Here is an 85001-nt window from a genome sequence, read left to right on the forward strand (position 1 = left end):
AGGACAACGCGTTTTGATCCACGATGATCTCCTGGCAACTGGTGGCACTACGGAAGCAGCCGCGAAGTTAGTTTCAAAACAAGGTTCAATTCCAACCCAATTCAGTTTTTTGATCGACTTGAAGGATTTGAATGGTGTAGAAAGATTATCAAAATTCGGAGCAGAAGTTTATTCTATCCTTAATTATTAAAGAAATTTTCAATCAAAAAAAGAATTTTTGCAAATCAAAACTAAAACGTTAAATTTGCACTTCATTTACTAAAAAATTATGGCAGATCTACATAACAAAAAAAACGAACAAGAAGGAAAAGAAACTGTAGAATTCTTTAGAGACCTTGATAAAGAAGCACTTAACATAGAATCTTTTCTGGAAAAAAATGCTAAGACATTGACTATCGGTTTCGGTATCTTGATCGTGGCCGTTTTGGCTTGGTTCGGTTATCAGCAGTTCATCGTTGGTCCTAAAAATGAAGAAGCAACGAAAAGCTATCTTTCTGCTCAGAAAAATCTTGCCGAAGGGAAAGACGATTTGGCATTAGGTGGAAAATCGGTTGCAAACCCAGGATTCCTTGGAACTTACGATCAGTATGATAACACAAAGGCTGGAAAATTGGCCGCTTACAATGCTGGATTGATCGAGTTCAAAAAAGGAAACTATCAGAAAGCTTACGATTTGTTAGACAAATTCAGTTCTGGAAACAAAGTTTTGGTCGCTCTTAAATATGGTGCAATGGCAGACTGTCTTTCCAACCTCAACAAAAGTGACGACGCTTTAGCAATGGCTTCCAAAGCGGCTTCAGCATCAGATGACGCTTACACATCTTATTATTTCACAAAGAAAGCTGGGATGTTGGCTTTGGCGCTTAAGAAAAATGCAGATGCTAAAAAATATTTCTCTACGATAGACGAGAAGTATCAAGATTACGACAACGGTCAATCTGATGCATTCATCGAAATGACAAAATATTATTAAAATATAAAAAATATGGCAACGGTAAATCTTTCAGATTACAAGCCACTCAACATATCCAATGCCGATGAATATTCAATCGGCATTGTTGTTTCTGAGTGGAACGACTTTATCACCTACAACCTCCGAAACGGTGCAGTGGAAACCTTGAAAGCAGAGGGCATCAAAGAAGAAAACATCCACATCTACTACGTTCCCGGCGCTTTCGAATTGAGCTTTGCGACGATGAAACTTTGCAAGTCCAACAAATTCGCAGCAGTGATTGCCATTGGAAACGTGATACGCGGGGAAACGCCACATTTCGAATTCGTATGTTCCGGCGTTACACAAGGCATCAAAGATTGTAATATTCTCACAGAAACACCAGCAATCTTCTGCGTTTTGACAGACGACAACAAGGAGCAGTCCATCGCAAGAAGTGGCGGAAACTTGGGCAACAAAGGCGTAGAAGCCGCGGTTACAGCATTGAAAATGATAGACTTCAACAAGAATTCAAATTAGAATTTCTGATTGGACAATTTTTAGGAGCCGGGAACCTGCTCTCCGTTGCAATTCCTCGCACCAAGCCTTTCCCATCGCTTGCTGTGGGATTTCCTCTACGATCAGGGCTATTTTTAAAAGAAGATCCAAAAAAAATTTACTTAAATATCAAAAAGAAAGTATTAATTTTAAAACACAAAATATTACAAGATGAAATGGACAAACGACAGAAGTGGCAACTTCGATGACAGACGTGGCTCAGGTGGAGGTGGCGGAATGCTCGTTGGCGGAGGACTAGGCACAATCATCATCGCGGCAATTGTTTTCTTTTTGGGAGGAGATCCTTCAGCCATTTTGAACAACAGCGCATCTGCACCACAACAATCCGAACAAAGACAGCTTTCCAAGGAAGAACATACTATTGGAGAATTTGTAAATATGACAACCGCTCTAAATGAAGAAACCTGGGCTAAAATCTTTCAGGAAAACGGCATTCAATTCAAGCCCGCAAAAGTTGTTCTTTTTGAAAATGGAACACAATCTGGTTGTGGCGCGGCCCAGTCAGAAATGGGACCTTTCTATTGTCCGGCAGATCAAACCATTTATATGGATTTGAGCTTCTTCAATGAACTCCAGCAGAAATTTGGAGCGAAGGTTGGAGAGTTTACCATAGTTTATGTTCTTGGCCACGAATATGGACATCACATCCAAAATCTCTTAGGAACTTTGCAAAAAGTAGATCAACTCAGAAGAAGTGGAAAATATTCTGAAGCAGAAATGAACAAAGTTTCTGTTGCCAATGAACTTCAGGCCGATTTCTACGCTGGATTGTGGGCAAAACAAACCGACAACCGCGAGAAAATATTAGAACCTGGCGACATCCAACAAGCGATGAGCGCCGCAGCGGCAGTTGGAGATGATAATATCCAGAAAAGAGCGCAAGGCTACGTGAACCAAGAAAGCTTTACGCACGGTTCTTCTGCACAAAGGGAAGAATGGTTTATGAAAGGTTACAATTCTGGCGACATCAGACAAGGCGATACTTTTAATGCGCTTTTGAAGTAAGATTTAAAGAATTATTAATATTTAAAAAAAATAACAGACAAATAATTGTCTGTTATTTTTTATCTCGTTATCCAAAAATTTAGGCTGAAAACAAAAACGACTGCAAATCCTAAGATCAACAGTCGTTTTGTACCCCAGACGGGACTTGAACCCGTACGTCCTTACGGACACAGGATTTTAAGTCCTGCGTGTCTACCAGTTCCACCACCAGGGCAGAGGTGGAGCGAAAAACGGGACTCGAACCCGCGACCCCGACCTTGGCAAGGTCGTGCTCTACCAGCTGAGCTATTTTCGCATAAAAAAAATTCCTAATTGCTTAGAAATTTTTAGCATTGTGCGGATGAAGGGACTCGAACCCCCACGCGGTGAAGCACCAGATCCTAAGTCTGGCATGGCTACCAATTACATCACATCCGCATAATTTTTAAGAACTTCTTTTCTTTCGTTTTGGTGAGTGCAAATATAGAACCTTTTAATATTACCTCCAAAATTATTTCAATCTTTTTTTAAAGTTTTTTGAGTGGTCGATTTCCACTAACATCGATACTTTTTACTACCTTTACACTCTTAAAACATTTTGAAGATATGGAATTAACAGGAACAATTAAGAAGATTTCTGATTTACAAACATTTGCAAGCGGATTTCAAAAAAAAGAACTAGTTCTTTTGACTGAAGAACAATATCCACAACCCATTAATATTGAATTTACTCAAGATAAAGTGGACTTGCTGAACACTCATAAAGTTGGTGACAAAGTGAAAGTTCATATCAATATCAGAGGTAGAGAATGGACGAGTCCACAAGGTGAAGTGAAGTATTTCAACTCTATCGTAGGATGGAGAATGGAAAAAGATGCTTCCTCAGATTTCAACGAGCCAACTCAGGCGACTCCAAACCAAGGTCAACCGGCTGCTGATAACAAGAACGTTTTCGCAGAGGACGAAGATGACGATTTGCCATTCTAAGATTTTTAGAATCAATCTATAATAAATCCCTGCATTTTTGATAAAAGATGCAGGGATTATTTTTATATTTCAACTTCAAAAAAATCTATGGAAATCTTTAAAATCATCGAACCTAAAACTTCAAAAGTTCCCATTATCATTAGCGTTCCTCACGCTGGTACTTTCATTCCGGATGATATTAAATCTAAAATGAATCCTGAATTGTCTGATAAATTGGACGACACAGATTGGTTCATCGATAAGCTTTATAGTTTTGCAGTTGATTTGGGAATTACAATCATTACAGCAAATTACAGCAGATGGGTTGTCGACCTTAATAGAAATCCGAAAAATCAACCGCTTTATAATGATGGACGAGTGATTACGGATGTTGTTACGGTTACGGATTTTAATGGAAATCATATTTATAGAGATGATTACATTCCGGATTCTGAAGAAGTTGCCAGACGCGTTGAATTGTTTCACAAACCTTATCATGAGAAATTGAACGAACTTTTAAATGAAATAAACGCTGAGTTTGGGAAAGTGTTGTTGTTTGATGCGCATTCGATTAGGAAATCTGTTCCCGGAATTCGTTCTGAGGATTTTCCAGATTTGATTCTAGGTGATAATGATGAAACAACTGCAAGTCCAGAATTAATCGAAGCAGCGATTGATTCTCTGCAAAATAAAGGTTATGAATTCTCGCATAATCATCCTTTCAAAGGTGGTTACATCACGAGAAGTTTTGGAAAACCGGCGGAAAAAATTCACGCTTTGCAACTGGAAATGTGCAAGACCAATTATATGGATGCTTCGGAAATGTGTTATGATGAAACTAATGCGGAGAGAATTCAAGTGGTTTTGAAAGAGACTTTGGTAAATCTTATAGAACAAATGAAATTTATTTAGTTTCTCTAATTGTCACAGAGTTTGTCATTCCGTAGGAAACCTAGCGAAGTGGTTAGACAAAGTAAATCTAGATTGTTTAGATTCCTACGGAATGACAAAATAATGTTTTTATCGCAAAATTTGAATTTATGATGAATCTGCAGCCCGACTTGAGCGGAAATCCTTTTTTGCGGCTGGTAAAGCTTTGGCAAAAAGATTGACTTCGTCGAACCACTTCGTTAGGTTTGGGAGCGGAAGGCGGAAAAGCTGCCCAAAAAATTAAAAAAAAATGTTGGTAACTATCAACTATGAACCAAAAACCATCAACTAGAAAATGTACACATTCAAAGGATTACTGACCGAAAACGGATGGATGGAAAATGCTTTTGTAAAGCTGGACGACGCCGGAAATATCTCTGAACTGAAAACCGTGGAAACACCCGAAGGCGAATATGTTGACGGCTATGTTTTGCCGGGATTTCAGAATGCGCATTCGCACGCTTTTCAGTATGCGATGTGCGGTTTGGCGGAATATTTTGAAGGCTCGGAAGTTCCGGATGATTTCTGGAGCTGGCGCGATGCAATGTACCGAATTGCGTTGTCGCTATCGCCCGAGCAAATGGAAGATGTTGCGGCAATGTTGTACGCAGAAATGTTGCGAAACGGCTACACATCGGTGGCAGAGTTTCATTATGTGCATCACGATAAAGATGGAAAAGCTTATCAAAATCTCTCCGAAATGGGAGAAAGATTGGTTGTTGCTGCGAAAAGAGTTGGAATCAGAATTACTCTGATTCCGATGTTTTATCAGAAGGGGAATTTTGGGACGGAACCTTACGATTTGCAAAAGCGTTTTATCTCTAAAAATATTGAGGATTATTATCAATTACTGGAAGCTTCGAAACAGTCGATAAAGTTTTATGACAAAGCAAATTTGGCGGTTGGGTCGCATTCTTTGAGAGCGGTTCAGAAAGAGGATTTGATTGAGTCTTCTTTGTTTGCGAAAGATTATCCGTTTCATATTCACATCGCGGAACAGTTGAAGGAAATCAAAGATTCTGTGGATTTTTACGGAAAAAGACCTGCAGAATGGCTTTTGGAAAATTGTGAGGTGAATGAGAATTTTAATTTGATTCACTGTACACACCTCGAAGATAATGAGGTTGAAGGCATTGCGAAATCTGGTGCGAACATCGTTCTTTGCCCGTCAACAGAAGGGAATTTGGGGGATGGAAGATTTAGATTTAAAGATTATCAAAATTTTGGTGGGAATTGGTCGATTGGAACGGACAGTCAGATTTGTGTGAATCCTTTGGAAGATTTGCTACTTCTGGATTACGGACAGCGAATCTACACGCACAGACGCGACACTTTTTTCCAGCCAAATCTTGGTGACAGCGGATTTAATGCTTTGAAGACGGCTTGGAAATCCGGACGGAAGTCGATGGCTTTTGAGAATGAGAACTTCTTCAAGGTCGGACAAAGTTTTGATGCGGTTGTGATTGATGCAAAAGCGCCTTTGATTGCGACTTCTTCTCTTAAAAATCTTTGTAATACTATTGTTTATTCTTCTGATTCATCGCATTTGCTTGGAACTGTTGTTGCCGGAAAATGGGTGGTGAGAAATGGGAAACACGAGCATTATGAAGATGTTAGACAAGGTTTTGTAACATCCATTAATGAAATTAAAATCCGATAAATTAAGCTCTCGCAGATTTGGCTGATTTAGCAGATGAAATTTTTAAAAAGTCTGCTTAATCAGCCAAATTTGCGATAAACAAAATTAAAATATATTCCTAAAAAATGTTTCGCTTAGACCCAGAAGATATTTCTTTTCCTGACCCGGAACTTTACGATCCAGATGGCGGGCTAATGGCCATTGGTGGCGATTTGAAGCCGGAAAGACTTTGGTTTGCCTATCAGTTGGGACTTTTTCCTTGGTACAACGAAGGCGAAGAAATCCTTTGGTGGTGTCCCGACCCGAGATTTGTATTGTTCCCGAATGAAATCAAAATCTCAAAATCGATGAAGAAAATCTTGCGAGACGACGTTTTTCAATTCTCGGAAAACCAATGTTTTGAAGATGTGATGAGGAATTGCAAAATGGCGGAACGAAAAGGCCAAGACGGAACCTGGATCAATGAAGGACTGATAGAGTCGTTTGTGAAACTTCATCAATTAGGGAAAGCTAAAAGTTTTGAGGTTTGGCAGAATGGAGAATTGGTTGGTGGATTTTACGGCATTCAAGTTGGAAAAGTTTTCTGCGGCGAAAGTATGTTTTCCAAAGTTTCCAACGCATCAAAAGCTGGATTTATTCATTTCACAACCAAATATCAAAATGAATGGGAACTCATCGATTGCCAAATACATTCCGAACATTTGGAAAGTCTGGGTGCGAAAATGATTTCGAAAAGTGATTATCTCAACTTATTAAAACAGCAAATCTCGTGACCGCAGAAAAACAAAAATGGATTCTCCTCATCGCATTATCCGTGATTTGGGGTTCATCATTTATATTGATCAAAAAATCTTTGGAACACTTCAGTCCTTATGAATTGGGCGCTTTGCGTGTTTTGATTTCGGGAATCATGCTGATGCCGTTTGCTATTTACAAAATAAAACTATTTCCGAAGCGACATTTGAAATGGTTAATTATTGCCGGACTTTCGGGGAGTTTTGTCCCGATGTTTTTGTTTCCAATGGCGGAAATGGAGATTAGCAGTAGCATTGCAGGAATCATCAATTCAATGATGCCGATATTTGTGATTATCGTTGGGTCTTTGGTTTGGAAATTCTCGACTTCAAAAAGACAATTGCTTGGTGTTATGATCAGTTTTACTGGTGCTTGTATTTTGGCCTTGGGAAGTGGAGAAAGTGGTGAGATCAAAATCTACCCGATCTTGCTTTTGCTCCTCGCAACCTTGCTGTACGCCATCAGTACAACAACTGTGAAATCCAAATTGCACGACGTTCCGGCTATCTTGATGTCGGCTTATATTTTTTCATTTGTATTATTTCTGCCATCTTTGGTGTCGTTGGTTTTCTCAGGATTTTTCTCGCATTTTAGTTTTACGAAAGATAATTTTGTGGGTTTAGGATTCGTAGCGATGTTGTCGATTTTCGGAACTGGATTGGCGATGATGATGAATTACAAATTATTGAGTATCTCTACTCCACTATTCGCATCTACAGTAACTTTGCTGATGCCGATTGTGGCTATTATGTGGGGAATTTTGGACGGTGAGAAATTGACGACGATGCAATCTGTTGGTGCGTTGGTAATTTTGGCAGGATTGATATTTTTGAGGAGCAAGTCTAAGGTTGCGAATGGCTAATGGTTTTTGGCTAATGGCGGATGGCTGATGGCTTTAAAATCAAATTTGTTATAGGCTAATTGATTTGGAAGATGATGCTGATGTTTTTTTGGGAAATGTTGATTGGATAACAAATCCCATAGCCCTGAGTGCAGTGGAAATCCCACAGCAAGCGATGGACAAAGCTTTGGTGCGAGGAATTGCAACGGAAAGCAGGTTCCCGGCTCCTAATTTTTGATCTCGAAGACAAACGTGGTAGAAGTCTCGAACGCGCCACCCTGCGTGGCACCGAAAAGGAACTGCGGTTTTTTGCCGTCTTTGCTCATCAGTAGCATCGGGCGCTCCAGCCTTCCGAATCGTTTCAGGTGCTTTGCTGGCTCGGGTTCCTGGATATATGATTTCATATCGAGATAGGCGATTTTTGGTTTTGTCCATTGGATGCCGTCTTTGGTGGTGAGATGCAGGCCGTACTCGTGGTTGTAGAAACCCATATCGCGTGCCACCATATGGAATTTTTCGCTCTGCTTCCAGATGAAAGCGTCTTCCAATTGGGCATTGTTGGGCATATTTGAGAAGTCGATGACCGGATTTTCGGAGACTTTGGTGTAAGGTCCTAGCGGCGAATCGGCTTTTGCCAAACCGTATTTTCGATTGCCTCGGACGCTTCCTTTTTGGTAGACATATTCGGCGGTGTTCCAGGATTTGTAGAACAGCCAATATTGGCCGTCGTTGCCTTTCACGAAAGCGGGATTGGTGGTGCAATGGTCGTCCCACGCGCCTTCTTTTCCGGGTAGAATCAAAGGTTGTTCTGGTCTTGTCCAATCGCCATCTAGGGTTTTGCAAGTTGCCAATCCGATTCTTTTGGTGTTGGTTTTCCCGTTGGAGTTTCCCATAAAGAAAAGTAAATATTGGTCGTCCACCTTTGTGATCAATGGATTGTGGCAAGTGGTCGCATCCCAAAAGTCGCCACCTCGCGGTGCAAGAATGACTTGCTTATGCTCAAATTTTTCGAAAGGTGAATTGGCTTCTGCCCGGCAGATCTCGGAACCGTTGAGCCAACCGCCCATTCCTTTTTCCTTCTTCCATCGGGAGTAGAAAAGGTGGACTTTGCCATCGTCGCCCCAAATCGGGGAACTGCACCAAATATAATATCCTTCGAGGGAAAATTGTCGTCCAATGGATTTCAGATTGAAGTAAGGATTTTCAGAAAAATCAAATGCCTTGGTGAAGGATGTCCCAAAAACCACGGCAACAATGCCTAATGCTGAGGTCTGTAAAAAGTCTTTGCGGGTGATGTGTTTTGGTGGCTTCATTGATTTGATTTTCAGCTAAATTAATGGAAATGCTTGCAGGGAGTGTCCTGCGGTTTGGGGTGGAATTTTAAGAAGACCCTATGGATATTGGATAATCATTATATTTGAATTATTAACTCAACCGAAAACTCTTTACTACAGACATTAAACCATTTGATTATAATGAGAAACCTAATTCTTCTAATTTCACTTTTTGCATTTTCTATAATTCTCGCTCAAAATCAAAGATTTACCTACGAATATACTTTCAAAATAGACTCTCTAAACAAAAATTCTGTTGAAAAAGAAATAATGAATCTGGATATCACAAAAGATGGTTCCAACTTTTATAGCGCTCTATTGATCACCAGAGATTCTCTCTTCAAGGCAGAATTTGAGAAATCAAAAGTGTCGAGATCTATGACTATTGATATGAGGAAAGTCAAAATGGCGAAAGTCAATTTCCGCGTTTCCAAACGCTATCCCGATTTTGAAACAATCTATCACACTTCCATCTTTGCGACCAATGTCGCCTTAAAAGAAAACAAGAAAATAAATTGGACAATCTTGCCCGATACAAAAAGCATCGAAGGTTTTAAAGTTCAAAAAGCCACCACCACTTTTGGCGGAAGAAATTGGACTGCTTGGTTCGCCAGCTACATCCAAATCCAAGATGGGCCTTACAAATTCTGTGGTCTTCCCGGTTTGATTTTGAATATTGAAGATGATAAAGGTGACCATGTTTTCAATTTGGTTGGAAGTCAAAAAATTGACTATCAACCTTTGATTATTGATTCTAAAACGAAAGAAACTTTTCTGACCAATGAAAAATTCAACCAACTTTGGAATGAGTATAAAAAAGACCCGGCTAGGAATATAAAACTCATACACAGTTCCTCAGAAATGTCGGACACGATATTTTCTGATGCGAACGGAAATGCATTATCAAAGCAAGATTTGATCAAAAGAAAAGAACAAGGTGCAAAAGAAAACTTTAAGAAGGTTAATAATTTTATAGAGGTGGAGTTGTATAAATAGAATATCACAAAGACTTTTTTTATATGAAAAATGGTTTTTGGGTGGATTGATAATTGTGGATATATTTGGTTATTAATAGTGAGAGGTAAAAACAATGGCGACAAAACAGTACAAAATATTTCTTGACGATAAATTAATCGGAACTACTGAATTTGAAAAAGCAGACCACCGATGGGAACTGTCTTTGGACAAATTCACTTAAATAATATTATTTCAGGTTATGATTATTTCAAAAACTATTGTTTGGGGAATAGCATTGAATTAACAGATGACTATCCTGAAGACAAATTAGTAGCGACCCAAACAATTAAGAACTTAAAAGTTTTAAATGCGAATGGAATTGAAATTAAAGGATTAGGAAATCAAATAAGCGGTATGGATAGTGATAATTTTGAAATCACGTTGGTAGGAGTTTCTTATCCACTTTTTGAAGAGGAATTTCCAAATCACGTAAAAGCATATAATGAAACATTTAAAAAAGACTATTGAAATCTTGGATACACATTCGTATTCTCGGATGATGAAAGCCGATATTATGTCACTTTAATGATCATAAATGGAAACTAAAAGTAAATACAAATTAACCGTTGGTAATTCAACCTCAGCAATTGGTATATTGATCGGCATTTATTTTATCCTCTATCCTGGCTACGAAGGATGGGGATATGTTTTCGCATATGGAATATTTATAGCATCATTGCTTTACTTTTTTCTAGATAGGTTTTTACAAACTGTTGTCCCAAAACATTTATACATCAACATAACAGAAGTCATCATCGACATATTTATTCTAATATGGTACTTCAATTTGTAAATCTATAATTCTAAACAAAACCCCTTTCGAAAATCAAAAGGGGTTTAATATTTTAAGTTTAAAAACTCTTACTTCTTAGTAGCAGGTTTCTTTGCCGGTGCTTTCTTCGCTGTGGTTGCTTTTTTGGCGGCTGGCTTTTTGGCTGCAGGTTTCTTTTTTTCAACGAAGGCTTTTGGGTCTTGCGCCGTGATCCATTTTTTCACCTCATCCAGGGAAACATCTTTCAGTTCGTCTGCTTCGTACTTGGTGTCGTCTTTCTTTTTCGGGATCTTGTGGATGTTCTTGCCGTGTTTCACGATCGGTCCCCATCTCGCATTCTCGATGGAGATCTTTTCCGCTTCCCAATGTTGGATGTATCGGTTGGCCTCTTTTTCCAGTTTCGCATCGATCAATTCGTTGATGTCGGCTTGAGACAGATTATCGAAGTTATAACGTTTCGGAACGTTGATGAAGATACTTTGGTATTTGATAAACGGTCCGAATCTTCCGGTTCCTTTCGTCACTGGTTCGCCTTTATAGCTTGCGATTGGCGCGTCTGCCACTTTCTTTTCGTTGATGATCTCCTCTGCACGGTTTTGATCTACGGAAAGCGGGTCTTCACCTTTCGGAATGCTGATGTAGGTCTCGCCCCATTTCACATACGGTCCAAATCTTCCAACGCCGATGGTTACGGATTGTCCGTCCACTTCTTTCAAATCAAAAGGCAGTCTGAAAACTTCCAAAGCTTCTTCCAAAGTGATGGTCGCAATATTTTGATTGGCCATCAATGAGGCAAAAATCGGTTTCTCCTCATCATCCTGCTCACCAATCTGGATCATCGGTCCGAATCTTCCAATTCTTGCATAGACATTTTTCCCAGATTTAGGATCGACACCCAAACTTCTTTCGCCATTAGCACGGTCTGCATTTTCCTCTACATCTTCAATCCTTGGATGGAATTTGGAATAGAAATCCGTCATCATTTCTTTCCATTTCTGGTCGCCACTTGCGATGTGGTCAAAACTTTCCTCCACTTTCGCTGTGAAACCATAATCCAAGATCTCAGCAAAATTATTGGTTAGGAAATCATTCACGACCTCACCAATATCGGTTGGGATAAATTTGTTTTTATCACCACCAAATTTTTCCTGAAGCACCTCTTTTTTGACACCTGATTTCCCCAATGTCATTTTAACGATCTCTCTCGTTTGTGGCTCGAGTTCTCTCTTATCTACATACTCACGATTCTGAATGGTCTGAATAGTCGGTGCATAAGTTGATGGACGACCGATGCCTAACTCTTCCAGTTTCTTCACCAGACCAGCCTCCGTAAATCTTGCAGATGGTCTTGTGAACTTTTCAGTCGCGGTGATTTTTTTATAGTCTAAAGCTTCGCCAACGGAAACTTTCGGTAACAATTTTTCGTTGCTTTCATCATCTTCATCTTCGGTTTTCACAATGCCATAAGCCTTAAGGAAACCATCGAAAATGATGACCTCACCTTGCGCTTCGAAATGTTGTGGCAACTTGGCGTTTCCAATTTCGATCACGGTTTTCTCGATTTTCGCATTCTCCATTTGAGAAGCCAGAGTTCGTCTGTAGATCAATTGGTATAATTTGTTCAACTGCGCATCACCAATGGATTTCAACGCGAAATCTGTCGGACGGATCGCCTCGTGGGCTTCCTGTGCAGAAGATGATTTTGTGGTATAATTTCTTGGTTTGGAATAATTTTCACCGTATTCTGAGATGATCTGCGCCTTCGCGCCATTGATCGCTTCCTGAGAAAGATTCACGGAATCCGTTCTCATATACGTGATGAATCCTTCCTCATAAAGTCTCTGCGCCAAACGCATTGTGGACGTCACGTTATAACCCAATCTGGAAGAAGCTTCCTGTTGCAAAGTTGAAGTCGTGAACGGTGCAGAAGCTGTTCTGGTTCCTGGTTTGGTCTCCACATTCAGAACTTTGAAGTCTGTGGTTTTGGCCAAGTTCAGGAAGTTCTCTGCATCCGATTCTTTCTCGAAATCTTTTTTCAATTTCGCCAAGATCTCCTGCTGTGCATTGTTGAGGAAAATCCCTTCCAATTTGAAACTTGGTTTTGGGGTAAACTCGCGGATCTCTTTTTCTCTCTCAACCACCAATCTTACAGCAACGGATTGCACACGTCCTGCAGAAAGTCCGGTTTTCACTTTTTTCCAGAGAACTGGTGACATTTCGAAACCAACGATTCTGTCCAGAACGCGTCTTGCCTGTTGTGCATTAACCAAATTCTGGTCGATATCCCTTGGATTGTCAATCGCTTTCAAGATCGCATTTTTGGTGATCTCGTGGAAGACGATTCTTTTTCTATTTTCAGGTTTAAGTTTTAATTCGTCTGCCAAATGCCAGGCAATCGCTTCACCTTCGCGGTCCTCATCGGAAGCAAGCCAAACCATATCGGCTTTTTTCACAGAGGCTTTCAGTTCTGCCACCAATTTCTTCTTATCAGCAGACACTTCATAGTCGGGCGTGAAATTCGACAAGTCGATTCCCATTCCTTTTTTAGGCAGATCGCGGATGTGTCCGAAGCTGGATTTGACCTCGAAATCTGAACCTAAATATTTCTGAATTGTTTTTGCTTTTGCCGGAGATTCGACAATCACTAAGTTTTTTGGCATCCTGAAAAATTTTTGCAAAAGTAGGCGTTTTTTTGTAATTAATCATTTTAACAATTATTTCTCCTGTCTATACCTTATATATATTATTGATTTTCCACAAAAATTAGTCTAGTTTTGACTTTCAAACTCTTAACTTTTTTACTAATTTCGCAGACTAAAATTTATAAATATTTCGATTTTAGTCCTTGAAAATGAATAAGTTCGAAAGCACAAAAACTTTAACCATTTCCAAGCCGTAGAAATACATCTGAACCAAATTTAAAAATGCATCGCTTTTTCATTCATTTATATTATCTGATTGCCAAAAACAGAATCCTTTCCATTGCCGTTGCGATGGGAATTGCTTTTCTGTGCTTATTTTTTGCATCGAAAATCAATTTTGAAGAAGATATCAATCAGATTATCCCAAAAAGTGAAAAATCTGACCTGACGGCGAAAGTTTTGAAACAACTTAATTTTTCAGACAAAATCATCGTCATTATCGAAAAGAAGTCGAAAGACGACAATTTCCAGTTATCCGAAACGGCCGATTCATTTTTAGAAAAAACAAAACCTTTAGAGAAATACATCATTTCCGTTCAGGGAAAGGTGAATGACAATGAGATTTCCGAAACATTCGATTTTGTCAATCAGAATCTCCCGTTGTTTTTAGACGAAAACGATTATCTGGAAATTGAAAGGAAACTCAACAAAGACAGCATTGCAAAACAGGTCGAGAACAATTACGTTTCTTTGGTTTCGCCGACAAGTTTGGTCACGAAAGATTTCATTAAAAAAGACCCTTTGGGAATCACTTTTCTCGGAATCAAAAAACTGAATGCTTTAAACATCAGCAAAGATTTTAAGCTTGAAGATAATTACGTTGTTACCAAAGACGGAAAAAACCTCCTGCTTTTCATCGAACCGAAAAACAAGAGCAACGACACCAAAAATAACGAAATATTTGTCAATCAGTTAAACGAAATCAAAGACAACCTCAACAAAGAATTTAAAGGGAAAACCGAACTGAGCTATTTTGGTTCGCCAGTGATTGCGGTTGCAAACGCCCAGCAAATCAAGAAAGACATTCAGAATACGGTAATTATTTCGATGACGGTTTTGCTGATTTTACTGATTTATTATTTCCGAAATTTTTTCACACCGATTATTGTTTTCCTGCCGACCTTATTCTCTGTTTTATTGGCGTTGATGGTTTTGTATTTTATTAAAGATAAAATTTCAGCCATTTCCTTAAGCGTGGGTGCTATTCTAATTGGAATTACAATTGATTATGCGCTTCACATTCTCACGCATTATAAGCACAACAACAATATTGAAGAGCTTTACAAAGAAATTACACAGCCAATAATTTTAAGTAGTGCAACCACGGCGGTTTCATTTTTATGCTTGGTTTTTGTACGTTCGGAAGCTTTGAAAGATTTGGGACTTTTCGCTTCGATTACGGTCTTATTTTCTTCGGTTTTAGCTTTAATCATTGTTCCGCAACTGTATCACCCGAAAGAAAAATCAGATACATTAAACAGCAACTTCATCGATAAAATCGGGCATTATCCTTACGAAAAAAACAAGCCGTTGATTATCGGCTGTTCGCTTGTGATTATTGCGTGTTTGTTTGGTTTCCGTCACGTGGGTTTCAATGAAGATATTGGCGACTTAAATTACATTCCGAAAGAATTAAAAATCAGTGAGGCGAAACTTGAAAAACTGTCAGACATCACCTCAAAATCCATCTACACGATTTCTTACGGAAATTCTGAGGAAGAAGCTCTCGCCAGAAATTCAGACTTAAGTACATTTTTGGAAAGAGAAAAGAAAGATGGTAAAATCTTAAGCTATAATTCACTTGGAAACGTTGTTTTGTCTAAAGAAGACCAGCAGAAAAAAGTAGCAATCTGGCAAAACTTCTGGAACGAGAATAAGAAGAGCTCCACAATTTCCGAATTGGTTTCGAATGGGAACAAATTCGGTTTCAACAGTTCTGCTTTTGACCAGTTCAGTGAAAATTTAAATAAAGCCTATCCTACTTTAAGCCTCAAAGATTATGAAAAAATAAAAGCGCTTCAAATCTCAGAATTCCTGAGTCAGGAAAATGGTTTTTACACTGTTTCGAATGTGGTAAAAGTAGACGAAAAGAAAAGAGATGCCTTCATCAAAGACATTGAAAAGAAACACGACGCCATCGCCATCGACCGTCAGCAGATGAATGAAAACTTTTTGGGATTGCTTAAAAGAGATTTCAATACCTTGATTAATTACTCTCTGTTGGCAATTCTCCTGACAATAATTGTTTTCTTCAGAAATTTTGAACTGACTTTACTGACGATGTTTCCAATTGTATTAACAGGAGTTGTGACGGCGGGAATTTTATATTTCTTAGGATTAGAATTAAATATTTTCAGTACCGTTGTCTGCACATTGGTTTTCGGCGTTGGTGACGATTTCAGTATTTTCCTCACAAAAGCAATGCAAAAAGAACATACAACGGGAAAAAATGAACTTCCGACGTATAGAATTTCGATTATCTTGGCAGTTTTCACCACAATTTTATCCATCGGTTCTTTGATTTTCGCTAAACATCCTGCGTTGCACTCGTTGGCTTTAGTCGCTTTGATTGGAATGCTATCCGTGATTATCATTACCTCAACTTTATATCCGTTCTGGTTTAGATTTTTAATTATTAATAGACAGAAAAAAGGTTTGTCGCCGATTACGCTCAGGCTGTTTTTTCATTCCGTGATTCTGTTTATTTATTATGGTTTGGGCGGATTGATGTTCTCTGCGCTTGGAAGCGTTTTCGTAAAAAATGCGAAAGGAAAAACCTTGGATATCATCAAACTGATTTTGGCCAAGTTTATGAAATCTGTCCTTTACGGAAATCCATTTGTAAAGAAAAAAGTCATTTCAAATCCGAATGAAGATTTTAGTAAACCTGCGATTATCATTGCGAATCACACTTCATTTCTTGATACTTTAGCGATTGGAATGACAACGCACAAAATCGTTTATCTCGTGAACGATTGGGTTTATGATTCGCCAATTTTTGGAAAACTCGTGAAAGCTCTAGGGTTTTTCCCGGTTTCGCAAGGCATCGAAAATGGCAAGGAAAAATTAAAAGAAAAGATTGACCAAGGTTATTCCTTAGTTGTTTTTCCGGAAGCTGAAAGGTCTTACACCAATGATATCAAACGTTTTCACAAAGGCGCATTTTATTTGGCCGAAGAATTTGGTTTAGACATTTTGCCGATTTACATTCACGGGAATTCTGAAGTTTTGCCGAAAGGCGATTTCATCATTTATGATGGAAGTATCACGGTGAAAGTTGGCGACAGAATCAGCAAAGATGATTTGACTTTTGGAACGACTTACAAAGAACGAGCGAAAAATATCAATGCTGATTTCCGAAATGAATTTGCGAAACTAAGAAACGAAATTGAGGACGAAGATTATTTCAAAAAGAAACTATTCCTGAGTTTCCTCTACAAAGAAACGGAAGTTGTGAAGGCTGTGAAAGCTGATTTTAATGAAAACAAATCGGTCTATTTTGAATTGAATACATACATTCGAAAAGACGCTACAATCCTTCATATAGCTGATGATTACGGGCAAAAAGACATTCTATTGACTTTGCAACAAGCGAGCAGAAAAATTTTCACGTTCATCAAAAACGAAGAAAAAAGACAAATCGCGGAAAACAATTATCTGGTAAAACGTAGAAAACTGAATTATATCAATGGAATTTCAAACCTCGAAAAAGAAATCGACGTGTTGCTGATTTCCGACGATTCCTTCAATCTTTCTGAGATTCAGAACTTACCAGAAACGTTGATTTTCATCAATGGGAAAAATGCGTTTCCCGAGTCCATTAATTATAATTTAATACACAGTTCGGCATCAATTATGGTACTAAGACGAAAATAATAAAATTATTAATCTTATTTTTGTTACATATTAGTTATTAATGCAGAAAAACATACTTGTCATATACTATTCTCAAACCGGACAATTGGAAGATATTGCAAAAAATATCGCCCATCCGTTTGAGAACAATGCAGATTACAACGTCATCTACTACAACATCCGACTCAAAAAGGATTTTCCTTTTCCTTGGCCAAGTGATGTTTTTTTCAACACTTTCCCAGAATCTTACCTTCAAATCCCAAGCGAAATCTATCCACCTTCCGATGAGGTTTTGAACACCAAATTCGATTTGATTTTGTTCGCTTATCAGGTTTGGTACCTCACGCCGTCAATCCCAATTATTTCATTTTTGAAAAGTGGATTTGCCGAGCAGATTATGAAAGACACGCCAATTGTGACCATCTCCGGAACGCGAAATATGTGGATGCTTTCTCAGGAAAAATTGAAAGTCTATTTGAAAAACCTGAACGCCAAATTGGTTGGAAATATCGCATTGGTCGATAGACACGACAATTACACCAGCGTTCTTACCATTTTGCGATGGATGACCACTGGACAAAAAGAAAAATCCGGAATGTTGCCTTCCGCCGGCGTTTCCGACGAGGAAATCAACGGTGCAGGGAAATATGGCGAAATCATCAAAACATATTTGGACAAAGGCGATTTTGCCAATCTTCAGCCCGATTTAGTGAAAAATGGTGCGGTGGAAATCCGCCCTTTTCTTGTTCGGGTAGAGAAAGTTGGTAATAAAATTTTCACTGTTTGGAGTAATCTGATTATCAAGAAAAAAGAAAAACGACCTTTGCTGATTAAATTCTTTAAGGTATATTTGATGACAGCAATCTGGGTGATTTCGCCAATCGTATTGGTGCCACACATCCTATTGACGCCTATTTTGTGGTTCAAAAGAAAGAAACAAAGAGAATATTTACAAGGAATAAATTTAAAATAAATAATGAGTAACGTATATATCACCAAGTCCTCCACGTACTTACCAAATGACCCGATTTCTAACGACGAAATGGAAAACTACCTAGGACTGGTAAATGACAAACCATCCAAAGCCAGAGCATTGATTTTGAGAAACAATCAAATCAAAACCAGATATTACGCTTTGGACACCAACTCCAAACCGACGCATTCCAATGCAGAAATCACGGCAAAAGCGATTGAAGGTTTGTTTGATGACAAATTCACAAAAGAAGATATGGAACTTTTGTCTTGCGGAACGACTTCTGCAGACCAAATCCAGCCTTCGCACGCCTCAATGGTTCACGGTGAGTTGAACATTGGAAAATCTGTGGAAATCAACACTTCTATGGGACTTTGCAACTCCGGAATGAACGCTTTGAACTACGGTTTCCTTTCTGTAAAAGCAGATGTGAAAAACAATGCTGTTTGCGTAGGTTCCGAAAGATTTTCTTCTTGGATGACGGCGGACAAATTCAACCATGAGGCAGAAAACCTGAAACTTTTGGAAGAAAGACCAATCGTCGCCTTCAAAAGAGAATTCCTAAGATGGATGTTGTCTGACGGTGCTGGCGCATTCTTATTGGAAAACAAACCAAGAGAAAACGAAACATCTTTGAGAATCGAATGGATTGATTTCTATTCTTATGCGCACGAAATCGAAGCTTGTATGTATTCCGGTTGCGAAAAACAGGAAGACGGAAGCTTGAAATCTTGGGCAGAATATCCAGCGGAAGAATGGTTGAACCAATCGATTTTCGCTTTGAAGCAAGACACCAAAATCCTTGACAAATATATCTTGGTAAAAGGTGCAGAAAGTTTGAGAACATCTTTTGACAAACATCAGTTGGACCCTGATACTGTAGACCACGTTTTGGCGCATATCTCTTCTGGTTACTTCAAAGATGGGTTGAAGGAGGAATTTGCCAATGTAGGATTGGATTTTCCTTGGGAAAAGTGGTTCTACAACCTTTCCGAAGTGGGAAATATCGGTGCTGGTTCTATCTTCATCGCTGTTGAACAATTGATGAATTCTGGAAAATTGAAGAAAGGTGAAAAAATCCTTCTTTGCGTTCCGGAAAGTGGAAGATTCGCTTACTCTTGTGCCTTGTTGACGGTTTGCTAATGGAAAGTAACTTATCAAATTCCGACAAAGATTTTGTAGAAAGTCTGATTCCACAACGATTTCCTTTCGTAATGGTTGGCGAAGTTTCCGACTATTCGGAGAATCACGTGGTTTCTGGATTTACCATTAAAGAAGATAATATTTTCGTGAGCGAAGGCATTTTCCAGGCTTCTGGTTTGATTGAACATCAAGCTCAGACTGTGGCTTTGCATACAGGTTACAAATATTTTCTTTTGGGTAAGGAATCGCCGACTGGTTACATTGGCGCCATCAAATCTGTTGAAGTTGAAAGCTTACCAAAAGTAGGCGACCAACTGATTTCTGAAGCGACAATCCTGAACGAAATGATGGGCGTCACTCTGGTTGAAATCGTGACGAAAATCAATGAAACCGTGATTGCAAAATCGCAGATGAAAACCGTTGTGAAATAAAAAAAATAAACCACAAAAGTCACAAAAGAAAAAATTAATTAGTCTAAGTTCAAAAAAGACAGTTTTAAAACGATTATCTTTTTTGAACTTTTTAAAAATAAAAAATAGCAAAAGCTTTTGTGACTTTTGTGGTTAAAATAAAATATGGAACTGAAGGCCGACAACTTAATCAACATCCACAATTTTCTTCCCCATCGCAAACCAATGCTGATGGCGGATTACATTTTGGAATTGACGCCAGAAACTGTCATCACTTCTTTTGAAATCAGGCCTGATAATATTTTTGTTTTGAATAATGAATTTGTTGAAGCTGGATTGATAGAAAATGTCGCGCAAACCTGTTCATCGATTCTTGGACAAAGTTTTTTCAAAGGTCCGGATGTGCAAACCAAAGTCATCGGTTTCATTACCAACATCAAAAAAATAGAGATTTTTGCGTTGCCAAAAGTGGGCGACAATATCATTTCCAAAGCCTCTTTGATTTCTCAATACGAGAACATTTGCAACATTTTCTGCGAGACATTCATTAATGATAAATTACTCATCCGAGCAGAAATCAATTTGTTTATTCAGGAATTGAAAAATTAAAATCAATGAAAAAACAAGACATTCCACAAGACCAAAGTAATTTGCAGTCAGCAAATATGACCGAAATGTTATATGTGACTGATGAAAATAACAATTACACCACCGCACAAAGCATCGGTTGGGAAGCTAAAAAAGCGGCCTTAGATGAATCGATGGAGCTCATCAACGAAAGAATTGAAGAAGCCAAACAAAATGTGGCCAACAATATCGTGAGCCCAATCATCTATTTTATGGAACTCAACAAAATGGATTTGCAGGTTCTTGCAGCTTATGTGGGAAAGTGGCAATGGACAGTCAAACGACACGCAAAACCGAATATATTCAAAAAACTCAGCGAATCTACTTTGAAAAAATACGCCGACACGTTCGGAATTTCGGTAGATGAGCTGAAAAATTTTAACGGACTATAAGAAACCTTCAAGGTTTTCAAAACCTTGAAGGTTTGATAAACTCAAACCATTAATGAAAATAAATTTCGAACACCATCAGACAGCCCACTGCGAAAACGGTGTTGCCTCCAATTTACTTCTCAACAAAGGATTAAAACTAAGCGAACCAATGATTTTCGGAATCGGTTCTGGATTGTTTTTCGTGTATCTGCCTTTTCTAAAAGTGAATTTTGCGCCGGGTTTCAGTTATCGTCCAATGCCAGGTTCAATTTTTACCAAAGCGGCAAAACGATTGGGAATTAAAATCAAAAGACAAAAATTCTCAAATCCAGACGAAGCTCAAAAGGCATTGGAGAAAAATTTAGAACAAAATATACCGACTGGCCTTCAGGTAGGTGTTTTCAACCTTACTTATTTCCCAGAAGAATATAAATTTCATTTCAACGCCCACAACTTAGTTGTTTACGGAAAAGAGGACGGTAAATTCCTCATCAGTGACCCTGTGATGGATTTCGCAACCACTTTGACTGAAGCTGAACTCGAGAAAGTTCGTTACGCTAAAGGTGCACTTGCTCCGAAAGGTCATATGTATTTCCCGACATATATTCCGGAAAATGTCAATTTGGAAGAAGCTATCAAAAAAGGAATTAAGGATACCTGTAAAAATATGTTGGCTCCCGTTCCATTAATTGGCGTAAAAGCAATGCGCTGGGTGGCGAAAAGCATCCCGAAATGGGCTGAGAAAAAAGGCACAAAAGTAACCAATCATTATCTCGGACAATTGATTAGAATGCAGGAAGAAATAGGAACCGGCGGTGGCGGATTCAGGTTTATTTACGGTGCTTTTTTACAGGAGGCCTCAGTGATTCTTAAAAATGACGAGTTGAAAGAATTATCCAAAGAAATTACCGCAATCGGCGACCTTTGGAGAGATTTTGCCGTAGATATTGCAAGGGTTTACAAAAACAGAAATTCGAAAAGCGATATTTACAATCAGCTTTCAAAATCGATGTTGCATATTGCAGATTTGGAGGAGGCTTTTTATAAGAAATTGAGAAAAGCGATATAGTTTGGAGAATATCATCGAAATAAAAAACCTCAACAAGAAATACAAAAACTCGGAAGATTTTTCGGTTAATGATATTTCTTTGGATATTGATAAAAACGAAATCTACGGAATTCTCGGCCCTAACGGAGCAGGAAAAACAACGTTGATTTCTATGCTTTCAGGTTTGATTAAGCCAACGTCAGGAAGTTTTTCCATCAATGGTTTGTCGCCTAAAAAAGACAATTCGAAAATCAAACAAATTATCGGCGTTGTTCCGCAGGAATATGCGCTCTACCCGACTTTGACGGCGAAAGAAAACCTTTTATTCTTCGGAAGTCTGTATGGTTTGAAGAACGATGACCTTTACAAAGCCATCGATGACGCTTTGGAATTGATGGGCTTAACGAAATTCGCCAACAAAAAAGTCGACCAGTTTTCAGGCGGAATGAAACGCCGTTGCAATCTGATTGCGGGAACACTTCACAACCCGAAAGTTTTATTTTTGGACGAGCCAACCGTTGGAGTTGACGTTCAATCGAAAAAAGCGATTATCGATTATCTTTTAGATTTAAATAAAAAAGGAACGTGCATCATTTACACCTCGCATCACCTTTCGGAAGCAGAGGAATTCTGTACCAAAATCGCCATCATCGACCACGGGAAAATCCACGCAACAGGAACGCCGGAAGAATTGGTGGAAAGAGTTGCCAATGCGGAAAACCTGGAGGATGTTTTCATTTCATTAACCGGAAAAGAATTGAGAGATGTTGTATAAATTGTGGAGAAGTTTCATCAAGGAAATTCAGTTATTGAAGCGAGATTCGGGCGGAATTGTCATTATTTTCCTGATGCCGTTGCTGTTGATTATTACCATCACCTTAATTCAGGATTCGACATTCAAAAATCTGGAAGGTTCCAAAATCCCGATTATTTTCATTGATAACGACAAGTCTGAAGTTTCCAAAGTCATCAAAAAAGAGCTGGAAACCAGCAAAACATTTGAACTCGTTACGGATTACAACGAAAAATCGGCTGAGAAAGCTGTGTTCACGGGAGATTATCAGATGGCCATCGTCATTCCGGAAAATTTAACGAAAGATTTAAACTCAAATATCGATTCAAAAGTTCAGACTGTCGTAAGTTCGTTTGGCCTAGAAACCGATTCTACTTCGACAAAAACCGTTGCTTCAAAGACAAAAGACATTCATCTCTATTTCGACCCCGCCACCAACGCAGGTTTCAAAAATTCTGTGATGAATGCCATCAACAAAATGGTTTTCGAAATCGAGAATAAAAAAATCTACAAAGCCTTCCAGGACCAGCTCGGAACGACGGAAGACCTTGAAAATAAAAGTCTGATTACCTTCAAAGAAATCACGCCGAACAAAAGCAACGAAGAAGTAATGCCGAATTCCGTACAACACAACGTTCCGGCGTGGGCGCTGTTTGCGATTTTCTTTATTGTGGTGCCGTTGTCGATTAATTTGGTCAAAGAAAAAAGTCAGGGAACGAGCGTGAGAGTCCGCGTGAGCCCGACGCCGTATTACATTCATATTTTAGGAAAAACATTCACCTATCTCATCATTTGTGTTATCCAGTTTTTGCTGATGGTTGCGGTGGGAATCTGGCTTTTCCCGCTAATGGATTTACCTCAGTTTGATGTTTCAGGAAAAATGTTTCATCTGCTTATTGTGACTCTTTTTGCAGGATTGGCAGCGATTGGATTTGGAGTTTTAATTGGAACCGTTTCAGATACTCAGGAACAATCAGCGCCGTTTGGAGCGACTTCGGTTGTAGTTTTGGCAGCGATTGGCGGAATCTGGGTTCCGGTTTTCTTGATGCCTGAATTTATGCAGAAAATTGCACAATTTTCCCCAATGAACTGGGGACTGAATGCGTACTACGATATTATTTTAAGGAACAGCGGCATTGGCGAAATCGCTAAAGAACTGATTTTCTTATTTTTATTTTATATTGCGATGGTCAGCATCTCTTTACTCTATGAAAGAAAGCAAAATAGTGTCTGATTCAGCATAGTAAAGATTATTTGGAGCCGGGAACCTGCTGTCCACTATATCTTTTTTGCCATTGCGAACGACGCAAATCAATAAATTGAACTTATCAGCAATCGCAATGACAAAAAAGGATGCCGTTCCCATCAGGGCTAGGGATTTCGTGGGAAATTCACGTTTCTTCAAGTCTATCAAGAATTAAAAATTTGCCAAAGTTTGGAACTTTGGCAAAGTCGAATAAAATGAATTTATAACAGAATATATTTGATTATAATTGGTGACCTTTGTGAAAACCATTGTGCCCTTTGTGGTTAAAAAAAGAAAACAAAATGCAGTCTAAAAATTTAACCTGTACCGAAGAAGTACGCGTCCGGTTCAACGAGACGGACCCGCTGGGAATCGTCTGGCACGGGCATTACATCGTGTATTTTGAGGACGGAAGAGAAGCTTTCGGAAGACAGCACGGTTTGACTTATCTCGACATTCAGAAAGCCGGATTTGTAACGCCGATTGTGAAAAGTACGTGCGAACATTTTCTTCCCCTGAAATACGGGGAAACATTCAACATTGTAACCACTTTCGTAAATTCTGTTTCGGCGAAATTGATTTATAAATACGAGATTTTCAATCAGCAGAATCAATTGGTTTGCAGTGGAGAAACCATTCAGGTTTTTCTGGATTCTGAAAATAATTTATGCCTGTACAATCCCGAGTTTTTTCAGAATTGGAAAAATAAAATGGGATTATAGTCGGCTTTTGGCTTTTCAAAAAAGATTCAAAAATTTTAGTAATTAATGAACAGAGAAATTTACATTACAGATTATAACTGCGTCACGCCTTTAGGTTTTGATGTGGAATCAAACTGGAAAGCACTTTTGGAAGGAAAATCCGGAGTGGCTTTGCATCAAATTATCGATAATCACGAAGCTTTCTTTGTTTCTAAAATTGATTCTGAGAAATTGGAAGAGGAATTTAATAAACACTTCAACAATCAGAATTTCACAAGACTTGAAAAAATGTTTTTGCTAAGTCTGAAACCTTTGGTAGAAAGACATCAGATTTCAGATGATACCGCTTTTATTCTTTCAACAACAAAAGGAAATATCAGTTTATTAAAAAACGAAAACACTTTACCGGAAGGTATTTATCTTTCAAAATCAGCTCAAAAACTCGCAGATTTTTTTGGATTTAAAACCAAACCGATTGTCGTTTCCAATGCTTGTGTTTCAGGAGTTATGGCGATTTCTGTGGCGAAAAATATGATTCAGACAGGAAAATACAAAGACGCTTTCGTGGTCGCCGGCGATGAGATTTCTGAGTTTGTAATTTCAGGTTTCAATTCTTTTCAGGCGATTGGAATCGAACCTTGCAAACCTTACGACAAAAACCGAAACGGAATTAATTTAGGCGAAGCAACTGCAAGTGTTTACATCACTTCAGAATTAAATGAGAACAAAGAATTTAAGTTTAAAGTTCTGGGCGACTCAGCAATTAATGATGCCAACCACATTTCAGGACCATCGAGAACCGGCGACGGACTGTTTGCGAGCATTCAAAATGCAATGAAAGAAGCGAAAGTTTCCGCAGACCGAATCGATTTTATTTCCGCCCACGGAACGGCAACGCTTTACAACGACGAGATGGAAGCCATCGCTTTCAACCGAATGGATTTGCAAAATGTTCCCCTGAACAGTATGAAAGGCTATTACGGACATTGTCTAGGCGCATCAGGTTTATTGGAAAGCATTATTTCTATGGAATCTGCTTTGAAAAACATTTTAATTCCATCTAAAAACTTCGAAGAACTGGGTGTCTCTCAGGATTTGAATATTATTAAAGAAAATCAATCTGCAGAAATTAAATATATTTTGAAAACGGCTTCTGGTTTTGGTGGATGTAATGCGGCCATTGTTTTGGAAAAATGTTAAAACTATAATGATGAAGAAAACAGACATTTGCACCATAGAAAGCTCAAAAATAATCCTCAACGAACAAATTATTTTTGAAACCCAAACCGAAAATTTCTCAGATTTCGCAAAAGAAGCTTACAAAACTTTAGAACTGAATTATCCAAAATTTCATAAAATGGATAATCTCAGCAAACTCGCTTTTCTGGCATCCGAAATGATTCTGAAAAACGACGACCAAAGCAATACTGCTTTGGTTTTTGCCAACAAATCCTCAAGCCTCGACACCGATTTTAAATATCAGGAAAGCATTAATTCTCAGGACAATTATTTCCCAAGTCCTGCCGTTTTTGTATACACTTTACCGAATATTTGCGCCGGCGAAATCAGCATCAAACATAAAATGCAGACCGAAAATGCTTTTTTAGTTTTGGATGAATTTGATGAAGAATTTTTGAATTCATACGCGGCACAGATTCTGCAATCAGGGAAAGCGGAAAAAGTCTTGTGTGGCTGGGTCGAACTATATCAGGAAAGTTATAAAGCTTTTGTATATTTGCTAAGTTTGTGAAAAACTGTAAGATTCAATAAATAAAAATCAGCTATTAAAAGTTTGAATGGCAAAAATTAGTGTAGAAAATTCAGAAATAACCATAGTATCCGTTGAGAATGTAGATTACATCTCGCTCACTGATATGGCTAACGCAAAAGAAAGCGAGAGCCGTGCTGCGGATATTATTAAAAACTGGATTAGAACACGTTATGCATTAGAGTTTTTGAGTACTTGGGAACTCATTAATAACCCAAACTTTAAAGTGGTCGAATCTGACCACTTTAAAATGCAGGCAGGATTACCTGGTTTCACGCTGAGTATTTCGGAGTGGATTGAAAAAACAGATGCAGCAGGAATTATTGTAAAAAAAGGGAAATATGGTGGCACTTTTGCTCATAAAGACATTGCTTTTGAATTTGGTTCGGCAATAAGTGTTTCGTTTAAATTATATCTGATAACCGAATTTCAAAGGTTAAAAGAAGAAGAGCAAAAGCAATTTGGCTGGTCCGCAAAACGTGAATTGGCAAAAATAAATTATCGAATTCATACAGATGCTATCCAACAAAATCTGATTCCAAAAGAATTATCCTCAAAAGAAATTTCTATCATTTATGCAAATGAGGCAGATGTCCTGAATGTGGCATTATTTGGAATTTCAGCACGTCAAGGGCGAGATGCAAATCCTGAGGAAAAAGGAAATATTCGTGATTATGCGACGATGAATCAATTGATTTGCCTTTCAAATCTGGAAAACATCAATGCTATTTTTATTCAGGAGAATCTAAGCCAAAATCAGCGTTTACAAAAACTAAATAAAATTGCAATTCATCAAATGAAAGTGCTTGAAAATATCGAAGAAAAACATTTTTTAAAATAGAAATACGAAAAAATATTACTGTAAAGAGTAATTTTACATATTAGAATAAAATTATGGAAGATTTAAAATTAGAATTAAAAAACAAAATCATAGAAGTTCTTAATCTTGAGGACGTTGCAGTAGAAGAAATCAAAGATACAGACCCACTTTTCGGTGGAGGTCTTGGTTTGGATTCTATCGACGCACTGGAATTAATCGTACTTCTAGACAAAGACTACGGAATCAAATTATCTGACCCTAAAAAAGGAAAAGAAATCTTCCAATCTATAGAAGTGATGGCAAAATACATCGAAGAAAACAGAACAAAATAATTCAATCTAACAATGTATCAATCTAGCAATGTACCAATATTGTTACACTGCTAGATTGATACATTGGTACATTATAAAAGGATGAGTCAAAAAATTGCCATTACAGGGATGGGCATCATTTCCTCCATTGGTAACAATGTCGAGGAAAATTTTATTTCGCTGACGACCGGTAAACACGGCATTTCAGACATCGAACTGTTTGAAACACGCCACGCGGGAAGCATCAAAACGGGCGAGGTAAAATTGTCTAATGAAGACCTTGTGCAGAAACTTCAGCTGAATGAAGACAACAATGTCACAAGAACCGCTTTATTAGGAATGGTGGCCGCAGAAGAAGCGGTAGAAAGCGCCGGAATTTCGGATATCAACGAGTACAAAACCGGACTCATTTCCTCCACCAGCGTGGGCGGAATGGACATCACCGAAAAGTATTTCTACACATACGAAGATTTCCCTGAAAAGCAAAAATACATCGACGCTCACGACGCTGGAAATTCATCCCTAGCGATTGCAGAAATGTTGGGACTGAAAGGAATGGTTTCTACCATCAGCACGGCCTGTTCGTCTGCAGCTAATGCGATTATGATGGGCGCAAAACTCATCAAAAACGGCGTTCTTGACCGAGTGATTGTCGGCGGTACAGATTCACTTTCAAAGTTTACTTTGAATGGTTTTAATACGCTGATGATTCTCACAGATTCTTACAACACACCATTTGACAACGACAGAAAAGGTCTGAACTTAGGCGAAGCTGCCGCTTTCCTGGTTTTGGAATCTGATGACATTGTCAAAAAAGAAAATAAAAAAGTCCTCGCTTACCTTTCCGGTTACGGAAATGCCAACGATGCGCATCATCAGACCGCATCTTCGGAAAACGGACAAGGTGCTTTTTTGGCAATGGAAAAAGCTTTGAAAGTTTCTGGTTTAAATCAAGAAAACATAGACTACATCAACGTTCACGGCACGGCGACTCCGAATAATGATTTGTCTGAAGGCATTGCAATGATTCGGATTTTTGGTGAAAATCAGGTTCCGGAATTCAGTTCTACGAAAGCGTTTACGGGTCATACTTTGGCGGCGGCGGCGGGAATTGAGGCGGTTTATTCGATTTTGGCGATGCAGAACAATGTGATTTTTCCAAATTTAAATTTCAAAACACAAATGGAAGAATTTGATTTGACGCCAGTTACCGAACTGAAAGAAAAAAACATCAACCACGTACTTTCCAATTCATTTGGATTTGGCGGAAACTGTTCAACTTTAATTTTCTCTAAATAATGAGTGCAGTTTACATCAACAGTGTCGCCTGCATCTCGGTTCAGGACACTTTAAACGAAAATTTCTTCGATACTACTTTAAAACCTGAAAATTCAGTTCAGATTTTAAAAGCCATCGAGCCCAATTATAAAGAATTCATTCCGCCCGCGATGAGCCGGAGAATGTCTAAGACAGTAAAAATGAGTTCCGTAGCTTCTACAAAAGCGTTACAGGAAGCAGGAATTGAAAAACCCGATTCTATCATTGTTGGAACCGGAATGGGCTGTTCTCAGGATTCTGAAAAATTCCTGAAAAATGTTTTGGAAAACAATGAAGAATTTCTGACGCCAACTTTTTTCATTCAATCGACACACAATACAGTTTCCGGGCAAATTGCTCTGGGATTGCAATGTCACGGCTATAATTTCACGTACGTCAACAGTTCATCTTCACTCGAATTTTCAATGCTGGATGCAAAACTTCAGATTTTGGATAGAGAAGCTGATAATGTTTTAGTAGGTTCAACTGACGAGCAAACCGAAAGAACTATGGAATTGTACAAGCTGAATAATTCCATTAAAAAAGAAGAGAATTTTCCCGTTGATTATTTAAATTCAACAACAGAAGGCGTGATTTGGGGCGAAGGCTCAAGCTTCTTTGTTTTAGGAAAAGAGAAAACCGAAACTTCTTACGCACAATTAAAAGATATTAAAATTGTTAACTCATTAGAACTTAGTGAAATTCAACAATTCATTGAAGATTTTTTAATTAAGAATAATTTGAAAAATGAAGAGATTGATGCTGTTATTTTAGGTTTCAGCGGAGATTCAGAATCGGATGTTTACTATAAAAATGCATCGGAATTATTTCAAAACTCATCTCTGTTGTATTATAAACATTTGAGTGGCGAATTCAATACAGCAAGCGGTTTTTCAACATTTATGGCTTGTCAAATTCTGAAAAATCAAATTATTCCGCAAGTGATGAAAATTAATGATGTGAAAAAAGAAAGCGTTAGAAGAGTTCTTTTGTACAATCATCTCGGAGGGATTGACCATAGTTTGGTTTTGCTGGAAAAGGCTTAAAATTAAACCTTAAAGGTTTTCAATAAATAAAAGTAAGTTTGTCATTCCGTAGGAATCTCGACAGAGTTGTTTAGATTCCTACGGAATGACAAACATACCGCAAAAGGTTTAATCCATAAACTGTATTGATGAAACATTACCCATTTATCATCTTCTATCTTTTCCTGAATGCCTTTGTTTACGCATTTCAGGGAACAGTTTGGGTTTACATCTTTTGCTTCATTCTATTTTCAGCAGTTGTAATCTGGGGTTCTTTTGACATTCAGTTGGGATATTTTATTAACAGTTTTACTCATAAACGGACAAAAATCAAAGAAGTCGCTTTGACTTTCGATGATGGACCAACAGAATTTACACCGAAATTTTTAGATGTTTTAAAAGAAAACAACGTCAAAGCTATCTTTTTCTGCATCGGAAAACAGATTGAAAAATATCCTGAAACTTTCCAAAGAATCATTGCGGAAGGTCATACGGTTGGTAATCATACTTTTTCACATTCCAATAATACCGGATTTTTATCGACTTCAAAAATGGTTGAGGAAATTGAAAAATGTGATGAAGTGATTTTCAAAGCCGGAAATATTAGAACTGATTTGTATCGACCCCCTTTTGGTGTAACCAATCCGAATATTGCAAAAGCCATTAAGAAAACTGCGAAAAAAAGCATCGGCTGGAATGTCCGTTCACTGGACACGGTGACTGATGACGAGAAAAAGATATACTCACGAATCACCAAAAATTTAAAAAAAGGAAGCATTATCCTGCTTCACGACACTTCTGAGAAAACGTACAATGTTTTGGTTGAATTATTGTTATTTTTAGAGCGTGAAAAATATTCAACTTTCACGATTGATTCAATTATTAAATCGGAAAAATAATGTTTAAAAATATAGCTTTCTTCGCCTTTTTATTAATTTCAGGTGTTGTTTTTGCCCAATCTACGGCAATGACGAGTGCCGAATCCAAAGCATTTGTGACAAAAATTTCTGCTGAAACAAAAGAAATTAAAACTCTGCAAAGCGATTTCGTTCAGACAAAAAAAATGGATTTTTTAGATAAAAATATTGTTACTCAGGGAAGAATGTCTTTAAAATCGCCTAATACTTTGAGCTGGAAATACACAAAACCTTATCAGTACAGCATTATCTTTAAGGAAAACAAAATTTTCATCAACGACCAAGGGAAGAAATCTTCGGTAGATGCAAAGAGTAAAACTTTTGAAAAAATAAATAAACTGATTGTCGGGAGTTCCAACGGAAAAATGTTTAGTGACCCTGAATTTTCTGTGGTTTATATGAAAAATTCAAGTTCGAACATTGCGAAATTTACTCCGAAATCTGCACAGTTACTGAAGTACATTAAGCAAATCGAACTTCATTTTCCTAAAAATCAGTCGACGGTTTCGCAGGTGAATATGACTGAGGCTTCGGGAGATACAACGAATATTGTTTTTAAAAACACCAAAATCAATGCGCCGATTCCTGCTTCTGAGTTTTCTTTATAGTTCATTTTTGTTACTGATATTTTCGTGCAAAACGTATCAGCTGAAAGATGCAGAACCAATTTCAAACTCCGAAAAAGAAGTTGAAAATCTGTACTTTTCTTCAAACGAAGATTATGTTTACAAATGTCAAATGGAAGTTTACGGCAACGATATCAGCGGAATTCTTATCATTAAAAAAATCTCTGAAACCACACACAGGGTTGTTATGACTTCAGATTTTGGAAACAAAATGATTGATTTTGAAATTTCTGAAAACGATTTTAAACTTAATTACGTCTTGGCAGATTTAGACAAAAAAATGGTAATCAATTTTCTGAAAAATGATTTTCAGGAATTGCTAAAACGAAATTTTTCGGTCAGTGAAAGTTTTGAAAATAATGATTCGAAGATTTATCTTTCAAATGTTGATAAGAAACAATACTTTTTGTTTTTTGATAAAAATTCTGGTTTATTAAATCAAGTCATCTACACAAAAAACAAACGAGAAAAAATCAATTTTACTTTTGAAGCAAAAAAACATACTTTTGCACAGACAATCAATCTTCAACACAAAGATTTCAAAATCAACATCAAACTATTCCAAATCACTGAAACTGAATAAAATATGCAAACCATTCTTACCAACTTTTACACTTTAGAATCATCCGAAAAATCAGAGAATGGAAGTTTCATTGCGAAGATAAAACTCAATCCCGACCACGAGATTTTCAAAGGACATTTTCCTGGAAATCCAGTGACGCCAGGTGTTTGTATGATGCAGATTGTGAAAGACTTGACTGAAAATCTCACCGCTTCAAAATTGTTTTTGAAATCGGCTTCCAATGTGAAGTTTATGGCCATCATCAATCCTTTTGAAACGCCGGATTTGGTCTTGCAATTGGACATTACGGAAAAAGATGGCGAACTGAAAGTAAAGAACACGACCAGTTTTGGCGAAACAATTGCATTGAAACTGTCAGTTAATTACACCAAAATCTAAGGTTATGAAATTGATTTTCACTTTGATGTTCACATTCTTCTCATTCTTCCAATCGGACTTGGAATCTTTGAGAAACAGCTATTCCAAGGCTAACTCGTCCAACGAGAATGCTAAGAATTTCATTGCTTTGGCTGAGAAAAAATCATCAAATGACCCCGTAATTTCCGCTTACAAATCAGCTTCAAAAATCTTGGAAGCCAAAGTGACGACCGAAAAAAACAAACGAAAATCATTTGTAAAATCAGGCGCAACTACGTTGGAAAGCCTCATTGCAAGCAACCCAAACAACGCAGAATTACGTGTCATCCGAATGAGCGTTCAGGAAAATATCCCGAAAATCGTGGGTTATCACAAGAATCTGAAAGAAGACAAAACCTTCCTCATCAACAATTACAGCAAACAAAACGCTGACCTGAAAAGCTACATCAAACAGTTTGCTGGGCAATCCAAAACGATGACGGCTACCGAAAAAGCCTCATTCAAATAATGACCATCCACGAAGTACGAAACGCCATCTCCGAAAGGAAAATCTGTGTTTTAATCCCTACTTATAACAACGAAAAAACGCTGAAACGCGTCATCAACGGCGTTGTGGATTACACCCAAAACATCATCGTTGTAAACGACGGTTCCACGGATTCTACTTCGTCCATTTTGAGCGATTATCGCCAAATTTCAATCATCCATTTACCCGAAAACAAAGGCAAAGGAAATGCACTGAAAATCGGTTTCAGAAAAGCTTTGGAACTTGGATTTGATTTCGCCATCACGATAGATTCCGACGGTCAACATTATCCAGACGATATTCCAGTTTTTGTGGAAGCTTTACTCGCTGAAAATGAAGACGTTTTGCTCATCGGAAACCGAAATATGTCGCAAGATGGCATTCCGAAGAAAAGTAGTTTTGGGAACAATTTTTCCAACTTCTGGTTTTGGTTTGAGACCGGAATCAAGCTTCAGGACACGCAATCCGGTTACCGACTTTATCCGTTAAACAAAATTCCGAAAAAATATTTCACGCCAAAATTCGAGTTCGAAATCGAGATTATTGTAAGAACGGCGTGGAAAAATATTCCGGTCAAAAATGTTCCGGTGAAAGTCCTATACGACCCAGCGGAAAGGGTTTCGCACTTCCGCCCTTTCAAAGATTTTACGCGGATCAGTATTCTGAATACCATCCTGGTTATCATCACTTTAGCCTACATCAAACCTCGAAATTTCATCATTAATTTCAGGAAGAAAAGTTTCAACAGATTCATCAAAGAAGATGTTTTGGAAAGCGACGGAAGCAATCGCACCAAGGCGTTTTCCATTGCGTTAGGCGCCTTCATCGGATTGTCGCCGGTTTGGGGTTTTCAGACGGCTCTGACGATATCTCTGGCTGTGATTTTCAAGCTCAACAAGGTGTTGGCATTTGTCTCTTCCAACATCAGTTTTCCGCCGTTTATTCCGCTCATTATTGCGGGTTCTCTCTTTATTGGTGCGCCTTTCGTGGATGGAGAAACCAATTTTCTGAATCACGAAATCAACTTCGAACTGGTCAAAAATCATCTGCTTCAGTACATTATCGGCAGTCTGATTCTGGCAACTTCGGTCTCCACAATTCTGGGCGTCGGTTTTTATCTTTTTCTCAATAAAGTCAATCCTGAAAACGGTTAGAATGATTTGGGCAACTTATCCGCCTTCCACTCCCAATTGTCACTCTGAGGCTCTCGAAGAATCCGTTCAAGTCGGGTTGCGCTTCGCAGAGTTTAACGCTTTCCATTAATCTGACGATTAGTCATTATTTCAACTTTCTCAAAGTCTTCTTCAAATACTTCTCAACATTCTTTTTGTCGAGAACCGTTGTAATCTCCTTCGTTAAAGCTTTTTCGAATTCAACTTTTGCCTTTCGATAATTTTTTTGATTGAAATAATATTTCCCAGTCTGAAAGTAAACCAACCAAAAATCTGGATTCAAAGCTTGATAATGATTGATAAATTCATCAGACAAAATTTTATTTTCATCAAACTGAGAACTCAATTTTTTAAATTCCTCATAATTTTTAAATTCCTGAGAATCCACAAAAGAATCTTTCGCAATATTCAAATTTGAAGTCGCAAATTCCCCAGTTTTCAATCGTTCATCAGAAAAGATTTTATTCAAATCATAACAGACAAATTCGCCTAATTGATAAGGATTTGACGACACCCAAACCAAGCGTTTCTCCGGCGAAAAAATCACCGCGTGATGCGCCAAAAGTTGGTTTAAAGCTTTCTCATTTCCATAACCGATTTGTGCTCCTTTCAAACCAGATTTATCTCTTAGAATCGAAGCCATTTTTTCAGGATTCAATTTTGGATTTTCATTCAACAATTCCTGAAGTTTCTCGTATCGATATTCTGAATGGCTTTCCGCAATTTGTTTTCGATTTCGCTCGTCATCTTTATAAGCCTCGGACTGAAAATGATTTGTACAAACCAACTGACTCGAATTCTCCATTTTAAAAACTCCAAAATTATCCGGCGAAACTTCAATGATTACAGCACTTTTATCAGTCGCACTTCCAACCAAAATCGATTCTGAAACGAAGACTTTCCTTTTTTTTGCAATCGCAATCGCTTCATCAATATTTTTAGCAAACTGTAGAATTTCACGAGTCACAAGCGAAATCGGTGTTTTTGCGGTCATCGGAATTTTGGACTTTCCAGCGTTGATAGTGACCGTGATTCCTTCCTTATTCATTCCCGAAACCACGCCAATCATTCCCGGCCAACTGACCGACATATATGGAATTCCATTTTCCGGTTCTACAAATTCTACCAACTTATTTTTGGCAAAATCGTCGCCGACATAGAAATCAAAATTTCTTCCAATCAGCAAATCGCCATCTTCAGTATTTTCGTTCCAAACAGCCAAAGACGAACAGCCAACCATCGCCAAATCCTGCATTGCGTGGCCAATATCGTGCGCGCCGTGCAAGTACAAACTTCTGAGATATTTTGGTGCGATGAAGTTGTATTTATCTGATGAGTATTGGGATAAACCATAGATTTCGGTTTGATAATCTTCCCGAATATTCAAATACATTTTCCGATTGTACCATTTCAAAAAACCATTCAACAATTTTTGTTTGAATTTTGAAGGCACAAAACCTTCAACCTTGGAAAAGAAAATCGCTTCCTGATTTTGCATCAAACTTTGAGTCAAGGCACCATTGTTATAGCCCAACTGCAAAGGATTTCCTTGGATGTAGAGTTCCCAAAGTTGCTGTTTATTTTTGGTGAGATAATTTTCCTTAAAACTAAAAGTCGAGTCGTTTACTTTTTCAACTTTCGGAATCTCAAGAGAAAATTGGTTGATTTTCGGAACGTGATGGATGGACTTTGAAACGCCACACGAAATGACATTTAAAACAAGAAACAGATAAAGTAGCACTCTATTTTTCATCAGCTTGATTTAAAACTTGAGTCAATCTTTCGTCAATCAATTCCTTTCCCAGAATCTCCGAGCAAGTGTTGAATGCGCCAATTGTACATCCCAAAATCCCGTGCATATTCACGCTTTGACCTGTCAGAAAAAGGTTACTGACCTTGGTTTTCGGCGAAAAAATTGTTTTCATCGGATTAGACGAATCTTTTGTGTAGCCGTACATATTTCCCTTGTAACCGCCGATGTAATCGCGATAAGATAGTGGCGAAGAAGTGTGAACAGCTTTGATTTGATAACGCAGTTCCGGGAATTTCTTTTCAATTTCAGAAATCAACTTTTCAGCTTTTTCAGTTTTGAATGCTTCGTAAGTTTTTCCCCGTTCCTGTTCTTCTGCAACCGTGTTGAAAGTGTTTTCCCATTGTTTAACCTCATCGTAATTCATATAAGTCAGAATGGTCAAACTTTCTGCGAACTCCGGATTTTGTTTGGAAGCCGTTGCCGAAAGCATATAAGATTCTGGCCAATTCTCTTCCGAATAATCGGACTGATTCCAGATATTTTCTTCGTTCTTGTAATGGTAATAATTGAAATTGAAATGTTTGAAAGTCTTCGCTTTTAGAACGATGTAAACGCTGAAACACGAACTTATCGGTTCCAATTCATCGATTCTTTTGGTGAAAGATTTCTTAAAATGTTCTTTACCAACCAAATCTAAAGTTGTTTTTATTTCAATATTCGAAATGAATTTTTCCGCAAAATATTTTTTCCCGTTTTTGGTTTTTACGGATTTCAAAATTTGTTCCTCATCGAAAATCATCTCTGAAACTTCGGAATGTTTGTAGACTTCTGCGCCGTAATTTCTCAATTGTTTAATCAGCAATTTTGAAATTTGACTTCCGCCGTTCGTACATTTATACGCACTTTGAATGTAAGAATTGACCGTCAAAGCGTGAACATACAAAGGTGTTTTTGCCGAACCTGCATAAAGAAAATTGGAGCCTGATAAAACCGTTTGCAATTTCTTATTTGATGTGATAGATTCTATAAAATCCTTGGCATTAATGTAAAGAATATCTTCATCATACTTCCCATCACCCACAAGATTGTACCTCGGAAATTGATTGCAAACATTCTGAATTTCATCAACATAACTAATTAAATTCTCTCGCTCCTCAGGAAAAATTTCTGATAATTGATTTACAAAATTGTCATAACCTTGAGAATGTGGATATTCGATTTCGTCGTTTTCGAAAGTGATTTTGTCGAATCCGATTTCGTCCATTTTTTCGAGATTCAAATCTTGGATGATGCCAAGGTATTTGAAATATTGATGAAGATTCTGACCTTCGGAAAGTCCTCCCAGATAATGAACACCTGTATCGAAAATGAGTTTGTCACGCGAAAAGGTTTGGAGATTTCCGCCGTATTGGTTATTCTTTTCTAATACGCATACTTTCAGTCCTTCCTTCGCCAGAACCAAGGCAGAAACAAGTCCACCAATTCCGCTACCGATGACTAGTATGTCGTATTGTTTTTTCAATTTTTTTGAAGTGAGATGTTAGAAGTTAGATAAGAGTATATTCAATGAATTTTATTTTTTCACTCATTGGTGACTGCTAAATTTAGATTCCTACGGAATGACAAAATTGTGTTTTTAATTTGAAATGTTAATCTATGACAAATCTGCAACCCGGCTTGAGCGGACTCTTCGAGAGCCTCAGAGTGACAATTGGGAGCCCTTCGACTTCGCTCAGGATAAACTACAGACGGATTAAGTTGCCATAAATATATTGAAAATCAATCAATATCGTCCCAAAAGTCGAAGTAATTGAACCATTGGAGTGGATATTTTTTGAGCATCGATTCCAGATTTTGAACGTAGGAGTTGAGCAAGCCTTGAGAATCGCGGTTTTTGATGTTCTGAGCGACTCGCGCGTAAAGGTGATAATGGAGATTTTTTTCCTTCATCACATAAACGTAAACCACGGGAACGCGCAATCTGGAGGCGATGAGGAAAGGCCCAGCTGGAAATTTGGCGGTTTTTCCGAGCAAGTCAGCTTCAAGAAATTTGGAACCTTCGAAATATCGGTCGCCTGTGAAACAAATCAGCTCGTTGTTGGACAGAGCTTCGTTGATTCTGAAAATGTGCGACATATCGTCCTTCACAAAAATGAATTTGATGTTGCTTTTCTTGACGGAAATGCTTTCCATATATTCCCTGATGGCCGTCACTTCCTGGTCTGTCGTGACAAGGTTGACTTGCGCATCAAAGTCGATGTCGGCAAAAAAATGTTCGGCGATTTCGAAATTTCCTATGTGTGCGCTAATGAGAACGCCACCTTTTTTTTCGGCGAGGAGGTTTTTGAGATTTTCAATACCGTCGAATTCGTAGGTGAATCGGTTTCTTAATCCTACAGAAATGGCGGTTTTATCAATTAGAACTTTACCGAAGACAAAGTAGCTTTTGAAAACGGAAAGTTTGGTTTTCAAAGCACTGAAATTCAGTCTGTTTTTAAAATAATAAGAAATATACAGGTTGCTTTTCTTCTCGAAAATAAAGTAGTACGTCGCAACGAAATAGAGGACAAAATAGGAGCTTCGGATTCCGATATTCTTGATGCACCAAACGAAAATCTGATAGCCTAATATCGTTCCTTTGGATTTGCCTTTCCATTTGTTCATAGTTCAGATGTTAGACTGTAGATGCTAGACATTAGACTAAAAATAATGTAATAATTATGCAGTTTTCTCGGAAATTTTATTCTGAATTGCGTCGTAAAAATCATCGAAAGTGACCATTTGTTTAAAATCTGCCTCGCCCAATTTCACACCGAAATTAGACTCAATAATTACAACCATATCGATATAATCCAGGCTGTCCAAGCCGAGAGTGGTTTTGAAATTGGCATCATTTACAATATCATCGCGGTCAACTTCGAACTCATTGACAAGAAAGTTATTAACGACCGCAACAATTTTATCTCTATCCATAGTGTTTTTAAACAAATTTTTTAACGATTAATGCAGAATTGGTTCCTCCAAATCCGAAAGAATTCGACAAAAATACGTCAATTTTTTGATTTTTGGTTTCCGTGACGAGATTTATCTTTTTTGCATCGTCGTCTGGATTTTCAAGATTTATGTTTGGCGCCACAAAATCGTTCTGCATCATCAGAATTGAATAGATGACTTCGCTTGCGCCAGCCATCCAACATTCGTGCCCAGTCATTGATTTTGTGGAACTTACGGGAATTTCGTTTCCAAATATTTTATGAATTGCCTGCGCCTCATTCGCATCACCAATTGGCGTGGAAGTCGCGTGTGCATTGATATAATTGATGTCTTCAGGTTTTAAGCCAGACATTTTTAAAGCTCTTTCCATCGCAATCGCAGGTCCATCGATATTAGGCGTAGAAATATGTCCGCCATTGGAAGAAAATCCATAACCGAGAACTTCCGCAATAATTGGCGCACCTCTTTTGACTGCGGATTCGTAACTTTCTAAAATTAAAGTTGCTCCGCCACCACTTGGGATGAGTCCGTCTCTGCCTTGGTCAAATGGTCGGGAAGCTTTTGTTGGTTCATCTTCGCGGGCAGAGAAAACGCCCAATCCGTCGAAACTTGCCATTGAAAATTTGTTGGTTTCTTGCGCACCGCCACAAATGATGGTGTCTTGCAAACCATTTTTAATCATCAAATAGCCTAAACCCAATGAATGTGAACCACTTGCACAAGCCGCGCTGATGGTCATATTGATGCCGCGAAGTTTGAAAATCGTTGCGAGATTCATCGTTACGGTAGAATTCATCGATTTGAAAATGGCTCCGGAACCCATCAATTGTGTATCCTTTTTTTCACGTACAATATCGGTGGCTTCTACAACGGCTTGAGAAACACTGTCGTTTCCGTACAAAATGCCGACTTCATTTTCGTCGATAAATTCTTGGGAAATTCCAGCGTATTTTAAGGCGTCGATGGTTGCCATATAAGCATATTCGCTCTCTTCGCCCATCGAAATTCTTTGTCGGCGACTGAGTAGATTTTTTAAATCTGGCTTCGGAACAAAGCCTGTCAAACTAGACCTGTAGCCAAATTCTTTTCTTTCATTATCGAGAACAATTCCTGATTTACCTTCGTACAAAGAGTTTTTGACTTCTTCCAAAGAAGTGCCGATGCAGGAATAAATGCCGATTCCGGTGATGACAACTCTGTTTTCCATTCTATAAATTCAAAGTTCGAGATTCAAAGTTTATTTAAATTATGAATAAATTCCGCCGTTGATGTGGATGACTTCACCTGTGATGTATGATGATTTTTTGGATGCTAGAAATGCGACCAAATCCGCTACTTCTTCCGCTTCGCCAAATCGGTTTGCGGGAATCATTGCTTTTAATTCTGCTTCATCAAAATCAGCCGTCATATCTGTTTTTATAAATCCTGGAGCGACTGCGTTTACGGTGATATTTCGCTTCGCAATTTCCTGAGCCAATGCTTTTGTCGCACCAATGACGCCAGCTTTTGCAGCGGAATAATTGGTTTGACCAGCTGTTCCTTTCGCGCCGGAAACGGAAACCATATTAATGATTCTGCCGTATTTGTTTCTCAATAATTTTTGAATGAAAAAATTGGTCACGTTGAAAAATCCGTTCAAACTCGTGTTGATGACGTTGTTCCAATCCTCCTGCTTCATCCACATAAAAAGTCCGTCTCTGGTGATTCCAGCGTTGTTGATGATGACTTCTACAATTGCGTCTGGATTTTTTCCTTGCCAATTGGTCAAGACAGTTGTTGTTTCTTCCGCATTCGAAACATCGAATTTCAGGATTTCTCCGGTTGCTCCCAATGCTTTGACTTTCTCCAACGTTTCGTTTGCCGACAACTCATTGGAAGTATAATTAATGAGAAGATGATAATTATTTTCTTCGGCAAGTTTCAGGCAAATGGCTCTGCCAATTCCTCTGGAACCTCCTGTTATGATGGCGCATTTCATTTTTTTAATTTATTTTGAAAATAGTTCAGCATTATCAAACCATTTATTTCCTAAGAGTTTTCCAGTTGTATCAATAAAACCCCATTTCCCGTTTTTCTTCACTCTGGAAATTCCATTTATGAAACCTTTGTTTTTTTCACCAATTGCAAAATTGACAGAAATATCATATTCGTCGGAAATTATCAAATCTCCTTTTTTATTAATAAAACCCCAATTTTTTGTTTTAACAGGAGCTAAACCATCTTTACTAAAAACTTCTGCATCCGAATACTTTGGTTCAACTACAAAATTTCCTGAACCATCGATGTATCCCCATTTATTCCCTATTGCAATCGGAGCTAAATTCTCACTGAACGCTCTGGCTTTATCAAATTTCGGCTCAATAATCCAATCTCCAGTCATATTGATAAAACCTATTTTTCCACCTTTTTTGACATAAGCAACATCAGATGCAAAATCCCAAATTTTTTCAACATATTCTAATTGTTTAAAATTATTACCGATTACCAATCCGTAAATATTATTAGATTTTGCCCAAGTTACATTCTTATAAAAATCTCCTATTTCATCATATTCGAAATTTACGACAACTTCACCTTTTAAATTGACAATGCCCCATTTTTTGTTTATCGACGCTTTTGCGTATCCGTTTTCAAAAGGTTTTATTGCATCATACTGAGGTTCTGCAATAATTTTCAAATCAGCATTTATAAGTCCAACTTTATTTCCCTTTCTAATAAAAGCAACACCTTGATTAAATTCATATAATTTATCTGAAAGTGGCATTTCTAAAAAATTTCCTGATTTATCGATATAGCGCCAATTTTTATCTTTTTCGACTAGCGCAATTCCATTGTTAAATTCTTTAGCGTTATCCAATGATGGTTGGATTATCCAATTACCAAAATCATCAACAAATCCCCATAATTTTCCCTCTCTTACTGCAACAAGACCTTCTGAAAAATTTCTGCCAGCATCAAATCTTGGTTGGATGGCAAATTCACCTTTTTTATTTATATATCCTGTTTTGCCCTTTTCCACTATTAATGCCAATTCTTGCGCATTAATATTTTGTGAAATAATCACAATCAATAAGAATAGTATTTTTTTCATTTTATTAATTCTTCAAATATTCCTTCACCTTTTCTACGAACGGATACATTATCAAATCTTCTTTGAAAGCCGGAACAATCGCCCGAACCTCATCATACAATTTTTTGGTGGCAGAGGAAATTTCGTTCTGACATTCCAAATATTCAATTGCTTGAACAATGGTGATTAATTCAATCGCCAAAACTTCGAATGCATTGTTGATGACTTTGCTACAAATCACCGCCGAATTGGTTCCCATACTCACAATATCCTGATTATCATTATTATTCGGAATACTGTGGACGTACATTGGATTCGACAACATTTGACTTTCCGCCGTTGTGGAAGTTGCCGTGAATTGAACGCCTTGCATTCCGAAATTCAATCCTAATTTTCCAAGATTGACAAATGGCGGGAAAATCTCGTTGATTTTTGCATTCAGGAGATAATTGAGTTGTCTTTCTGCAAGCATTGTCAGTTTTGTGATGACGATTTTCAGCTTGTCCATTTCCAAAGAAATATAATCGCCGTGGAAGTTTCCGCCGTGGTAAACGTGTTGGTCCTCGGGAATGATAATCGGGTTGTCGTTGGCAGAATTAATCTCGTCTTCCAATATTTTTTCCGTGAATTCCAAAGTATCCAAAACCGGTCCCAAAATCTGCGGAACACATCTGAGAGAATAATATTCCTGAACTTTATCTTTGAAGATTTCCTCTTTATTTTCCTTATTATAAAGATGGTCTTCTCGCTTTCTAATTAGTTTGCTATCAGAAAGACTTTCGCGCATTCTGGATGCAATTTTTTGTTGACCTTTGTGTCTTTTTGTCGAGTTCAGAGCTTCTGAAAAATGGTCGTCGTACGCTTTTACAATTTCATTGATTGCACAGGAAAGTCTCAAAGAAATATCGACCAATTTTCTGGAATTGTAAGCATTGATAATCCCAATTCCCGTCATCGTAGAAGTTCCGTTCATCAACCCCAAACCTTCGCGGATGTGAACTTTTATCGGCTCCAGATTTAATTCTGCAAAAACATCTTTTGTTTCGCGTCTTTCATTTTTATAAAAAACTTCGCCTTCGCCAATCAAGACCAAAGCCAGATGCGCCAACTGAACCAAATCGCCACTTGCTCCAACACCGCCGTGCTCGAAAATCAAAGGCGTGACATCTTTATTAATCAATTCCTTCAATAAAAATATAACAGACGGATGAATTCCTGATTTTCCTAAACTCAACGTGTTCAATCGTGCCAACATCACGGCTTTTGCAGACTGTGGCGAAAGTGGATTTCCAACACCAGAAGAGTGACTTCTTATCAAATTATATTGAAGCTGATTTCTATTTTCTTCGCTGATTCTGTATTGCGCCATCGGTCCGAAACCAGTGTTGACGCCATAAATCACTTTGTCTTTGGAAAATTCTTCTAAAAAATTGAAACCATCTTCTACTTTCGACAAAAGTGTTTCGCTCAATTCAAGCGTTTCGTTATCGAAAATAATTTTATAAAAATCCTCTAATTTGAGGTTAGCCGTTAATACCATCTATCATTATTTAAAAAAAGGAGAAAACTGATTCGAAATCAATTTTTTGTGATTAATTTTGTGACGCAAATATAGATAGAATATCAGAAATAATGAAAGAATTTGTAGATGTCCTCGTGATTGGAGCCGGACCTTCGGGTTGTGTGTCTTCTGCGTATCTTCATAACAACGGCGCAAAAGTGAAAGTGGTGGAAAAAACCAAGTTTCCGCGATTGGTCGTTGGAGAAAGTCTGATTCCGCGAGTGATGGACCATTTTCACGAAGCTGGACTTTTCGAAGCGTTGGACAGCCAAGGTTTTGAGAAGAAACTCGGCGCAAGATTTATGCGAGGCGATGAAGTCTGTATTTTTGATTTCAGCAACAAATTTGGTGAAGGCTGGGATTGGACTTGGCAAGTTCCCAGAGCGGATTTTGACAAAGTTTTGGCAGATGAAGTCATCCGAAAAGGCGTTGATTTGGAATTTGAAACGGAAGTGATTTCTGTTGAATTTAATGGTTCGGATTCTATCACCACAGTTAGAAATAAAAATGGCGAAACGAAGGAAATCCACGCTAAATTTATCATTGATTCCAGCGGTTACGGAAGAGTTTTGCCGAGATTGTTAGATTTGGAAAAACCTTCAAAATTGTCTCCACATTCCGCGATTTTTTCCCACGTTGATGATATTAATCGTGAAGAAGGTGTGGAAGGAACGTTGATTTCGTTCGATATTATTGAAACCGAAGTTTGGCTTTGGGTAATTCCTTTTTCGAATGGGAAAACAAGTTTGGGAATCGTTGGACCAACTGATTATATCGATAAACTCTCGGAAAATGGCTACACGACGGAAGCTTTGAGAAAAGCCATTTCGCTTTCAGATTATTACGTCAAACGTTTTGGCGATGTTGATTTTCTTTTTGAACCGAGACATTTGAAAGATTATTCTTGTTCCGTAAAAAAATTATTCGGAGACGGGTTTGCGTTGACTGGAAATGCTTCGGAATTTCTCGACCCTGTTTTCTCTTCAGGAATGGCATTTGCCACAGAATCCGGAATGCTTTCCGCAAAATTAGCCTTAAGACAACTGAACGGCGAAACCATCGATTGGCAAAAGGAATATTCTGATTACATTTTATACGGCGTGAATGTTTTCACCACTTACGTAAAAGAATGGTATACCGGAAATTTGCAGGAATTATTTTTCCACCAACCGGAAAATCCTGATGTGAAAAGGAAAATTTGTGCGGTTCTCGCTGGTTATGTTTGGGATAAAAAAAATACGTTTGTGAGAATTCACGATACGGCAGTGAAGAATCTTGCGGATTTCATTAAACTAGAAAAAATGGAACAACAATAACAAAAACGGTCTGAAAATTTTCAGACCGTTTTTGTTTTATTTAATTACTTTTCTTATCGCTTTTCCGAGTTCCTTGCCAGTGACTTCATAAGCGCCGGCAATTCTACCATATTCCATTGTAAAGTCTTTATTAGTTTTCTTACCGAGAATTTCTGCACCTTGCAATTTCATCACAACTTTCGAAGGATTGTCTGTCTCCACAAATATCAAATCCGAAGTCAGTTTTCCTTCCTGCGCAACCAATCCCGCGTGCCAACCAGCATAAACCCATTTTGTATCGACAATCAAAGTATATTTTGAATTAATATCCTTTTTGAAAGCCACTCTTTTCGACCAGCCGTTGAGACCTTTTAGAAAGTAATTGAGATATTCCGTATTCTTGAAATTGCCCCAAGCTTCTTCCCATTTTTGCCAAGCCACCGCATTTTTCTTTGATAAAGTTTCCGCTTTTCTTCTTTCCAAATATTGAGCTTCTGTGAAATTATCCGCTTGAAATAAGACGTTATCAAATTTCAGTTGAACATTGACTTCCGTTTGGTCTTTCAAAAAATCAAAAGTCCCGAACTCAAAATTGATTTGATTCTGCCCAAAAGCTGTCGTTGCAAGGGCGATAAAAATAATTAATAATAGTTTTTTCATAGTTTTAATTAGTTCAATTTTAATTTCGTAAATCTATAAAATTAATTGGTTTACGGCTATTTGGATTAAAAACATTTTTAGATAAAACATCAAAATCCAAAACTTCGATTTTCGGACTTACTCTCAATTTTGCCCGGAAATGGTCTCTCACTTCGTCCACAAAATTTTCGCTTTCATTGTCTGTGCTTAGCTTGATGATAATTTCGTCCAAACCAATTTCATCTGATTTGATAACGATTTGATAACACAAAACATTCCCAAAATCATTCATAATATCATTCATCGCAGGCGGATAAAGCGTCGTTCCTTTGTATTTTATCATTTGTTGTTTTCTGCCTAGAACAGGACCTAATCGCATCGTGTTTCTACCACATTTGCAAGGTTCATAATGCGCTTTTACCAAATCTCCGGTTTTGAATCTTAATAATGGAATTGCTTCAACACCCAAGGTCGTAATCGTCAATTCGCCACTTTCGCCTTCTTTTACGGGATTTTCATTATCATCAAGAATTTCTGTAATGATGAGTTCTGGATGATGATGACCACCGATTTGAAATTCACATTCCGTGAAAGCCGTGCTCATCTCCGTAGAAGCGTATGTCGAAAACAATTGAATATTCCATCGTTCTTTGATTTTTTGAGACAGAATATTATGTGTGAAATCCTGATTTTTCAGACCTTCTCCAATACAAACCGCACCGTAAACGCTAGAATTTTTATAATCGATACCGTGTTTTTCGGCGTAATCTATCATTTTCAAAAGGAAAGACGGAACGGTAATCAGATATTTCGGCTTGTATCGGAAAATCGAATCCCATTGCAATTCCGGAATTCCAGGTCCCATTCTCACAACGCTCGCACCCATTTTCCGAAGTCCAAGAAAATACGCCAAACCGGCCATAAATCTTTTATCGATGGTTGTAATCATCTGCACAACATCGCCTTTTTGGATTCCGGCGCAGGCAAAAGAAATCGCTTCGTTGTAAGCCAATCTTTCCAAATCCTTGTCTGACAATCCGAAAGTCACAGGGTCGCCCAAAGTTCCGGAAGTCGTGCTGTAATCCACAATTTCAGTTTGAGGAACACAGAAAAAATCCTGATTGTTTGCCTGAATATCGTTCTTGGAAGTTGTCGGGATTTTTGTTAAATCTTCCAAAGTTCTAATTTCATTAACATCAATATTGTGGTCTTTGAAAAGCTTCTGGTAATATGGCGATTTCGCATTCAAATATTGCAGTTGCTCACGAAGTTTTTCTTCTTGGAAGGTTTTTATTTTATTGGAATCGGAAAATTCTATGTCTGGAAATAAATTCAAAATACTGGGTTTTGAGCAAAGTTAGAAATATTAAAATTTTGAGCAATCAAAAGCTATCCCGCAAACTCGTGGAACGGCAAAACTTCTATGATTTTCCCATCTTTTTCAAAACGGTCTTTCTGATTGAATGTGATTATTTTTCCTCTTTCTTCATCGAAATAATTCAGAGCATCCAGCAGTCCAGCGATTTCCCGTTGCAAATTATCTTGATTCAAATCGTAGCAAACCTGTATTATTTCCGCAGGTTTCCCTTGCTTGATAGCGATAAAATCACATTCTTTTTTGTCATTAAAATAGTAAACTTCGGGAAATTTTCTTCTTAAATGCAAATACACCATATTTTCCAAACGCCTTCCCAATTCGTCCGTAAAAACGATGGAAGCGTGCGTAAACAAACCCAAATCCACAACATAAACTTTCTTCGGATTTCGAACTTGCGTTTTCAATGAATAACTGAATTTTGGAAGAAATTGCACCAGATAAGTATTTTCCAAATGAGAGAAATAATCGGCGATTGCACTCACCGATTTCAAACCGAATAAATCTTTCAATTTGTTTGCAGAAATAGGTTTTCCTATATTTGATATGAGATAGATTGCCAATTGTTGCAAAGAATTGATGTCGCGTATTCCGTATCTCACGGCAATATCACGGTTCAAAACATCTACCAACAAACGTTGCAAAACCAAACCATTATCCAAATTTAGAAACTCCGGAAAACCACCTTCAGTCATATATTCTTCAACTGAAGAACTATTGTTTTCTAAATTTTTAAACTCTAAAAATTCCCGATAAGAAAACGGAAAAAGTTCATATGGAAGGTTTCTGCCTGTTAATTTCGTCCCCATTTCTCGACTTAGCAAAGTCGCATTAGAACCCGTAACTGCAACTTTGAAACCTTCATCTAATTTCTGCCGAACATACAATTCCCAACCTTCAACAATTTGTATTTCATCAAAAAATAAATTTTTCACATTTTTTTCTCTGATGATGACATCTAATTTCTGAAAATCCGGCAATTCGAAACCAGCCAATCTTGGGTCTTCAAAATTCAAAAACAAAGATTGGTCTTTATTATCATTCAACAATTGTAGTAGAAGTGTACTTTTTCCAGCTCTTCGAACGCCAGTTATAAGCAAAACAAAACTTTCATACAAAGTTATTTCCTCTAATTTCTCACGTTGCAATCCTATTTTTTTTCCTAAAAAATATACATTTTGATACTCAACTATTTCCGTTAATTGATTATTAGACAGCATAATAATAATTTTATTCAATACAAATGTATAAATTTAATTTTATTATCAAACATATATATCCATTACTAACAAACATAATTGTTTTTTATAATCAAATAATATCTTCCATTATTAATGAAAAATATTCTCCATTTAAAACAATAGATAATATTCATTCAATTTTAAACCCACATTTTCAACTCAAAAACCCATTAATTAATCGACAAAAATCACTAAATTCGCAAACTTAATCTATCAAAAACAGATTTGAGACATTGAAAATGAGCAAGTTCACAGAATATAAAAATCTTAGCCTAACCGAAACTGCAAGAAACATCGCAGAATTTTGGAAAACCAACGATACTTTCAAAAAATCCGTCGAAATCCGTGAAGGTCAGCCGGAGTTTGTTTTTTATGAAGGACCGCCTTCTGCGAATGGAATGCCGGGAATTCACCACGTGATGGCGAGAGCAATTAAAGATATTTTCTGTCGTTTCCAAACGCAATCCGGAAAACAGGTTTTCAGAAAAGCCGGTTGGGACACGCACGGACTTCCTGTGGAATTGGGCGTTGAGAAAGAATTGGGAATTACCAAAGAAGATATCGGCAAGAAAATTAGCATCGAAGAATACAACGAAGCTTGTAAAAACGCCGTGATGCGCTACACCGATGTTTGGAACGATATGACCGAAAAAATCGGGTATTGGGTGGATATGGAAAATCCGTACATCACCTACAAACCAAAATATATGGAATCGGTTTGGTGGCTTTTGAAACAAATCTATGACAAAGGTTTGCTTTATAAAGGTTACACAATTCAGCCGTATTCTCCGAAAGCAGGAACAGGTTTGTCTTCCCACGAAGTAAATCAGCCAGGCGCTTATCGTGATGTTTCTGATACGACGGTTGTAGCCCAGTTCAAAACTTTGCCAGAAACTTTGCCTTCATTTTTACACGGTTTTGGCGATGTTCATTTCTTGGCTTGGACAACGACGCCTTGGACTTTACCTTCCAACACCGCTTTGACGGTCGGACCAAAAATCGATTATGTTTTGGTGAAAACTTTCAATCAATATACTTTTGAGCCAATCAATATTGTTTTGGCTAAAGCTTTGGTTGGAAAACAATTTGCGAAAAAATATGCGGAAGGAACTGATGAAGATTTCGCGAATTACACTTCTGAAACAAAGGTGATTCCTTATCAAATCTTAGCAGAATTCAAAGGTGCTGATTTGGTTGGAATTAAATATGAGCAACTTTTAGATTACGCGAAACCTTATCAAAATCCGGAAAATGCTTTCCGAGTGATTGCTGGAGATTTTGTAACCACAGAAGACGGAACAGGAATCGTACACACTGCGCCGACTTTTGGTGCAGACGATGCGAAAGTGGCGAAAGAAGCAACGCCTGAAGTTCCGCCAATGTTGGTTTTGGATGACAATGGAAATCCGGTTCCTCTGGTTGATATGCAAGGAAAATTTTTATCGATTGTAAAAGACGAAACTTACGGTTTTGCGAACGAATATGTGAAAGGCGAATATTTGAATGATGACGAAAAATCTGTAGAATTCAATATTCAAAAAGAAAATTTAAAATCAATTATTTCTGATTTGAAAGCGTATCTTTCTGTCGATGAGAGAATTGCCTTAAAATTAAGAAAAGAAAACAAAGCTTTCAAGGTTGAAAAATACGTTCACAGTTATCCGCACAGTTGGAGAACTGACGAGCCTTTGTTGTATTACCCGCTCGATTCTTGGTTCATCAAAGTGACTGATGTGAAAGACAGAATGTTCGATTTGAATGAAACCATCAACTGGAAACCGAAATCTACAGGTGAAGGCCGATTCGGAAATTGGCTGAAAAACGCCAACGACTGGAATCTTTCCCGCTCCAGATATTGGGGAATTCCGTTGCCGATTTGGAGAACTGAGGATAAAAAAGAAGAAGTATTAATCGGTTCTGTGGAAGAATTGTACAACGCAATCGAAAAATCCATCGAAGCTGGTTTCCAGAAAGAAAATCCGTTCAAAGGTTTTGAAATTGGAAATATGTCTGAGGAAAATTATGCGTTGGTTGACCTTCATAAAAATATTGTGGACCAAATCACTTTGGTTTCAGAATCCGGAAAACCGATGAAACGTGAGAGCGATTTGATTGATGTTTGGTTCGATTCCGGAGCTATGCCTTATGCGCAATTGCATTATCCGTTTGAAAACAAAGAGCAAGTTGACAACAACAAAGCTTTCCCTGCAGATTTTATCGCAGAAGGCGTTGACCAAACTCGTGGTTGGTTCTATACTTTGCACGCGATTGCGACAACCGTTTTCGATTCTGTCGCTTATAAAAATGTGGTTTCGAACGGTTTGGTTTTGGATAAAAACGGACAAAAAATGTCGAAACGTCTCGGAAACGCCGTTGACCCATTCGAAACGCTTTCGGTTTACGGACCGGATGCGACGCGTTGGTATATGATTTCCAATGCGAATCCTTGGGAAAATTTGAAATTCGATATTGAAGGAATTGATGAAGTGCGTAGAAAATTCTTCGGAACACTTTACAACACCTATTCTTTCTTTGCTTTATATGCGAATGTTGACGGTTTCAAGTATTTGGAAAGCAACATTGAAAATCGACCTGAAATCGACCGTTGGATTTTGTCTGAATTAAATTTATTAATCAAAGACGTGAAATCTTTCTACGAAGATTATGAACCAACGAAAGCTTCGAGAGCAATCAATAATTTCGTTAATGACAACTTGTCGAATTGGTACGTAAGACTTTGCAGAAGACGTTTCTGGAAAGGCGATTACAGCGATGATAAGATTTCTGCTTACCAAACTTTATACATTTGTCTTGAAACTGTAGCGAAACTTTCCGCGCCAATTGCGCCATTCTTTATGGACCAATTGTTCCAGGATTTGAATAAAGTCACAGGTAAAGAAGTGGTAAATTCTGTTCACCTGACAGACTTCCCAGTGGTAGATGAAAGTTTGATTGACCAGGATTTGGTTGAGAAAACGCATTTGGCTCAGCAAATCACATCGATGGTTTTTTCATTGAGAAAGAAAGAAAACGTGAAAGTTCGTCAGCCACTTCAAAAAGTGATGATTCCAGTTTTGGACAAGAAAACTGAGGAACAGATTTTAGCGGTTTCAGAATTAATCAAACAAGAAGTGAATGTGAAGGAATTGCAACTTATCAATTCCGAAGAAGCCTCGCATCTTATTGTAAAACAAATCAAACCGAATTTCAAAACGCTTGGGGCGAGATTAGGAAAAGATATGAAAACTGTGGCTGGAGAAATCTCAAACTTCAGTTCTGAGCAAATTGCAACCTTGGAAAAAGAAGGAAAAGCAACCGTTTCCGGATACGAAATCACAACGGAAGATGTAGAGATTTTCACAAAAGATATCCCAGGATGGACTGTTGCAAGCGAAGGGAAAACAACTGTGGCATTAGATTTGAAGCTGACGGATGAATTGAGAGCAGAAGGTGTTGCAAGAGAGTTCATCAACAGGGTTCAAAACATCAGAAAAGACAAGGATTTTGAATTAACTGACAGAATTTCAATTCAATTGGAAGAATCTTGCCCTTTTAGACAAGAATTTACTAACAATGAAGCATATATTTCTGCAGAAGTATTGTCGGATAAAATAGAATTTGTAAATTCACTCTCAAATTACGAAGAAATAGAGATAGATGAGGAGCAATTCAAAGTAAAAATTGAGAAAAAATAGTTCATATTTCGTTTTTATTAAGGATTTGTGAATTAAATATTATTACTGATTTATTATCCGATTTTTATCTTTATTCTAGCAGATTGAAAAGCGTGGTTGCTATAAACTTAAAAAATAAAAAATTTGAACAATTAATAACGATGGAAATGGCCGACGAAAAATTACGATATAATGATGCTGATTTACAAGAATTCAGACAATTAATTCAAGAAAAAATTGATAAAGCAGAGAAGGATTTGCTTCTTATAAAAGAAAGTTTTATCAATGACCAAAATAATGGAACGGATGATACTTCACCAACTTTCAAAGCTTTTGAAGAAGGTGCGGAAACCTTGAGCAAAGAGCAAAATTCTATTTTGGCAGGAAGACAGGAAAAATTTGTACGTGACTTGAAACACGCATTGATTAGAATCCAGAACAAGACTTACGGAATTTGTAGAGTAACAGGAAAACTCATCCCGAAAGAAAGATTGAGAGCAGTTCCTCACGCAACTTTGAGCATCGAAGCAAAAAATATGCAACGATAAACAATTAATTTTCAAAATATTAAGTCCGAATTTCTGATTGTAAAAATTGGAGATTGGGACTTTTTTCTTATAACAAAATGACTTATTTAATTATTTTAATCTTTGTTGTGGCAATTGGATTTGTATTGATGAAAAAAAAATCGGTCAAGAACATTTTCAAACCAGAACAAAAGTATTACACAATTGATGACGAGTTCAATGCCAAACGGAAAGAACGTCAGGACGAAATCGATAAGTTACTGAGTAAAATCGGCGAAAATGGTTTGGCTGATTTGTCTGAAAAAGAACGCAAAAGACTGGACAAATTGTCTAAGAAATAAGTAAATTAAGTACATTTGCAAAAATCTTTCCTAAGGGAAAATTTAACCTAAAACATTCAAAAAAATGGAATCAATCATTGTACATACAAAAAACGCGATGGAACTCACGGCGCTGAAAAGTGTTCTGAAAGATATGAACATCGAGTTTGAAAAATTTCACACCAAAAATAATTTTCACAATAAGAAAACGGTTCAGAAAATCAACGACAGAAAAGAGAAAAAAATAACGAGAACGCCTAAACCAAAAGGATTGTAATGAAGAAAATAATTGCAATTACGTTTCTAATTTTATTGATTGACCAGTTTTCCAAAATCTACGTCAAAACGCATTTCTACCTGGGCGAAAGCATCAACGTTTTTGGATTGGATTGGTTCAAACTGACTTTTGTTGAAAATCCTGGAATGGCTTATGGACTTCATTTCGGAGGACTTTGGGGCAAATACGCTTTGATTATTCTAAGAATTGCTTTGGCTATCGGAATGGTTGTACTTTTCAAAAAATGGCTTAGAGAAGGCGCTTCCAATTACCTTATCATTCCAATGGCAATGATATTTGCCGGCGCAATTGGGAATGTTTTCGATGGGATTTTCTACGGTGTGATTTTCGACAGCGGAACTTTCTACGACGTGGCTTCCGAAAGATGGATTGATTATGGAGGTGTTTCCAAACTCACTGCATTCGGAGACGGCTACTCTGATTTGATGAAAGGTTGCGTGGTCGATATGTTGCATTTTCCTTTGGTAGATACGACTTGGCCAGATTGGGTTCCGATTTTCGGGGGCAACAGAATTGAGTTTTTCAAATACATTTTCAACGTTGCAGACAGCTCGATTACGGTTGGCGCATTGTTCTTATACATTTTCAGAAAGAAAGCTTTCCCAAATGGTTTGGATTTTTAACGTATGAAAATTTTCAAAAAAATATTAGTTACAGGACTGATTTTCTTCGGATTATCAGTTCTTTTTGTTTTGTACGCGAACTACACGATTGATTATGAGGCAGAAGACAATGTGACCTCAGACATCGGAAATCTTCCGAATGAGAAAGTTGGACTTCTCTTGGGAACGAGCAAAATCTTGGCGAATGGAAAGCCGAATCCATATTTCGTCAATCGGATAAAAGCTACGGCAGAACTTTACCACGCAGGCAGAATTCAAAATATCATTGCGAGCGGAGACAACTCCAGAAAAAATTACAACGAACCGGAAGATATGAAGAATGCGCTCATTAAGTTAGGCGTTCCTGCTGATAAAATCTATGAAGATTTCGCTGGTTTCAGGACTTTGGATTCTGTGATTCGGGCAAAGGAGATTTTTGGACAGGAATCTTTTATCGTGATTTCTCAGCGTTTTCACAACGAGCGCGCCATCTATCTCGCACACAAAAACGGCATCACAGCTTATGGCTACAATGCGAAAGATGTGGACAAAGAAGCAGGTTTCAAAACTAATGTAAGGGAAAAGTTTGCAAGAGTGAAGGTGTTTTGGGATTTCTTTTTTGGCGTGGAACCGAAGTTTGGAGGAGAGAAGATTTTGATTAAATAAATTTTTTTAAATTTAATATAAAAATCAACCACAAACCTGAAAAAATGAGCGTCTTCACCTATCATCTAGTAAAAACAAATTACTTTTCTGCGCTTAGAATCCTTTTGTTTCCACCGAAGCAAAAAAATATCTCGGGCTTGATTCACGCAGAAATGATGACAGCGATGACGCTTGGTTCTCCTATTTTTTCACCTTCGCGAATGTTGGTCCGACAAATCGCAGTGTTTGCTCAATGGGAAAATGAAAGTGATGTTGATAATTTTTTGAATGAAAATCATTTTGGAAAAATCCTTGCGAAAGGTTGGCACACGAGATTAACTTTTATGCGAAAATGGGGGAAATTCAACAAGTTTGAAATTCCGGATGAAACTTTGGAATTTGAAAATCCGGATTCGCCAGTTGTTGCCGTTACAATTGCACGGATGAAATTTCTGGAAATCCCGAGATTCATCCAATGGGGAAGACCAGTTGAGAAATTGGTTCGCGACCATCCAGCAACCACTTTGTCTCTGGCTTCGATTAAATTTCCAAATACCGTTTCCACTTTTTCAATTTGGAAAACGCAGAAAGAAATGACCGATATGGTGCACGGTCACAGCAAAGTTCCAAAGCCAGAAAGGCACGCCGATGCAATGAAAGAACGAGAAAGAAAGGATTTTCATTTCGAATGTACAACTTTACGTTTCAAACCTATTTCAGAATTTGGCGAATGGAACGGGCGAAGTAATATTATCCCAAATCTTAAACATCATTAAGATGAGATTCGCTTATCCAATGCAGAAATTTCAGGATTGGTTGACCCAGCAATGGGTGATTCTGCGTGGCAAAAAAATCAAGCCTGAAGATTTTCCTTGGCTGATGGGACCTTTTGGAAATTTGGATGCGATTGGCGAAGATTTCATCCATCAATTTGCGGTAAAGGAGAACTTGATTATAAAAAAAGATTCGATAGCGAAAGGGATTATTCCATCAATGCAGAAATTGAATTTATCCGAAACTGACTTCTCAAATTTATCCAAAAATGTTATCGACTTTTATGAAAACACCGCCAATCACCATTTGGATTTTTCTGTAAAATGGAATCCGTTTTTCAAATTTTTTGGCATTTTAATCAACAAATTATTCAGCAACAGAATCAATCAACTGAATATTCCGACTAAAAATATTGCTGATTCTGAATCTTTAAAAAGCGAAATCATCAATCTTATCGACGCAAAAACCAATGAGATAAAATATACATTTTGGTTTCGCTCGATTGAATCCAGCGGACAAGTTATCTATTCTGGTGTTTATGGAATTTACAGTTTACCTTCCGGAAAAACCTGTGTGAAAGCCGTTTTTCCGCTTCCAAATGGAAACGCAACTGTTTTGATGAATCCAAGTGTTGGAAAAAATGGAGAATTGATTTTAGATTCTTCAGGCGAAAAATTTGGTGACGCCGGGTTTTATTTTTTACTGAAAGATTCGAGAGGTGAATATTGGTCGCAATTTATCAGTTCGTTTCGAGACAAATTAATTATTGGTTCAGAAAATGACCTCATCTCTGCAGAGCAAACTTTGACGCTTTGGAATTTGAAGGTTCTAACTTTTAATTATAAAATTAAATTGAAAAAACAACGTCATTAAAACAATAAAAAACTGACACTTAAACAGTTCTATCACCAAAACTTGTTTATTACGAAAATCCGTACTACCTTTGAATAGCAACTAAAAAACACAAAATAACCCTTACTGCAAAAGAGGAGGAACTGATTGAAGCCATCAGAAACTTCAAAAAAGCAAAACACAATCCATCAATTGAATTGGAATGGTGGATAAGAGAACTCTTTGAAAAACTTTTGGAAGACGAAGAAAAGAAAGAAATTTAATTATAAAATACCGCTTAATGCGGGCATAATTTTCTAATAAAAAAAAATAAAAATATGGAAACAGTAATCAATAAAGATATTCCCGTAAGAAAACAGCTGGAGCCTATTGCCCTGGATGTATCTTGGTCAAAAATTGCACAAAAATATTTTGGAAAATCAGCATCTTGGATTTATCACAAATTTGATGGCATAGATGGAAACGGCAATCCAGGAGGTTTCACTCCGGAAGAAAAAGAACAGTTTAAGGGAGGTTTGTACGACCTTGCGGAAAGAATAAGAAAAACCGCAGATGAATTTAAATAAGAGGAATTAGCTCAAAAGTTGCAAGCTTATTTCCGAATTACTTCTAATCCTTGTGTTGAAAATGCGCAGGGATTTTTATTTTACGAAAATTCAATGCTTAGTCAATCGAATAATTTCGCTACTTTTAAAGTATAAATTTGATGATGAAAAAAACTTACCTGATTTTATTAATGTCCTTAATTATATTTTCTTGCAAAAAAGAAAATCAATCTGAAGGTTATTTGAATCCGGAAGATTATGACGCACAATTGCTCGGAATTCCGAAGGCTCAAATCGATTCTATCCGAAAAAGCGAAGAAAGAAAACAAGCTGTTTTGAGGAAAGTGTCTTACGAACTGGATTCTGCCACAACGATTGATGTGATGCTTCCTATCAGCAATTTTCTTAAAGATTATTCATTTTCTGGCGACATTAGCTTGACGGACCCAAACGCAACTTCCGTACCTGAAGGTTTTGAATATCCGGAATCCATCAGCATTCAGAATCCTATTTCCGATGGCGATTCCGGTGAATTGATATTGGTCGGGAAATCTGCAAATGCTAATATCTTTCCGGTTTCTGATATTAAAAAATTCAATGAGCCGGAAAAAATTCTTTTCGAAGACAAAAATGCTTTGCTGTACGTGGATGGCTATGGTCGCAAGAAAATGTATTACAGGCAATATAATCCAGCAAACTCAACGTACTACCTCTACACCGCCGAAGTTCCGAAATACAACGACCCGAAGCTTCAATACGCCTCACTTTTCTCAACTTATAAAAAAGCGCAAAATCTTTTGGCTTTTGACAAGGAAACCTTACCCGAAAATCTAACTTGGGAAAAAATCAAACCAAGCCTTTCTGAGCCAGAATTCAAAAACTACCAGGTCTATTACAAATCATTGGAAAAGGAACTCAAATATTTTCTTAAAGACAATGACAGCGTCAATATCAACCGAGACAAAATGCAGTTTTACTTCTATCGCGACGAAGACCATAGCAAAAATACCTTCAACCAGGTTGGGATTTTGGGAAACTCAGAATTTGCAGGAACGTTTGAAGATTTGAATTTTGACAACCGAATGTATTCTGGCTATTTCAAACAGATTTATGCTCGTGATGACGAATTCAGATTTATCAGAAACATCAGTGAGAACAGTATTTTGATGAAAGCCACTCAAGTTGGATACAGCTCTAATACGGTAAGTTATTACATTATTAGTTCCATCAAGACAGAAAAAGGACAGTTTTATCTCATCAGTCCGACCAATGAAAACGGGAACGATTTGACTTCTTTTATGAATGATTATTTCAGCAGACATTTAAAAATATAATTGTTTGTTTTTTGGCGATTTGCTTTTGGCGGTTTGCTTCTGGCTTTTAGCTTTTTACTAATCTTCTAATATTAAAAATTATGCTCAAAATATCTCAACTCATTTTAACCGTAATATTAATTTCAATCGTCACAATCTCCTGCAATCCCGTTGGAGAAACAGTTTCCGAAGAAAAACCGTTGGACGACCAATTGGTCAACACCACAGAAAACATCGATTTGAAGAAAGGTGACGTTCTCGTGCTTTGGGGGAAAATGGATGCATCATTTCTGGAGAATAACAATATTCCTTCTTTTCGCTTGAACTACAATCTCAGCTTGGATGGAAAAACCATTGAAAACTCCACTGTGACGATGTTTGCGGGCAATGATAAAATCATCAATTCTACGCACGAAGTCAGAAAAGAAGAAAAAGAAGAAGAAGAGGAACAAACTGAGAATGAAACTTCTGATGATGAAAATAATTCTGAAGAAACGCCAGAAGAAAAACCTGAAAAAATCGTAAAATCTGACTGGACTTTTGAACAAGAAGTGATTCAAATTCCAATTGAGAAAGACGGGAAATATACTTTAGATTACAAAGCCAGCAGTGATAGTGAATCGGCGAGAAGTATGTTTACGAAAGTGGCTGTGATTTTGAGAAAGAAGTGATGAATTAAATATTAAGTTCAAATGAAGGAGTACGGAATCAATATTTTATATGGAATTTTAGCAGTTGGAATTATAATTTCTATTTACCACATTGCCACCGACAGAAATGGCGCTGGACTTGGAAATGTGATTGAAACCTTAGTAAACACTTCATTAGTTTTATTTTCATCAACAATCATCTACTTATTATTTTCCTTCAAAAGAAACATCAGAAAAAGCAGTGTTTGGTTTTTATTACTTCTAAGTTGTCCATTAACAATTCTTTCATTGACACAAATGACGGAAGAATATTCACTTAAAATGACAGAGACGACAACACCAAAAGAATTTCTGTACACCGTAAAAGTTGACGCAAGCATTTATGAACAGGATAAAATAAAGATTCAAAAATTAGTTGACAGCTTAATTGCTATTAAAACCGTTGAAAAACCGGCAGAATTAGCCTTACGATATGTCGATGGGAAAACTTACAATGATACAATAGAAAGAGATTGGGCAATTGATTTACCAGCAAAACTTGAGTATAAAGAAACGATAATTGACACTCTCTTCTATTCTGAAACCGGAAAAGAAATAATTGCCGGTTTGCTGATAAACAAAGTTTATAACGATTACCAGAAAAATACAAAAGGAGGTATCGAATTTATTGGAAATGGATTTTTTCTTTCCAAGAATGACTTTAAACCAATAGAAATACTAAAATATTCTGTCGGAGGTTATGCTAATTATCAATCTTGTTCGGACAGATTAAGATATTACTATTTGAAAAAAATTGGAACTTTTGAAAACGAATTTAATATGAATGATATAAGATTTCTAAATCAGAAGAAGTAAATTTACTTCTTATTCAACGTCTCAAAAGCAATATAATAAATCCCGTAAAACACAATCGTCGTCAGAATCATCGCAATGGAAAAAGTGTGTTTCACAAAATCCAAAACATAGTCTTTGAATATAAATTGCTCGTCATAAATCCCGCTGTAAAAAGGATAAACTTTAATCATCGTTATAAGTCCAGCAAGAATCAAAGGGAAAATCCAATTGTATTTTTTGATGTAAGAGACAATCCAAAAACTCGCGATGTAGATGGAACTCAACAAAAGTCCTTCCAGCCTTTTATCATTATCAATAATGTCATTTTTGTAGAAAAACAGAATCAAGACAGATGCGATAATTAGATGAATTTTCTTGGCTTTTTCGAAGTTTGATGGGGAAAGGTATTTTATTTTATCATCAAATCTTATCATTAATAAAGAAAAAATATTAATCACGGGAACCCAAACCGAGCTTCCAATCACGCCGTAATATTTCTGTTTCTGAAGGCTTCTTTCTTTCAAAAATTGACCTACAAATCTGGAGCAAATCACGAACACTGCAATGACAGCAATATTATTGAGCCAACCAAAAACCGTCAACTTTTCGCCGAAAAAATCGAGCTGAAGGGAAACTGCATTTTCAATCAAATAAGCGAAACCGAAAATCAAACAGCTGATGGAAATCAAAACTGAAACGCCAAAATATCGGTTGGCAAATTGTAAAACTTTGCTTGAAAAATGGTAAATATTTTCCCGATTGATGATACAGCCTGTCAGAAATAAAAAGGCACCCAAAAACGCAACACTTCTCACAGAAGTCAAAGCATAATAAATAAAAGTCAGGAGGAATTCAACAGTTTTTGAACTGAAAGTCCCTGTGGAAATCATTTGCTCCACGATTCCCATATCAGAATTGTAGAGCGAAAACAGACCGAGATTCAAAAGGAATATTTTTCCAAACGCCCATTTTCCGGTTATCAATTCTTCCACCAAATATCGTTTGCTCAAAACAAAAATGGCCAGCGATTCTACAATCAAATATGAATATTTCCGAATCGTCCCAGAATTGACAATGGTTTCAAACGGAACATAATAATCCAAAAAATTCCGAATCTCCTTCATAAAAAAGAAACACAAAACCAACAGAGGAAGCGCCATCACAAAGGATTTCCAACGCTTGTTGATAACAAAATACCAAAGAAAAAACAAGCAGTGAAGCGCAGAAGAGAAGAAATCAAAAATCTTCGCCAACGAAGAATCTTTTTGCTCGGGATAAAAGAAATTGGTGATAAAATCCACACCTACAAAGATTGCCAACAAAATCCATAAGCTTTGGCTGGATTTAAAAATCTTCAGCGATAAAACGTCGTTGTTCTCCATTTGTGAAATTCTTTCCACTAATATAAGAATCTTTTTAATGTTTATGGGTTTTCGTCTGATTATTAAAATTTTTCTCAAGATTTTCCTTTCATCATTTCCAATTTACCACTCATCATTTTTTGGTGGATTTGCGTGTTCTGGTATTTTACATTTGTTTAAGAAAATTTTAAAACCTGAAACTATGATTACCATTTTCATCGAAATCGTTTGTAAAATAATTGACTTTTTCACGCAATTATTTTAATCTCATTTAACTTAAATATTAATCCTTTAAAACATTAAAACTATGAAAGATTACAAAGTAGAATCATTAATCTATTACACCAAACTAACGTTGGATTCTGAGCATATCGCAAAAAAATCTAAAGAGGAAATTCAGGAAAAGCTGGACGAATATTCAAAAAATGGCTACCAATTGACATCCACCACTTCTACCAATTTCGGATTTGCGGTTTACATCTATTTGTTTTTTGGGAAGGAGATTTAAAATGGAAATGCTCGAGAAAACTTTGATTTGCCAAAACTGCGCTTCTGCCATTGAACAAAATTTTTGTGGGAATTGCGGACAGAAAAAGTACAAGCGCATCGACAGGAAATACCTCGTGGATGAAGTTCAGTATCTGGCGATTCACACCAACAAAGGTTTCTTTTATTCCATCAAAAATATTATCAGAAAACCTGGAAAGACGGCTCTGGACTTCATCAACGGAAATCGGGTAAACCATTACAAACCGCTTTATCTGGCATTTTTGCTTTGCGGATTTTCTGCTTTTTTATCTCATCAAGTTCTTGACCTCAATGAGATGATGAAAAGCGTGTTTGAGCAAAAAGTAAATTGGACGCCCGAAATGTCAAAATTTTTGGCTTTTTACAGCAGTTACAATTCATTCATTATGCTTCTGATGGTTCCGGTTTTTGCAATTTTTACATCTTTGGCATTTCGGAAATGGGGACAAAACTATTACGAACACGTGATTATGAACGCCTTTTTCCAGACGTATTACACTTTGATTAGTATTGTACTCATTTATCCGACTTACTTTTTGCTAAGGGGAAATGTGGAGGCCATTATTAATTTATCAGGTCTTTATATAATGGTAATGCCATTGATGGCGGTTTGGTTTTACAAAGGGTTTTATGCTGAGAAAAGTTGGAAATCCGTCATTCTAAAAACTTTGCTGGTTTATCTTTTGGCATTTGTCGCTTATATTTTCGTCCTCATCTTTGTTTTCTTGATAGCCATTGCAAAAAAAATGATGATGTAAAAAAACTTTCAAGTAAATTCGTAGGATTAATCAAATAAACCGCTTGTGACACTATTCAAAAACTGGAAATACCACGTTTTCACAATCATCTATCTGGTCAGTATCATATTCTTTTTACTGACATTCAGAAAGTTGGTTTACAAAGAAATTTATGGCGTAGCTCCAAACAGTGTTTATTTAGCTGAATGGTTTATTGTCTTTTTTCTATTGTACATCATTTCCAATCTTATTGTCTTTTTCACAGAATGGCTTTCTAAAAAGAATGTTTCGTTGCTAAAAAGTGTTATGATTATTGGAGGATTTGTTCTTTTTCTTCACGTTATCTTTCAGATTGTTCTTTGGCCTACTTTACTCTATTTCAATGGATTGATTATGAATATTGATTTTAGTAAAATGGATATTAAAAGTGAAATTCTGGAAAAACGTCTCGTCAATTATTGTTATTTCCTTTTTATCACAATCAATTGGTTGGTTTTTATTTATGCTTACAAAATCTATCAAAGCAAACAGGACGAACTGAAACAAAAACTGGACACCGAAAAAAACCTAAAAGAAGCCAATCTGAATACTTTGAAAGGCCAAATCAATCCGCATTTTATTTTTAATAGTCTTAATAATATCCGAGGATTGGTGCAGGAAAATCCAGCGAAATCAAAAGAAATGATAACCCGAATTTCAGAATTGTTGCGGTCGTCTTTACTATCAGGAAAAACAAATTTTGTAACATTGGAACAAGAAGTGGAAACTGTTGAGAATTTTCTGGAGATTTCCAAAATTCAATACGAAGACCGATTGCATTTTCAGCTTGACATTTCGCCCGAAACCAAAAGCATTCAAATTCCACCAATGATTTTGCAAATGTTGGTGGAAAATGCTGTAAAACACGGCATTTCTGTTTTGAAAGATGGTGGCGAAATTGACATCAAAACTTTCATTAATAACAATAATTTCCATCTGGTTGTAAAAAATACGGGAAGCATTTCTAAAAACGAAAGTTCCACGAAAATCGGCTTGAAAAATATCGAAGAACGTTTAAAACTTTTGTTTGATGACAAAGCAACCTTCAAACTTTCCGAAGCAAACAATGAAGTGACCGCTGAGATTATCATCAACCAAGACCATTTCACGATTTAAATTTGAAAAATGAAGAAGATTACCGCCATCATTGTAGAAGATTCCAGACTTGCCAGAAACGAGTTGAAAGATTTGCTGAAAGAGATTCCGGAAGTAGAAATCATTGCCGAAGCAGAAAATGCCGATATTGCATTTGAATTGATTAATTCTCAAAGTCCGGATTTGATTTTTCTTGATATTCAATTGCCTGGAAAAGATGGTTTCCAACTTCTGGAAATGCTGGAAAATGTTCCGATGGTCGTCTTCACAACAGCTTTTGATGAGTTTGCTATCAAGTCTTTCGAATACAACACTTTGGATTATTTGCTGAAACCAATCAATCCAAAAAGACTTTCCCAATCCATTGAAAAAGTCAAACTGAAACTTGCTGAAAAAAAAGAAAAGCAAGACAAAAAACTCGATTTGGAAGACCAGATTTTCATCAAAGACGGCGAAAAATGTTGGATGGTAAAAATCTCGGAAATCTATCTTTTCGAAGTCGAAGGCAATTACACCAAAGTCTTTTTCCGAAATGAAAAAGCAGTTCTCACGCGGTCATTAAACATCATCGAGAAAAAACTTCCTCAAGAAAAATATTTCCGGGCAAACCGAAACACGATTTTCAATATCAATTATATTCAAAACATCGAAAACTGGTTCAGTGGAAATCTGATGATAAAATTGCCTAATGACAATCAGGTGGAAATCTCCCGAAGACAGGCGGTTTTGTTTAAGGAAATCTATGGGATTTAGTTTTTTATAATTGAAAATTTAAATACTGTAAACAGTCCCAACTCAGGATACATTCTAAATTTTCCTTATTTTTGCGGAAATAACTGATTAAAATGTCTAGAATCCTTACCGGAATACAAGCCACCGGAACACCACATTTGGGAAATCTATTGGGAGCCATCATTCCCGCGATTGAATTATCCAAACAAGCAGAGAACGAATCTTTTTTGTTCATCGCCAACCTTCATTCTTTAACGCAGATCAAAAATGCGGTTGAACTTAAACAAAACACCTACGAGATTGCCGCGGCTTGGCTTGCCTGCGGACTAGACACAGAAAAAACTTATTTCTACAGACAAAGCGACATTCCTGAAACCTGCGAACTCTCTTGGCATTTGTCATGCTTTTTTCCTTATCAAAGATTGACATTGGCGCATTCTTTCAAAGACAAAGCAGACAGATTGCAAGATGTAAACGCCGGACTTTTCACTTACCCGATTTTGATGGCTGCAGATATTTTGCTTTATGATGCGGAAATCGTTCCGGTTGGCAAAGATCAGCTTCAACATTTGGAGATTGCGAGAGATGTTGCATCAAGATTCAACAATCAAATGGGTGAAGTTTTGGTTTTGCCACAAGCAGAATTGCAACAAGATACAAAATACGTTCCTGGAACCGACGGACACAAAATGTCAAAATCGAGAGGAAACATTATCAATATTTTCCTTCCAGAGAAAGAACTGAAAAAACAGGTAATGTCCATTGAAACCGATTCTACGCCGTTGGAAGATCCGAAAGATCCTGAAACTGATAAAGTTTTCGCAATTTACGCTTTGGTTGCAACGCCTGAACAAACGGAAGAATTAAGAGCTAAATATTTGGCTGGAAATTACGGATACGGACACGCAAAAAAGGAATTGTTAGATTTAATTCTTACAAGATTTGCGAAGGAAAGAGAGACTTTCGATTATTATATGAACAACCTTCCAGAACTTGAATCTAAACTGCAGGAAGGCGCTCAAAAAACGAGAAAAATCGCTACAGAAACGATTACGAGAGTCAGAGAAAGTTTAGGAATTTAATATCCTCACCCTAAATCCCTCTCCAATTGGAGAGGGACTTTTTATAAATATTGTTTAATTTCTGAAAGATATTTGATGACTTTCAGGTTCTCTTCCTGAGGACTATCATTATAAACATCAAAGAAAATAACATCAATCCCGAATCTCTGCGCACCTTTCACATCTGCAATCCAATCGTCGCCGATCAAAACACTTTCCGACTTCTCAGCGTTCGCCAAATCCAAGGAATGTTGAAAAATCTCCGGTCTTGGTTTTCTCACGCCAACGGAATCTGCGCTGGTAATCGTTTCAAAATAGCCCGAAATTCCCGAAAGAATACACTTTCGCTCCGTCACTTCTTGGAAACCGTTGGAGATGATGTGCATTTTGTAACCTTTGGATTTGAGGTAATTAAGAAGGTCCAAAGCGCCATCCACCAATTCGTTGAATTTGAGGATCTCGTCTAAGAAATGATGTTCAAAATAATCTGACAAAACTTCATTCTCAACTTCGAATCTTAAGAACGTGTTATAAAAACGATATTTCCTAAGATATTCCTTATCGATTTCACCGTCTCGGATTTGTTCCCAAAGTTTCTCATTGATCTCGTGATACGCGTCGTGGAACAGCTCAAAATCAATTTTATATAATTCAGAAATATTCTGTTGAGAGAATAATTCTTTGATGGTCAAATATGCATTCTTGCGGTGATCCCAAAGTGTGCTGTCGAGATCAAAAAAAATGTGCCTTACGTTTTTCATAAGGCACAAATCTAATCATTTTTGATCCACGTAGGAAAGTTCAATCATAAAAAATCAATTATTTAAAATCTAAAAATGCTTAGTTCTTCGTAACTAAAATTGGATTCCTGTTCTTAGTTTTTATTGGATGAATATTCCTGGAATAACTCATCAGAAAATCGATTATTTCTTTTTTCGGCATCAAAGCTTTCGTTGTTAAAGTGTCGTTTTTTTTCATAGGCTGACTTTTACAACAATAACGCCAAAAGAAAATCTTTATTATTAATTATTTATTATTTTGTTAAAATAATTTTATGTTCTTCCATAATCTTTCTGAGATTAATTAGCGCATATCTCACCCTACCAAGCGTCGTATTGATACTCGTATCTGTATGATCTGCAATCTCTTTGAAGCTGAGACCATCGAAAAACCTAAGCTTGATCACCTCTTGCTGGTTGTCTGGCAACATTACGAGCATTCTCAAAAGATCGTCGTTTATTTGTTTATCTATCAATCGGTCTTCGATATTATTTTCCGGTTCCTTGATGATATCGAAGATAGAAAACTCCTCATTTTCGTAAGAAGTTTCGGAAATTTTAATGTTTTTTGACTGCAGGCGGTAATGATCGATGATCAAATTGTGAGCAATTCTCTTTGCCCAAAGAATAAATTTGTTCTCTTCTTTGTATCGGCCTTCTTTCAGCGTGATAATGATTTTGATGAATGTATCCTGGAAGATGTCATTCGCCAAATCTTCATCCATCAACTTGTAGTAGATGAAGCTGAATAAATCTTTTTTGTGCCTGTTTATCAGTAGCGAAAGTGAGTTTTCGTCACCATTCTGATAATTTAGAATTAGGTTGCTATCAGTTTGCGTTTTCATAATATTTACTTCTCAATATAAAACCCAGCAGATAATCAATTATAAAACATAATTAATTTCTGATCGCTCGGCTGTTTTAATTTTTAATGAAGTAAATTTTTTCTATACGCTCAATTTAGGTTTGTAAAAGTAATAAAAAAGTCAAAACGAAATGTTAATGAATTGTTAAACTTTCATATTTCTTTAATTTGATTCAAATATATTCTAAAAGTTAAATCAATTAAGTAGAACTAATGGGATATTTATTGTGAAATTGACATTGAGTCCTTTCAACTCTTTGCCATTGATTCCCTCTTTATCTACTGAAAAACCATACCCACCCGTCAAATCCAAAATCCCAAATAGACTGAAGCCAGCCTTCGGAGCAACGTATTTATTTGTAGCTTCTGCTCCCAAAATGAAATAATGGGCGTGATAAAAGTCCACATTTTTCTGAAAATTTAACAAGAAATCAGCATTTACCTTTGGCATGATTGCAAACTTATTGTTAGCAGAACCCATCAACGCAGAGGCGCCAACACGGAAAAGGACGTCATCATTATTCAGAAAAAGCAGTTTTCCACCAACTTCTCCAAAACTTTGATTTTGATAAACGTAACCCACTGTGATGAACTTGTGCATCGTCAATTGTGACTTGGCAAAACCACCAAACGCTAACAATATAAAAAGTGTGAATATTTTTGATTTCATTTTTATTAATCTTATTTACGACAAAAGTAACAAAAGAGATGTTTGAAAAAGTACTTAATTTAAAAAAAACTGCCTCATCCAAAGACAAAGCAGTTTCATTATTTATGCAAGGATCAGATTAAAGTCCGAATTCTTTTTTTATGTCCTCTACTCGATCCAGTTTTTCCCAAGTGAAAAATTCCAGATCCTTTAAAGTGATTTCGTTTTTAAGGCCTTTGTTGAAAGTTTTATCAGCTACGTAATAATCTTTCCCCATGTGTCCATAAGCTGCAGTCTCGATATAAATAGGATTTCTAAGCTTAAGGTTCTTCTCAACCGCGTAAGGTCTTAAGTCGAACAATTGCTGAACTTTCTTCGCCAACTCACCATCGTTGATATCCAATTTTGAAGTTCCGTAAGTATTGATGTAAAGCCCACAAGGCTCCGCCACACCAATTGCATAGGAAACCTGCACCAAAACCTCATCTGCAACACCGGCTGCAACTAAGTTTTTCGCAATGTGTCTAGTTGCATAAGCTGCACTTCTGTCCACTTTACTCGGATCTTTTCCTGAGAAAGCGCCACCTCCGTGAGCACCTTTTCCACCGTAAGTATCCACGATGATTTTTCTTCCCGTCAAACCTGTATCGCCGTGAGGACCACCGATCACAAATTTTCCAGTCGGGTTGATGTGATATTTGATATCGCCGTTAAACAACTTCTGGATTTCCGGTTTTTGCTTAGCTTTGATTTTAGGAATTAAGATTTCAATAATATCTCTTTTGATCTTCGCCAACATCGCTTCTTCGCTTCCGAAATCGTCGTGTTGCGTAGAAACTACAATGCTGTCGATTCTCACTGGTTTGTGGTCATCGGAATATTCGATCGTCACCTGAGATTTTGCATCGGGACGAAGGTAAGGAATCGCGGAGCCATCTCTTCTCAGATCAGCCAATTCTTTAAGAATCTGATGTGCAAGATCCAATGCCAAAGGCATATAGTTTTCAGTTTCGTTGGTTGCATAACCGAACATCATTCCCTGATCTCCAGCACCTTGAGCGTTTGCTCTGGTCTCGAAATCTGTTTCGTCCAAAGTTCTGTCGACACCTTGGTTGATATCTGGAGATTGCTCGTGGATAGCAGAGATCACCCCACAAGAATCACCATTGAACATGTATTCGCTTTTTGTGTAGCCAATTTTGTTGATCACGTTCCTTGCGATCTGCTGAACATCAAGATAAGCTTCTGACTTCACCTCACCTGCCAAAACTACCTGACCTGTTGTCACAAGCGTTTCGCAAGCTACTTTTGAGTTTTTGTCATAAGCCAAAAAATGATCGATAAGCGCATCAGAGATCTGATCTGCTACTTTATCCGGATGTCCTTCAGAAACTGATTCGGACGTAAATAAATAAGACATAAATTATTCCTTTTTATATTAAATTTTTGAGGATAAACAGTGATTGTTTAAAAAAGGAACTAAAAGAGAAAATATCTGTTTTAGCATTTTTTATTGAGGTTGCAATCAGTTCAAAGTTTTCCTCCGTTATTCAAAATCGTCCGCAAATTTACATACAATTTTCTAGAGTGCAAAATCAATTCCTATTAGTTCAGTATGAATTTATTCAGGTTTGACACTTTTGTAATTTTCGCGGTCTTTGTAAAAATTAAGTTTTTGCTCCATCGATGTGCGGATTTCAGAAATCAATTCATCCAAGATTTTCTGTTTGTAAGTCGGTTTGTAATAAATCAAACTCATCTCTCTGTATGGAAAAGGCTTGATGAATCTGGAAACTTTGTGCTTCTGCTCATCCGACAATTGTTGAACACCAATTTCGGAAAGAATCGTAATCCCTCCTACTTTATCCACCATTTGAATTAATGTATTGACATTCGAAGCCAGAAATTCGAGGTTTTTTGGTTTCAAAGAATTTTCTTTCAGATGACAGATATTTTCAAATTGAGTTCTAAGGCAATTTCCTTCTTCCAAAAGCCAAACTTTGTCCACATCAATATCTTCCGGAACTACGAAACAGTCCTTCTTTTGTCCAGATTCTGTTCCCGAGTAAAGCATCAGTTCTTCATTAAATAAAAAGTCTTGATAAAACTCATCTGCCGCCGAATAAGGTGTCGAAATAATCCCAGCATCTAGTTCTCCAGATTTCAAAGATTTGATGATACTTTCCGTTGTCATCTCTTTGATATTTAATTCAATCTGTGGATTTTTTTGTAGAAAACTAAAGATTTCGTTTGGAAGAATATAGCTGGAAACAGTTGGGATAATTCCAAGATTTAATTTTCCCGCCAAGATGTTATTAAGGAAATTGGCTCGGCTTTTGAGTTCCATCACCGCATCTATAACTTTTTGAGCCTCTTTGATGAGCTCTGCGCCTGCATCTGTAGTTCGAATAGGATGCGTGGTTCTGTCAAAAATCTTGACATCCAGCTCGTCTTCAAACTTTTGGATCATTGCGCTAAGCGTTGGTTGAGTGATAAAACAGGCTTGCGCAGCTTTGCCGAAATGTTTATATTTATCAACCGCGATCAAGTATTCTAATTGTTGGATATTCACTAGTTCTAATTTATTTTATCTATGACAAATATACTTATTAATTTGTTTCATGAATAAGTTTTTTTAGCGAATTTAGCTTCAAATAAAATAAACATTACAAAATCTGAAATATGGAAAACAAGAAAAAACTTACCAATTCCGTCGGAGCACCATACTTCGAACATCAAGACTCACAAACTATTGGCCCACGCGGTCCGGTTCTGCTACAAGATTTCATTCTTCAGGAAAATCTTGCGCACTTCGTAAGAGAAAGGATTCCCGAAAGAATCGTTCACGCCAAAGGTTCTGGTGCATATGGAACATTCACCGTGACACATGACATCAGTCATTTGACAAGAGCAAAAATATTTTCTCAAGTTGGAAACTCGTGCAAAATGTTTGCAAGATTCTCAACCGTTGGTGGCGAAATGGGAAGTGCCGATACAGAAAGAGACCCAAGAGGTTTCGCTTTGAAATTTTATACAGAAGATGGAAATTGGGATCTAGTTGGAAACAATACACCGGTTTTCTTTATTAAGGACGCTAAGAAATTTCCTGATTTCATCCACACACAAAAACGTGTTCCGAAAACCAATCTGAAAAGCAAAACGATGGTTTGGGATTTCTGGTCTTTGAATCCGGAATCGCTTCATCAAGTTTTGATTTTAATGTCAGACCGAGGAACGCCTCACGGATACAGACATATGCACGGATTTGGAAGCCACACTTTTTCTTTGATCAATGCAAACAATGAAAGAACTTGGGTAAAGTTCCATTTTAAAACGCAACAGGGCATCAAAAACTTCACAGATGACGAAGCCACAAAAATGAAAGGCGAAAACCCAGATTTTTCTCAGGAAGATTTGGTGAATGAAATCGAGGCTGGAAATTTCCCAAAATGGAAACTTTACATCCAAACGATGACCGAAGAGCAAGCGAAAGAATGGCGTTGGAATCCTTTCGACGTCACAAAAGTTTGGTTCCAAGACGAATTTCCATTGCAGGAAGTTGGCGTGATGGAACTGAATGAAGTGCCAAGAAATTATTTCGTTCACGTAGAGCAATCTGCTTTTGCACCAAGTCATTTGGTAGATGGAATCAGTTTTTCTCCAGACAAGATGTTGCAGGGAAGATTATTTTCTTACGCCGATGCACACAGATATAGATTAGGTGTCAATTCTCACCAATTGGAAGTTAATAAGTGTCCTTTCGCAGTGAACAATTTCCAAAGAGCCGGTTTTATGGCAGACGATTCTGATTATGGTGATGAGCCGAATTATTTCCCGAACAGTTTCAGCGATGTAGAGCCTACGGAATCTTATAAGAATTTGGAATATGACCTGGACAATTCCCGAGTTGCCCATTTCGACAGAAATCAAAATGATGATGACCATTACACGCAACCTGGATTGTTTTATACTAAAGCTTTAGACCAAGAAGCTAGAACGGCTTTGGTTAACAATATCGTTGGCCATCTTGGTGGTGTTGACGGACCAAAACGTGATGAGATCATCAATCGTCAGCTTTGTCATTTCTTCCGAGCAAACATCGAACTTGGAATGAGAGTGGCACAAGGACTTGGCGTGAACATCGATGCAAATGCGATGAATCACACGAAGTAGATTTTAGAGATTATAAACGAATAAAAATAGACTTTAAATATAACCTTCCGATTTTTTTCGGAAGGTTATATTTTTTATTTAATATTAATATCACATTAGAAAGCAAACAATTTTATTAAAAATTCATAAATTGAAATTTAAAATTTAATTTATATATAAATGAAAAGAATATTTACTTCCTTAATCGCTATAGCTTCACCTCTATTCGCAATATCTCAAAATATTGACATCAATCTTTTAAAGGACATAAATCCTGGTTCAGAAGGCTCATCTATCTCGCAACTAAAAACCTTTGGAAACAGACTTTATTTTTCGGCAGATGATGGCGTACATCAAGATGAACTTTGGATAACAGACGGTACCAGCGCAGGCACCAAACTTGTGAAAGACATCAATCCAACTGGAGGTTCGGGCATTGTAGAACTCACAGAAGCAGGTGGCAAATTGGTTTTCAGTGCGTTCGACGGAAGTACCGGAATCGAATTGTGGGTGACAGATGGGACAGAAATAGGAACAAAACTTTTAAAAGATATATTCCCAGGCTCAGAAAGTTCTGTTGCTTTGAATTTTAAACAATTCGGAAACAGGGCCATTTTTGTCGCAAATGATGGAACTCACGGTGAAGAAGTTTGGATCACAGACGGTACAGAAGCTGGAACATATATGGTAAAAGACATTGCACCTGGAAGTGAAAGTTCCTATTCCTATGAATTTACAGAATACAAAGGCAAAATATATTTCCAAGCCAGCAATGGAATCGATGGTTGGGAACTTTGGACCACAGATGGTACGGAAGCTGGAACGTATATGATAAAGAATATCTTTCCTGGCTCTGACTCTTCACCAAGAAGATTTAAAGTTTTCAACGACAAACTTTTCTTCAGAGCTGATGATGAGAACGGCGATGAATTATGGGTAACTGACGGCACAGAAGCTGGAACCTATATGGTAAAAGATATTAATCCTTCTGATGGATCAAGCATCAATGAATTTGTTGAGATCAACGGAAAACTATGTTTCAGAGCAAATGACGGTATACACGGAGCTGAACTTTGGACAACAGACGGTACAGAAGCTGGAACCGTTCTTGTGAAAGATATCAATCCTGGAGGCGAAGATTCTTTCCCAGGAGCACTAACGGTTTTCAACGATAAAGTTTACTTTCAGGCGACAGATGGCGTGCATTCAGAAGAACTTTGGGTGAGCGATGGAACGCCGAACGGAACTTATATGGTAAAAGACATCAATCCAAATGGTTATTCTGCGCCAAACTTCTTTGCCACCTTCAAAGACAAATTGTTCTTTGTAGCCATCGACGGAAGTAACGGAAGCGAATTGTGGATGACAGACGGTTCAGAAAATGGAACTGTAAAATTGACACCACCAAATGCGACCGAACCAAGCCCTTTATATTTCTTACCTTTCTTCACAGAATTTAACGATGAGTTGTTTTTCAAAGCTGAATTTGACGACCAAGGCGTGGAACTTTGGAAACTTTCTCTAGGAGAATTAGCTGTTGCCGACGCTCAAAAATCGCTTACAATTCAGGTCTATCCCAATCCTGTACAGTCAGAATTGAAAGTTCAAACAGCCAACAAGGAAATCATCGACCAGCTATCTATCTACGGATTAGACGGAAAATTAATTAAAACCAACAATCCTAAAAGCAACAATCCAGCAATCAATGTTTCTCAATTATCAAAAGGAACTTACCTTCTAGAAGTTCAGACATCGAAAGGAAAAACAAGTAAGAAGTTCATTAAAAATTGATTCTTTGCTTTTTTAAAATCTAAAATCAGCCTCAATCTTAAAGGCTGATTTTTTTGATCATCAAACAAAGGCTAATTGATTTATAATTAGCTATATATTTTCTATATTCGCTTCCCTTTTAATTTGATTTATGACAAAATTTTTATTCTCTGTAGCCACTGCTTTTTTATCGATTTCAATATCTGCACAACAGCAAAAAATATCTTTTGAAACATCCGAAGGTTACAATCTCGGAACTGTTATCGGACAAAAAGAATGGACTGTGAAAACGGATAATGTTCCGAATAATAATTTCAGAGTTGTCTCTGGAAAAGCGACCGATGGCAATAATTCTGTGGAAGTGACAAGCACGAACGACTACACAGGAAATATGACTTATCTATTCAAAAAAATCCCTGAATATAACAGACTTTCGGTATCCGCAGATGTAAAGCTCGAAAAACTGAACAGTTCAGAATATTATATGTTGTCATTATATTATAATAATAATGGGAATTATTCTTGGGCTGGAGGATTCAATTTTTTAATCAGTGGAAATTTTTATGCTGATAATGATCTCAATTTTCAAGCTCTTGGAACGTGGATTCCAGGAAAATGGTATAATCTAAAAATCGAAATCGACCACGTTACTGAAAAAAACGTTAAATATTACCTTGACAATCAATTGGTTCACACTTCAGCACTCAGTTCTAAAGTTTTGAGAGTGAATGATTTGAATTTCGAATTTGATAATGACGGCAGTGGTTTTATCGTCGATAATATCATCATTAAGGATATGGATCAATTGGCTGTGAATGATATTAATAAAACTCAAGTTAATATTTTTCCAAATCCAAGTTCTGATTTCATTCATATTAAATCTGACAAGGAGATCAAATCAATCAAAATCTATGACATCAAAGGTTCATTGATCAAATCTGACAACACTTCGAAAATCGATATTTCCACTTTCCCGAAAGGAAACTACATCATTTCCATCGAAACAAAATCAGGAATTGAAACTAAAAAACTCATCAAAAACTAAGAACTAATTTTTTGATTTTCAATACAAGCTATCAATCAAATTGATGGCTTTTTTAATTTCTTATCGATAATTTTTTCATTACTTTTGTAGCTATGAGTCAAAAATGGATCTATAAACCCGAGCCGGACGAAGAAATTGTTGATGGATTAATTTCTTCTATTGGTTTTGGAACTTTAGAGTCCAAGATCTTGGTCATGCGTGGCATCGATAATTATCAGAAAGCCCGCGAATTCTTCAAACCGAACGGCACAGACATCCACAATCCTTTCCTGATGGCCGATATGCAAAAAGCGGTCGAACGCATTGCAACATCTATTGAAAATGGTGAAAAAATATTGGTTTACGGCGATTATGATGTAGACGGAACCACTTCCGTTGCTTTGATGTACTTGTACCTCAGCAAAATTGTTGATAAAAAATATTTAGATTTTTACATCCCAGACAGAAATGTGGAAGGTTACGGAATTTCTGACGAAGGAATTGACTTCGCAAGAGACAACGGTTTTTCACTGATCATCGCTTTGGATTGCGGGATCAAGTCTGTGGACAAAATAGATTACGCCAATTCTGTTGGTGTGGATTTCATCATTTGTGATCACCATTTACCAGGCGACCAACTTCCGAAAGCCATCGCAGTTTTAGACCCAAAAAGAAAAGACTGCCGATATCCTTACAAGGAATTGAGCGGTTGTGGCGTTGGTTTTAAACTTTGTCAAGGACTTAACACGATCTATAAAATCCCAGAAAGCGAGTTGTTTGAATTGACAGATCTGCTAGCCATAAGTATTGCTTCAGACATTGTTGCAATGACTGGAGAAAATCGCGTTTTGGCGAAGCAAGGTCTTAAATTCCTAAGAAAAACCAGAAAATTTGGACTAAGGCTTTTGATTCCGGAAGAGAAATTAGCACACTTCGAAATTTCAAATATCGTCTTTGACATTGCTCCGAAAATCAATGCGGCCGGCAGGATTTCTCATGCTAAAGCTTCTGTTGAACTAATGATTTCGGACAACCTGAAACAAGCTCAGCAGATGGTTGAAAATATCGTTAACCTGAATGATGAACGCCGTGAGATGGACATCAACATCACACAATCGGCGATGAATCAAGCATTGGAAATGCATAAAACTCAACGCTACTCCACCATTGTTTACGACCCGATTTGGAACAAAGGTGTGATTGGAATTGTTGCTTCCAGATTAATAGAAAATTACTTCAAACCGACCTTAGTTTTCACTGAGGGAAATAATGGCGAAATGGTTGCCTCGGCGAGATCTGTTTCAGATTTTGACATTCATAAGGCATTGGAATTTTGTTCTGATTTATTTATGAAATTTGGTGGGCATCAAGCGGCCGCAGGACTTTCTATGGAAAAGGAAAAGTTTGAGGAATTCAAAATCAGATTTGAAGATTACGTCAAGAATAACATTCAGGAATATCAGAAAGAGCCGACAATCTACGTGGACAGTGTTGTAAATCCGGAAGATTTGAATAGGGAGTTTATCAACTTTCATAGAAAACTAGCACCTTTTGGACCTCACAACATGAAACCTGTATTGGTTCTCAAAAACATAAAAGTAAGTGGCTACGTGAGATTAATGGGGAAAGAAAGCACGCATCTTAAATTCAACATTGCTCAACCGACAACGGGAAGAAACGTGGAATGTGTGGGATTCCGATTTGGACATTTTGCAGAAGATTTCAAAACAAAATCTTTCGATTTGGCATTTACCATCGAGGAAAATCATTGGAAAGGCAATGTTTCCCATTTTCTGAATGTCCGCGATGTGATCTTTCACGATTAAAAAATTAGAATAAATCATAAAAAAACCCCGATTCAAAAATTTGAACCGGGGTTTTTGTTTTTACTTTTTGATAACTTTTCTCGTGATCACGTTGTTTTCTGTTTTTATTTTCAGATAGTAAACGCCGTTGTTGCCATTGATATTAAATTTAATATTCTTGGAAGGCAAACTCAAAATCTGGTTTTGCAAAATTCTTCCAGCAGAATCGTACAATTCTATCGATCTTAGATTTTCCTTGGACGTTACATTCACTTCTCCATCTGTTGGAATCGGATAGACTGAAATTTCATTTGATCTCAAATCTTCGTTGCCTAGTGTTGGAGCGACATTCGATTTTTTATTAGCAAAGATCAATCCTGCTGAGCAAGAAACGATGGCATTCACATCCAAAGATTGTCTCACAGTAGAGTTGTTGGAATAAACCAAAACTTTGATGTAATATCTTCCGGCTGACAAACTGTAATTATCCACTTTCGGACTTCTGCTATTGAGCCAGCCTTTGAAACCGTCATTCATCCATTGCGTTTTTGTGATTTGGATTTCGTCCTCGCTACCATCTGGATTTACTTTTATTAGATAAGACCAATTTCTAACGAATGACAAAGATCTAAGATTTAATTTTGCATCCGTCGCATTTTCCGGGATTGCGAATTCTCGGCTTTTGTAAGTGTAATAACCTTCGAAGTTATTTAGAGAAATCCAGCGGCTGTTGTTCCCATTCCCGATGTCTGCATAGCTCCAGCCAGGAAAAGTCTGTCTTACTTTTGGTGTCATTTCTGTGCCATTGACGTCATAACCTTTCCAATCGTCGTCATCAGAATCCGTGGTCATCAGATTTCCATCCGACGTTTTTCCTGTAGAAATATCTGCGGAGTTTCCTCCAATACTGAATGATATGGTCTGAGAAGATGTATTGCTACCCGCATCAGAAACGGTCAACTTTGCTGTGTATGTTCCAGGAACGGTGTAAACTACGGTTGGTTTCGAATTGGTTGTAGAACTTACTGTCGGGTTTCCGGAGAATTCCCAAAGATAATTTGTGATCGTACCCGTACTAAGGCTGCCATCGAAATCTACTGGATAATTGTTGTTGCTGAATTGCTTTGCATCGTAATTAACTTTAGCTTTCAGGACAGAATTCTCGTTTTTGATTTCTGTGATATAGTCATTGGTATCAATCGGGAAATTGTAATCGAAATAGATCTCTGCGCTATTTGTCACATTATCACCTTCTTGAAGTGTGTTGAGAGATCTTATTTTCAATAAAACATTACCGTGACCACCGCTTTGAAGTTTTATTTTTTTGAAGATGAACTCTACTTTGTTTCCTGTGACCTTCGTCATCACCTCAGCAGAAGCGTTTTGTAACTGAAGTGTATTGATATCGAATTCTGCTGGATCGATGTCCATTTTCACAACAATATTTTCCGCTTCTGCAGTTCCTGTATTTTCAAAATTAACCACATAATGCAGATATTTACCAACCGCAACAGACGGAATAGTCTCACCTTCCAGACACACAATATCGTTCGGATCAAAAGAATTCACGACTGTGTGGTTGAAACCAAAGTTATTATCCTCCTGAGTAAGGTCTGCACTGTTCGGGGTAATCTGCGCATTGAACGCCAAAATATCGCCTGAGTTCACCGGATTGGTGGAATGTGTGGGTGTATTGATTGTAAAAGTGATTTCCGAAGCTGTATTTGCGAAAGGTTTCAGATTGGCGTAATCAAATTCCAAAGTTCCACTGCTTGCCACAGAATATGGAAGCGAACTGGTTTGGAAAGTCATTTTGCTGGCGTCGTAATTCAAAACTACTTTTCCGGACAGTGTTGTATTTCCTTTGTTTCTCCAAACCAGTTTGTACGTTGCGTCAAATCCTGGTCTTGCATTGGTCAACGGTGCAATCACAACCTCAGCATCATTCTGATTTCCGTTGGCTGTAACGCAGATGTCCTGAGTCAAGATATTATTGTTAACATCGGCAAAGTTGGTAGAAAAATTGGCTGGAGAAACTGTAAACAAATTTGGATTTTCTGCAAGTGCAACTATGTTGAAATTACCCGCTTGTGTGTAAAACTCATATTTCCCATTGTTCTGAGCGAAGGTTTCTCCAGAGCTTGTTCCATCATTTATTCTAAGTTTTAGGAATTCGAAAGGATGGTCTGAGGCATCACAACCGTTGTTGTTTGCATCAAATTTTACGGTTCCAGAAATGGTGTTGTGGTTTCCGCCCGGTGTGAAGGAGCAATAGGTATTTATAGAAATGTTACTTTGATTTAATGAAGAAAAATAATCTTTAATAGAACTTACAGCATAATCATCACTGCAAAAGTAGACTAAACTGGGATTGTATGTAAAATTGTTCCCGGCATTACAATCTGTGCAAAGAGCATTTATATTAAAGTTACCATTTTTATAATTTATAGATTTTAGATTAGGATTGTCATTACATGTTAACACATAAACTTTAGTATCGGAAACATCTATACTTGTTAGATCATTATGATAACAATATAATTCTAACAAATTTGCACTATGAGATAAATCGATTTCTGTAAGTTGATTATTAAAACATAATAAACTTTCCAAGCTAGGATTATGAGTTACATCAATCTGATTTAATAAATTCTCACCACAACCTAATAATTTTAAATTTGTTAAGCTAGACACATCTAGTGTTGAAAATTTATTTGCACTGATATTAACAAAAGTTAAAAGCTGTGGATTTGAGGGAAAATTAATAGAAGTAAGTAAATTTGAAGGTGCATTAACGGTAGATAGACTAGTGCAATCATTTAAATTTAATGCAGTTAACTGATTCACTCTGCAATTTAATTCTGTTAAATTAGTCAAATTTTGTAAATTTAAAGAAGTTAAGTGATTTCCATCACACGATAAATACTGAAGATTTGTAAGTCCCTGTATATTCAAAGAAGCTAGTTGGTTATAAGAACAATTTAAATTTTTAAGATTTGTAAGTTCCTGTAAATCCAAAGAAGTTAATTGATTTTCATTACAATTTAAATACTGAAGATTAATACAATTTTGGATATTTAAAGATGTTAATTGATTCCCAGTGCAACTTAGTGACTGAAGATGTGCTAAACCTTGCAAATCCAAAGAGACAAGCTTGTTATAACGACATTCTAATGTTTCAAGATTTGTAAAACTGGTAATTCCTACTAATGATGCAATTTTATTATCTGAAACAAAATCAGCTTGTATATTTAATTGACTAACATTTTTGGCCTCACTTACCTGTATCTGTCCATCTCCATTGGCATCTATCGCAAAGTAATTTCCACTGAGATTTTTTGCAATCGTTTTACTGGAAGAGGAAGACAATAGAAGTGCCTTAAAATTAGCATCCGGAAAGTTTATAATCTGAGCCTGTATTCCAAACGAAAGGAATCCTAGGAAAAGGAGTAAAAGTTTTTTCATCATTTGTATTTTTTTTAAAATTATCATGTTTTTATAGTAAAACAGTCTGTCAATTAGAATTCGGTTATTCTGAGTTAGAATTTATAGCTTGCCGATCAACTCTTGCAACCTTTCCTTTTTCCGCTGAGAAACAGGAAGTTGAGAATCGTCCGACATTATCACAAATCCGCCTTCTTTTCTGATGTAAGATTTCAGCTCGTTCAGATTAATCAAATGCGATTGATGAATCCTTTCAAAGCCCTGATCTTTAAGCAGTTCCTCATATTCTTTCAAAGTTTTGGAAATCATCACCGTCTTGTGATTTTTGATGAAAAACTTGGTGTAATTGTCCTCACTTTCGCAACGGATGATGTCTTTGATCTCGAAAAGATGAATCCCATCCGAGGTAGAAAGTGCAATTTTTTTGAAACCGTCAGATCTTTTCTGAATATTTTCCAAAAGCAAACCAATGTTTTTGTTGTCATTATTTTGATGGATGACATTTTTGATTTTCTTCAAAACAGTTTGTAATTCCTCAGGATTCACAGGTTTCAAAAGGAAATCCAACGCACTAAATCTGAATGCTTTAATGGCAAATTCCTCGTGAGCTGTGATAAAAATGATGTGATAATTTACGTTCCCAAATTTCTCATTCAACTTTTCCAAAATATCAAAACCAGTTCCGTCGTTCATCAGGATATCTAGAAATGCGATGTCGGGTTTTGCAGTTTCCATCAGTTCAGTTCCGGATTTCACGCTATCCGCTTCACCCACAATTTGAATTTCCGGAGCGTAGAGATTAATCATCATCCTCATTCCTTCGCGAAGATTGCCATCATCGTCTATCAATACAGCTTTTATCATCTTAATCATTTATGTAATTCAGCGGAAGTTCCAGCCTGATTCTGGTTCCTTTGCTGTCATTATTTTCATCTTTAAGTTCTTCGATTTTCAGATTCACTTTTTTATTTTCCAATTCTTCCAACGTTTTCAACCGTTTTTTGGAAATATCCAAAGCCATCGATTGATGAACATTCACAGAGTTTTTCTTGAGTTCTCGCGACGTTTCTATTCCTACGCCATCGTCTTCTATCACGCAAATCAACTGTTCATCTTTCTGTGTAAAATCTATTTTAATAAACCCCCTTCCGTCTTTTGGCGCAACACCGTGAATGATCGCGTTTTCCACATAAGGTTGCAAAAGCAAAGATGGAATCGCCGTATCATCCTCGATTTCTGAATCTTTATTAATTTTAAAATCAAATTTCTGATTGAATCTTAATTGTTCCAGCTCAAGATAGTTTTGCAAAGCCTCAATTTCTTTATCAATTGGGATGGATGATTCTTTGGAAAACTCCAGTGTCAAACGCATTAGTTTGGAGAATTTGGAGAGATATTTCATCGCATCTTCCTTTCCGTTTTGCATAATGAATGACGAAATCGAAGCCAGACAATTGAACACAAAATGTGGATTCATCTGCAAGTGCAAAGCCTTGTGCTCAAACTCGGCGAGTTGTTTTTGCAACATCAAAGTTTTTTCACGCTCTTTATTTCGGAAGTAGAAAAACAAACCAACAAAGACAAAAGCCAAAACCACAAATCCTAAAATCACCAATAATTTTGCGCGCATTTCTGTTTCCTTCTTCTCAAGTTGCTCTTTTTCATAATGAAAATCGAGTTCAGTTTTCAGACGTTGTTGCTCATTGATGATTTTTTCGAGATTGTCTTTTTCGTTGTTATAATTCCGAAGATGTTGCAATGCCAATTCCTGATTTCCTTGTTTGTCATAGATGTCAGAAAGTAGTTTTTCAGATTTCATTCGGGTTTCCGGAAGGTTTAATTCCTGAGACATAGCCAGACTTTTACATGCAAACTCAAGCGATTTTTCAGAATTATTTTCTTTAAAATAAATGTCTCCCAGCAAAAGATAAGTATCCGAAAGTCCGAATTGGTCTTCGATGCTTTTGAACGTTCCTTCTGCTTTCAGCAAAAATTCTTTAGCCAAATCATATTGGTTTTCAGCAATATAATATCTGGAATAATTATTATAAAGTTCGCCCAAACCTCTTGGATTCGGATGGATTTCGAAAGCTTTCAAACTCTCGTCAAAATATTGTTTTGCTTTGACTTTTTGGTTTTGTTTAAGATAAATCAAACCAATGTTGGAAGCGCTCACAGCAACCGCTGGATTGTTGTCTTGCTTCTGAAGCTGATTGGCTTTCAGGAAATATTCCAAGGCTTTTTTTCCATCGTCGATAGAATTATAAATCACACCAATGTTGTTGTAGATCTTGGAAAGCTGGAGTTTGTTTTCCAAATTTTCATAGATTTTCACTGCACGGAAATCATATTCTAAAGCTTTTGCATAATTGTTTTTCTCGGAAAATGCGATGCCTTTGCTTCCAAGCGTTTTCGCCAAGATTTCCTGCGCTTCTTTCGATGGATTTTTTTGTCTGATGAGAATCTGTTCCGACGCATCAAAATTCTGAATCGCCTTGTCGTAATCGCTCAAAATGATGTAGGAAATCCCAAGGTTCTGATACGCCTTTGCCCTTTGAATGTGATTGTTGCTTTTTTTGGAAGTCATCAGCGCGAGCTTGGCAAACTTCTGCATCTGCGAAGGATCCGTAGTTTGAAAGGCCTCAGAAATCTGGTTCTGAAGCTTCGTGATTTTGTCAAGATCTTTCGTATTATTTAAAACCAACAACAGAGAATCTGGAGCTGACTTTTGTGCAGAATTGATGACAAAAAAGCAAAATAAGAGGAACGTAAAAAGTGGTTTCATTTGTGTTTCGAGTGCAAAATTAAACTATTGATTTGAAAATCAAAACTATAAATTAGAAATCGCAGGTTTTGAATTAGAATTTGATTTCTGATTGACATTTTAATTCTTTAAATTTGAGGTTCAAACTTTTACAATTTTGGAAAACTCAAAGAAAATCGGACTTTTTTTCGGCTCGTTCAATCCTATTCATATCGGGCATTTGATTTTGGGAAATTATATTTTGGAAAATTCTGATATGGAGGAATTGTGGTTTGTGGTAAGTCCTCAAAATCCTTTCAAAGACAAAAAATCACTTTTGAAAGACCACAATCGTTTGGACATGGTTCAGTTGGCCATCGAAAATTATCCAAAAATGCGTGCCTCGAATGTTGAATTTTCATTACCAGTTCCGAGCTACACGATCGATACTTTGACTTATCTGAAAGAGAAACATCCTAATTTTTCATTTTCATTAATTATGGGTGAAGACAATCTGGGAAGCTTTCACAAATGGAAAAACTATGAATTGCTTTTGGAAAATTATCAAATCATCGTTTATCCTAGAATTTTTGGCGAAGAGAAACAAGCGGACTATTTGAAACACGAAAATATCCATCAAATTAATGCGCCCATCATCGAACTTTCTGCTACAGAGATTAGAAATATGATAAAGGACGGCAAAAACACAAGACCAATGTTACCACCGGAAGTTTTTGAATATCTGGATGGTTCTTCATTTTATAAATAATCATTAGATGAAAAGAATTATTTTTTCACTCATTTTCCTGATTGCCCAAACTTTTCTTTTTGCCCAAAACAAGGAAGTCAAGAAAATAAACTGTGATTCAATTTACGATCAAAAAGGCTATTCAGTTTCTTTGGAATTTGACCCGAAAGACCAAATTATTCTGAATGTCTTATTTACTTTCTCAAAAAAAATCAATGGAAAGGAGAAAATAATACATCAGGAAAAATTGCACAGTCAGTATCAAAATGTGGAGTTCATCGATTTCAATGGTGATGGAATCAAAGATATTTTGGTGGAAAACACTTCGGATGTGAGAAGTAATTTGACTTACAATTTGTTTCTCGTCGATTTTAAAAGTCAAAAACTGAGAAAAATTGAAGGTTTCAATGAAATCAAAAATCCAAATTATCTAAAGGAATATGACCTCATCGATTGTATGGTAATGTCCGGAAGAAACTGGACGCGCTTTTATAAAATCGAAGGCAACAAAGTAAAGGATTTTGGTTATGTCATAGAAGATGGCGAAGATGAAAACGGAAAAGATTTGGAATATGACAAAAATTATGAATTGACTTTGGCAAAAATCCTTAAATCGGAAAAAAAGAAAAAATGAATCTGATAGAAAAATATTACTCAAAATATCCGGAAGAAAAAATCATCAAATGGTTCAAGCAGATTTGCGTTGCGGAAGCGATTTCGTGGTTTTTCCTCTTTACAGCAATGATTTGGATTCGTGTTGAGCCAGAAGGTTTGTTCGCGATTATTTACATCAGTACAGTTGGGACGATCCACGGATTTTTTTTCACGCTTTACCTTATTTTCCTTCCTGCTGTGAGAAAAATTTATGCCTGGGACGACGAGGATTCTATCTTTGCATTGATGGGCGCTTTTTTCCCTTTCGCCACGATTTGGGTTGAGAAAAAACTGCTCCGTAAAAATCGGGATGATTGAAAGCCTGTTCAAATTTGTATTGAAAAGTTTTTTAACCACATAGACACATAGTTTTTGTATTTTTTTAAGATAAAATAGTAGTACGTTTAATTCTATTTTATCTTGTTCCAAAGTAAATATCAGGTTTTTTCTATGTGCCTATGTGGTTTTGTTAATTTTTTAAACAGGCTCTGATAATTATCAAACGTTAAAAATTGATTTCACCCGATGAATTTTGTATTTTTAGGGTATGAAAATCACCTTCTTCTCCACCAAACCTTACGACAAGGAATTCTTTGACAAAGTCAATCAGGATTTCAATTTTGAACTCGATTACTTCGAAACGCATCTCGGTCCACATATTCTAAACGTAATTGAACATTCCGACGCTGTTTGTGCATTTGTGAATGACAAGTTGGACGCAGAAGTTTTGGAATCACTCGCGAATAAAGGTGTGAAATATATCGCGTTGCGTTGCGCCGGTTTCAACAATGTGGATTTGGAGACAGCAAAACGTCTGGGACTGCGAGTTTGCAGAGTTCCCGCTTATTCTCCGGAAGCGGTGGCAGAGCACGCGATGGCGATGATTCTGACACTTAACAGAAAAACGCACAAGGCTTACAACCGCGTTCGTGAACAGAATTTTGCTTTGAACGGTTTGATGGGATTTAATCTTTATCAAAAGACGATCGGCGTGATTGGAACTGGAAATATCGGAACAGCATTTGCAAAAATTGCGAAGGGATTTGGCGCGAAAATTCTGGCTTATGATATTGCAGAAAATCAAGAACTGAAAGACCTTGGGATAGAATATGTTCCGTTGGAAACACTACTTTCTGAGTCCGATGTCATTTCGCTCCATTGTCCACTGATGGATGCGACTCATCATTTGATCAATGAAGATTCCATCAAAAAAATGAAGGAAAATGTAATGATTATCAACACCAGCCGAGGTGGATTGATTGACACAAAAGCGGTGATCGACGGTCTGAAATCCAAACACATCGGTTATCTCGGAATCGATGTCTATGAGCAGGAAGAGAAATTATTTTTCCGCGATCTTTCTCACACCATTATTGAAGATGACACGATCCAGCGATTGATGAGTTTCCCCAATGTTTTGGTAACGGCGCATCAGGCTTTTTTCACGCAGGAAGCTTTGCATCAGATTGCGACCTCTACCCTTTCCAGTCTTTCCCACTTCGAAAAGAATGAAGCATTTGAAAATCCGAATGCGGTTTTGATTTGATAAACAACCACAAAAGGCAGAAAAGAAAATATAAACAGTCTTGTGGAAGAACAAAAAAAGATTTCTTTAGACATTATCATTTTTGAACTTTTGATAAACTAAGATTTATTATAACTTTTGTGAGTTGTGATAAAAAATATTGGTTTTTATGATCCAATTTTTAATACAGGACATATCTCTTGTAAAATGGTTCAATGATCGTCAAACTTTTTTTTTTGGGGGGGGGGG

General features: G+C 37.1%; 82 protein-coding genes and 3 tRNA genes (1 of these 85 cut by a window edge). 59 read left to right on the forward strand and 26 right to left on the reverse strand.

The window, feature by feature from the left end; genetic code table 11:
• The 4 genes from IO90_RS00840 to IO90_RS00855 all read left to right on the forward strand — a co-directional run.
• A protein-coding gene (locus IO90_RS00840; protein ID WP_034962982.1) for an adenine phosphoribosyltransferase crosses the window boundary here: on the forward strand, positions 1-190 show its final stretch. 347 nt of this gene lie to the left of the window's left edge; 190 of the gene's 537 nt are visible here — the last part of the coding sequence; its start codon lies off the left edge, out of view; it ends in the stop codon at positions 188-190.
• Positions 191-268: 78 nt separating this feature from the next.
• The gene (locus IO90_RS00845; RefSeq protein WP_034962983.1) at positions 269-973 is read left to right on the forward strand and encodes a tetratricopeptide repeat protein; all 705 of its coding nucleotides are present in this window, start codon (positions 269-271) and stop codon (positions 971-973) included.
• Positions 974-985: 12 nt separating this feature from the next.
• On the forward strand, positions 986-1471 hold the full coding sequence (gene ribH, locus IO90_RS00850; protein WP_034962985.1) for a 6,7-dimethyl-8-ribityllumazine synthase: 486 nt from the start codon (positions 986-988) through the stop codon (positions 1469-1471).
• Between the two features lie 189 nt (positions 1472-1660).
• Complete coding sequence (locus IO90_RS00855; protein WP_034962987.1) at positions 1661-2515, forward strand: neutral zinc metallopeptidase; 855 nt, start codon at positions 1661-1663, stop codon at positions 2513-2515.
• Positions 2516-2645: 130 nt separating this feature from the next.
• On the opposite strand, the gene IO90_RS00860 is transcribed toward IO90_RS00855, so the two are convergent.
• The 3 genes from IO90_RS00860 to IO90_RS00870 all read right to left on the reverse strand — a co-directional run bounded on the left by IO90_RS00860 (position 2646) and on the right by IO90_RS00870 (position 2932).
• A tRNA-Leu gene (locus IO90_RS00860) sits at positions 2646-2729 on the reverse strand.
• 5 nt (positions 2730-2734) lie between these two features.
• Positions 2735-2810, reverse strand: a tRNA-Gly gene (locus IO90_RS00865).
• A gap of 40 nt (positions 2811-2850) precedes the next feature.
• A tRNA-Leu gene (locus IO90_RS00870) sits at positions 2851-2932 on the reverse strand.
• 168 nt (positions 2933-3100) lie between these two features.
• Here IO90_RS00870 and IO90_RS00875 point away from each other — a divergent pair.
• The 5 genes from IO90_RS00875 (at position 3101) to IO90_RS00895 (ending at position 7686) form a co-directional block, all read left to right on the forward strand.
• Positions 3101-3481, forward strand: coding sequence for a DUF3127 domain-containing protein (locus IO90_RS00875; protein ID WP_034962989.1), 381 nt, complete (start codon positions 3101-3103; stop codon positions 3479-3481).
• A gap of 87 nt (positions 3482-3568) precedes the next feature.
• Positions 3569-4372 (forward strand): N-formylglutamate amidohydrolase, encoded by an 804-nt coding sequence (locus tag IO90_RS00880; RefSeq protein ID WP_051878148.1) that lies wholly within the window; start codon positions 3569-3571, stop codon positions 4370-4372.
• 313 nt (positions 4373-4685) lie between these two features.
• Positions 4686-6050 (forward strand): formimidoylglutamate deiminase, encoded by a 1365-nt coding sequence (gene hutF, locus IO90_RS00885; RefSeq protein WP_034962991.1) that lies wholly within the window; start codon positions 4686-4688, stop codon positions 6048-6050.
• Positions 6051-6154: 104 nt separating this feature from the next.
• The gene (gene aat, locus IO90_RS00890; protein WP_034962993.1) at positions 6155-6802 is read left to right on the forward strand and encodes a leucyl/phenylalanyl-tRNA--protein transferase; all 648 of its coding nucleotides are present in this window, start codon (positions 6155-6157) and stop codon (positions 6800-6802) included.
• The gene (locus tag IO90_RS00895) at positions 6799-7686 is read left to right on the forward strand and encodes a DMT family transporter (RefSeq protein ID WP_034962995.1); all 888 of its coding nucleotides are present in this window, start codon (positions 6799-6801) and stop codon (positions 7684-7686) included. The genes aat and IO90_RS00895 overlap by 4 nt, the downstream gene beginning before the upstream one ends.
• A gap of 206 nt (positions 7687-7892) precedes the next feature.
• On the opposite strand, the gene IO90_RS00900 is transcribed toward IO90_RS00895, so the two are convergent.
• On the reverse strand, positions 7893-8978 hold the full coding sequence (locus IO90_RS00900) for a glycoside hydrolase family protein (protein ID WP_076768747.1): 1086 nt from the start codon (positions 8976-8978) through the stop codon (positions 7893-7895).
• 162 nt (positions 8979-9140) lie between these two features.
• Here IO90_RS00900 and IO90_RS00905 point away from each other — a divergent pair, with 162 nt between their 5' ends.
• Together IO90_RS00905 and IO90_RS00910 are read left to right on the forward strand one after the other, a co-directional pair.
• Positions 9141-9995, forward strand: a complete 855-nt coding sequence (locus tag IO90_RS00905; RefSeq protein ID WP_034962997.1) for a GLPGLI family protein — start codon at positions 9141-9143, stop codon at positions 9993-9995.
• A 171-nt stretch (positions 9996-10166) separates the two neighbouring features.
• A complete protein-coding gene (locus tag IO90_RS00910; RefSeq protein ID WP_034962998.1) occupies positions 10167-10484 on the forward strand; it encodes a hypothetical protein in 318 nt (105 codons plus the stop codon).
• Between the two features lie 393 nt (positions 10485-10877).
• Here IO90_RS00910 and topA read toward each other — a convergent pair whose 3' ends face one another.
• Positions 10878-13448: a type I DNA topoisomerase gene (gene topA, locus IO90_RS00915; RefSeq protein WP_034962999.1), complete on the reverse strand. Its 2571-nt coding sequence runs from the start codon at positions 13446-13448 to the stop codon at positions 10878-10880.
• Between the two features lie 264 nt (positions 13449-13712).
• On the opposite strand from topA, the gene IO90_RS00920 reads away from it, so the two are divergent.
• The 22 genes from IO90_RS00920 (at position 13713) to IO90_RS01025 (ending at position 34061) form a co-directional block, all read left to right on the forward strand.
• Positions 13713-17366 (forward strand): MMPL family transporter, encoded by a 3654-nt coding sequence (locus tag IO90_RS00920; protein ID WP_034963000.1) that lies wholly within the window; start codon positions 13713-13715, stop codon positions 17364-17366.
• Between the two features lie 40 nt (positions 17367-17406).
• Entirely contained in the window at positions 17407-18318 is a 912-nt protein-coding gene (locus tag IO90_RS00925; RefSeq protein ID WP_034963002.1) for a hypothetical protein, read from the forward strand.
• Positions 18319-18321: 3 nt separating this feature from the next.
• The gene (locus tag IO90_RS00930; protein ID WP_034963004.1) at positions 18322-19461 is read left to right on the forward strand and encodes a beta-ketoacyl-ACP synthase III; all 1140 of its coding nucleotides are present in this window, start codon (positions 18322-18324) and stop codon (positions 19459-19461) included.
• A complete protein-coding gene (locus tag IO90_RS00935) occupies positions 19461-19892 on the forward strand; it encodes a hypothetical protein (protein ID WP_034963006.1) in 432 nt (143 codons plus the stop codon). Before IO90_RS00930 ends, IO90_RS00935 begins: the two co-directional genes overlap by 1 nt.
• Positions 19893-20036: 144 nt before the next feature.
• Positions 20037-20480 carry an ABC transporter permease gene (locus IO90_RS00940; protein WP_034963008.1) on the forward strand — a complete coding sequence of 148 codons (444 nt, stop codon included), beginning with the start codon at positions 20037-20039 and terminating at the stop codon, positions 20478-20480.
• Between the two features lie 5 nt (positions 20481-20485).
• Positions 20486-20890: a hypothetical protein gene (locus IO90_RS00945; protein ID WP_034963010.1), complete on the forward strand. Its 405-nt coding sequence runs from the start codon at positions 20486-20488 to the stop codon at positions 20888-20890.
• 52 nt (positions 20891-20942) lie between these two features.
• The gene (locus IO90_RS00950; RefSeq protein WP_034963013.1) at positions 20943-21938 is read left to right on the forward strand and encodes a BtrH N-terminal domain-containing protein; all 996 of its coding nucleotides are present in this window, start codon (positions 20943-20945) and stop codon (positions 21936-21938) included.
• Between the two features lies 1 nt (position 21939).
• Positions 21940-22692 (forward strand): ABC transporter ATP-binding protein, encoded by a 753-nt coding sequence (locus tag IO90_RS00955; protein WP_034963015.1) that lies wholly within the window; start codon positions 21940-21942, stop codon positions 22690-22692.
• A complete protein-coding gene (locus IO90_RS00960; protein WP_034963017.1) occupies positions 22682-23944 on the forward strand; it encodes an ABC transporter permease in 1263 nt (420 codons plus the stop codon). Before IO90_RS00955 ends, IO90_RS00960 begins: the two co-directional genes overlap by 11 nt.
• A gap of 314 nt (positions 23945-24258) precedes the next feature.
• Entirely contained in the window at positions 24259-24678 is a 420-nt protein-coding gene (locus tag IO90_RS00965; RefSeq protein WP_034963158.1) for an acyl-CoA thioesterase, read from the forward strand.
• Positions 24679-24723: 45 nt separating this feature from the next.
• Positions 24724-25857: a beta-ketoacyl synthase N-terminal-like domain-containing protein gene (locus IO90_RS00970; RefSeq protein ID WP_034963019.1), complete on the forward strand. Its 1134-nt coding sequence runs from the start codon at positions 24724-24726 to the stop codon at positions 25855-25857.
• A gap of 7 nt (positions 25858-25864) precedes the next feature.
• On the forward strand, positions 25865-26407 hold the full coding sequence (locus IO90_RS00975; RefSeq protein WP_034963160.1) for a 3-oxoacyl-ACP synthase: 543 nt from the start codon (positions 25865-25867) through the stop codon (positions 26405-26407).
• Between the two features lie 46 nt (positions 26408-26453).
• Positions 26454-27266: a KilA-N domain-containing protein gene (locus IO90_RS00980; protein WP_034963024.1), complete on the forward strand. Its 813-nt coding sequence runs from the start codon at positions 26454-26456 to the stop codon at positions 27264-27266.
• Between the two features lie 53 nt (positions 27267-27319).
• Complete coding sequence (locus tag IO90_RS00985) at positions 27320-27577, forward strand: phosphopantetheine-binding protein (protein WP_034963026.1); 258 nt, start codon at positions 27320-27322, stop codon at positions 27575-27577.
• A gap of 81 nt (positions 27578-27658) precedes the next feature.
• Positions 27659-28855: a beta-ketoacyl-[acyl-carrier-protein] synthase family protein gene (locus IO90_RS00990; protein ID WP_034963028.1), complete on the forward strand. Its 1197-nt coding sequence runs from the start codon at positions 27659-27661 to the stop codon at positions 28853-28855.
• Positions 28855-29919, forward strand: coding sequence for a beta-ketoacyl synthase N-terminal-like domain-containing protein (locus IO90_RS00995; RefSeq protein ID WP_034963030.1), 1065 nt, complete (start codon positions 28855-28857; stop codon positions 29917-29919). The genes IO90_RS00990 and IO90_RS00995 overlap by 1 nt, the downstream gene beginning before the upstream one ends.
• 128 nt (positions 29920-30047) lie before the next feature.
• Positions 30048-30797 (forward strand): polysaccharide deacetylase family protein, encoded by a 750-nt coding sequence (locus tag IO90_RS01000; protein ID WP_034963032.1) that lies wholly within the window; start codon positions 30048-30050, stop codon positions 30795-30797.
• Positions 30797-31423 carry a LolA family protein gene (locus IO90_RS01005; protein WP_034963034.1) on the forward strand — a complete coding sequence of 209 codons (627 nt, stop codon included), beginning with the start codon at positions 30797-30799 and terminating at the stop codon, positions 31421-31423. The genes IO90_RS01000 and IO90_RS01005 overlap by 1 nt, the downstream gene beginning before the upstream one ends.
• A gap of 7 nt (positions 31424-31430) precedes the next feature.
• On the forward strand, positions 31431-32024 hold the full coding sequence (locus tag IO90_RS01010) for a hypothetical protein (RefSeq protein WP_228374628.1): 594 nt from the start codon (positions 31431-31433) through the stop codon (positions 32022-32024).
• A gap of 3 nt (positions 32025-32027) precedes the next feature.
• Entirely contained in the window at positions 32028-32402 is a 375-nt protein-coding gene (locus IO90_RS01015) for a 3-hydroxyacyl-ACP dehydratase (RefSeq protein WP_117596568.1), read from the forward strand.
• 4 nt (positions 32403-32406) lie between these two features.
• Positions 32407-32889, forward strand: a complete 483-nt coding sequence (locus IO90_RS01020; protein ID WP_034963038.1) for a hypothetical protein — start codon at positions 32407-32409, stop codon at positions 32887-32889.
• Positions 32889-34061: a DUF2062 domain-containing protein gene (locus IO90_RS01025; protein WP_034963040.1), complete on the forward strand. Its 1173-nt coding sequence runs from the start codon at positions 32889-32891 to the stop codon at positions 34059-34061. The genes IO90_RS01020 and IO90_RS01025 overlap by 1 nt, the downstream gene beginning before the upstream one ends.
• Before the next feature lie 124 nt (positions 34062-34185).
• Here the strand turns inward: IO90_RS01025 and IO90_RS01030 are convergent, their stop codons facing one another.
• From IO90_RS01030 to hutH, 8 genes are all read right to left on the reverse strand, one after another.
• Positions 34186-35832 carry an acyl-CoA--6-aminopenicillanic acid acyl-transferase gene (locus tag IO90_RS01030; protein ID WP_034963043.1) on the reverse strand — a complete coding sequence of 549 codons (1647 nt, stop codon included), beginning with the start codon at positions 35830-35832 and terminating at the stop codon, positions 34186-34188.
• Positions 35822-37354 carry a phytoene desaturase family protein gene (locus tag IO90_RS01035; RefSeq protein WP_034963044.1) on the reverse strand — a complete coding sequence of 511 codons (1533 nt, stop codon included), beginning with the start codon at positions 37352-37354 and terminating at the stop codon, positions 35822-35824. The genes IO90_RS01030 and IO90_RS01035 overlap by 11 nt, the downstream gene beginning before the upstream one ends.
• Positions 37355-37611: 257 nt before the next feature.
• Positions 37612-38496, reverse strand: coding sequence for a lipid A biosynthesis acyltransferase (locus tag IO90_RS01040; protein WP_034963046.1), 885 nt, complete (start codon positions 38494-38496; stop codon positions 37612-37614).
• 54 nt (positions 38497-38550) lie between these two features.
• Positions 38551-38805: an acyl carrier protein gene (locus IO90_RS01045; protein ID WP_034963047.1), complete on the reverse strand. Its 255-nt coding sequence runs from the start codon at positions 38803-38805 to the stop codon at positions 38551-38553.
• A gap of 7 nt (positions 38806-38812) precedes the next feature.
• Positions 38813-40033: a beta-ketoacyl-[acyl-carrier-protein] synthase family protein gene (locus IO90_RS01050; protein ID WP_034963049.1), complete on the reverse strand. Its 1221-nt coding sequence runs from the start codon at positions 40031-40033 to the stop codon at positions 38813-38815.
• A 39-nt stretch (positions 40034-40072) separates the two neighbouring features.
• Positions 40073-40804 carry a 3-oxoacyl-ACP reductase FabG gene (gene fabG, locus IO90_RS01055; protein ID WP_034963050.1) on the reverse strand — a complete coding sequence of 244 codons (732 nt, stop codon included), beginning with the start codon at positions 40802-40804 and terminating at the stop codon, positions 40073-40075.
• A 9-nt stretch (positions 40805-40813) separates the two neighbouring features.
• Positions 40814-41917: a WG repeat-containing protein gene (locus IO90_RS01060; protein ID WP_034963052.1), complete on the reverse strand. Its 1104-nt coding sequence runs from the start codon at positions 41915-41917 to the stop codon at positions 40814-40816.
• A 4-nt stretch (positions 41918-41921) separates the two neighbouring features.
• Complete coding sequence (gene hutH / locus IO90_RS01065; protein WP_034963054.1) at positions 41922-43436, reverse strand: histidine ammonia-lyase; 1515 nt, start codon at positions 43434-43436, stop codon at positions 41922-41924.
• An 89-nt stretch (positions 43437-43525) separates the two neighbouring features.
• Between hutH and IO90_RS01070 the strand changes: the two genes are divergently transcribed.
• Complete coding sequence (locus IO90_RS01070) at positions 43526-44773, forward strand: NAD(P)/FAD-dependent oxidoreductase (RefSeq protein ID WP_034963055.1); 1248 nt, start codon at positions 43526-43528, stop codon at positions 44771-44773.
• Between the two features lie 36 nt (positions 44774-44809).
• Here the strand turns inward: IO90_RS01070 and IO90_RS01075 are convergent, their stop codons facing one another.
• The 3 genes from IO90_RS01075 to IO90_RS01085 are packed head-to-tail and all read right to left on the reverse strand — an operon-like array spanning position 44810 to position 47986.
• Positions 44810-45412 (reverse strand): hypothetical protein, encoded by a 603-nt coding sequence (locus IO90_RS01075; protein ID WP_034963058.1) that lies wholly within the window; start codon positions 45410-45412, stop codon positions 44810-44812.
• 19 nt (positions 45413-45431) lie between these two features.
• Positions 45432-46730 carry a phenylacetate--CoA ligase family protein gene (locus IO90_RS01080; RefSeq protein WP_410492581.1) on the reverse strand — a complete coding sequence of 433 codons (1299 nt, stop codon included), beginning with the start codon at positions 46728-46730 and terminating at the stop codon, positions 45432-45434.
• Between the two features lie 50 nt (positions 46731-46780).
• Positions 46781-47986 carry an ATP-binding protein gene (locus IO90_RS01085; RefSeq protein WP_034963060.1) on the reverse strand — a complete coding sequence of 402 codons (1206 nt, stop codon included), beginning with the start codon at positions 47984-47986 and terminating at the stop codon, positions 46781-46783.
• A gap of 260 nt (positions 47987-48246) precedes the next feature.
• Between IO90_RS01085 and ileS the strand changes: the two genes are divergently transcribed.
• The 12 genes from ileS to IO90_RS01145 all read left to right on the forward strand — a co-directional run bounded on the left by ileS (position 48247) and on the right by IO90_RS01145 (position 59062).
• Entirely contained in the window at positions 48247-51702 is a 3456-nt protein-coding gene (gene ileS, locus IO90_RS01090) for an isoleucine--tRNA ligase (RefSeq protein WP_034963062.1), read from the forward strand.
• Positions 51703-51848: 146 nt separating this feature from the next.
• A complete protein-coding gene (locus tag IO90_RS01095) occupies positions 51849-52229 on the forward strand; it encodes a TraR/DksA family transcriptional regulator (RefSeq protein ID WP_034963167.1) in 381 nt (126 codons plus the stop codon).
• Positions 52230-52306: 77 nt separating this feature from the next.
• Positions 52307-52549 carry a DUF6576 domain-containing protein gene (locus IO90_RS01100; protein ID WP_034963064.1) on the forward strand — a complete coding sequence of 81 codons (243 nt, stop codon included), beginning with the start codon at positions 52307-52309 and terminating at the stop codon, positions 52547-52549.
• A 64-nt stretch (positions 52550-52613) separates the two neighbouring features.
• On the forward strand, positions 52614-52805 hold the full coding sequence (locus tag IO90_RS01105) for a DUF2683 family protein (RefSeq protein ID WP_034963066.1): 192 nt from the start codon (positions 52614-52616) through the stop codon (positions 52803-52805).
• Positions 52805-53449, forward strand: a complete 645-nt coding sequence (locus IO90_RS01110; protein ID WP_034963069.1) for a lipoprotein signal peptidase — start codon at positions 52805-52807, stop codon at positions 53447-53449. The genes IO90_RS01105 and IO90_RS01110 overlap by 1 nt, the downstream gene beginning before the upstream one ends.
• Before the next feature lie 3 nt (positions 53450-53452).
• On the forward strand, positions 53453-54094 hold the full coding sequence (locus IO90_RS01115) for a vancomycin high temperature exclusion protein (RefSeq protein ID WP_034963071.1): 642 nt from the start codon (positions 53453-53455) through the stop codon (positions 54092-54094).
• A gap of 44 nt (positions 54095-54138) precedes the next feature.
• The gene (locus IO90_RS01120; RefSeq protein WP_034963073.1) at positions 54139-54849 is read left to right on the forward strand and encodes a hypothetical protein; all 711 of its coding nucleotides are present in this window, start codon (positions 54139-54141) and stop codon (positions 54847-54849) included.
• A 1-nt stretch (position 54850) separates the two neighbouring features.
• Positions 54851-55720: a hypothetical protein gene (locus IO90_RS01125; RefSeq protein WP_034963075.1), complete on the forward strand. Its 870-nt coding sequence runs from the start codon at positions 54851-54853 to the stop codon at positions 55718-55720.
• 296 nt (positions 55721-56016) lie between these two features.
• Positions 56017-56265: a DUF5053 domain-containing protein gene (locus IO90_RS01130; protein ID WP_034963077.1), complete on the forward strand. Its 249-nt coding sequence runs from the start codon at positions 56017-56019 to the stop codon at positions 56263-56265.
• Between the two features lie 140 nt (positions 56266-56405).
• Positions 56406-57578 (forward strand): hypothetical protein, encoded by a 1173-nt coding sequence (locus tag IO90_RS01135; protein WP_131450798.1) that lies wholly within the window; start codon positions 56406-56408, stop codon positions 57576-57578.
• A gap of 80 nt (positions 57579-57658) precedes the next feature.
• On the forward strand, positions 57659-58228 hold the full coding sequence (locus tag IO90_RS01140) for a hypothetical protein (protein ID WP_034963080.1): 570 nt from the start codon (positions 57659-57661) through the stop codon (positions 58226-58228).
• Between the two features lie 21 nt (positions 58229-58249).
• On the forward strand, positions 58250-59062 hold the full coding sequence (locus tag IO90_RS01145) for a hypothetical protein (protein WP_034963083.1): 813 nt from the start codon (positions 58250-58252) through the stop codon (positions 59060-59062).
• A gap of 2 nt (positions 59063-59064) precedes the next feature.
• On the opposite strand, the gene IO90_RS01150 is transcribed toward IO90_RS01145, so the two are convergent.
• Positions 59065-60441 carry a hypothetical protein gene (locus tag IO90_RS01150; RefSeq protein ID WP_131450799.1) on the reverse strand — a complete coding sequence of 459 codons (1377 nt, stop codon included), beginning with the start codon at positions 60439-60441 and terminating at the stop codon, positions 59065-59067.
• 268 nt (positions 60442-60709) lie between these two features.
• On the opposite strand from IO90_RS01150, the gene IO90_RS01155 reads away from it, so the two are divergent.
• The 5 genes from IO90_RS01155 to trpS all read left to right on the forward strand — a co-directional run bounded on the left by IO90_RS01155 (position 60710) and on the right by trpS (position 64615).
• Positions 60710-60910 carry a hypothetical protein gene (locus tag IO90_RS01155; RefSeq protein WP_034963087.1) on the forward strand — a complete coding sequence of 67 codons (201 nt, stop codon included), beginning with the start codon at positions 60710-60712 and terminating at the stop codon, positions 60908-60910.
• A gap of 1 nt (position 60911) precedes the next feature.
• Positions 60912-61688 carry a DUF3667 domain-containing protein gene (locus IO90_RS01160; RefSeq protein ID WP_228374629.1) on the forward strand — a complete coding sequence of 259 codons (777 nt, stop codon included), beginning with the start codon at positions 60912-60914 and terminating at the stop codon, positions 61686-61688.
• 45 nt (positions 61689-61733) lie between these two features.
• Complete coding sequence (locus tag IO90_RS01165; protein WP_034963089.1) at positions 61734-62822, forward strand: sensor histidine kinase; 1089 nt, start codon at positions 61734-61736, stop codon at positions 62820-62822.
• 9 nt (positions 62823-62831) lie between these two features.
• Positions 62832-63554 carry a LytR/AlgR family response regulator transcription factor gene (locus IO90_RS01170; RefSeq protein WP_034963091.1) on the forward strand — a complete coding sequence of 241 codons (723 nt, stop codon included), beginning with the start codon at positions 62832-62834 and terminating at the stop codon, positions 63552-63554.
• A gap of 92 nt (positions 63555-63646) precedes the next feature.
• Positions 63647-64615: a tryptophan--tRNA ligase gene (gene trpS / locus IO90_RS01175; RefSeq protein WP_034963092.1), complete on the forward strand. Its 969-nt coding sequence runs from the start codon at positions 63647-63649 to the stop codon at positions 64613-64615.
• Between the two features lie 41 nt (positions 64616-64656).
• Here the strand turns inward: trpS and IO90_RS01180 are convergent, their stop codons facing one another.
• The 6 genes from IO90_RS01180 to IO90_RS01200 all read right to left on the reverse strand — a co-directional run bounded on the left by IO90_RS01180 (position 64657) and on the right by IO90_RS01200 (position 69459).
• The gene (locus IO90_RS01180) at positions 64657-65355 is read right to left on the reverse strand and encodes a YjjG family noncanonical pyrimidine nucleotidase (protein WP_034963096.1); all 699 of its coding nucleotides are present in this window, start codon (positions 65353-65355) and stop codon (positions 64657-64659) included.
• Positions 65356-65434: 79 nt separating this feature from the next.
• Positions 65435-65572 (reverse strand): hypothetical protein, encoded by a 138-nt coding sequence (locus tag IO90_RS18935; protein WP_165570231.1) that lies wholly within the window; start codon positions 65570-65572, stop codon positions 65435-65437.
• 55 nt (positions 65573-65627) lie between these two features.
• Complete coding sequence (locus IO90_RS01185) at positions 65628-66218, reverse strand: RNA polymerase sigma factor (RefSeq protein WP_034963098.1); 591 nt, start codon at positions 66216-66218, stop codon at positions 65628-65630.
• A gap of 216 nt (positions 66219-66434) precedes the next feature.
• Complete coding sequence (locus IO90_RS01190) at positions 66435-66908, reverse strand: hypothetical protein (protein WP_117596569.1); 474 nt, start codon at positions 66906-66908, stop codon at positions 66435-66437.
• A 118-nt stretch (positions 66909-67026) separates the two neighbouring features.
• A complete protein-coding gene (gene metK, locus IO90_RS01195) occupies positions 67027-68307 on the reverse strand; it encodes a methionine adenosyltransferase (RefSeq protein WP_034963102.1) in 1281 nt (426 codons plus the stop codon).
• Positions 68308-68508: 201 nt separating this feature from the next.
• The gene (locus IO90_RS01200) at positions 68509-69459 is read right to left on the reverse strand and encodes a hydrogen peroxide-inducible genes activator (protein ID WP_034963103.1); all 951 of its coding nucleotides are present in this window, start codon (positions 69457-69459) and stop codon (positions 68509-68511) included.
• A 110-nt stretch (positions 69460-69569) separates the two neighbouring features.
• Here IO90_RS01200 and IO90_RS01205 point away from each other — a divergent pair, with 110 nt between their 5' ends.
• The 4 genes from IO90_RS01205 to recJ all read left to right on the forward strand — a co-directional run bounded on the left by IO90_RS01205 (position 69570) and on the right by recJ (position 75659).
• The gene (locus IO90_RS01205) at positions 69570-71060 is read left to right on the forward strand and encodes a catalase (protein ID WP_034963105.1); all 1491 of its coding nucleotides are present in this window, start codon (positions 69570-69572) and stop codon (positions 71058-71060) included.
• Between the two features lie 159 nt (positions 71061-71219).
• The gene (locus IO90_RS01210) at positions 71220-72830 is read left to right on the forward strand and encodes an ELWxxDGT repeat protein (RefSeq protein ID WP_051878150.1); all 1611 of its coding nucleotides are present in this window, start codon (positions 71220-71222) and stop codon (positions 72828-72830) included.
• Between the two features lie 130 nt (positions 72831-72960).
• Positions 72961-73854: a T9SS type A sorting domain-containing protein gene (locus tag IO90_RS01215; RefSeq protein WP_034963108.1), complete on the forward strand. Its 894-nt coding sequence runs from the start codon at positions 72961-72963 to the stop codon at positions 73852-73854.
• A gap of 92 nt (positions 73855-73946) precedes the next feature.
• On the forward strand, positions 73947-75659 hold the full coding sequence (recJ, locus tag IO90_RS01220; RefSeq protein ID WP_034963110.1) for a single-stranded-DNA-specific exonuclease RecJ: 1713 nt from the start codon (positions 73947-73949) through the stop codon (positions 75657-75659).
• 60 nt (positions 75660-75719) lie between these two features.
• On the opposite strand, the gene IO90_RS01225 is transcribed toward recJ, so the two are convergent.
• The 3 genes from IO90_RS01225 to IO90_RS01235 form a co-directional block, all read right to left on the reverse strand.
• Positions 75720-78122 (reverse strand): PKD domain-containing protein, encoded by a 2403-nt coding sequence (locus tag IO90_RS01225; protein ID WP_165570232.1) that lies wholly within the window; start codon positions 78120-78122, stop codon positions 75720-75722.
• A gap of 1062 nt (positions 78123-79184) precedes the next feature.
• Entirely contained in the window at positions 79185-79946 is a 762-nt protein-coding gene (locus IO90_RS01230; RefSeq protein ID WP_051878158.1) for a LytR/AlgR family response regulator transcription factor, read from the reverse strand.
• 1 nt (position 79947) lies between these two features.
• Entirely contained in the window at positions 79948-81867 is a 1920-nt protein-coding gene (locus IO90_RS01235) for a tetratricopeptide repeat protein (protein WP_034963114.1), read from the reverse strand.
• 136 nt (positions 81868-82003) lie between these two features.
• Here IO90_RS01235 and nadD point away from each other — a divergent pair, with 136 nt between their 5' ends.
• From nadD to IO90_RS01255, 4 genes are all read left to right on the forward strand, one after another.
• Positions 82004-82594, forward strand: coding sequence for a nicotinate (nicotinamide) nucleotide adenylyltransferase (gene nadD / locus IO90_RS01240; RefSeq protein ID WP_034963116.1), 591 nt, complete (start codon positions 82004-82006; stop codon positions 82592-82594).
• A gap of 7 nt (positions 82595-82601) precedes the next feature.
• On the forward strand, positions 82602-83207 hold the full coding sequence (locus IO90_RS01245) for an XAC2610-related protein (RefSeq protein WP_034963118.1): 606 nt from the start codon (positions 82602-82604) through the stop codon (positions 83205-83207).
• Positions 83204-83545 (forward strand): DUF3817 domain-containing protein, encoded by a 342-nt coding sequence (locus IO90_RS01250; RefSeq protein WP_034963121.1) that lies wholly within the window; start codon positions 83204-83206, stop codon positions 83543-83545. Before IO90_RS01245 ends, IO90_RS01250 begins: the two co-directional genes overlap by 4 nt.
• A 229-nt stretch (positions 83546-83774) precedes the next feature.
• A complete protein-coding gene (locus IO90_RS01255; protein ID WP_034963124.1) occupies positions 83775-84773 on the forward strand; it encodes a 2-hydroxyacid dehydrogenase in 999 nt (332 codons plus the stop codon).
• Positions 84774-85001: the final 228 nt, after the last annotated feature.

This window comes from Chryseobacterium sp. FH1 (assembly GCF_000735135.1).
Lineage (GTDB): Bacteria > Bacteroidota > Bacteroidia > Flavobacteriales > Weeksellaceae > Epilithonimonas.

What these genes read in the sequence shown, in the direction of transcription:
- IO90_RS01185 (WP_034963098.1), bottom strand. Translation starts at nt 66,218, where the DNA reads ATGAAAACGCAAACTGATAGCAACCTAATTCTAAATTATCAGAATGGT.
- IO90_RS00900 (WP_076768747.1), bottom strand. Translation starts at nt 8,978, where the DNA reads ATGAAGCCACCAAAACACATCACCCGCAAAGACTTTTTACAGACCTCA.
- IO90_RS01130 (WP_034963077.1), top strand. Translation starts at nt 56,017, where the DNA reads ATGGAAACAGTAATCAATAAAGATATTCCCGTAAGAAAACAGCTGGAG.
- IO90_RS00930 (WP_034963004.1), top strand. Translation starts at nt 18,322, where the DNA reads ATGAGTAACGTATATATCACCAAGTCCTCCACGTACTTACCAAATGAC.
- IO90_RS01050 (WP_034963049.1), bottom strand. Translation starts at nt 40,033, where the DNA reads ATGGAAAACAGAGTTGTCATCACCGGAATCGGCATTTATTCCTGCATC.
- IO90_RS00965 (WP_034963158.1), top strand. Translation starts at nt 24,259, where the DNA reads ATGCAGTCTAAAAATTTAACCTGTACCGAAGAAGTACGCGTCCGGTTC.
- trpS (WP_034963092.1), top strand. Translation starts at nt 63,647, where the DNA reads ATGTCTAGAATCCTTACCGGAATACAAGCCACCGGAACACCACATTTG.
- IO90_RS00980 (WP_034963024.1), top strand. Translation starts at nt 26,454, where the DNA reads ATGGCAAAAATTAGTGTAGAAAATTCAGAAATAACCATAGTATCCGTT.
- IO90_RS01085 (WP_034963060.1), bottom strand. Translation starts at nt 47,986, where the DNA reads ATGCTGTCTAATAATCAATTAACGGAAATAGTTGAGTATCAAAATGTA.
- IO90_RS01005 (WP_034963034.1), top strand. Translation starts at nt 30,797, where the DNA reads ATGTTTAAAAATATAGCTTTCTTCGCCTTTTTATTAATTTCAGGTGTT.
- IO90_RS01140 (WP_034963080.1), top strand. Translation starts at nt 57,659, where the DNA reads ATGCTCAAAATATCTCAACTCATTTTAACCGTAATATTAATTTCAATC.
- ribH (WP_034962985.1), top strand. Translation starts at nt 986, where the DNA reads ATGGCAACGGTAAATCTTTCAGATTACAAGCCACTCAACATATCCAAT.
- IO90_RS01020 (WP_034963038.1), top strand. Translation starts at nt 32,407, where the DNA reads ATGAAATTGATTTTCACTTTGATGTTCACATTCTTCTCATTCTTCCAA.
- IO90_RS01170 (WP_034963091.1), top strand. Translation starts at nt 62,832, where the DNA reads ATGAAGAAGATTACCGCCATCATTGTAGAAGATTCCAGACTTGCCAGA.
- IO90_RS00950 (WP_034963013.1), top strand. Translation starts at nt 20,943, where the DNA reads ATGAAAATAAATTTCGAACACCATCAGACAGCCCACTGCGAAAACGGT.
- IO90_RS01250 (WP_034963121.1), top strand. Translation starts at nt 83,204, where the DNA reads ATGAATCTGATAGAAAAATATTACTCAAAATATCCGGAAGAAAAAATC.
- IO90_RS00995 (WP_034963030.1), top strand. Translation starts at nt 28,855, where the DNA reads ATGAGTGCAGTTTACATCAACAGTGTCGCCTGCATCTCGGTTCAGGAC.
- IO90_RS00960 (WP_034963017.1), top strand. Translation starts at nt 22,682, where the DNA reads ATGTTGTATAAATTGTGGAGAAGTTTCATCAAGGAAATTCAGTTATTG.
- IO90_RS01105 (WP_034963066.1), top strand. Translation starts at nt 52,614, where the DNA reads ATGGAATCAATCATTGTACATACAAAAAACGCGATGGAACTCACGGCG.
- IO90_RS01135 (WP_131450798.1), top strand. Translation starts at nt 56,406, where the DNA reads ATGATGAAAAAAACTTACCTGATTTTATTAATGTCCTTAATTATATTT.
- IO90_RS00935 (WP_034963006.1), top strand. Translation starts at nt 19,461, where the DNA reads ATGGAAAGTAACTTATCAAATTCCGACAAAGATTTTGTAGAAAGTCTG.
- IO90_RS01025 (WP_034963040.1), top strand. Translation starts at nt 32,889, where the DNA reads ATGACCATCCACGAAGTACGAAACGCCATCTCCGAAAGGAAAATCTGT.
- IO90_RS00940 (WP_034963008.1), top strand. Translation starts at nt 20,037, where the DNA reads ATGGAACTGAAGGCCGACAACTTAATCAACATCCACAATTTTCTTCCC.
- fabG (WP_034963050.1), bottom strand. Translation starts at nt 40,804, where the DNA reads ATGAAATGCGCCATCATAACAGGAGGTTCCAGAGGAATTGGCAGAGCC.
- IO90_RS00975 (WP_034963160.1), top strand. Translation starts at nt 25,865, where the DNA reads ATGATGAAGAAAACAGACATTTGCACCATAGAAAGCTCAAAAATAATC.
- IO90_RS00925 (WP_034963002.1), top strand. Translation starts at nt 17,407, where the DNA reads ATGCAGAAAAACATACTTGTCATATACTATTCTCAAACCGGACAATTG.
- IO90_RS00880 (WP_051878148.1), top strand. Translation starts at nt 3,569, where the DNA reads ATGGAAATCTTTAAAATCATCGAACCTAAAACTTCAAAAGTTCCCATT.
- recJ (WP_034963110.1), top strand. Translation starts at nt 73,947, where the DNA reads ATGAGTCAAAAATGGATCTATAAACCCGAGCCGGACGAAGAAATTGTT.
- IO90_RS01210 (WP_051878150.1), top strand. Translation starts at nt 71,220, where the DNA reads ATGAAAAGAATATTTACTTCCTTAATCGCTATAGCTTCACCTCTATTC.
- metK (WP_034963102.1), bottom strand. Translation starts at nt 68,307, where the DNA reads ATGTCTTATTTATTTACGTCCGAATCAGTTTCTGAAGGACATCCGGAT.
- IO90_RS00945 (WP_034963010.1), top strand. Translation starts at nt 20,486, where the DNA reads ATGAAAAAACAAGACATTCCACAAGACCAAAGTAATTTGCAGTCAGCA.
- IO90_RS01245 (WP_034963118.1), top strand. Translation starts at nt 82,602, where the DNA reads ATGAAAAGAATTATTTTTTCACTCATTTTCCTGATTGCCCAAACTTTT.
- IO90_RS01000 (WP_034963032.1), top strand. Translation starts at nt 30,048, where the DNA reads ATGAAACATTACCCATTTATCATCTTCTATCTTTTCCTGAATGCCTTT.
- hutH (WP_034963054.1), bottom strand. Translation starts at nt 43,436, where the DNA reads ATGGTATTAACGGCTAACCTCAAATTAGAGGATTTTTATAAAATTATT.
- IO90_RS01255 (WP_034963124.1), top strand. Translation starts at nt 83,775, where the DNA reads ATGAAAATCACCTTCTTCTCCACCAAACCTTACGACAAGGAATTCTTT.
- IO90_RS01120 (WP_034963073.1), top strand. Translation starts at nt 54,139, where the DNA reads ATGAGCGTCTTCACCTATCATCTAGTAAAAACAAATTACTTTTCTGCG.
- IO90_RS01235 (WP_034963114.1), bottom strand. Translation starts at nt 81,867, where the DNA reads ATGAAACCACTTTTTACGTTCCTCTTATTTTGCTTTTTTGTCATCAAT.
- IO90_RS01155 (WP_034963087.1), top strand. Translation starts at nt 60,710, where the DNA reads ATGAAAGATTACAAAGTAGAATCATTAATCTATTACACCAAACTAACG.
- IO90_RS01115 (WP_034963071.1), top strand. Translation starts at nt 53,453, where the DNA reads ATGAAAATTTTCAAAAAAATATTAGTTACAGGACTGATTTTCTTCGGA.
- IO90_RS01095 (WP_034963167.1), top strand. Translation starts at nt 51,849, where the DNA reads ATGGCCGACGAAAAATTACGATATAATGATGCTGATTTACAAGAATTC.
- IO90_RS01125 (WP_034963075.1), top strand. Translation starts at nt 54,851, where the DNA reads ATGAGATTCGCTTATCCAATGCAGAAATTTCAGGATTGGTTGACCCAG.
- IO90_RS00845 (WP_034962983.1), top strand. Translation starts at nt 269, where the DNA reads ATGGCAGATCTACATAACAAAAAAAACGAACAAGAAGGAAAAGAAACT.
- IO90_RS01045 (WP_034963047.1), bottom strand. Translation starts at nt 38,805, where the DNA reads ATGGATAGAGATAAAATTGTTGCGGTCGTTAATAACTTTCTTGTCAAT.
- hutF (WP_034962991.1), top strand. Translation starts at nt 4,686, where the DNA reads ATGTACACATTCAAAGGATTACTGACCGAAAACGGATGGATGGAAAAT.
- IO90_RS01075 (WP_034963058.1), bottom strand. Translation starts at nt 45,412, where the DNA reads ATGAAAAAACTATTATTAATTATTTTTATCGCCCTTGCAACGACAGCT.
- IO90_RS00970 (WP_034963019.1), top strand. Translation starts at nt 24,724, where the DNA reads ATGAACAGAGAAATTTACATTACAGATTATAACTGCGTCACGCCTTTA.
- IO90_RS01205 (WP_034963105.1), top strand. Translation starts at nt 69,570, where the DNA reads ATGGAAAACAAGAAAAAACTTACCAATTCCGTCGGAGCACCATACTTC.
- IO90_RS01030 (WP_034963043.1), bottom strand. Translation starts at nt 35,832, where the DNA reads ATGAAAAATAGAGTGCTACTTTATCTGTTTCTTGTTTTAAATGTCATT.
- IO90_RS00985 (WP_034963026.1), top strand. Translation starts at nt 27,320, where the DNA reads ATGGAAGATTTAAAATTAGAATTAAAAAACAAAATCATAGAAGTTCTT.
- IO90_RS01040 (WP_034963046.1), bottom strand. Translation starts at nt 38,496, where the DNA reads ATGAACAAATGGAAAGGCAAATCCAAAGGAACGATATTAGGCTATCAG.
- ileS (WP_034963062.1), top strand. Translation starts at nt 48,247, where the DNA reads ATGAGCAAGTTCACAGAATATAAAAATCTTAGCCTAACCGAAACTGCA.
- IO90_RS00855 (WP_034962987.1), top strand. Translation starts at nt 1,661, where the DNA reads ATGAAATGGACAAACGACAGAAGTGGCAACTTCGATGACAGACGTGGC.
- IO90_RS00875 (WP_034962989.1), top strand. Translation starts at nt 3,101, where the DNA reads ATGGAATTAACAGGAACAATTAAGAAGATTTCTGATTTACAAACATTT.
- IO90_RS00990 (WP_034963028.1), top strand. Translation starts at nt 27,659, where the DNA reads ATGAGTCAAAAAATTGCCATTACAGGGATGGGCATCATTTCCTCCATT.
- IO90_RS18935 (WP_165570231.1), bottom strand. Translation starts at nt 65,572, where the DNA reads ATGAAAAAAAACGACACTTTAACAACGAAAGCTTTGATGCCGAAAAAA.
- IO90_RS01190 (WP_117596569.1), bottom strand. Translation starts at nt 66,908, where the DNA reads ATGAAATCAAAAATATTCACACTTTTTATATTGTTAGCGTTTGGTGGT.
- IO90_RS00905 (WP_034962997.1), top strand. Translation starts at nt 9,141, where the DNA reads ATGAGAAACCTAATTCTTCTAATTTCACTTTTTGCATTTTCTATAATT.
- IO90_RS00920 (WP_034963000.1), top strand. Translation starts at nt 13,713, where the DNA reads ATGCATCGCTTTTTCATTCATTTATATTATCTGATTGCCAAAAACAGA.
- IO90_RS01230 (WP_051878158.1), bottom strand. Translation starts at nt 79,946, where the DNA reads ATGATAAAAGCTGTATTGATAGACGATGATGGCAATCTTCGCGAAGGA.
- IO90_RS00910 (WP_034962998.1), top strand. Translation starts at nt 10,167, where the DNA reads ATGGGAACTGTCTTTGGACAAATTCACTTAAATAATATTATTTCAGGT.
- IO90_RS01060 (WP_034963052.1), bottom strand. Translation starts at nt 41,917, where the DNA reads ATGAAAAAAATACTATTCTTATTGATTGTGATTATTTCACAAAATATT.
- IO90_RS01110 (WP_034963069.1), top strand. Translation starts at nt 52,805, where the DNA reads ATGAAGAAAATAATTGCAATTACGTTTCTAATTTTATTGATTGACCAG.
- IO90_RS01180 (WP_034963096.1), bottom strand. Translation starts at nt 65,355, where the DNA reads ATGAAAAACGTAAGGCACATTTTTTTTGATCTCGACAGCACACTTTGG.
- IO90_RS01015 (WP_117596568.1), top strand. Translation starts at nt 32,028, where the DNA reads ATGCAAACCATTCTTACCAACTTTTACACTTTAGAATCATCCGAAAAA.
- IO90_RS01100 (WP_034963064.1), top strand. Translation starts at nt 52,307, where the DNA reads ATGACTTATTTAATTATTTTAATCTTTGTTGTGGCAATTGGATTTGTA.
- IO90_RS01215 (WP_034963108.1), top strand. Translation starts at nt 72,961, where the DNA reads ATGACAAAATTTTTATTCTCTGTAGCCACTGCTTTTTTATCGATTTCA.
- topA (WP_034962999.1), bottom strand. Translation starts at nt 13,448, where the DNA reads ATGCCAAAAAACTTAGTGATTGTCGAATCTCCGGCAAAAGCAAAAACA.
- aat (WP_034962993.1), top strand. Translation starts at nt 6,155, where the DNA reads ATGTTTCGCTTAGACCCAGAAGATATTTCTTTTCCTGACCCGGAACTT.
- IO90_RS01160 (WP_228374629.1), top strand. Translation starts at nt 60,912, where the DNA reads ATGGAAATGCTCGAGAAAACTTTGATTTGCCAAAACTGCGCTTCTGCC.
- IO90_RS01145 (WP_034963083.1), top strand. Translation starts at nt 58,250, where the DNA reads ATGAAGGAGTACGGAATCAATATTTTATATGGAATTTTAGCAGTTGGA.